The sequence below is a fragment of the Flavobacterium pectinovorum genome (assembly GCF_900142715.1).
GTDB lineage: Bacteria > Bacteroidota > Bacteroidia > Flavobacteriales > Flavobacteriaceae > Flavobacterium > Flavobacterium pectinovorum.
In genome coordinates, this window is record NZ_FRBX01000001.1 from 1,095,760 (window position 1) to 1,211,102 (window position 115,343).

The following is a 115,343-nucleotide window of genomic DNA, read 5'->3' on the forward strand; positions in this document are numbered from 1 at the left end:
CTATGCTATATTTTGCACCTGTCTTAGTATCTGTGAGCATCTTAATTTTCTTCATTGCATTTAGCTTTAATATAAAATCCATAAAAATCATCTGTTGTATTGAAAGGTACATTGATAATTTTCCCATCGATATTTACTGCACCAAATATAGCGAATGTTTTTGAAATATAGTTAAATTCCTTACAAATAGCTCTTCTATATAATCTTGTCCTCGCAGGAGTACTTCCTTTAAAGAAAATAAGTCGATCCGGATAAGTTTCTGAAAAAATATTAACAGAGCTCGCAATTGTTGCTAAAATCTTTTCTAAATCACCATTGTTACTAACAGTAATATCATCAATATTCAATTCTCCTGTTTCCTTATTCATCCCTTTATTATCTCCAAAAGTTAAATTGTATATTTTAATTTCTTCATTTATACATTGATATCTTATTGTTTTTTCAATATTACCATTATTTCCACTACTAATAAATTCAAATGTCATATTTTCAGTACTAGAGATGAAGTCGTATTTCGGGTAATTCATTTGTAAGATTTAATTTACGAAATTAATATTTAATTTTAAATAAATCCCTTTTACATTCCTTCATTTTACTTACATCTTTTTACTATTGGTCACATTGATTATAAGAAAATAACTATTTTTTCACTATAAATTATTATATAAATCAATTTAATTACTAATTTTGTTTAGAACAAATCTAAATAGTAATGAAAAATTTCCTGATTGCCGATTCTGAAAACCTACATATAATTGGATTGAGGCACACACTAAAAAAGATGGTGAAAACACCAAATTTGAGAGTAGTAAATTCAAGAGAAGAATTGTTTAAGAGTTTGGATAAAAATGATGTCGATTGCCTGATTATCGACCCCAACAATATCTTTTTGTTTTATGATGACGATTTGAAAATTATCAAAACCAATTTTCCTAAATGTAAAATCATTATTCTGTCTTATTTTAAAAACAAACAAACCATTGATAGTTTTTTAAAAGATAATATAAACGGCTTTATATCAAAAGATTGCAAAGAGCAAACCATTTATGATGCCTTGTATAAAATTCAAAACGGAGAACGTTATTTATGTCCCAAAACATTAAATGCGCTTATGGATGTTTTAGTTTTACCGTCTGCAGATGATGAAAAACTAACGCTTAGAGAATTCGAAATCCTGAAACAAATAGCACAAGGAAACAATGGTAAAAACATCGCTTCTGATCTTTTTATAAGCATTCATACCTTTCGTACGCATCGTAAAAACATTATGAAAAAAACAGGCAGACACACTACTTCTGAATTGATTCTCTACGCTTTAGAAAAGAAAATAGCATAATTTTCGTATAATTTAAAGATATTTTATGTTTTATTTCCTACTATATATGAGGTATTTTATCTACCTCATATATAGAAACAATTTTCGCTTTTTTGTGGTATTGATTTAATTTTCTGACAAATATACATTTGCTAAAATTATTCTTTAGAATCAATCTAAATAAATACCACAAATGGAAGCACAAGAAAAAGTAATAACATTACCACAAGAAATTGTAATTGATAATGTGCATGTAAAGCATGTTTTTTCTAACAATAATAAATCGATCGGGATTTATAGAAAAAGCATGAAAAAGGCCATTAAAACAATTGGAAATCACTTAAAAGAGAGAAATACTCCATTTACCGGCACAAGTATTTCTATTATAAAAAGAAAAATTGACAACATTTATCTCGAAGAAAACAAAAAAGGCAAAAGTCTGGATTATGTTTTAGATGAATTAAAAGATATTTATCTCGACGATTGTATTCATTTTCACAATCCCAAGTACATTGCGCATCTTAATTGTCCAATTCTTACGCCAACACTTGTGGCAGAAGCTTTTATATCTTCCCTGAATTATTCAATGGATACCTGGGACCAAAGTACCGGAGCCACTTTTATCGAATTGAAACTGGTGGAATGGACGCTTGAAAAATTAGGTTATCCAAAAAATGCTGATGGAATTTTTACCAGCGGAGGAACGCAATCGAACATGATGGGGTTGCTTTTGGCAAGAGATCATTACATCAAAAAACATTACGGAATTGACCCAAAAATGGATGGATTACCACCTGAAGCCTCAAAATTCAGGGTTTTATGTTCCGAGGTAAGTCATTTTAGTTTGAAGAAGAACCTGAGTTTGCTTGGTTTAGGACAAAATGCTGTAATTCCGGTTGCGGTAGATCCTGATTTCAGGATGAATACCAATGCTTTAAAGAAAGTAATTCAACAGCAAAAAGACTTAGGGAATATTCCGATCGCCATTGTAGGAACGGCCGGAACAACTGATTTTGGTTCGATTGATCCTTTAACTGAAATAGCGGCCGTAGCCAACGAAAACGACATTTGGTTTCACGTTGACGCAGCTTATGGCGGCGGATTATTGATTAGTGATATTCACAAATATAAACTCGACGGAATCGAATTATCAGATTCAGCTACAATAGATTACCACAAAACTTTTTATCAGCCAGTAAGTTCAAGCGGATTTTTTATGAGAGACAAATCATTTGTGGATTATATAAAATACCACGCTGATTATCTGAATTCTAAAGAACAGGAAGACGAAGGAATTCCAAACATGGTAAAAAAATCAATCCAGACAACACGCCGTTTTGATGCCTTAAAATTGTGGTTTACACTACGAATGATCGGTACAAAAGGTTTAAGTTCTTATATGGATAAAGCGATTGAAAATGCACAGTTTACAGCCAACTTACTGCGCCACAGAGACGATTTTGAAATCATTCATAAACCAGAAATAAGCGCTGTAGTATTTCGCTACACGCCATTTGAAAACGGAACAGAAACTTCGTATTGCGGCGTAAACAGTTACATCCGAAAAGCAATTTTTAATGAAGGAAAAGCCATTATTACAAGCACAAAAGTGTACAATGAAGTATTCCTGAAATTCACCCTTTTAAATCCGCTAACAACGCCTCAGGATATCGAAGAAGTTATCGATTTGATTGTACACCACGGAACCGAATATTCATTAAAAAATTAAAATTATCATGACAAATAAAACATACGATTTCATAGCTGTTGGAGTAGGACCTTTTAATCTTGGTTTAGCCTGTTTGACAGCACCAATCGAAAATCTCGACGGTTTATTTTTTGATAAAAACGAATCGTTTAACTGGCATCCCGGAATGTTGTTGCAGGACACAACATTGCAGATTCCGTTCATGGCCGATTTAGTGACTTTGGCAGACCCGACGAGTCCGTTTAGTTTCTTGAATTACATCAAAGAACAAGGCAAAATGTATTCGTTTTACATTCGTGAAAACTTTTTATTGTTAAGAAACGAATACAATCAATATTGCCAATGGGCGATTAGAAAATTACCAAACGTATTTTTTAATACCGAAGTTACGGCAATCGAATACGATAAAAATCAGGAACTTTATATCGTAAATACCCTTTGTACCAAGACAGATGTAACAACAATTTACAAAACAAAAAAGATTGTTTTAGGAACCGGAACTGCACCGCACATTCCGAAATCCTGCCAAAATTTAAAAGGAAAAGCAATTCATTCTTCAACCTATATTCAGAATAAAGCGGAACTTCAAAAACAAAAATCAATCACGGTTTTAGGAAGCGGACAAAGTGCTGCTGAAGTTTTTAATGATCTTTTGCAGGAAATTGATGTTTACGGATATCAGTTGAACTGGATTACAAGATCGTCGCGCTTTTTCCCGATGGATTACAGCAAGTTAACACTCGAAATGACGTCTCCGGAATATGTGGATTATTTCTACAACCTTCCTTCAGACAAAAGAGATCATCTGCTAAAAAATCAAAAATTATTGTACAAAGGAATCAACAAAGACTTGATTGCAACCATTTTTGACACGATTTACAACAAAAAAGTAATTACAGAAATTGATGTAAACCTTAGAACAAACGCTGCTTGTACAAAAGCTTCATTTGATGAAAATAAGCAGTCTTTTGAATTGGAACTGCATCAGGTGGAGCAAGATAAAAAATATCGCCATAAAACCGATGCCCTGGTTTTAGCGACAGGTTACGGTTATAAATTACCACAGTTTTTGGAAGGCATTGCCAACAGAATTCAATGGGACGAAAAAGGACGTTTTGCCGCCAACAGAAACTACAGCATTGACAATAATGCCAGTGAAGTTTTTGTTCAGAATGCCGAATTGCACACACACGGTTTTGTTACGCCCGATTTAGGAATGGCGTGCTACAGAAATTCATATATAATCAAAGAAATTACAGGAGTTGAACATTACGCGATAGAAACCAAAATTGCTTTTCAGGAATTTGGTGTTCCGGTATCAGAAGTTATCGAATCTCCGGTATTTGAAACAATCGAATAATTATGGAAACAATTCAGAAAAAAAAGAGAGTTTTGGCGATCGATATTGCCAGAGGTACGAGTGTGATTTTAATGATGATGATTCACACCATGCTGATTTACGGCACAATTGCGACTCAGACAAATACTGTTTTAGGAGAAATTATCTTATGGTTAGGCCGCGGCACTACGATGTTTTTGGTTAGTATGGGAATTTCTTTTGTGCTATCAAGACGACAAAGTTTTCTGGCCGTTTGCAAAAGAGCCTTATACATTCTGGCAGTTGGTTACGGAATGAATTTTTTAAAATTCCTCGTTCCCGAATTCATTTTTGGCGGGCTTCCCGAAGCTTTTGTTTCGGCTTACGGCTTAAAATCAGGGACTTTAGAAACAGGAATTTTCTTTTTGCTATTGGGCGATATCTTGCAATTGGCCGGAATCACTTTGTTTATCATGGGATTGATCAATCATTTTAGTAAAAGTAAATACGTGCCACTTGCAGTCGCCTTATTAATTATTTCTGTTTCAAAAGAATTAAGCGGATTTAGAATTGGTATTTCTGGTTTAGATTATATCTGTGATTTATTTTTTAGCAATCAATTTAATGTCTATTTCCCTGTTTTTCCATGGAGTGCGTTTATTTTAGTCGGAATGTTTTTGGGAAGATGGTACAAAGAACTAAACGAAAATCAGGAAGTATTTTTTAAGAAAATGTTATTTGCCGGACTTGGTTTTATGGCTGTTGGCGGAATTTTAAATTTCTCTAATCCTGAATATCATTTTGGCGATTATTACCATTTAGGACCAGGCGGAAGTATTTTATTACTTGGATTAAATCTGGTTTTATATTGGTTTGTTAACATCGTTGTTCATCTGTTTAAAGAAAATAATAATGTGTTTAATGTGCTGATTTTCTGCAGTAAAAACGTTACGAGTTTATATGTAATTCAATGGGTTTTGATCAATTGGGGAATGTATGTTTTTGGTTTCTGGCAACATGATCAATGGATTGTTTTAGGTTTATTTCCGGTTGTTATCGGAACCACTCTTACTGTTCAATTGGTTTACAACGAAATCAAAACACAATTACGCTCTAAACGAAAAAATCGTACTGAAGTACTTGTAAATAGTTGAAATCATTTTATTAATATGTAAAATGGTTTTATCGTAGAGGCGCACAGCAGTACGTCTACGCAAAGTATTTCTGCCACGAATTTCATCAATTGCCACAAATCGTTACGCTTAATTAATTAGTGAAAATTAGTGTAATTCGTGGCAAACTTCATTTACGAATGAAGTAAATATTAATTTAAAATAGTATAAAAATGAATACATATAATCCTATTTATAGCACCACAATTCCGGATTTCGGTACGATAGATTTTCGTCCGTTGCAATTGGAAACTGATGCCAGGATAATTCATGATTGGGTCAATCGTGATTATGCCCAATATTGGGGTATGCAGGGAAAAAATTTAGAAGAAGTTCAGTTGGAATATGAAAAAATAACCAAAGAATCGGATGTTTTTATCGGATTGGTAAATGGTGAAGTTTCCTTTTTACTGGAACGTTACAATCCAAAACAAGATATAATCAGAAATTATTATGCCGTTCAGGAATATGATTGCGGAATGCATGTAATTGTATCGCCGTCAACAAAACCAGTGCATCAGTTTACGTGGCATATTTTTTCGAGCATTATGAAATTTGTTTTCAGGGACTTAACCATTCAGCGTATTGTGGTTGAGCCGGATATCAGAAACAAAAAAATGTTCGACATCTGTCACCGCGTAGGTTTTGAAGATGCACATGTTGTGAATTTACCACATAAAACAGCCTTGCTTGCTTTTTGTACGCGAGAACAATTCATCAAAAAAATAGATTCATTTAACCTTAATTATACCGAAATGAATACCGAAAATCAATTAGAATTTCCCGAAAAAGCCATTACACATATACAGCCCGAAGTTTGGGAAAAAGCCAATCGTTTATTGATTAAAAAAGCCATCTGTGAGTTTTCGCACGAGCTTTTAATCGAACCCGTTTTAGAATTTGGCGTACAAAACACAAACAAATATTCACTGGTTTCTGATGATAATTCGGTGAAATATACGTTTAAGGCGCAAGAGCTTGCCATGAATCATTTAAATATAGAAGTAAATTCTATTTTAAAATACAAAAATGAAAAAAAGGAAGCTTTGGATGCCGTTGATTTTATTCAGGAATTCAGAAATAGTTTAGGAATTTCAGAACAATTATTGCCGTCGTATATCGAAGAAATTATCAGCACACTTTACGGAAGCTGTTATAAATTATTAAAGGAAAATTCTACTTCAAAATCATTGGCCAATTCTGATTTTCAAACCATTGAACAAGCTATGATGGAAGGTCATCCTGGGTTTGTGGCCAACAACGGAAGAATTGGCTACAACAGCATGGATTACAAAGCCTATGCGCCCGAAGCCGGAAACCCATTCAAAATTTTATGGCTTGCCGGACATCGTGACAGAACGGTTTATGCGGGAACAAAAAAATTGGATTACGATACTTTGATTCAGCAGGAATTAGGTGCAGAAACCATTTCAAAATTTAATACTACAATCAAGGAAAAAGGACAAAATCCGAATGATTATTTCTTTATTCCCGTGCATCCGTGGCAATGGTTCAATAAACTGGCTAATTTGTTTTCGCCAGAAATTGCCAAAGGAAAATTGATTTGTGTGGGTTACGGACCCGATTTATATCAGGCACAACAATCGATCAGAACCTTATTCAACTTAAGTAATCCGAAGAAATTCTATACCAAAACATCACTTTCAATCCTGAATATGGGCTTTATGCGTGGTTTACCGGTATTTTATTTGGGAACTGCGCCGGAAATGGCCGAATGGTTAGATCAGCTTTTGAGCGGTGACGAATATCTGCAAAAAGTTGGTTTTGGAATGTTGGGCGAAGTGGCTTCTGTAAGTTACATCAATCCGTATTTTGAAAGCTTTGGAAAACACAATCCATACAACAAAATGATTGCTTCATTATGGAGAGAAAGTCCGGTTGCGAAACTCAAAAACGACGAGCAATTAATGACAATGGCAGCGTTTTTACATTTAGATAAAGATGGAAATTCATTATTGTCAGAAATTATAAAAGCTTCTTCGTTATCAATAGATTCATGGCTTTCAGAATATTTCAAAGTTTATTTGAGTCCGTTATTACATTGTTTTTACCAATACGATTTGGTTTTTATGCCACATGGCGAAAACCTGATTCTAGGATTAGAAAATCACGTTCCGGTGCGTTCTTTCATGAAAGATATTACCGAAGAGGCTGTGATTTTAAATCCAGACGTAGAAATCCCGAAAAACATAGACAGAATTTATGCTGAAGTTCCCGAAGACGTAAAACTATTATCGATTTTTATTGATGTTTTTGATGGATTTTTCCGTTTCATGTCTGCCATTTTGGTTACGAGTGATAATTATTCTGAAGATCGTTATTGGGAATTGGTGGCAGAATGTATCTCTGATTATCAGGAAGCTAATCCGCATTTGGAAGCAAAATTTGAGAAATACGATTTGTTTGCTAATGAATTTCAATTGTCTTGCCTAAACCGTTTGCAATTGAACAATAACAAAACCATGATCGATCTTGACGATCCTGTGGCGTTGTTACAATTTCAGGGAAAACTGCAAAACCCAATTGCGCCGTATAAAAAAATAATCGCTTAAAAACTTAACAGATGAATAGTATAATAACGCATCCGGAAAATGATGTCGCGACAGATGTTGTTTTTGTAAAAACGATTCCCGGTTTAGGTGTTTTTGAGCTGCGACCAATTGATATGGAAAACGATATTCCGTTGATTCACAATTGGGTCAATCGCGATTATGCCGTTTATTGGGAAATGAATGGTTTTTCTGTAGAAGAAGTAAAAAATACATATTACAATATTCTGGAAAAAACGCAGGTTTATATTGGCGTTTTTAATAAGGAAGTAGCTTTTTTATTAGAATGTTACGATCCTCAAAATGATATTGTAGGTAAATATTACGAATCGCAAAAAGGCGATAAAGGTATGCACATACTGGTCGCGCCGTCAGAAAAAGTAATCCCGAATTTTACCTGGAATATTTTTACCGTAATTCTAGACTTCATTTTTTCAGATTCAAAAAGCCAGCGTATTGTGGTTGAACCCGACGCAAGAAATCATAAAATTCATTTACTGAATAAAAGAGCAGGATTTGTATTTCAACACGTTTTAGAATTACCACACAAAAAAGCGCATTTAGAGTTTTGCACCCGTGAAGATTATTACAAGGCATTACAATCGGTTTAATTTATGAAAATGGAAACACCAACCCAGAATATACAGCACTTAACAAAACAAAATTGGGACAAAGCCAATGCGCTTTTGCTCAAAAAAACGTTAAGTGAATTTGCACACGAATTACTGATTGTTCCTGTTTTAAAAAGCGATAATTTATATAGTATTTCTTCGCCTGATAAAACAGTTGAATATACTTTTAAAGCTTCAATTTTAGCCTTAAATCATTGGTCAATTGCCATTGAATCAATTAAAAAGACAAAAAACGGGATTGAATCTCCATTGCGTTTATTAGAATTTATAATTGAATTTAAAGATCACTTAGGCATAGGCGAAAGCCTTTTACCAACGTACTTAGAAGAAATTACAAGTACGTTGTACAGCACTGCATATAAAATTGCGAACGAAAAATACAATTCAAAAGATTTATTAGATCTTGATTACCAAATCATTGAACATGCGATGACAGAAGGGCATCCGTGTTTTGTGGCCAATAGCGGTAAAAACGGTTTTAATATTGATGATTTTGCGGCTTTTTCTCCGGAAGCCAATGCGCCTGTACAATTGTTATGGCTGGCAGGGCATAGGAGCAAGGCTACTTTTACGGCAATTGAAACTTTAGATTATCAAAAAGTATTGCAGCAGGAATTAGATGCTGAAACAATTTCACGATTCGAAAATGTTTTACAATCTCAAAATTTAAATGTTGAAGATTATTATTTCTTTCCCGTTCATCCGTGGCAATGGTTTAATAAACTGGCTTTGATTTTTGCTCCGGATGTTGCTGAAGCACATTTGATTTGTCTGGGTTATGGAAAAGACGAATATTCTGCACAGCAATCGATTAGAACGTTTTTTAATATTTCTTCGCCGGAGAAATTTTACGCAAAAACAGCACTTTCTGTTATCAATATGGGTTTCATGCGCGGACTTTCGCCATATTATATGGAAAGTACGCCTGCAATTACCGAATGGGTGGCGAATCTGGTTGAAAATGATGCGTATCTGCAACAAAAAGGATTTACATTATTAGGCGAAGTTGCAACGCTTGGTTATCGCAATTTTTTATACGAGCCTTTGGGCCGAAGTATTCCGCATAACAAGATGCTGGCCACATTATGGCGCGAAAGTCCGATACCGAAATTGTCTAAAAATCAAAAGATTATGACAATGGCTGCTCTGTTGCATGTGGATCAGTCAGGGAATTCTTTTGTTAGTGAGTTGATAAAAGAATCGGGAATTAGCGCCAAATTGTGGGTTAAAAGTTATCTCAACGCTTATCTGTCGCCATTATTGCATTGTTTTTACCAGCACGAAATGGTTTTTATGCCACATGGCGAAAACCTGATTTTGGTTTTAGAAAATCACGTTCCCTTAAAAGCAATCATGAAAGATATTACCGAAGAAGTAATGGTTTTTAATGGAGAAATTCCGTTACCGGAAAAAGTAAAACGCATTCACATCAACATGAAAGAACCGTTGAAAGTATTATGTCTTTTTAATGATGTTTTTCAGTTTTATTTCCGTTTTCTTTCAGCCATTTTAGCAGAATCAAAAACACTTTCTGAAGAAGATTTCTGGTCGTGCGTTGCAGATTGTATAACGCAATATCAGGAAGATCAGCCACATTTAAAAGAGCAATTCAAAAAATACAATTTGTTTGTTTCTGAGTTTGATGCTTGTTGTTTAAACCGTTTGCAATTGCGAAATAATAAGCAAATGTTAGATTTAGCAGATCCTATTGAGAGTCTTCAGTTTGTTGGGAAATTAAAGAATCCTGTTGCGGCGTTTATTCCGGTTGTTTAAAATATTTCCCGAAAGTTTTTTTGTGAATAAAAAATAAGACGACAATTCAGGCATAAGATAAATTTCAATGTCTTTCCAAAAAACGTGACAATGTTGAACTTTATCTCGTTATTGAATTTATCTCATTCAGAAACGTCGTCTTACCCTTACATACGATCAAATCGTGAAGTTGGTTTTTGCTTTATCGAAAATTTTTAAAATTTTAAGTTTTATTAAGAACGAAGGGAAATTTAAAACAAAAAATAAGCTGTGTCTTTTCATTAAAAACACAGCTTATTTATCTTTCAGAAAATAATTATTTCACTACAGTAGCTTCAAATTCTACTTTCAGGGTTTCAAACAGGCTTTTTACTTCCATTAAGCTTGTAGCTTGCTGAACACCGTGTTTGGCAATCCAATCCTGAATGATATTGAAATGGGGCCAAAGTTCATTGGTAGCGGTTGTATAAATAGTTAACCTGACAATTCCTTTAGGTTCATATCCGGCTTTGGCGATTACCGTTTCAAGATTATTCAGGGCCAATTTTATTTGCGATTCCATGTTTTCATTGCTTGAAGTTCCATCGGCGTTCACGGCTGCTTGTCCTGATACGTACAATGTTCCTTCCGGATTTTTAACTTCTACGGCCTGGTTATAACTACGTTCATTTTGCCACTCCCAGGGATTGATGATTCTTTTTTCCATTTGTTTAGCTTTTTGTGCGAATATTGGCATCGCGGTTAATAGTAGTAATACTAAAATTTTTGATGTTTTTTTCACGATTACAGTTTAAAATTAATACTGCAAAGTTGGGTATAACATCAGGAAAAAGCTCTTGACATTTCTCACGATTATGAAGTGAGGTATGTCACATTTTGAGAATAGAGAATAGAGAATAGAGAATAGAGAATAGAGAATAGAGAATAGAGAATAGAGAATAGAGAATAGAGAATAGAAGAAAGAAGAAAGAAGAAAGTATTAATGAAATCTGTGAAATCTGCAAAATCTGCGTGAAACCAATTTTTCAGCCCAATTATAACTGAGACTGAGACTGAAAACGGAAACTAAACTTTAAGAAGATAAACGGCTCAACGTTTCGCGGGAAACGCCAAGATATGAAGCAATCAGGCTTTTTGGAACACGCTGAAAAAGTAAAGGATATTGTTTAAGAAGCTGTTCGTATCTTTCTTTAGAATTTGACGTTTGCCAGGAAATAATACGGCGCTGCGATCCCAGAAAACCGGAAGTGGCTTTTTCGAGAAAAAAGCGTTCCATTTTTTGCAAACCATCGCAAAGCTTTTTATAATCCTCGAGCGTACAGCAAAGCACCTCAGTATCTTCCAGACATTCGAGTGATAATGTGGCTTCGGTTTGTGTAAAATAGGCATAATAATCGCTTTCCCACCAATCTTCCATAGCAAAAGAAACAATGTGCTGCTTGGCCGAATTATCGGTATAAACCAACTTTAAAAGTCCTGAAATAACAAAATAAGAATACTTAACAGGATCGCCTTCCTGAATTAAAAATTGGTGTTTCTTGAATTTTTTAGTGGTAAAATGAGAAGCCACAAACGCAAACTCATCATCAGTAAGCGGAATTATTTTTTCGATATGTTCTCTAAGATTTGCCTGCATAGTAGAAGCCAAAGTTATTGAAATATTTTCTATTCAGTTATAGTAATACCATATTGAATTTTTGCCTCTTTGAAAATTGATTTTAGCATATCGTATTTTTGATCACAATATTCACCAATAGTTAATTTCTTATCACTTGTTCTATAATTATCACAGCCAAAACAAAGTTCAAGCCAGGCAATTATTGTGTTGTTATCATCCAGAAAAAAGATCGCGTTTCTTGGCATGTAACATCCGGCTTGTGCTATTGCATAAGGTTCTTTTTTATGTGAGTAATTAAAAATAATATCTGTTAATTGATTTATTTGTTGTGGAGTCAAATTAGTAATTTCGTCATATAAGTTTGATGCCAATGTATCTTTTCCGATTACAATGGAATTCATATAATTCATGAGATCATGTCCCAAAGTACCGTCAGATTTGTCTTTAAAAGAAATAATTTTGATTTGTGCAGCTTTAGAAAAAGGAAAGTGAGTTAATCTTTCTTTTTCTGAAAGGTTTTTTGTTCGAATGCATTGAGCATTTTTCTCGTATTGAGATTGCGAAAAAGAATATTGAACTAGTAAAATCGTCAGAAATAGAAATTTTCTCATATGAGATTCAGTTTTTTGCCAGACGAAAATACAAATTTATAGAAACTATCCTAAAAATAATTTGAAGGCTTTTTTAAGATACGCTTTTTCGGGTTTGTTGATTTCTTCGATGACGTGAACCCAGCTTTTTTCGAGACTTACTTTTTTATAAAAAGCCAGAATATAAGACCAGTCGGCGTCGGGATTTTCGGTTTTTCGATTTAGGGAAATTTCGATAACCGTAAGCCATAAAAACCAATATTGACCGTTTTTAAATTCGGTAATAATGGTTTTTAAAACAGGATCATTTCCGTTTTCGATAAATCGGGAGTAGCTTATTAAACCAATTCTCAGCATGTTGATATAATGTTCTGCGATTTTTGCGTTTTTACTGTTGTTTTTGGTCAGTTTTAGGGCGATTTGCAAAAGTTGAAGGACTTCTTTCTTTTGCTCTTCGGGCGTTTTGTTGAGATCCAGAAACCATAACGCATCGACGTAACTATAACCCGGCCAGAATTTAAACGTACAGTTTTGGTACAAAACGCTATTGATTTCTTTATTCTGAAGTAATTCTGAAACCTGATTTTCGTCGTTACTGTTTACGGCAATCAAAAGTCGGCTGCCTTTAATTTGCGGTTCCAATTTTGAAGAATGTACCAACGCCTTTCCAATCATAAAATCTTTGGTAATACTGACCGAAGTATCTCTTTCGCCAATCGTCATCGCGCCAACACTCACAGCACCTCTGGGCAATAAATAGAAATTAGGATCGGGCAAAGTTTCATTTTGAAGAAAACACTGTCTGTAAATACTCGCAAGACAATTAATTAGCACCGAATAATTGGTCGAATAAACCAATAAACAATCAGATGAGATATTGCCTTTTAGCCTTTTATCATCGTTGATACTCTCAAAAGCAATATCATAAAACCTCAAAAGCAATTCCTCTGCTTTTTGATGGTCTTTTTCGATCATTTTGGTAAAACCGAGTAGGTCTATGTAGGCTAGAATGGTTTCCATGAAGTTTTAGTTGTGGAAACTAAATTAGGGAAAATTATTGGGAATTTTGGATGTTGTGGTTTTGGATGATTTTTAGATATGATTATCAAATTATATTCCTTATTTCTGGTAAGATAGCGCGGATTTGTAATCCGTGCCCGCAACGATAAAAAAAACTTAGCATTTTGAAAATGTGATTTACTTTGCGAGCAAGGATTGTAAATCCGAGCTATATAATATTTATTAAAATAAATCCTCTTCAAAAAGAGTTTTACCATCTATTATTTCTTGGACTTCCAATATACTATTAATCTTAAAATTACGAATTTTTCCTTTTCTTAGAAGACAATTTGTTTTTAATATTATTTCTACATTTGGATCTTCAAAAACTGTTTTTGGTAGAGTATTAGAAGGAATTATTTCTCCCTCTAAATGAATAAATATATTTCCGTCATTGTGATAATTGTAATTAATAAAAGAAGGATTTTTATCAAGAGTCCATGAGCTTAAATTTTTATAAGTATCTTTAAATGCTTTAAAATCTTTTACATAAATATATAATTCTAAAATTTTTACAATTCGTTTAGTAATATTTTTATATGCGTCTTTATATATAATTAAATAATAAGAATCAATACTAAAAGCACAATCGATTATTTTTAATCTAAAGCCGTTGATGTAATCAGGATATTTTTTTCCAAAGATGGTATTTTCTGTAATCTTATTAAAAACTTGATCATTATCAATTGTAATGACAGATTTATTTTGTGTTATGTAATCAAAATAATTCATTTGATAAAAATAGTGCTTATAAATAATTGATTCAGAGCGTCCTATACTATAATTTATAACTGTACTGTTTTTGTTTCCTTCTAAGTTAAAAGGTTTAATTATTGGTAAATTAAAAAAAGAATTTTCTTCTATTGATTCAGCTATATCAGAAAGTAGGTCTTTTTCTGGAAATAAATCTTCTACATCTTTAACTGAATATAGGATCTCACTTGGAAAGAAAGATTCTGAAAATGTTTTAGCGCTAGAATTGTACCACTTACATTTTAATTCTATCATTGGTAAACCAGTTTTCTCGGAAAATTTATTTTTTTCATCATTAAATTTAAATCCAATAACTGACATTAGAGGAGGTAAAAACTCTAAATGATTTGTTTCTACTAATTCTCCATTCTCTTTAGTACGGTTAACTTTAATTTTAAATAATTCTATATCTACACTTTTTAAAATCACTTTTTTGTTTAAGTAATGTTCTTTAATTAGATTTTCGTAATTTCTAATTGAAAGTTCTTTATTTGAATCAAGTAGTTTCTTTTTAAAATCAAATTCTGAAAGTAATTTATGATCCACCACAGAGAAAAATACTTTGTTTATTAATTTGCTACTAATCCACTTATCTATAAATTTACCATCTTTTGAATTGTAGTAAATGCAGTTTAGTTGTTGTCCAATATCTCTACCATTTTCTTTATCAAAAGATTTTTCTTTTATTTCTTTTACTACTAATAGAGGTGAAGTATATTCGGAGTAAGCAGCAATTCTAACATTCGTAAGATCATTTATAAATGGATGTGTTTTGAAAACGATAAGTTCTCCAGGTTTAATTTCGGACATAAAATCTTTTTATAGTTAAGATACCGAATATATGAATTTTAATGTTAAATTTGAAAAGAATCTGCGTGATGAGTAAATTACAGCTGAGTGGATCAAAAAACAGAATTTTATTCTGTTTTACTATTATACAAAAAGGTATATTAGGAAATGAGATTTAACAAATCTTGGGCTGTTTAGCTTTAAACTACCCTCTAATAGAAGAACTATTATTTCAATTAGTATTATACTTGGTTCGTTCGTTAAACACGATACCAGCAAAGTTAGCACATTAATTAGATATTTCATAGACATTCTTATATATTTACTCGCATCACCAATGACTCAGTAATTGGGTACCGGTCCAATTCATTTTATGAAGTATGTAATTTATTAACGCTATTGCTGATCGCAGATTCTTTTTTAATTTCTATTATGGATAAACCAAGTTGGCTAAAAGAAAAAGGTTATATACATTTATCTCCATCCTTAGAATTAGGAAATAATTGGTTTCAAACAGTAAAAAAAATCACTAATAAAAAGTATGTTGAAAGCTATGCTTTTTATCCATTAATTCATACAATACTTTCTGATAGAAAATTTAAAAAAGGGAATTTAGAAAAATTCACTACTGACAAGAGAAGACACACACATTATCGTATAAAAACTTCTCATCCTGTTAGAAATTCAAAAGATAGACCACTACATTATGCAAGTCATATGGATGCTTTAGTATATGGCTATTATGCAAGTATATTAAGAGATAAATATGAAAAATTATTAAAAAATGAACCATTACAAGATGAAGCTGTAATTGCATATAGAAAAATTGAAACATTTGAAGGTTCAGGTATTGGCAAGTCTAATATTCACTTTGCAAAAGAATGTTTTGATGAAATTAAAAATAGAACTCGAAATAATAATGAGGTAGGTGTTTTAGCTATTGATTTAAAAAGTTTCTTTTCTACTTTAGATCATAAAATCTTAAAAAAGCAATGGGAAAAGGTTTTATATGAAAATGAAAATTTGCCTAAAGATCATTATAATGTTTTTAAAGCGTGTACAAATTTTAAATACGTTTTATTAGATGATTTAAGAATTAAAAAAAACAAGAATGGTAAAAAAGCACCTTATGACGAAAGTAAATTAGCTAATATTCGTAAAACAAAAGGTTTTAGATGCTTTTTTGAGTCAAATGAAGATTTTAGAAATTATATAAAGGAAGGGAAATTACCTATTTACTCAAATCCATTCTCAAAAAAATTAGATAATGGTAAAATTGTTAAAAATGGAATACCTCAAGGTTTACCAATTAGTGCCGTTTTAGCTAATCTTTATCTTTTTGATTTCGATTTAGACATTGTTAATCGTTGGGTAAAATCTCAAAATATTTATTATAGAAGATATTCAGATGATATATTTATTGTATGTGAAAAAAATCTTTGTGATGAGATTGAAAAGGATATTAATGATTTAATTAAAAAATATAAAATAAAAATAAGCACAGATAAAACAGAAAAATTTGTTTTTAAAAATGTAAGTCATAAAGATGGTGAAAGATTAGAATGTTTTAGAGTTTTAAAAGAGGGAAAAGAAATTTCATCAGCAATGTCTTATTTAGGTTTTGAATTTCGAGGCTATCATACTGGTATAAAATCTACTAATCTTGCAAAATATTACAGAAAAATTATTTCAACTGTCAAAAGAAAAAGTAAAAGAACTTTAAAATTGCTTGAAGAAAATCCTCACGCTAAAAAAGCAATTTTTAAAAATCAAGTTAGAAAAATTTACAATCTACCAGTAAAATTTAGAGATGGAGATTTGACTGAAAAAAGAGTTAATAAGAAAATGAGATATAATCTTGTTTTAAATGATAGAGGATTTTATGAATTTAAATTTAGTGAGCGAAAAAATAAAAAGCAAGCTAATTATCATAGCTATATTAAACGATGTTGCAACGAATTTGACACAAATTCTTTTCAAAAACAGATTAAAAAAAGTAAACATATTGCTTATTCAGCTATTAATAAATATTTAAATGTAAGCTAAATAGATAGCACGGATTGTAAATCCATGCTATCAAATATTTTTTAGAATTTACTTTTTGTCCAATTTTGCTCAATCCAAGTTTTAATGTCCTTTTGGCTTCTCGTTTCTTTTGGAACTTCATTTCTAATCATTTTTTCAACTTTTATAGCAGAATCTTTGTTTTTGAAATTATTTTTTTCTGAAAATTTATTTACAAAATATAAAATTTCATATCCCTCTTTTCTGCTTAATAAAGTATTGTCAGGTTCTCCTGATACCGTTGGATCATCTCCTAAAACTGTTGTCCATGTATAATCTTTGTAATGTAGATCTGATTTTGTGATAAGTCCCATTTTAATAAATTTTTAGTTAGTATTATATTATTTGTTAGTAAAATTTAATTTTATAATTTTTAATTCATTGATTAGCACAACAAAGATTAATATTTAATAATCAACCACTTTACGGAAAACCATAATCTCACCAAATATTTATTCCCAACAAGAATACCACTAAATAAAACCAACAGACCAAGTATTTATACGGGTTTTACAAAAAACACTAAATAAAAAAAGCCCAACCAATAAAAGTTGAGCTTTCCACAATTAACAAATCCGTTTTTTGATTGATGATTTAAATAATCTTCTTAACTCCCGGAATAGCTACCAACAATCCCCCAAAAACAAAACTCCCCACAACTATCAACGGTGAAACTACCAGAAGTTTTACAGCAGGATCTACAGACCAGTTTCTTACGGCCAGGGTAAATGCGACAATGACTACGGGATGAAAAATATAAGTTGCAAAACTGTAACGGGATAATTTGGCAAGCAATGGCGTTGATTGATTCCATTTTGTTCTTCCTTTGATGAGAAGGACGGTTAAAATTGATAGTCCGATCCATTGTTCCCAGATGGCGTAGAGTAGTTGTTGCCAGTGAAAACCTCCGGAATACCATTCTACAGGCATTTTTACGGTGAGTCTGATCACGAAAAAGACAAGAAAAAAGACCAAACACAACCATGAAGAAAGGGTAAGACGTTTTCTGGTTTTTTCTGAAAGCTGTTGGAACCAATTGTTTTTGGAAGCCAATAATCCGATGATGAAAAAGGCGATGTATTGCGGGAAATGACCTAATTGAAATCCGAATGGTTTGAGAACCCAGCCTACGGGAAATATAATTCTAACGGCGAAACTTACAAGTCCCAATATTAATGCAAATAAAAGTATGTTTCGTGATGTGGGAACGGGCAATGTGTTTTCGAAACTGATCTTGAAAACCGTTTTTGCGATTACATAAATAGAGGTAAAAACCAACAAAGCCAATACAAACCACATTACGCCAACATCTATCCAGGTATCGTAACCGCTTAAATACTGCAAAAAGGTGATATGATGTTCCTGAGCAAAATAATACACGAGATAGCTCGTAAAAGGAGAAATTACAAGGGAATAAAATACTAACGGAATTCCTAAACGGATTAAACGATCTGTGATAAATTTAAAAGTGCCTTTTTTGGTAAAAGATGAATCGGTAAAATAGGCGGCAAGCATAAAGAAAAAGCCCATAAAAAAAGACTGGTTGACGCTAATAAACATTTTTACCGGAATAAGCACGCCAAAAATAGTAGTGGGTTCTGTATAATACCAGCCGTCTGAATTGCTGTACGCTATAAAAGTGTGGTGCAAAATAACCAAGATGGTCAATAGTATTTTGATGTTGCTAATGTAAACGAGCTGATTTGGTTCTTGCAAATCTTTAGATAAAGTTGCGTTTTGGGTTGTCATAACAGATTTGATTTAGTGTTTCTGAGGACAAACCTACAACAAGAAAAGACAGTTGTAAACGACCTTGTTATCACCAACAAGCTTTTGTGACGAACGACAAGCTTAAGCTATCTGCAGGTTTCGGAGTTGGTTGTAACAATTGTTGAAACTCTCAATCTGGTTTCGGGAAACGGGAACTTTTGCATTGGTATTAGGAAAAGATAAAAGGTAACCCTGAGAATTTCCACTTACTTTTTCGATCTTAAACATATTAACCAAATAGGTTCTGTGGCATCTGAAAAAATGCGGATAATCGGCGATTTGTTTTTCGAATTGTGTGAGCGAAATTCGTTTGAGTTCTACGGTAGCTTCTTCGTTGTTTGACTTTGTGAGTTCGATATAATTTCCATCGGCTTTTACAAATAGCAAATCTTCTAAGTTTAAAGTAAAATCATCTTGTTTGACTTGGGTATTGATAAAAAGGGTAGGAGATACTGCTGTTTTTTGTGTTTTGTTTTCAAGAGGAGTAAACTGAAGCACAAAAGGAGATCCTTTTTTTGACTTAAAATAAAAACCAGCCATTCTGAGGAAAAAATAAAAAAGGATTCCGGCAAGAAAACAGTTTCGTATTTCTTCATACAAATAACGCCATGACCAGTTATTTGGATTATTATATATTAAATCGCGCATTAAAAAACTGGCAATTCCGGACAAAAGCAAAAAAATGCCAACGTGAATGTATTCTTTCAGCAATGTCCAGTTTTTGAGTTGGTTCCGTGTGATGTAATTGTATGTTCCGAAATATGAAAACAAGATTAATGCAGGCGAAAAAGCGTGAAAAAAACAAATCAAAAAATAATTAAGTCTAAATTCAGGCTCATAAACGCCAAATGGCGCAAATAATAAAAGAAATACAAAAATAGAAGCAAATACAATCGCAGAACTTTTCAGGAGATTTTCTGGCTGATATCGGGTTGGATATTCAATTTCGTTTAATAAATGCTCTTTATTGATGTAAAATGGCATGGAATATTTGGCTTTGTTTGGGATTAAAAGTACAAAAATAGTTGTTATGAAAACGGGTGTCCTAGCCCTGATAGAAGTGGAAATCCTTTTATTTTTTTTCTTTAAAAAAATAAAAGATTGAAACGGATAGCAGGAAATAGCTCCTAAAATTTTTCCTCAACTTAATTGACATACTTAAAAAGCCTCCCAAAATCTCTCGATTTCAGAAGGCTTTTTAAATGAAATACCTAAATTTATTTCTTTATTCCTTAATTACTTTTTCGACTTTAATGCCGTTTTCAGTTGTAATTCTGATGAAATAAAGTCCGTTTGCTTTGTTTGAAATATCAAGTGTTGTATTGTTGTTGCTTTCTATTTTTGTTTGCAGGATTCTTCCCTGAACGTCAAATAATTCGATAAGTTTTATAGTATTGTCGCTATTAATATTCATATTTCCTTTTGTAGGATTAGGATATAATGCCACACTTTTATCAACTTCAAGATCTTTGGTTCCTAAATTTTTAAAAATAGTTTCGGCTTTATTGGTTTCAATTGGCGCGTTATAATCAAAGAAAATATCGGCTTGTTTTTCAACCTTGTCATTGGTAATCAGATCGTCCAGTGTTTTAATTTTAAATAAAATATTGCCATGATTGTTAACAGGAGGATCCTTTGCTGTAAGTTTTGCTTTTTTAGCAGTACCTAAATTGATGTTGGTAAAAATAAATTCAGCAACATTTCCGTGAATGTTTATTTGAGACGGATGCGAAGTATCTAATAATTGCAGCGAATTAATATCGTATTTGGTTGGATCGATCGCTACTTTTACCACTACATTCTCTGCAGGAGCCGTTCCTGTATTCTCAAAATTGATTACATAATGTAAATACTCGCCAATGGTACTCGGAGAAACATTTTTTCCTTCAAGACATTCGATATCATTAGGATCATAAGAACCTATCACAACCTGATTGTAATTAAATGTATTATCTGCCGGATTAAGATCGCCTGCAATTGGGTTTATTGTCGCTGTAAAATTCAATACATCATCTATATTTACGGGAGGCGTTTGTACGGGTGTGTTTACATTCAGTCCAAAATAATTACTTCTGCTTTCAAATGGAAGTAAGTTGTTGTAATTCCAGCCCAATAATCCCGGACTTTGCACATTTGGAGCCAAAGTTGCCAAACCATAATGCATTAAGTTTTGATTGTAGTTAAAATTAAAACTTCCGCTTGCGGTTTGATTTCCTTTGTTTCGAATCACGATTTCATACCAGGCCATAAATCCGGGTCTTGCAGGCACAATTGGCACAATAACAATTTCGATATCGCTTTGAGATCCGTTTGCGGTAATACAAAAATCCTGAGTTGCAACATTATTGTTACTATCTGCAAAAGAAAGCAACGGATTAACCGGAGAAATACTGAAAAGTGTTGGGTTTTCAAGATGTGGTGTTAGTGAAAAATTTCCTGCACCAGTATAAAAAACATATTTTCCGCTGGCTTTGGTAAAGGCTTCATTTTGCGTCGTGCCGTCATGAAGTCCAACTTTCAAATTTGGCTGTTTGGCATCTGAGGCATCACAACCATTGTTGTCAAGGTCAAAAGCAATTGTTCCTGTAATTGTATTGTAATTTCCGCCCGGCGTAAAAGAGCAATACGAGTTTACTTCTACATTTGATAAGCCAACGGTTAACAAATAGTTTTTTGTTGCAATAATATCTGCTTCGTCCTGACAAACAAAAGCCAGATTGGTATTGGCATTGCCTAAAAATAAAGTTTCGGTTTTTCCGTTTTTGGCAAAAATCATTTTAAGATTTGGATTGCTGCTTGCAGATAAAGTCTGGAAATTTGTAAAACCAGAAAGATCAATGTTTTCTAAGGCGCTTCCGTTTACGTTTAGGGTTATAATATTTGGTGAATCAGAGAAATCTATGGCCGTAATTGGTGTTTCAATACAAAAAACAGACGTTAAAGCACTGCAGCCCGAAAGGTTAAGAGAAGAAACAGTATTATAACTGCAATCCAGGCTTTTTAAATTGGTTAAACCAGCAACATTCAACGATGTTAACGGTGCTTTTTCAAGCGGTTTTCCACTTATAGAAAGCGTTTCAAGAGCTGTACAGCCCTGAACATTTATTGATGTTAATGCGGTACTAATATTACCAATATACTTTAGTGAACTGCAATTTGAAAAGTCGGCAGTAAAAAGATTTGTATCAACTAATGAAACATTATTCAATGCCGTACAACCCGAAAGATTTAGATTTGTGGTTGGGTTTTCGCTTAAATCCAGGATTTCTAAATTTGTATTTCCGGAAAGATTTAACGACGGAATTTGATTTGATTTTAAAAAGGCATTTTTCAAATTTGTTGTTCCTGTTAAGTTTAAATTCGAAATAGCATTTGTGGAAGCCTGAACCTGTACAAGATTTGGTGATGTACTTAAATTAAGTGCCGTTAATTGATTGTTGTTACAATTTAAATTGGTTAATGCGGTACAACCCGTAAGTGATAATGTCGTTAAGACATTATTTGACACATTTATATCTTTTAAAGCACTACAGCCTGAGAGATTTAACGAAGTAAGCGTATTATCCGGAAACAATATATATTCTAAACTTGAACAGTTTGAAAAATCTGCGGTTGTTAATACTTTCGTTGAATTAAAGGCAGATTGCGGAAAATTAAGCAACGTACAGCCTGCTGCATTTATTGAAGAAAGATTGGTATTATCTTCGATTAGAAAAGTAGTCAGTTTTGTTAAACCCGAAACATTTATTGACGTTAACTGATTGTTTACGGCGTTGAAATATTCTACATTCGGACAGCCAGTTATATCCAAAGCTGTCAAAACATTATCTGCCACATAAAAATCTTTTAAAAGAGGAAGATTGTTGACATTAAAAGTAGAAAAATCTGGATTTTGCTGTGCGAGAATAGTTGTTTGCAACGGATTATTTGAAATATTTAAAGTTTCAAGTAACGGATTTTCCATAAAAGATACGCCTGTTAAAGCATTCATTCCGGAAACGGTTGCTGTTACCAATGTTGGACTTTTTACAAAAAGCGTTTTTAAATTCGGCATTCCGCTTAAGTTAATCGAAGTTACGCTGATTTCCCTAAAACCTAATTCGGTTAAATTGGTAAAACCTTCAATTCCCTGAATGTTGGTCACTTGCGGAGCATTGGCACCTTCTATCCAAAGTTTGTCAATTAAAGCCGCTTCAGAAACTTCGATCTCATTATTAAAATTGGTGTCTATTCTCGTAACAGGAACACCGCCCGAAGATGCTGTAAAATTATTTGCACCGCCATTTACCAGCATGGCCTTAAATGTAGTATCTGTAAAAGTAAGAATCTGTGCATTTACCAGACCGGTAAAAAGCAAGATCATTAAGAGTAATTTTTTTCTCATAATTATTATGGTTTGAGTTGTTCGTTAGAAAATTTTGGGGATGATTTTAAAGTGAATTGATTAATTCCTGCAGCTTTTCTTTTTTGCTTTGTGCAATCGGAATATTGGCATTATCCGCCATAATCACATAGCCGCCATCTGTTTTAATGTACGATTTGAGATACGATAAATTGATTAAATGCGATTGGTGAATACGTTCAAAACCGTGTTCTGCCAATAATTCTTCATATTCCTTAAGTGTTTTTGATATCAAAACAGGTTTGTGGTTTTTGATGAAGAATTGGGTGTAATTTATTTTGGCTTCACATCGAATAATATCCGAAACTTCAAATAAATGAATTCCGTCACTTGTTGATAAGGCAATTCTCTTAAAATTGTCGACTTTTTTACGGATGTTTTCCAATAATAAATCAATGTTTTCAAACGAATTATTTTTTCCCACTGCTTCTTTTATTTTGGCCATTGTAAGCTGCAGTTCTTCGGGATCAACAGGTTTTAGAATAAAGTCTAAAGCACTAAATTTAAAAGCTTTCAGGGCATATTGTTCGTGCGCGGTAATAAAAACAACATGCGATTTCAGTTTTCCGTTTGCTTTAGAAAGACGTTCCAGAATATCAAAACCGGTTCCGTCTGTTAAATGAATATCCAGAAAAATAACCTGCGGATTCAGTTTTTCTATTGCAGCGATTCCGGTTTTTACACTTTCGGCTTCGCCAACAATAAAAATATCATTTGTGTATCGTTCTAAAAGCGCTTTTAGTCCGGTTCGTAAATGCTTGTCATCGTCGATTAATAGTGCTGTTATCATGGTCGGTTATTTATGCTTTTTGATATTGAAATTGATATTGTTTTTCGAATTAAGACATATACTGAATTGGCAGATATAAAGTAACTTTTGTACCTGTTTTTTGTTGTGCCGAATTGAGTTCGATAATCTCTATTTTAGCCGATTTGGAAGTGATCGATTCCATAATCTTCAAACGCTTTTTTGTAATTTCCAACGCCATAGACTGATGTGCCGTAACGGAGTTTTCTTTTAAAAGTTTGGATTCTGATAAACCAATTCCGTCATCTGTAATCGTGCAGATTAATTGCTCTTTTTGAACATCAAAATTCACACTGATTTTTCCTTTTCCTTCTTTGGGAACCATGCCGTGCAAAATCGCATTTTCGACAAAAGGCTGAATCAATAATGGCGGTAACCCCATATTAAACTCTACATTTTCTGTGGATTGAATTTCAAATTCAAACTTATCATGAAACCTAAGCTGTTCGAGTTCGAGATAATTCTGTAAACTTTCGATTTCTTTATCAATTGGAATCAATGAACCTTTTGAGTATTCGAGCGTGAGACGCATTAATTTTGAAAATTTAGACAGATATTTTAAAGCAGAGTCAGTTCCGTTCTGAACAATAAAACTCGAAATCGAACTCAGACAATTAAAAACAAAATGCGGATTCATTTGTAAATGCAGTGCTTTCTGTTCGTATTCTGCTACTTCTTTTTTAAGTGTGAGCTGCCGTTTAACCTGCATTCTGTTATAAATTACAATACTTAAAACAATTAATAATAATATTGCAAGGATAGAAAAAATAACGAATTGTGTTTCTCTTTTATGTTTTTCAAAAAGTAAAGCTTCTTTTTTCTTAAACTCGTAATTCATTTCTGCACGGGCAAACTTCATGTTAATTTCCTGATTTTGAATACTGTCACGTGAGCTTACGTAATTTTTGTAATGTGTTAGGGCTAATTTTGTTTCATTTAATGATTCATACAATTCGCTTAGCAGCTTTTCGGTATGATAGGTTTGATCTTGTACGCCAATTTCTTTTGCATACGTTAATGATTTAAGTGCGAAAGAAAGCGCTTCATTATATTTTTTCTGTTTTTGTAATAATAAACCAATATTGTACAGAGCAAGAGAAGCACCAAATTTATTCTGAATTTCCTCGTATAATGTTAGTGATTCCTGATAATAACCAAGTCCCACAGAAAGATTATTTTGTTTGGTATGATAATCTCCCAAATAATTATTTAAAAGTGCAGATCCGCGTTTGTTATTGTTTTTTTCGAAACCTTTTTCTGCTTTTTGATAATATTCAATGGCATTTTTGTAGTTGCCCAATTCAAAATAAATTACACCAATATTGGTCAGCGTCATGGGCGCATTTTGTTCGCCAAGAGCGATTTGTATTTTTGAAGCTTCTTTGAGATAATGCAAAGCTTTAGGATAAATTTGCTGCGATTTATAGAGGACTCCCATGTTATTGAGTACTTTAGAAATGCTTTGTTCTTCCTTAATTTCCTGATATAATGACAAAGCCTGTTCGTAATTTTTCAACGATAAGAGATAATTACTTTGTTCTGAATATACTACGCCAGAACTTGCATACGCTCTTGCCAGTCCTTTTTTATATTGTTTTTGATCAGGATTTTGATTGAGGCATTTTTGAAATTCGGTTTGTGCTTTTTTAAAATATTGTAGGGCAACAGGATAATTGCCCAGAATGATAGAGGCATTTCCTTTGTTGTTATAAGCAGTTGCAAGACCAAAATTATATCCTGTTTTAGTGCTTAAAAAGGCTGCTTTTTGAGCATAAAATAAAGTGGAATCAGTATCAATTTCCTTATATAAATCAGCGATTACATTGTAATGATTAACTTTTGAAGTATCTATTTTGGTAACACGCAAAATGCGCTGCAAACTATCGATCTGACTATTTTGAGCATTTGCAATACCGCCAATAAAACTGAGCAATAAGAAAAGGGTTAAACGTAATTTTAGATTCACCTGATTTGGTTTTTTGGTTGTTGTGAGACAAATGTATAATTTGTTTTCAACTATCATAACACCAATTATTATTTACACCGTTTTGATTATTATTTGATTGTTTTGGGTTATTTGAATGTTTAAGGAAGATGAGAAATGTTTTAAAAACCTATAGAGTTTATAAATTTGGGTGTAAATTTTACTCCAAAGTGCGCTATCCTGAAGCCTCGGGATACGCAAGGTGTGCAAAGTTTATTTATTTCACGCAGATTTAAAAAGATTAAAGCAGATTGTACAGATTCAAGAAGATAATTTTAAAATTAAATCTGCTCAAATCTGTAGAATCTGCGTGAAAAAAAATCATTTAATCTTTTAATCTGTGGCTTTAGATATTATTATTGCTGTTCGATGATTTTAATGATTTGTTTGGGAATTTCTTCAAAACCTTCAATAGAATAGGGTTTAATGAGGTAACCTTTTATACCAAGCAAATCGCATTTTTCCTTATAAGCAGGATTTATACTTGTCGAATAAATAAAACACGGAATACTTTTTAATGTTTCGGTATTTAAAATTTGCTGTAGCGCTTCAATACCATCAATTATAGGCATATTTATATCGGTAAGAATAACGTCAGGAGTTGCGTTGGAAGTGTTTTTTAAATAATTTAAAAGTTCTTCGCCATTTGACACTAAGCTAACTTTATCAAAATCAGGATTTTTATTAAAGATTTCAGAGATTACATCGGCGTCATCTTCGTCATCTTCGGCAATAATAATATGTAGATTGTTTAATTTTGTCATTTTATATTGGAAAATAAAGATTAAATGTGGTGCCTTGGTTGAGAGTACTTTCTACAGTTATATTCCCGGAGTGATTTTCCATGATTTTTTTGCAAATGGCAAGGCCAATACCATTTCCGGAATATTCATTCTTAGCATGTAAACGCTGAAATATTGTAAAAATTTTGAGCAGATGATTTTTTTCCATTCCAATCCCGTTGTCCTTTATTTGAATTTTTACAAATTTATCAGCAGACTCAAAATCATCAATTTGAAAAATTTGTATAACAGGAGGAATATCTGTTTTACTGTATTTAATTGCGTTTGAGATTAAATTAGAAAAAAGTTGTCGCATTTGCACTTTTGAAGCTTGTAATACAGGGAGTTTTCCTATTTCAAAATTAGCTTTTTTATCATTAATTATAATTTCCAAATCCTCATTAACTTCAGCAATTATTTCAACCAGGTTTACCTGTATACGCTCTTCCTGTGCATTATGTGAGGAATAATTTACCAAATCATCCACGAGAGAATTTAATCTTAAAGCAGATAATTTCATTACATTCAGATATTTAGTATCTGTTTCTGAAAGATCTGTTTTGTTGATTCTTTCGTTATACATTACTATTTTTCTAAGCGGTTCTTTAAGATCATGAGATATTACATGAATAAACTCTTCAAGATTAGAGTTTATACGGTTTAGTTCGTTTATTTTTTCCTCAAGCTCTTTTTGATGCTGAATTAAAGCATTTTCGTGTTTTTTCTTTTCTGTTAAATCAGTAACGACAATTCCTAATCCCTGTACAGCTGGTTCAAGATCAGTTACAGATATTGAGGCCAAAAAAGTTTTAGTGCTGTAATTGGTTTTAAATAAGATTTCGTGAGCAGTTATGCCGTATTTTAACGATTCGATAAGAGCAGTAAAATGATCCGAATTATTAAAATATTCCTGTAAATAGTTTCCAATTATTTTTTCCGAAGGTACACCCAAAAGCTCAGAAAAATAATCGTTGCAGTACAGGATCAAACCATTCCTTGAAATACTCAAAGCGCCCTGCCTGAATTTTTCAATTAAAAGCCTGAAAGTATAATCTGCAGTTTCAAGAGAATAAAGCTGTGGTGTTCCGTTATTGCTTACTACTAATGCATCAACATCTCCTGTTTTAATGGCCTCAACAATACTATTAGACTCATGAAGTTCCTCTTTTAATGCTGCTATCTCTTTTAATAAAGATTCGATATGTTTGTTGTTATCGCTCAAATTTGTTCCCTTAAATTTAGTATTTGTAATACTTTTTCCCTGTCTGACAAATCACCTAAAATGATTCTTCTTGGTGCAGGACCTATCTTAATCAATGTTGGTATGGCTACAATTTGATGTATTACGGCCTGTTCTGTATCCCGACTTATATCTATAATTTCCAGTTCGAAATTACCGGCGAGATATTTATCACATATTATTCGTAAATTTTCTATTGCATGCCCTGATTTTACAGACATACCCGAAACAAAAAGCATAAACTTATGTTTTTCCGGTTTTGTAACATCAGATGAGTTGCTCATTATAACGCTTTTAAAGGTTTAATATTGAGCCCCACCAAAACTCTTTCTTCATTAGAAAGATCCCCAATTATTTTACGAATTGGTTCAGGAAATTTTCTGACCAACGTAGGAACGGCCAGGATTTGATCTCCTTCGGCCAACTGCGGACTTTTAAGTAAGTCTATAATTTCGATACTATATTTACCCGCCAAGTATTCTTCGGCGTATTTCTTTATATTTTCGAGTGCTTTAATCGACTTTGGTGTCTGACCTGCGATATATAGCAACAATTGCCATTCGGCTACAGCTTCTTTTTTCATTTTATTGCTATTTTTTTTTAGGATTCAGTTTTTCCTGCAACTCTTCTGTTGCTTTTAAGATACTTAATTCTTCTTCTGCCGATTCAAATTCGTTTCGAAGCGCTTCAATATTAGCTTGAAGTACTTTGCGTTTACGCTCAATTTCTCTGTCTTTTCTGCTTATTTCGTTTTGCAGTTTAATATCTGAAATTGTTTTTTTGAACAAATGTGATTTTCTCGCTGATCCTGTAAGTATTCCCTGCGGGCCTAATTCTATATCAAGCAGTTCAATTCCTTTATTTGTAATGACAAATTCTCTAACCTGATTAGAATGTCCCATTCCTCTGGCTTTTACAATAAAAATTCCTCGGTTTCTTTCGCCAATTCCTTCCATATCGCGTACCGTAATCCAGGTATCAACTAAAGATGATACAGATTCTTCGGCAAGATCAGGTCTGAAATTGTCTGTTTGTTTGTTTAAAGAAGTAAAAAGTGCCGTAATATTATTTGCTTTTAGCATATCTATGAGCCTTACCAGCATCGAACGAACTTCCTGCTCGCTACCAACATTAATAAGATTACTTATAGGATCGATTACTATTGTAGTTGGTTTAAAATCTTTGATAAATTTTCGTAGTGTAAGCAAATGCAGCTCAAGACCATTTAAGGATGGGCGGGAAGAATGAATTTGCAGATTGCCTTTTTTGATATATTTTCCAAGATCAACACCTATAGATTTCATATTACGAACCAATTGCTGTGGTGATTCTTCAAAGGCAAAATAGATAACACGCTCGTTATTTTCACATTGTTTATTGGCAAAATAACATCCAACCGTTGTTTTTGCTGTACCTGCAGTTCCGGAAACCAATATATTACTTCCTCTATAAAACCCACCACCCTGAAACATGTTGTCTAATCCGGGCACTCCCGTAGGAATTACATCCGAAGAAACTTCATTATTCAGTTTTAATGATGTGATAGGCAATACCGAAATTCCGTCCTCATCAATTAAAAAAGGATATTCATTGGTACCATGAGTCGATCCGCGGTATTTTACAATTCGCATTCTTCTGGTCGAAACCTGTTCGATAACACGATGGTCTAAAACGATAACACAATCCGAAACATATTCTTCCAGTCCCTGACGCGTAAGTGTTGCTTCTCCGCGTTCGCCTGTAATAATTGCCGTTACGCCTTTGGTTTTAAGCCAATGAAATAATCTTCGTAACTCAGCTCTAAGAATCGCCTGATTGTCAAGACCTGCAAATAAAGATTCGATCGTATCCAGCACCACTCGGGTTGCTTTTATCGAATCGATGGCATGTCCTAATCTTATAAATAAACCGTCGAGATCATATTCTCCCGCTTCTTCAATTTCCGATCTTTCAACTCTTACATAATCCACTACAAGCTTTTTATCTGCTTTTAGTTTTTCGAGGTCAAAACCAAGTGATTTGACATTTAATGTAAGATCATCCGAAGGCTCTTCAAAAGACATGAAAACTCCGGGTTCGTTATATTCTGTAATCCCTTTAATAAGGAATTGCATAGATAACAATGTTTTTCCGCAACCTGCACCACCGCAGACTAAAGTTGGTCGTCCTTTAGGAAATCCACCATCTGTAATCTCATCCAGGCCGTCTATTCCTGAAGGAGTTTTTGGAAAAATAAAACTATGTGATTTTGTTTGTTTTTGCACGATATAAAATATTCTGTTTACTCAAATATACGTTTTCCTACAATATTTAACATTAACATTTATTAAAGATTTAACAGCTGTTTAAATAATTTTGAGGTCATTATTTAGAAAAAACTGCCTTATTTCACGAATAATAAATGATTAATGCAAATACTCTCGAATTACTATTGAAATTAAGAATTTTTTAAATCAAAAAAAAGAAAGCTGAAGAATATTTTTACTGATGATATTTTTTTCAGCTGTTGTTTTGGCTAAGCCAAGAGCAGTTTCAAAATGCTGATGCGCTTTTTTATTGTCAACATCGGTATATAAATTTCCGAGTAAAGAATAATAGAAGTGATTATCGGTTAAATTGAGTTTTTCGGCTTCAATAATGGCTTCTTTTTTACCATTTACTTTTGATAAGGCAAAAGTGCGGTTTAAAGCCACAATTGGTGAATATTCTAAAATAATCAAATTATTGTACAATTCCAGAATATGCTGCCATTTTTCGGGAGAATCTTTTTTCTGTGTATGCCAATAGGCAATTCCGGCTTCGAGATGGTATTTAGAAAGTGTATTTCCGGTTGAAGATTTACTTAAAAAATACGTTCCTTTATCGATTAATTCATGATTCCAAAGTAATTCATCCTGATCCTGATATAAAATAATTTCTCCGTTTTCTGAAGTTCGTGCTTCAAATCTTGAAGAATGAAAACACATCAAAGCCATTAAAGCATTCGTTGCAGGTAAATTGGTACTTTCATTCTGAATCAATAAATAGGTGAGGCGCATCGCTTCTGCACAAAGATCTTTGCGTAAAGTAGTATTTTGCGATGTAGAATAATAACCTTCAGAATATAGCAGATAAATCGTTTTTAAAACTGTCTCAATTCGGTCGTTAATTTCTGCCGAATTAGGATGCTGAATTTTAATGTTTTCTTCTTTGAGCTTTTCCTTGGCACGATTGATTCTTTTATAAATTATTTCTTTATTAGATAAAAAAGCGTCTGAGATTTCATTGATTCCAAAACCGCATAATAAGTTTAGCGCCAATGCAATCTGAGCTTCGTTTGAATTACAAGGATTACAAACCGTAAAAATCATTGCCAATTGGCTATCGGCAATATTTTGTTCCGATAAATCAATTTCTGTTTCCGGATTATTAAGAGGTGTGTTGTATTTTATTTCGGTTACAATCTTCTTTTCAAAAACATCATTTCGTTTAAAATAATTTTTGGTTTTATTTTTCGCAACTGTATAAAGCCAGGCAGTAGGATTATCCGGAATTCCTTTTATAGCCCAGGTTTCGGCTGCAGCCAAAAATGTATCGCTCACAATATCCTCAGCAATCTCAATATGATGAATACCAAACAGATTACTAAGTACCGAAACTATTTTCTGGTATTCTGTCCTGAATAAATTTGGTATGAGTTCTTTTTCCATCATAAATATAAAATTTCAAATTTTTTATCCCGAAGTCTCGGGACCAAATTCCAACATAAACTGCGGTTATTGTAACCGTAAATCTTTGTCAAAGTTTTAAACTTTGACAAAGATGCCTAAACTCTTAAAAAAATTCCAGTCTTCTATAATTGGAATTTGGAATTTAAAATTTGGAATTTAACTATTCACCGCCATTCTAATCTCTACATTACCGCCTAAATTCAAAATTGGGCAATTCTGTGCGATTTCGGCCGCTTCGTCATAATCCTTGGCTTTTACGATAATCATTCCGCCAATAGATTCTTTGATTTCTACGTACGGACCGTTTGTTACGTTTTTGTTATTGGTGACAATTTTTCCCTGTCCGTCCCAGCGTTGTAACGGTCTTGCCAGTTTATCCTGTGCAGCCAGACTTCCGAACCAATTTTGCCATTGCTGAAAATGCTGCTGCATTTCTTCCGGAGAAGGCTGTATTTCTTTAGTTGTAAAATCTCTTCTGAAAATTAATAAAAACTCGTTCATTGTTTTATGTTTTTAAATTAAAAATCTTTTTAATATTGAATATTTTTTCACGCAGATTTTAAAAAGATTTAAGCAGATTCACGCAGATAATTTTCCAAATTTAAATCTGCTTAATCTGCCAAATCTGCGTGAAATAATAATCTTTTAATCTGTGGCTATAAAAAAGCTGTTTTACATTGAAGAGATAAATTTACTATTTTACCTCATATAAAAAACAGCTTGATTTATTTATCCAAATTGCCCAACTCTGTAAGAACCTACATTGTTTGGAAAAGCAAGATTTAAACGGTTCCATGTATTGATCGTTGTAATAGCCAAAGTAAGATCGATCAATTCTTCATCAGAAAAGTGTGCTTTTGCTTCATTATAAACATCATCAGATACATGACAGGCAGTTACAGCTTCAGCATAGGCAAGTGCGGCTCTTTCTTTATCTGTATAAAAAGGAGTTTCTCTCCATGCACTTAAACCAAACAAACGTTGCGGGGTTTCTCCTGCCGCCAAAGCTTCTTTTGAATGCATATCCAGACAATAAGCACAACTATTGATTTGTGATACTCTAAAATCTACTAAATCTACAAGTGATTTTTCAAGACCTGATTTTTTTAAATAAACAGTAATTCCAAATAAAGGAGTTAATGCTTTTTGACCTTTTTCGAATAAATTAATTCTAGTTTCCATCGTGTATAGTTTTAAATGTTATACCCTAATGACAACCGAACTTTCAGAATTGGACAAATTTTTAGAAAAAAAATAAAAAATATTTAACAGCATCCCGAAGCCTCGGGACGCAAAGGTTTTTTTAAAGTGTGTTAACAATACATCCCGAAGCCTCGGGACGCAAAGTTAAATCAACACAAAGCTTGTGAATTCTGTATTTAATCATAGCGCACGGTTTTAACCGTGTGGATTGTGATATGAAAGTTTGAAACATGGGATTATGATATGAAAATATAGCGCACGGTTTCAACCGTGGGGACATGTATGTGGAAATATATTGCGTTCCAACGGTTGAAACCGTTGGCTATGTTTTTTATAATCTGTAAAGTATTTGGGCAGAAACGCCTTTGTTTATTGGGACAAAATGTGTGTACTGTATACCAAATTGTATAAAATTTACACACACTGTTTTGTTGTGAAGCTAGATAAATAGCTCTATAACAGCGAAAAAGCATAATGGCATAAGGGTTGCTTACTGAGATAATGTGATTCTGTATACAATTTTAATAAAACAGAGCACAATTTAATTAAAAGCCATTTCAGATAAAAATAAAATAGAAGACAAACATGGAAAGTGAAACAATTATCTCAAAACAATTTTATTCTTCAAGTGATACCAGTAATGTAGAACAAACTTTAAAAAGTTCCATTTTTCGCATTAATAACGACACTACCACTAAAAATATTGCACGAACATCAAACCCATTAAATTTATTTGTACTTGCGGGTACTTTTATCTTAATGTTTGCAGGTGCTTTTGCAGTTTATCTATTACAAGATGACTTTGATCAGTTTCAGTTAGACAGAATCAATTCAACATGGGGTTATCCTTTTTTAATCGTAACCATATTATTGTTTTTCTTCCAAACAGGAGCTTTTCTTTATAATGTATATTTATTTTTCAAATACAAACCGATCGAATCAGTTAGTGATGAATTATTGCCAACTACTACTATAATTGTTCCTGCATACAACGAAGGAAAATTAGTTTGGGATACTTTATTAAGTTTAGCAAACAGCGATTATCCAGAAGAAAAAATGCAATTATTAGCCGTTGATGATGGTAGCAAAGATGATACATGGTACTGGATGCAACAGGCAAAAATTAAATTAGGGGATCGTTTGACGATTTTTCAACAGCCTGAAAACAGAGGAAAACGTCACGCACTTTACCGTGGGTTTGAATTAGGAACAGGAGAAATTTTTGTAACGGTAGACAGCGATTCTATCGTAAAAACAGATACTTTACGAAATCTAGTAAGTCCGTTTGTTACAAATGAAAAATGTGGGGCAGTTGCAGGAAACGTTCAGGTTTTGAATAATAAAAAAGCAATTCTTCCTAAAATGTTAAACGTAAGTTTTGTAATGAGTTTTGAATTCATGCGTTCTGCAGAAAGTATGTTAGGATCTGTACTTTGTACTCCGGGTGCTGCTGCAGCTTATCGTAAAACGGCTGTTTTTGGATGTCTTGACGAATGGATCAACCAAACTTTTATGGGACAGCCATCGGATATTGGTGAAGACCGCGCTATGACAAACATGATTTTAAAACAAGGAAATCACGTATTGTTTCAAAGAAATGCTACTGTATTAACAAACGTTCCTGAAGAATATACAGGTCTGTACAAAATGTTCATTAGATGGGCGAGAAGTAATGTTCGTGAAAATATTGCGATGTCTAAATTTGTTTTTAAAAATTTCAGAGAAGGATCTAAATTTGGCTCAAGATTGTTACTTATAAATCAGTCTTTAAAAATGTTAATGTCTTATCCATTTTTAGCTTTCATGTTCTTTTTTATTGCCATTCACCCGGTATTATTTTTAAGCTCTACATTATTGAGTATATTAATCGTATCTAGTTTCCCAGTGTTCTTTTATGCAAAAAGATATAATTTAAGAGAATCACTTTGGGCATATTCATATAGTCTTTTTTATACCTTCAGTTTATTCTGGATTACGCCATATGCAATTGCAACGGCAAATAAAAGAGGCTGGTTAACACGTGGTTTAACCGAACAAAAAATAAAATAAAAACGCTAAAATAAAACTGCATTAAAATTAGAATAGATTATTTGTTTGAAAGACTCCTGCTGATAAAGTAGGAGTTTTTTTATGGAGTTGAAGTATTACAATAGAATTATGAATTATTGAATAAAAAAAATAACCCAAGGTACGTAAAGCGGATAATTATATAGGAATGGATCTATAATTTTGCACGAAATCCTAAAAAAAAGTTTCAAATACCCAATCTAAAAAAAATACCATGTCTGATTTTTTAAAACAATTTGGAGAAGATCTTCAAAAAAATGTACCAGGTTTTATTGCAGTTTCTGTAGCTGAAATTAAAAGCGGAATGTCATATCACTCACAATCTGTAGTGGCTGATTTTGATCCTGAATTAGCATCTGCCTATAATCTTGAAGTAGTTAAAGCAAAGATGAATGCCATAAAAGCACTAAGTCTGGAAGGACAAACAATTGATAATGTAATGATCACCCTAACATCTCAAATTCATATTATTGATGTATCAGATAATGGAGATTATTTTATCTATCTGGCAGTAGATTCTACAAAGGCAAATTTAGGAATGACAAAATCTATTCTGAATAAATACAAAAAAGAAATTGAAGAAAAATTGTAATACTATTTTTTAGTATTGAAAAGGGAATATCAGTTGGTGTATTCCCTTTTTTTTTGCCTAAAAATTAAATACTAATGATGCTGCTTTATTCGGATTGATTTATATTTAATGCGTAAAACATAAATTGTATAAATGGAGTTACGTGAGTTTTTTGAAAAATATCCGGATGAAGAAACCTGTATCGAAGAATTTAAAAACAAACGTCTTGAAAGCGGTTTGGATTGTAAAAAATGCGAACATAACCAACACACTTTTCGAAGAACTGATTTAAAATTTCAGTGTAAAAAATGTGGCACTCGAATAGGACTTCGTTCAGGAACCGTGATGGAAAATTCAAATTTACCATTTAGGCACTGGATGATTTGTATTGAATTGATGACACTTTCAAAACGAAAATTTTCGGCATTACAAATTCAATATTTATTAGGGCACAAACGCTATGAACCAATTTGGCTAATGGTTCAGAAAATTCATCTCGTCATGCGCACAAGAGATGAAAAATACAGATTAAAAGCTTATACTGATTTTGACAGCGAATTTTTGAAAGAAATAGAAAAAAACAGCATTCTTCAAAAAAGAAATAACAGCAGTATTTAGTAAAAAATCAAAAATAACTGCAAAATTTATTCTTTTAGTAAAATCAGGAATTATTTACAACTAAATGTTCTGTGGTAATATTTATTTTGCCCGTTAATAGTTGTATTAATAATTAAATTATTACATTTGGTAAGAAGGCAATAAGCATAAAACGTTATTTATTGGCATCATGAATTTTTTATAAAGTAAGGCTTAAGTAATACCACAAAATATTAGGAAAAAACATTAGAATATTGTCTAATAAGATTCCAAAAATTTAAAACCAATGGCATATAAAAAGTTTCTCCAAATCGATGACGATTTAGATGATTGCGAATTGTTTATGGAAGCACTTAATGCGGTTTCTCACTCATCATACACAGGAATAAATGATCCTGTAGAAGCTTACCAAAAGCTTTTAATGATGGAAATAAAACCTGACGTAATTTTTCTTGATCTCAATATGCCTGTTATGTCCGGCTTAGAACTTTTGACCGAAATAAAAAAACAGGACGTACTACAGCAAATTCCAATTATTATTTTTTCAACTTCACAGCTTGAAGATATTAAACGAGAAGCCAAACAACTTGGAGCACACGATTATATTTCGAAACCAAATAATTTTAACGACTTAAAACAAATTTTAAGAAAGTATGCTTACGAATCAAAGCATGCATAATTTTTTTAGATTCTTAGAATTATATGATATTACTCAGAACAGATAACTTAAAAAACTTAGTACAGCTATCTGTTTTTTTTTACTATTTTTATTTGCAGAAATAAGTCCAGAGTAATCATATGTATGTTTAATTTTCGAAAATGAAATTATCTACCCAAATCCTTTTAGCATTTACACTGATAATTTTGCTCTCTGTTGCAGACTCATATACCAATTATATGATGTCAAAAAAAGTACAGTTAAACTCCCATTTTCTAGCCAGGTCAGAAGAAATAATCCGTACTTCAAACAAAACCCATAAAGCAATTATCGAAATGCAAAGTGCCTTTAGAGGTTATTTGCTTACAGATGATCGTGTTTTTTTAGATTCTTATTTTAGAGGCCTTAAAATTGTACCGCTTTTAGTAAATGAGCAAAATTTGCGTATTGGTAATGATAATTCGCAGCGCGTTATTTTTGATTCGATTAATACGCTTCATCATAATTGGCTTCATTATTCTGAAAAACTCATTCAGGCAAGAAAACAAAATCCTAATTCTTTTAATAATTTCTTCGAAAATTCACTAAAAAAACACATCGGTAAAAATATCAACGATGAAATCTCCAAAAAGTTCACAAGATTCGACCGAATAGAATATAAAAGAAGAAAACATCATAGTGAAGAGTTGCTTATTTCTCTCAGGCACACCCGAATTTTTTCTCTCATTTTCCTAACTTTGACTATTATAGTAGGGGTTTCCAGCACGTTTTATATCATGGAAATTACGACCAAACGAATTTCATCGATGGTTAGTCTGGCCGAAAATATTTCTAAGGGAAAATTCACAAGTATTGAAGATACCAGAAATGATGAATTAACGGCTTTGGCATCATCATTAAACAGTATGTCCGGCAAACTTGATAAAAACATCCACGAACTTAAAAACAGAAACGCCGAACTTAATAAGTTTGCTTATGTCGTTTCTCACGATTTAAAAGCGCCCATACGCGGAATTCATAACGTAATAACCTGGATTGAAGAAGATTTGGATGGAGAACTTTCTCCTGAATTAAAAAGATATTTAGCTATTATTCCGCAAAAAACCAGACGAATGGAAGCCCTAATTAATGGTTTGCTAGATTATGCACGACTAAATATTAAAGTTCCGCCAGAACACATTGATACCAACAATCTGGTGCATGAAATTGCAGATTCGATTGTGCCAAGGAATTTCAAATTAGAAATAGGGCATTTGCCTGAATTATTTACAGAACGAATAAAACTCGAACAGGTTTTTGCTAATTTAATTAGTAATGCCGTAAAATATACCACTCGGGAAGATGCCGTAATTGAAATTAGCTGTAGAAAATATTCTCATTTTTATGAGTTTTCGGTAAAAGATAACGGAATTGGTATTGCAATAGAATATCATCAAAAAATATTTGAAATATTCCAGACACTTCGTGAACAAAACGAACAGGAAAGTACAGGTGTTGGACTTGCAATTGTTAAAAAAATTATCGACGATCAACAAGAACATATTATTGTGATCTCTAAAGTTGGAGAAGGTACAGAATTTATTTTTACCTGGAGAAATAGTTAGAATTATGAAAAAGCCGACCATTTTATTAGTAGAAGATGATGAACTCGACATTATTAGTGTAGAAAGATCATTAAAAAAATTAGAAATTGAGTATGAACTTCATTCCGCTTACAACGGTATCGAAGCCTTAAAACTGTTACGCGATCCGGACTTAAACCTGAATCCGCAAGTGATTCTTTTGGATATTAACATGCCAAGAATGAATGGAATAGAGTTTTTGAAAGTGCTTCGGGAAGATGAAAAACTGAAACATTTGAAAGTTTTTATAATGACCACTTCTTCTGAAGGAGAAGATCGGTTTGGGGCAGAAAAACTTGGGATTTCAGGCTATATCATAAAACCTCTAAATTATAATGACAATACCAAAAGATCAGATTCTATGGATGCTTTTGTACAATTTCATTTAAGGAAGATTTTGATTGAAAGTATGTGAGAAGTTCGATGTTAGGCGTTAGAAGAAAGAAGATAGATTTTAGAAGCAAGATTTTAGAAGAAAGAAGCAAGATTTTATAGAATAGTTACAAACAAATAAACTATTCAGGCAAAAGATAAATTTAATTCATTTTAAGAATTATGAAAAAAGCAAATGAAGAATTCGAAGAATCTGTTTTAACAGATGCTGAATTTTTAAAGATTTTAATTAAAGTTAAAAACGGGAATTTTACACAGCGTTTTCCAACAGATCAAAGCGGTGTAAAACGTTCGATTTGTGATACTTTAAATGAAATTATTGATCTTAACGAACGAATGGTTTTTGAATTCCAGAAAGTAGGGAAAAGCATTGGTAAACAAGGAAAACTAACCAATCGTGTAGCGCTTGATGGTGCGAGAGGTTCGTGGAGTTCTTGTGTGGATTCGGTTAATACGCTAATTTCAGATCTGGTGCATCCAACGATCGAAATTGCACACGTAATTACATCGGTTGCAAAAGGAAATTTATCTCAGGAAATGCCCCTTTCTATTGAAGGAAACCCACTTCAGGGAGAGTTCCTCAGGATTGCAAAAGAGGTAAACGGAATGGTAAAACAGCTGAATTTATTCTCGATGGAGGTGACCCGTGTGGCACGTGAGGTAGGTACAGAAGGAAAACTGGGAGGTCAGGCAAAAGTGCGAGGTGTAGGTGGAGTTTGGAAAGATTTGACCGATTCTGTAAATAAAATGGCCTCGAACTTAACAGGTCAGGTACGTAATATCGCCGATGTAACAACCGCTGTAGCAAAAGGAGATTTATCTAAAAAAATTACCGTAGACGTAAAAGGAGAAATCCTGGAGCTGAAAAATACAATCAATACGATGGTGGATCAGTTGAACTCATTTTCATCTGAGGTAACCCGTGTGGCGAGAGAGGTAGGAACCGAAGGAAAACTGGGAGGTCAGGCGCAGGTAAAAGGTGTCGGCGGAACATGGAAAGATTTAACAGATTCGGTTAACCAGATGGCATCCAACTTGACAGGTCAGGTACGTAATATTGCCGATGTAACCACGGCCGTGGCAAAAGGAGATTTATCTAAAAAAATTACCGTAGACGTAAAAGGAGAAATCCTCGAACTTAAAAATACGATCAACACGATGGTGGATCAGCTGAATTCATTTTCTTCTGAAGTTACCCGTGTGGCAGTAGAGGTAGGATCTGAAGGAAAACTGGGAGGTCAGGCGAGAGTGCGAGGTGTTGGTGGAGTTTGGAAAGATTTGACCGATTCGGTAAATCAAATGGCATCCAACTTAACCGGTCAGGTGCGTAACATTGCCGAGGTAACAACCGCCGTGGCAAAAGGAGATTTATCTAAAAAAATTACAGTAAACGTTGCAGGAGAAATTCTGGAACTTAAAAATACGATCAACACCATGGTGGATCAGCTGAACTCTTTTGGTGCCGAGGTTACCCGTGTGGCGCGTGAGGTAGGTTCAGAAGGAAAACTGGGAGGTCAGGCAAAAGTAAAAGGAGTTGGAGGAACGTGGAAAGATTTAACCGATTCGGTGAACCAAATGGCATCGAATTTAACGGGTCAGGTGCGTAACATTGCCGAGGTAACAACGGCCGTTGCAAATGGCGATTTATCTAAAAAAATTACAGCTGTCGCCGAAGGGGAAATCTTAGAGCTAAAGAAAACCATTAATACGATGGTGGATCAGCTGAACTCTTTCTCATCTGAGGTAACGCGTGTGGCACTTGAGGTTGGTACCGAAGGAAAACTGGGAGGTCAGGCCAAAGTAAAAGGTGTCGGCGGAACCTGGAAAGATTTAACAGATTCTGTGAACCAAATGGCATCCAACTTAACCGGTCAGGTACGTAATATTGCCGAGGTAACAACGGCCGTAGCAAAAGGAGATTTATCACGCCAGATTACCGTAGATACAAAAGGGGAAATTCTGGAGTTGAAAAACACCATTAATACGATGGTGGGTCAGCTGAACTCATTCGCATCCGAGGTAACCCGTGTGGCGCGTGAGGTTGGTACCGAAGGAAAACTGGGAGGTCAGGCGCAGGTTGAAGGTGTTGGTGGAACCTGGAAAGATTTAACAGATTCGGTGAATCAGATGGCATCGAACTTAACAGGTCAGGTGCGTAATATTGCAGAGGTAACAACTGCGGTAGCAAAAGGAGATTTATCGCTCCAGATTACCGTAGACGTAAAAGGAGAAATCTTAGAATTAAAAAATACGATTAATACGATGGTGGATCAGCTTCGAGGCTTTGCTTCGGAGGTAACAAGGGTTTCGCGTGAGGTAGGAACAGAAGGAAAGCTTGGAGGTCAGGCAAATGTGCCGGGAGTTGCCGGAACGTGGAAAGATTTAACAGATTCCGTTAACCAGATGGCGGGTAACTTAACCGCTCAGGTACGTAATATTGCCGATGTGGCGATTGCCGTAGCCAACGGAGATATGTCCCGAAAAATTACCGTTGACGTTCGCGGGGAAATTCTTCAATTAAAAGAAACCTTAAATACGATGGTAGATCAGCTTCGTGAGTTTGCATCCGAGGTAACTCGTGTAGCGCGTGAGGTAGGTACCGAAGGAAAACTGGGAGGCCAGGCAAATGTACCGGGAGTTGCAGGAACCTGGAAAGATTTAACGGATTCTGTGAATCAGATGGCAGGTAACTTAACCACGCAGGTACGTAATATTGCCGAGGTTACGATTGCCGTAGCAAACGGGGATATGTCGAAAAAAATTACGGCCGACGTTCGTGGAGAGATTCTTCAATTAAAGGAAACCGTAAATACGATGGTGGATCAGCTTCGTGCCTTCGCATCAGAGGTAACTCGTGTGGCGCGTGAAGTTGGAACGGACGGAAAACTGGGCGGACAAGCGTTCGTTCCCGGAGTTGCCGGAACCTGGAAAGATTTAACGGATTCGGTGAACCAGATGGCATCCAACCTTACGGATCAGGTGCGTAATATTGCAGATGTAACCAAAGCCGTGGCTAATGGCGACCTTTCTAAACAAATTACCGTAGACGTAAAAGGGGAAATTTTGGATTTGAAAAACACCTTTAATACGATGGTAGAACAGCTAAACTCATTTGCATCCGAGGTAACTCGTGTGGCGCGTGAGGTAGGTACCGAAGGAAAACTGGGAGGGCAATCTGAAGTAAAAGGGGTTGCCGGAACCTGGAAAGATTTAACAGACTCGGTTAACGTAATGGCTTCGAACTTAACGGGTCAGGTACGTGGAATCGCAAAAGTAGTAACATCCGTAGCAAAAGGAAACCTAAAACAAAAATTATCAATTGATGCCAAAGGAGAGGTAGCACAATTAACAGATACAATCAACGAAATGATTGATACGCTGGCAACTTTCTCTGATCAGGTAACCACTGTGGCACGTGAGGTTGGGGCAGAAGGAAAACTGGGAGGTCAGGCGAATGTACCTGGAGCATCAGGAACGTGGAAAAACTTAACAGAAAACGTAAATCAGCTTGCGGCGAATTTGACAACGCAGGTACGTGCGATTTCTGAGGTGGCATCGGCGGTAACGCAAGGGGATTTAACGCGAACTATTGGTGTTGAAGCCAAAGGTGAGGTTGAGGCCCTAAAAGATACAATCAACCAGATGATTTCGAACCTGAAAGCAACAACATTGCGTAATCAGGAACAAGACTGGCTGAAATCGAATTTGGCTAAATTTACCCAAATGCTTCAGGGGCAAAAAGAATTGAATTCGGTTACAAAAAAAATCCTTTCGGAGTTGGCGACGGTTGTAACCGCTCAGCACGGACTTTTCTATATTCTGCAGGAAGATGAAAATTTTGATGATTCAAAATTGAATTTGATTGCATCATACGCTTACATCAAAAGAAAAAACTCGCCAACGCAATATGCAATGGGCGAAGGATTAATTGGTCAGGTTGCGGTTGAAAAAGAAAGAATTATTCTGAGTAATGTTCCTAAAGATTACATCAAAATAAACTCCGGACTTGGAGATGCAAAACCAAAAGACGTTATCATTTTACCCGTACTTTTTGAGGGACAATTAAAAGCCGTAATCGAACTGGCTTCATTGGATACTTTTAGCGAAACCCACTTAGATTTCCTTGAAGGATTAACAGAAAGTATTGGTATTGTATTGAATACGATTGAATCAAATTCAAGAACCGAAGAATTATTGGTACAATCACAATCGTTGGCAAGCGAGCTAAAAAGCCAGCAGGAAGTATTGAAAAATACGAATGAAGAACTGGAAGAAAAAGCATTCTTATTAGCGAATCAAAAAGAAGAAGTAGAGCTTAAAAACCAAGAGGTCGAAGTGGCAAGAAAAGCGTTGGAAGAAAAAGCCGATCAGCTTACATTGACATCCAAATATAAGTCTGAATTCCTTGCAAATATGTCGCACGAGTTAAGAACTCCGCTGAACAGTTTGCAGATTTTGGCCAATGAATTAATTGCGAATCGCGACGGAAATTTATCCGAAAAACAAATTCAGTTTGCGAAAACGATCAACTCTTGCGGAGATGACCTTATTCAGTTAATTAACGACATTCTGGATTTATCAAAAATCGAATCAGGATATATTTCGGTTGATTATAATCCGATTAGTTTTGATGAAATCAGTCACTTTGTGGCTTCTACTTTCAACCCGATTTCAGAAGCAAAACATTTGCGTTTCAATATTATTATGGATGAAAATCTTCCTGAATTGATTGAAACAGATTCGCAGCGATTGAATCAGATTTTGAAAAATTTACTTTCAAATTCATTCAAATTCACCGAAAAAGGAGAAGTAAAACTGAAAATTTACAAAGCAAATAACAACTGGAAAACGAGTAATATAAATCTCGAAAATGCCGAAGCGGTGGTTGCTTTCGAAATTTCAGATACGGGAATTGGTATTTCTAAAGAAAAACAAAACATAATATTCGAAGCTTTCCAACAGGCAGAAGGTTCTACAAGCCGTAAATACGGTGGTACAGGTTTAGGATTATCCATTAGCCGCGGACTTTCTGACTTATTAGGAGGAAGTATCGAATTGGAAAGTGAAACCAACATTGGTAGTAAATTTACCTTATTCCTTCCATTGAAATACGTTCATATTGCCGAAATTGAAAACATTGACGTAACAGAAGAAACAGATCTAAAAGGCCGCATTAAATCGTTGCCGTCAGAAAGATTTAATCGATCTGATATTGATTTGTTCTTTGTCGATGAAGTTGGCGATGACAGAACCGACATTAAACCAGGCGATAAAGTTTTACTGATTGCAGAAGATAATCTGACTTTTGCCAAAATTATGCTCGAACAAGCACACAATAATGGCATAAAAGCTATTGTTACTACAAAAGGAAATGACGTTATTGACTTCATCAATCAGTTTCATCCGCACGCCATTACGATGGATTTGAATATGCCGGACACGAGCGGCTGGAAAATTCTGGACAGACTGAAGACTGATTTTAATTTGCGTCATATTCCGGTTTATATTATTTCTGGTGAAGATGAAAGAAACAAAGGCCTTAAACGTGGTGCAAGAAACTTTCTTCTTAAACCCGTTAAAAATGATTCGTTAACAAATCTTTTTAATGATATTCATGATTTTAAAAATAAGAAAACCAAAAATCTGCTGGTTGTAGATGATAATGAAACCGATCTTCAAAGAATCCTCGACGCTGTACGTGGAGATGATATTCAGGTTTTAAGTGCAAAAACAGCCAAAGAAGCGGTTACTTTAATTAGCAAAAAATCATTTGATTGTATTATCTTAGATTTGGTTTTACCAGATGCAGACGGTTTAGATCTTATTACTGACCTGGAGAATAACATTGCAGGGCAGGAAACCGCCATTATTATACATTCAGCAGGAGATGTAAATAATAAACAAAGGGCCAGATTAAACAGGTTTGCACATAGTATTATTTTAAAAAGCTTCGATTCTCTGGATGAACTTGTAGATCAAACGGCATTATTTATGCATCGTGTGCATAAGGAACTTCCGGAACAAATGCGAGAAAGAATTGAGTCTTTCTATTTGAAAGAAGATGTATTACAGGGCAAAAAAGTGCTTTTGGTTGATGATGACGTCCGAAATTTATTTGCATTAACCACGGCCTTAGAGCGTTACGGCCTTGATGTAATAAGTGCAGAAAGCGGTCAGGAAGCAATTGATATACTAAACAATGACGAAGCGATAGATATTGTTTTGATGGATATTATGATGCCCGAAATGGACGGTTACGAAACCATGAAACGTATTAGAAAAGACGAAAAACATAAAGATCTGACAATTATTGCAGTAACCGCAAAAGCGATGAAAGGCGATAGACAAAGATGTATCGAATCCGGAGCTTCAGATTATATGACAAAACCTGTAAATGTTGAACAATTATCCACGTTGATGCGTGTGTGGCTTAAATAAGATATTCAATGAAAAGTAACATTGCAGATAATCCAATCAAAATTTTGATTGTAGATGACAAAAAAGAAAATCTGCTTTCATTACAGGTAATTCTCGCCGACAGAGGTTACAAATTTGTCGAGGCATCTTCGGGAAAAGATGCCTTGAGAATTCTATTGAAAAATCAGGATTTTGCAATTATATTAATGGACGTGCAAATGCCCCTGATGGATGGTTTTGAAACCGCTGAGTTGATTCGTCAGAGTGATAAATTAAAACATGTTCCAATTATATTCCTGACCGCAAACATGAACACCAACGAGTATATTTTTAAAGGATATCAATCTGGTGCAGTAGATTATATGATTAAACCTTTATCTCCGGAAATTTTGCAGGCCAAAGTAATGGTTTTTACAGAATTATTTAGAAAAAATCAGGAACTGCGTGCCAAGGAAGAAGAAACCAGAACCTTAAACGAAATCATTTTAAAAGCCAATACCAAACTTGAGGCTCAATATGCGGCGATAGAAAAACATGCCGAAGAACTCAAAAAGAAAAATACAGAACTGGATGCCTTTACCTATATTTCAAGTCATGATCTTCAGGAACCTCTAAGAAAAATACAAACGTTTACAAATCTGATACTTTCAAATGAATATCCGAATTTATCTGAAGACGGAAAAGCAAAATTCAACCGAATTTTGTATTCGACAAACAGAATGAGAGAATTAATCAATAGTCTGCTTACTTTTTCCCGCACCACTATTGTAGACAGGAGTTTTGAAACTATTGATCTGAATAAAATTGTTGCAGATATTCAGGAAGCTTTACAGGAAAATATTTTAGAAAAAAACGCTGTAATTGAAACCGATTTGCATGGATTGGCGTGTATTATTCCATTTCAGTTTATGCAATTATTAGAAAATTTAATTTACAATTCTATTAAATTTGCCAAAGAAGACGAATCTTTAATTATAAAAATTAGCAGCCGTGTAGCAGATGGCGCAGAATTGGATGAAAAATTAGTTCCAAATAAAAAATACTGTCATATTCGTTTTGTTGACAACGGCATCGGTTTTGATCCGCAGCACAATGAAAAAATATTTGGTGTTTTCCAGAAATTACACAGCAAAGATGTTTACGAAGGCACCGGAATTGGGCTTGCCATTGTTAAGAAAATAGTGGAGAATCACAACGGTTTTATCACGGCAAGCGGAGAACCAATGAAAGGGGCGACGTTTAATATTTATATTCCGCATTGATTATAATTTTTTTCAGGAGCTAATCCCGCTATCCGTTTCAATCTTTTATTTTTTTAAAGAAAAAAAATAAAAGGATTTCCACTTCTATCGGGGCTAGGACAATCATTTTCATAAGAGTATTTTCGTGTAGTTTGTTCTTGCGAGGAACGAAGCAACCTCACTAACAATAGTCTACAAAGTTTGTCATTTAGAATATTTCCGTGCAGTTTGTCATTTCGAGGAACGAGAAATCTCCGCAAGTAACTCCGCAACGAAAATCCAATCTTTGTCGAGCTTCTCACGGAGATTTCTCCTCCGTCGAAATGACAAACAGTACGTTTAGTTATTTTTTGTGATTAATTTATTTGTAATAAATAGCTAGTGATATCAATAAAATAATATCATGAATAATAATAATCCGCTAGGATTTACATATTGGTAGAAAAAAATAAAATCCCCAAACAAAAATATCCCGTAGGGATTACACTCAAATTTTAGGATGAAATTTAGCAATCTTAAAATTCTTCGATTTAATAATTTTCCCGTTATCGGTAATCATAACACATGAATATTCAGGATATTTATTGATTAATTTTAATCCCGCATCTTTTCCTAAAACCATTAACGATGTACTGAAACCGTTTGCCATTTCAGCATTTGGACCAAAAACTGTAACACTGCAAAGCCCTGTAGACGGATATCCCGTTGCAGGGTTGATAATATGCGAATATCGTTTTCCGTTTAAAACAACAAACTTTTCATAACTTCCTGATGTTGTTACCGCGCCATCATTTAAAGGCACAACGGCAAAAAGTTTATTCGTATCAAAAGGATTTGTCATTCCGATATTCCAGTCTTTGCCATTTGGCTGTTTTCCCCAGGCCGTCATGTCGCCAGAGCCGTTTACAATTCCTGCTGTTATTCCTTTGCTTAGCATCATATCACGGCATTTATCGGTTGCATAACCTTCGCCCAAAGCGCCAAAGCCAATTTTCATTCCCTTTAATTTTAAAAAGATAGTCGATTGAACACTGTCGAGAATAATATTTTGATATCCCACTTTTGCAACAGATTGTTTAATAGCTTCATCCGTTGGCATTGTTGTCATCGAACCATCAAATTTCCAGATTCTGTCCATAGCGGCAAAACTCACATCAAAACCGCCATTTGTAATTTTCGAAAACTGAAGTGCTCTCTGGGTTAATTCAAAAACTTCGCGGTCTACTTTTACAGGAGCAATTCCGGCATTTCTGTTGACTTCAGAAACCTGAGAAGTTGGTTTCCAGTCAGAAATCAGGTTTTCTATTCTGGTAATTTCTGCAATAACAGTATCAATCGAATTTTCTGCGGTTATAGAATCTTTCGCAACAATGCTAATGTCGAATCGCCCTCCCATAAGAAGGGTGGTTCTTTTACGTAAAATTTGTGCATTTGATGTAAAACAACAAAGCATTAATAAAAGAGTTGCGAAATATTTTAGATATGATTTAGTTTTCATAATTATTTATTTTTCACGCAGATTTAAAAAGATTTAAGCAGATTTTAGTCTGATTTTTAAGTCTGGTTTGTCATTTCGACGGAGGAGAAATCACATCCAGAGAGCGACGTACTGCGTGTCTTTACTTTATGTGATTTCTCCTCTGTCGAAATGACAAAAATGAGAATAAAATCTGCGTGAAATAAATCTTTTAATACGAATTAATAACAATCTGCAAGAATCTGTTTATTAGTTTTATAATACATAAGATTGGTTTTGTTTTTATCCATGCAAATGGTTTCCAACACTTTTTCAACATCTTGCTGCATCGCAAGCGAACCACAAATCATAATTTTTCCACCGGTTTTCAATAAATCGGCAAAGAAATCAGCATCTTTTCGAATCAAATCCATAACATAACATTGGTTTTGCTCACGCGAAAAAGCAATGTGAAAACTTTTTAGGTTTTCACTTTGAATTTGATTTTCTGCAAACTGTTTGTATTGGGCAACAGACTCAGTTTCATTTCTAAAACCGCAGTATAAATGCGTTTCTGTTTTGTTCTTGTTGCCTTCAATCATTCCCAGAAATGGGGCAATTCCCGTTCCGTTGGCGATTAAAGCCACTTTTGGAGCTTTTTTAGGAAAATGAAATCCTTCATTATGAACAATTCTCGCTTTGATAACAAAATCAGCTTCAAGATTGTACAAATATCCCGAACCAAAACCATGCTGATGCAATTTTACAACCAATTGTATGTTGCCATTACTTTTACTAATTGAATAAAAACGATCCCTGCCATCTCCGTCAGGATAAATAGCCAGTAAATCTCCAGATGTAAATTTGACTTTTTTTCTCGGTTTTAAAGTCATCATAAAAGTATGATCCGTTTCAGATAATGCTGTTTTTTCTACCACCATCATTTTTTGCAATCCGGTGGGTTTTTGGGCATAAGTAGCGGGAGCTGTCGCGAGTTTTATTCCTGTATGTGCATTCCAGTTTTTTACCCAATCTGTAAATTGTGCCGGTGATTTGTCGTCGATAGTATGCAGATCTAAAATTCTGTTTGCCCAATTTTGTTTGATTAGACAATTGTCTATTTCTTTGGCAAAACCACAAAAATCGGCGTATGATTTAGAACCAAATCCAACGACAGAAACATTAACCTTTTTTTTCTGCGGATATTGATTTAGCAACGTTAAAAATTTACCTCCGTTTGAAGGCGCATCGCCCAAACCATGTGTCGAAGAGAAAATGATAATATGTTCGGCTTCGGGAAATGCCGTATATTGGTTTAATCCTCCTAAATAAGAAGAATATCCGTTGGCAATCAATTGTGTATGAATTGCATTGGCGAAGCGAAAAGTACTTCCGTTTTCTGATCCTGCAAGCAGAATAAAACGGCTGTCTTTGGGTTTATGTTTGTTTTTAATTTTGGTTTCCCTGCGTTTTAAGGTCATCGAAAACCCAGAATATATAAAGAACAGAATATTTAATGACGCCAAAGCCAAAACAATTGACCAAACCATATTGGCACGGCCTGTATGAAGATCAAGACTTAAATTCTCAAGTAAAACGGTGGTCGGGTAGGGTGCATCGCTTACAATTTGACCTGTAAACTGATTCACTTTTAGTTCGCGATCGTTCAGTTTTAGTATAAAAACTTCTTCGGGATCTTCTGTGTCAAAAGGAAATTCTATTTTTTGAACCTGAGAAAGTTTTGTCTTTTTGAAAATGTCAAAATCGGCAATATTCTTTTGTTTAGAATCTTTTGTATCTGCTTTAATTTCTTTCGGCTGGATTGGCTTTTCGGTGAAAACCTTAAATCGTAACAGTGAAAGATACGTTCCTGAAAGTGCAATGATAAAAATAGGAATCAACATGAATCTTCCTAAAACAACGTGATAATATTGACTGAAATTATCTTTGACTATTTTAGAAAAAAATCGGCGAAAACCTTTTTGCCTTTGTACAACTAAAGCAATACCGGAAATGGCGATTAGAAAAAGCAAAAACGAATTAACACCAATAAAAAATCGTCCGGTTTCATGCAAAAAAAGCGAACGATGAAGCGAAGTTACCCATTGTATAAACTCGCTTTTCTTTTGAGTTTTGCCAATAATTTTTCCCGTTTGAGGATTTATGCAGGCATCAATATCATTGCCATCGTCATCAAGGCCTTTTAGTGTTGTAAATTTATTGTGATCGATACTAATTTCAGTCACTTCCATATAGTTTTTACGCAATATGGGAAGCGTTTGAGCAAGAGTCAAATCATCAAAATTTGTCACGCCATAAGGCTGTATTTTCTCCTGTGCAGCGTCTACGGCAAGTACAGTTCCTGTAACTGATGCCAGAATTAGAAATAGAGAAGAAAATACAGCGAGAGTTAAATGCGCGTATCTCCAAACGGATAATGTCATTATGCCTTATATCTTATTTAATTTTACATATCTGATGTACCCTTTTCCTTCTGTTTTTTCAGCAATTCCTTCTGTTGTAAACGGAATTTCTGCATCGGTTACATGATATTTTTGGTCTTCTACGGCAGTTTCAAAACGAATTTTATAGCCTTTGTCAAATTTAGAAGCTTCGATTTCAAATGTAGTTACGCTTCGGTCACCACCTGTTACAGAAGCGCCTGTTTTGGCACTGATATCCGGTTTTTTAGCATAAAATTTATACCATTCCTTGATGCTTTTGTACCATTTTTTGTCATCGCCCATTACATATAATGTTTTTTCGTATTCTCCTTTAGGATCAATAAGCGATACTACGATATAAGCGCCTTCGCCTACATAATTAGACATTTGTAAAAGGCATTTGTATTTGTCAGTTTGTGCAGCTGCCTTAAATGAGAAAAGACACGCGAATACTGCCACAAGGCAGATTTTTGATAATGATTTCATGTATAATTATTTACTTTAAAAACTCAACCGATGTATTATTTTTTTTCAGGACTTCATTCTCTTTTGCCAAATCGTAGGCAGTTTCGTCAAACTCGGTTTTGATTTCTTTTTTTGCGCCTAATGCTACCAAATATTTTAAAACAACATCGTCTTTTGCCACCATAGCCGCTTTATGCAATGCAGTTAAGCCTTCTTTATTTTTGGCATTTAGATCAATATTAAGTCCTTCCAGTTTTTTTAGCAGGTTAATATTATTTTTGATTACGGCTGTATGAAGTACGGTGTTTCCGTCTTTTTGAGGCGTTGCGAAATTTATTCCTTTGCTTTTTAAAACAGCCAGTTTATCACCAAAATCATCTTTTTGCGATGCTTCACCAGAACTTCTGAAAGAATCTACAAGATAAAAAGCCAGATCATTTCCCTTAGTATCTTTCACATTAATATCAGCTCCTTTACTTAAAAGAAACGAAACAATTTCTGCCGAACTGCCTTTTACAGCTTGTGTCAACGCCGATTCTCCTTTAGCATTTACGGCATTAATATTTTTAACCTTTGGCAATAAAGTTTGCAATAATTCGATATCTTTTCCTTCTGATGCTATTATAAAAGGAGTATTTCCGTCTTTATCGGCTTTGTTTACATCCACACCTTTGTCAATAAAATACTTTACAATTTCAGACTGTTTTTCTTTGCGTGCCAATATATGAAGAACCGTTTGCCCGTTTAAAGCCGTAACGGTTGGTTTTAATTTTAAATCATCTGCCAGATATTTATAAACTTCAATAGGATTGGCACTGCGACGCATTCCCTGAGCGGCAGAAATTAAGGCATAATCTGTATATTTTACACCTTTTTCAACAAGGGTTTTTAGCTGTGCAATATTTCCTGCTTTTGCAGCATAATCAAAAGCCGTGTATCCGTTTTTATCAACGTCTTTTAGCGATAAACCTTGTGATACCAGGTAATTTGTTGTTGTAAGATCTTTATCGTTCGGGATAGCAAGTAATAATAAACTTGCTCCGTCGTATTTCTTTTTAGGATCAATTCCAGCTTTAAAAAAAGCATCATAAGTAGCAGGATTTACCACTCCTGTACCAGAAGCAAATGCAATAGGTGTGGCGGCGTGGCTGTCTTCCAGATTAATATCAGAACCTTTTTTTATAAGATATTCTACCAATTCAGCATTTCCTTTATAGGCCGCCCAATGTAAATAGATACGACCGTCATGTGTAAGTTTGTTTACTCCGTTGCCCGGAAGTTCGATTAAATACTTCGCAACTTCGTTTGAAGCACCATTATTAATCGCTAAAACGGTTGGATCAAACGCAAATTGATTTAATTCTGTTGGGTTATTTCCTTTGTCAATTGTAGATTTTAAAGTGGCTAAATCTGGAGAAGTTTTCCAGAAATTAGCATCCAGAAGCTTGTTTTGCTGTGCATTAACAAAAAGCGAAGCAAATAATAGGACTGCAAAGATTGTTTTTTTCATATTGGAGATATAAGCAAATGGGTATTTATGTAATGAAATTTCCACTTCGGGATTTCGAGGGCGAAAGTTATTGCTTATTTAGAATATTTCCAAATAATAAAGAATAAGATATAATTAATTTTATGAGGTGAAGATTTTAACCGCAAAGTTCGCAAAGGATTACGCAAGGTTCGCAAAGTTAATAGACTCAGCTTTGCGAACTTTGCCTTTTGTATAAACTTAATTAAAAAAAACTTTGCGCACTTTGCGGTAAAATTTTTCTTATACTATAAATTGCTGTATAAAAGCTGAATCGTATGAAAATCGTACGATCCGCCAAAGTACTTATTAATAACCTGTTCAAATACAGGTTCTGTATTTTGAATATTAGCAAATAATGTCATACTCGATTTTAATTTTTCGGCATCAGTATCACCAAGAATTTCCAGGGCGCTTTTTTCATTGGTATTAATGAGTTCCTTAGTAATTTCAAGAAGATGTTTTCCAAGAATAGGATGCTCCAGATAAGCCATTGCCTCGTCGGCATTTTTAATCTCGTAGAATTTCGAAGTGTCACTCGAACCTAAACCTTTTATCTGCGGAAAAATAAACCACATCCAGGGAGATTCTTTTTTCCCTTTCTTAATTTCTGCAAGTGCAACTAAGTACAATTTATTTTGAGCGTCTAAAAAGCGCATCAGATCATTTGTGTTGTAAGCCATTCTGTATTGGAATATTATTTGGGGTCAATTTGGTGGTAAATCTAATCAAAATATATCTTGATTTACATTACCAAATCTTTATAATTTGCTTTTTTTCCGCGGAATTGCTGGGCTGTAAAAAAAATCTTATGGGTTGCGATTAGTGTTTAGGGATTTTAAAATTTAAGACCTGATTTTTAGTTTATATGACAAAAATTGAGTGCTGTTATACTGAATTATTATTGAAACAGGAGTGAGTAATAAAAATAAAAAGTTAAAATATTTGTATTTTTAGACCAATCGGTCTATATTTGCACTGTAAAATTTAGAAATCATGAGTAAAGCAGATCGTACAAGACAATTTATTATCGAAGCATCGGCACCCATCATTAACAAAAAAGGAATGGCGGGAACTTCATTGACGGATATTATGGAAGCCACAAAACTGGCAAAAGGCGGAATTTACGGCAATTTTGAAAATAAGGAAGAAATTTGCAGAGAATCATTTTTATACCTAAGATCGCAATTGGCCGGTAAACTTGACACAGCAGTCGCGCAGGGAACTTCGGCGAAAGCCAAACTCTTCAGCTTATTAGGCGTGTATGAAAATGATAAAAATATGACGGAAGGCTGTCCGATTTTAAATTTCGGGATCGAAGCCGATGATACAAACCCCGTTATAAAAGAGCAGGTAAAAAAAGCGATTCTGGCTGCCCAGAAAAGATTTTATAACATTATTGAAAACGGAATTAATAATAAAGAATTATCAGCAGAAATAAACCCGGAACATTTTAGTATTAAAGCTTTTGCTATGATCGAAGGCGGTATTTTATGCCGAAAAATATTGGGAAATAATGAGCAAATGAAGATTATTCTGCAAAGTATAAAAGAAGAATTCGAAAAGTATATATTATAAAACACTAATTTCACGAATTTGCACAAATCTGGATGGTTAACTGAGTTTGTGTAATTAATTTCACAAACTAAATTCGTGCTAATTCGTGAAATCAGTGTTTTTTTATACTAAATTTTAGACCGATCGGTCTATTGTATTACTAATTAATTTAATAAAATGAGAAATTTACAAGAAAATCATCAGGGTTTTAGCACCAAATTAGCATTTGCTTTAATTCCGTTATCGGGATTTGCAACAGATATTTATTTGCCATCGCTGCCGGCTATGGCAAAAGATTTACAGGTTTCGGCAGGAGCCATTCAGCTTTCGCTTGTCTTTTTTATGTTTAGCCTCGGAATTAGCCAGGTTTTTATAGGAAGCATACTCGATAGTTTCGGGCGTTTTAAAATTAGCATTGCATCGCTTGCCGTTTTTTCGTTAACCAGTTTTGTAATTGCATTGGTGCCGGATATTTATGTTATTTATGCCATGAGAATTATTCAGGGTATTGCCATTGCTTTTATTGTAATTGCAAAACGTGCTTATTTTGTTGATCTTTATTCTGGCGAAAAACTAAAAAGTTACATTAGTTTATTTTCAATCATTTGGGCCTGCGCGCCTATTATGGCGCCATTTTTAGGGGGATATTTAGAGAATATTTTTGGATGGAAATCTAACTTTTATTTTCTTGGCGGATTGTCATTATTGTTCTTAATTCTGGAACTTCTGTATAGCGGAGAATCTTTAAAATACTTTCATGAATTTAAACTAAAGTCTATCGCACAAACGTACACAAACATCTTAAAATCACCCGATTTTACATTGGGAATCATAATTCTTGGTATTTGCTTTGGTCTTGTTGTAGTGTACAGTTTATCGAGTCCGTTTATTGTAGAACGCGTATTTGGGTATTCTGCCGTTACTACAGGTTACAGTTCGTTATTGTCAGGTTTAGCTGTTATGATGGGCGGAATCACGGCTAAATCTCTTATTCATAAACCTTTGGCTAAAAAAATAACTATTGCGGTTTCAATACAGCTTACTTTGGTTTTACTTATGATTTTTACCTCTTCAATAGCAAGTAATATTTATACTTTAATCGCTTTTACAATGGGAATCAATATATGCGGCGGCTTTATCTTTAATATTATTTATGGCTATTGTTTAAGCCGTTTCTCTAAAAATGCCGGAGTCGCCAGCGGACTTACAGGCGGTGCAACGTACATGGTGAGTTCTATATTTAGCTACGGATTTGTTAATTTATACGCCGTTAAAAGTCAGTTTTTATTAGGGTTAACAAATATTTCTTTGATTTTTATTATTGGAATTATTTTTATCGTTTTTAATAGATACAGAGCGGTGCATTTGGAAACTGTTAAAAATTAAAAATCCAAATAAAAAAATTCCAAATTCCAAGTAAAAAAACTCAAATAAAAAATTCCAAATTCCAACTCATATTGGAATTTGGAATTTTTTAAATTGGAATTTTATTGATTTTATCTTTTCTGAAGGTTCATAAATGCTACAGCAAATAAGATCAATATTACACCAATCCATTGCAGAAAACTTACAGGTTCGTCGAGGAATATATAAGCGATTGCAATAGAAACAGGAATTTCGACAGAAGCAATTATAGCTCCCAAACCCATTCCGGTTAGAGGCATTCCTTTGGTAAAAAGTAACGGCGGAAGTATGGTTCCGAACAAAGAAAGCAAAATACCCCAGCGCAGAATAACAGCAAAGGAAAAATCTGAGTTGATCGACGTATTAAAAATAAAAGCTACTACAATACAGCCCCCAATAATCATAAAAAGACTTCTTTTTAATGGAGGAAAATGAAGTTCAACATGGTTTGAGGAATACATTGTTGCGGTATAAGACATTGCAGCCAGAATGCCGAACAAAAAACCTTTCCAGTTTATAATTACTGATTCCTGAAACAGGTTTGTGGCAAGGAATGTTCCTGCCAAAATGATGAAAACAGAAATTATCTTACGCAATCCGGGCATTTTTTTATGCACCGCGATTTCAAAAATAACACCCATCCAAACAGTTTGCATTAATAACACAATGGCTACGCTAACAGAAATATACTGCACTGAGAGGTAATAAAAAGTGCTTGTTAAACCAAGTGAAGTTCCTGCAAATATTAGCCTGAAAGTACTTTTTAAGTTTGAAGTTTCAGGTTTTAAAATCGGTTTTTCTTTGCGAAATAAATTCAAAATTAAAAGTCCGATAAAGCCAAGACCATATTGCGAAATCGTGACTTCGGCGGTTGTAAAACCTTCTTGGTATGCCATTTTTACAAAGGTTGCCAGCATGCCGTAACTTGTGGCTCCAAGTGCAATAAAAAGGCTTCCTTTGAGTACATTATTTTTCATTTCGATGTTTTTATTTGATCAATATCGCTGATTAAAGTTCGCTTTCAATAAGAGATTTTATACTTTGATTTGCATCTTCTGTAGACTGTTGTAGTATTTCAGGACTCAGCGCTGAACCGTTAACAGCTACAAAATGAATATTATGAATTCCCATGATATTAAAAACCGTTTTTAAGTAATCGCTTTGAAAATTCATATGCTCGTTAAATTCTCCTTTTTCATAACCGTGAGAACCTCTTGAAAGCATTAAAAAAAGAGTTTTATTTTCAAGTAATCCAACGTAGGGATTCGCGATATTTTCAGGATTGAGTTTCCAGGTTTCGTTAACCCTTAAAACCTGATCAATGTAAGCTTTAAGCGCACTTGGAATCGACCAGTTATACATCGGGGCACCGAGAACAATAACATCCGCCTGACGTAATTCGGCAATATAATTATCGCTTTCTTTTAGTGCCTCTTTATCTTCTTGAGATCTTGCATTTTCGGGTTTGAAAGCAGCGGTAATCCACTTTTCGCCAATATGTGAAACAGGATGATTGCCCAATTCACGGAGAGTAATAAGAGAGCTGTTATGAATACTTTTCCATTGTTCAACAAATACTTCAGTAAGTTTTCTGCTTTGAGAATTAAGCGTTCTTGCGCTTGAATTAATGACTAATATATTTTTCATTTTTAAATAATTTTGAGCAAATGTATCCTGATTTTGGATTAACTTTGTATGCCAATTTTGATAAAAACTACAGCCCAGATGTTGCCATATAAATCTTTAATTCAAATTGATCGAAACATTCCTGTTACTATTTATATACAGGTATGCAACAGCTTTATTTCTTTGATAACAAATGGTACACTGCAGCCGTCTGATATATTACCAAGTTCTCGTATTCTTGCCGAATTAATTGGCATTAACAGAAATACGGTAAAATTGGCTTATGAAGAATTGATTAGTCAGGGCTGGGCAGAATCTGTTGAGAGAAAAGGTGTTTTTGTACTTTCGAAATTGCCTGTAATCTCAAAAACCAAACTTCCGGAAACCAATAAAAATAGTAGTAAAGAAGAATCATTTTTGTGGACCAATAAATTTAAAGAAGCCCGTCCGGTCAGGAATTTTCAAAAAGCCGGTCTCAGCATAGACGATGGATTTCCAGATGTGCGTTTGGCTCCCGTAGATCAGCTTATGCGGGAATATCGAAGTCTTTCGAAGAAATTTTACGGAAAAAATTTCCTGAAATATGGCAGTTCAAAAGGATCTGAACATCTTCGTATTTCGATTTCTAATTATCTTTCAAACACCAGAGGCTTAGCTGTTTCTTCTGAAAATATCCTGATTACAAAAGGCAGCCAAATGGGGATTTACCTGACGGCTCAATTGCTTTTAAATCCGTCTGATGTTGTAGCAGTTGGAACTTCGAATTATAGTTATGCCGATGATACTTTCAAATATGCCGGCGCTAATTTAGTGCGTATTCCTGTTGATGCTAACGGAATGGACATTGATTATCTGGAGGAAATTCTGCAAAAGCAAAAAATAAAAGTAGTTTATATAATTCCGCATCATCATTTTCCAACAACGGTAACACTGAGTATGGAACGCAGGTTAAAACTGTTAAACCTGGCCAGAGAATTTCGTTTTGCTATTATCGAAGACGATTACGATTTTGATTACCATTATGAAAACAAACCATATTTACCTTTGGCAAGTATTGATCACAATCATAATGTCATTTATATTGGTTCGATTTCCAAGACATTTGCGCCAGCCTTAAGAATCGGTTTTATGACCGGGCCTTCAGTTTTTATTGATGCTGTGGCTTCTTTAAGAGAATTAATTGACAAACAAGGAGATACCCTTCTGGAAGACGCATTTTCTGTTTTGTTTAATAATGGTGAAATGGAAAGGCATTTTCGTAAATCGCTAAAAATCTACAAACAGCGTAGAAATCTTTTTTGTGATATTCTGCAGTCAGAATTTAGAGATACAATTGAATTTGAAATACCAGAAGGCGGCCTTGCAATATGGTCTCATTTTGATTCTAAAATTGATTTGGTTAAGATGTCTGAAAACGCCTTAAAAAATGGACTTTCTATCGATAATGGAAAATTCTACAAAAATGAATCGTTTGTTACTAACGCCATGAGATTAGGTTTTGCTTCACTTGAAGAAAAAGAAATGGTGAAAGCTTTAGGTATTCTTAAAAAGGTAGTCCAGTAACTTTTCTGGGCTAGTCTTTATTTTAAAATTGGCATATTTTGTATCCGGATTGTTGCTCTAATTTTGCTGTAAAGAAAACAAGTTATGGGCACAACTTCAAAAAATGAATTTACTGCAATACGATCTTTAAGCAAACGAACTCTCACCAATATTATGCATACGCAAAATGTTTTGGCCGAAAATTTCAACGAGATTTTAAAATGTTTTGATTTATCATCGGAACAATTTAATGTTCTGAAGATTTTAGAGGATCAAAAAGGCAAGCCAACAAATATGTGTGAAATTCAGGAAAGAATGATTTCGAAAACAAGCAATACAACCCGCTTAGTCGATAAATTACTTCTAAAAGGATATGTTACAAGAGAAGTTTGCAGTAAAAACCGAAGAAAAGTTGATGTGTTCATTACTAAATCAGGAATGGAAATTTTGAGGGATTTAAAACCCGGAATGGATGTTTATGAAGAAAAACTTTCTCATAAACTGACTTTGAAGGAATTTGAAAACCTTAATTTTTTATTAGAAAAATACAGAACAGCTTAAATAGAAACAATAATTATATAAATTTTAGAAAAATGAAAACAAGAATTCGTATTGACAAAGTAGAGCCTGCAGGATATAACGCCATTTTAGGATTAGAAAAATTTATTGAAAGTACTTCTTTAACCCGCACTCATAAAGAACTAATTAAAATTAGGGCTTCGCAAATAAACGGCTGTGCTTTTTGTATTGATATGCACACCAAAGAGGCGCGTAAAGCCGGCGAAACAGAACAGCGTATTTATGCCTTAAACGCTTGGCGCGATACTCCGTTTTTTACAGATGAAGAACGTGCCATATTAGCCTTAACAGAAGAAGTTACTTTAATTAGCCATCATGTAAGCGATGCAACTTATGAAGCAGCGGCTAAAGTTCTTGACGAAAAATATCTTGCACAAGTAATCTTAGCTATCATTACTATTAATGCGTGGAACAGAATTGGTATTTCTACGAATCTTATTCCGGCTTAATACTTATAAGAATATAAAACTAAAAACCCTCATATCGAGGGTTTTTAGTTATTGTAAAAAGAATACAATTAAAATATAAAAAATGTAACAATTTATGATATCTGCGGTCTTTATGGTGAGGTTAGTTTTAACGAATTCTTCAAAAGTATGAAAACTCAAATTCATAAATTTATTGTTTGCATTTGCGGGCTTTTTTTAATTTTCTCTTCGGAAAATGCCATTGCACAAACAATAGATTCCATTCCTCCGGCAAATCAACAGCAATTTTTAATTCATTCTAAAGCAATTAACGAAGACAGAACAATCTGGATTCATACTCCTCCAGAATACAACGCTTCGACAGATACTTATCCGGTTTTGTATTTGCTTGACGGCGGAAGTCATTTTAAGTACGTTTCAGAAATGGTCGATTTTCTTTCTGATTTTGAGACTAATTTTATTTCAAAGATGATTATTGTAGCAATTCCCAATACAGAACGCGGAAGGGATTTTACACCAATATTTGATTCAAAAGAAAATGGAGCAGATAATTTTCTCCATTTTATAAAAGACGAACTTGTTCCGTACATCGACAAAAACTACAGAACACAGCCTTATCGAATTCTTGAAGCGCATTCACTTGGCGGACTCTTTGGAATTTATGCCAATGAAAATGCGCCAGAATTATTTCAGGCATCAATTTTTATTAGTCCGGCTTTGACAGGTGATAAAAACAGAGATAAAGTAATGGAAGAATACGCCTTGTATCTTAAGAAAAATAAGCAGCTTTCGAGAAAATTTTTTGTATCAATTGCCAATGAAGATAAACAGGCTGTTGACTTATTAACGAAACAATTAAAAATGTTTGCTTCAAAATCTTTTCAATGGAATTATAAAGAATACAAAGAAGAAAATCATTTTTCTGTGCCATATAAAAGCATGTATGACGGACTTCGGTTTATTTACAAAGATTGGCATACAGAAGTTTTTTTGAACTCAAATAAAATTTTGTATAAAGATATTGAAGAGCATTTTAAAAAATTATCCAGCGAATTTGGCTATAACATAAATCCAACGGAGGATTTTATAAATCAACTTGGTTATCAACAACTTCGTTTTAAACATATTGATGAAGCTATCGAATTTTTTAAGCAGAATATCAAATTGCATCCAAATTCATTTAATGTTTATGACAGTATGGGGGAAGCTTATATGATAAACGGACAGAAATCTTTGGCTATTGAAAATTATGAAAAATCAATTGCCATAAATCCACAGAATGAGAATGGAAAGGAAATGATTAAGAAATTGAAGAATGAATAATTTCGTATCTTAGCTAATAACACAATTAAAACCAATACAAAATGCCCTGGAATCCTGAAATCTACAATAAATTCAAAAACATTCGTTATCAGCCGTTTTATGATTTAATCGATTTTATTAAACCGATGGAATCTATGAAAGCCATTGATTTGGGATGCGGAACAGGCGAACAAACGGCGATTTTGGCAGATAAATTTCCAAATGCCAATTTTCTGGGAGTCGATTCTTCTGATGAAATGCTGGAACAGTCAAAATCATTAGAAACAGCTAATTTACATTTTAAAAAAGCGACTACAGAAGAAACAATTGAATCGGGAGAAAAATGGGATTTGATTTTTAGCAATGCCGCTTTGCAATGGTCAAACGATCACGAAATATTGTTTTCTGAATTGATAGGATTACTTAATCCGAAAGGACAATTTGCGGTGCAAATGCCAGTTCAGCCAGAAAACAAACTCAATAAAATCCTTTCTGAATTGATTGATGAAGAACCATTTAAGTCCTATCTAAACGGTTTCAAAAGGGATTCTCCCGTTTTGAGTATTGATGATTATGCGCAAATACTTTTTGATGGCGGACTCGAAGATATTCAGATCATGCAAAAAGTATATCCAATTATTGCCAACGATCACGAGACGCTTTATAATTTTATTTCGGGTTCGGCATTAATTCCTTATATAGAAAGACTTGACGGAGATGAGAGAACACTTTTTATTAAAACTTATAAAGAGAGAATTGCGGCTGAATTTCCTAAACTTCCTGCTATATATTCATTTAAAAGGATTTTGCTTTATGGGAAGAAAACATAACATAACAATTGTTTTTAACCGCAAAGTACGCTAAGATTTTACGCATCCCGAAGCCTCGGGACGCGAAGTTTTTTACAAGATTTTATAAATTACAGAGTTCGCAAAGTTTTATATTGATTTAGCTTTGTGACCTTTCTGTGTACTCAAAATAAACTTTTGCAAACTTTGTGTAAAATCTTTGCGCTCTTTGCGGTTAAACTTTAGATTTAAATCATTGTAAATAAGTTGTTTGTATTTTGTTTTCTAAAATGATTCAGATTGAAATGATTTAATTTTTCAGCTGATTTAAAAACAAAATCCCGCTCTTTTTTTTCTTTTGAAAAGAAGGATTTTGGCAAGAAAAAGTCAGTTTTTTAAAAAATGCTGTTGATAAGTGTTTTTTTAAAAGGTCAATTTGATATCCTTTTTCCTGTTGATAACTTTATTTAGATTCTTTATAAATAACTGATAATTCGGGCATTAGCCAGACTAATCTCCCTGTTCATAAAAACTAATTTTTTGGTCTGTTTCAATAGGATGACAGCTGTTGATAATTGGCTGGTTTTTTAACATCAAAAGGATAACAAAAAAGCAACAGTGGCTTAATTTTGTAAGTATAGAAACGCCGTTATTCCCACTTCGTAACTGGCTTTTTATTCTTGTTTAGTTCATTATTAAATACTATATATTATGTCTATTTTCGATAAGAGAATCAACTATAAACCTTTTGAATATCCAGAGGTACTACAATTTACAGAAGCAATCAATAAAGCATATTGGGTGCATACCGAAGTTGATTTTACTGCTGATACACAGGATTTTCACTCTCATTTAAATGTAGCCGAAAAAACGGCAATCAAAAATAGTTTACTGGCAATTGCACAAATTGAGGTGGCGGTAAAAAGTTTTTGGGGCAACATTTATGAGCATTTTCCAAAACCTGAATTTAATGGTTTGGGAAGTACGTTTGCCGAATGTGAGTTCAGGCATTCTGAGGCTTATTCGCGTCTTTTGGAAGTTTTGGGATATAATGATGAATTCGAAAAATTAATGGACATTGAGGTGGTTCGTAAACGTGTAGATTATCTTTCGGATGTTCTTAAAGATACACGTTCACAAGACAACCGAAAATATATGGTATCGCTGATCTTATTCAGTATTTTGATCGAAAATGTATCACTTTTTAGTCAGTTTGCGATTCTTTTATCGTTTACAAGATTCAAAGGTTATATGAAAAATGTAAGCAACATTATTGCCTGGACTTCTATCGACGAGCAAATTCATGCCAATGGCGGAATTTATATCATCAATAAAATACGGGAAGAATTTCCGGATTATTTTGATGCAGATACTTTAGAAATGATTAGAGAAACAGTAAAACATTCGATAGGCGTAGAGTCTGATATTTTAGACTGGATATTTGAGGAAGGTGAAATCGAAACGATAAAAAAAGCAGATTTGGTAAACTTCATGAAATTTAGAATTGATGAGAGTTTAGGACAAATTGGGATTCCAACCATATTTAATGTTCCTGCAGAAGACTATAAAAATATGGCTTGGTTTGAAGAAGAAGTTTTTGCAAATAGTCTTGATGATTTTTTTGCAAAAAGACCGGTAGAATATACCAAACATGACAAAAGTATTACTGCAAACGATCTTTTTTAAACGGAATATATTATGAGTACACTACATACAACCGAAACAAATATTCCGCCATTAAGTTATGCCGATAACAAAATGTGGTGGAAAAACTCTGAAAGTGAACAAATATTAAATCGTGGTTATCTTTTAAAAGGCGAAACCGTAGAAGGTGCGATTGACAGAATTTGTACTGCTGCTGCAAAAAGACTTTACAAACCCGAATTGAAAGATTCTTTTGTAGAAATGATTGAGCGCGGATGGATGAGTATTAGTTCGCCGGTTTGGGCAAATATGGGAACAGAACGCGGTTTACCAATTTCGTGTTTTAATGTTCACGTTCCGGATAAAATTGAAGGAATTACCCATAAATTAGGCGAAGTTATCATGCAGACCAAAATTGGCGGCGGAACGTCTGGTTATTTTGGTGAATTACGCGGACGCGGAAGTGCCGTAACCGATAACGGAAAAAGTAGTGGAGCGGTAAGTTTCATGAAACTTTTTGACACTACGATGGATACGATTTCGCAAGGTGGCGTTCGTCGAGGTGCATTTGCTGCTTATCTTGATGTAGATCATCCGGATATTGAAGAATTTTTAAAGATAAAAAGCATCGGAAACCCGATTCAGAACTTGTTTACAGGAATTTGTGTACCCGATTACTGGATGCAGGAAATGATTGATGGTGATATCGAAAAACGTCAGGTTTGGGCAAAAGTATTAGAAAGCCGTCAGCAAAAAGGATTGCCTTATATCTTTTTTACTGATAATGTAAACAAAAACAAGCCACAGGTTTATAAAGATAAAAACCTTCCTATTAATGCCAGTAATCTATGCAGTGAAATTATGCTTCCGTCAGGAAACGACGAATCATTTATTTGCTGTCTTTCGTCTATGAATCTGGAGCTTTACGAAGAATGGAAAGATACCGAAGCTGTAAAACTGGCCATCTTTTTCCTTGATGCCGTATTGCAGGAATTTATAGAAAAAACAGAAGGGAATTATTATCTTTCTGCAGCAAATCGTTTTGCAAAAAGACACCGCGCACTTGGGCTTGGAGTTTTGGGATGGCATTCGTATCTGCAAAAAAATATGATTCCGTTTGAAGGATTGGAAGCTAAAATGAAAACTACGGAAATCTTCAAACACATTAGTGAAAAAGCCGATAAAGCATCTCAGGAATTAGCACGTATTTACGGTGAACCGGAACTTTTAAAAGGCTACGGAAGACGCAATACTACGACGATGGCGATTGCGCCAACAACCTCATCATCTGCTATATTAGGACAAACTTCTCCGGGAATTGAGCCTTTTAGCAGTAATTATTACAAAGCAGGTTTAAGCAAAGGGAATTTTATGAGAAAAAATAAATACCTAACCAAATTGCTTGAAGAAAAAGGTCTTGATAATGAAGAGGTTTGGAGAGGAATTATGTTAAACGGCGGAAGCGTACAACATATGGAACAGCTTTCGCAAACAGAAAAAGATGTATTTAAAACCTTTAAAGAAATCAGTCAGCTTGAAATAATTCAACAAGCTTCAATAAGACAAAAATTTGTAGATCAGGGGCAAAGTATCAATCTTAATATTCCTTCAGAATTAGCGATTAAAGAGGTGAATCGTTTGATTATTGAAGCGTGGCAACTTGGAATTAAAAGTTTGTATTACCAACGAAGCCAAAGTGTTTCTAAAGAACTTGTTACAAGTCTTGTTTCCTGCAGCAGCTGTGAATCGTAAATTAGAAGCCAAATACGACAAATCTTGTTTTGCAAAAAACAATTATTGGAAGATAATGTCAATTTTGGGCAATTAATGTTTAAAACTTTGTTTAAACTTTGAATAAAAACAATCCCATTTCGCAATGAAGTGGGATTTTTTATGTCTCAATTTGAAGAAATAACTTATAATATGTTAAAATAAAAATAACTTCGGATTTTAACATATTGTTTATTAATATGTTGATAAATAATGACTTATAACTGCTTTTTACCTATGCGCCAAAACAATTAATAGCTATATTTGAATATAATTATACGTCTAATAATTTAAAATATTAACTATGGAAAGAGCTATAAAACTAAAAGTTCGCAAAGAGCTGGACAGCCAACAGCAGTTGAATATAATTAAATTAAAAGGTAGTTTAATTTCTAAGGGCTATACGGAAATCATTCATATTCTTGATCAGGACGATGAATTTCATATTAATTCTTTCGAAACCCCAAAAGAAAGTACTACCGAAGTTCAGGAATTTATTGCGGCTTTCATTAACAGAGAAAATTTAGCAGACACTATAACTGTTTTCAGATAAACAGATCGCTATTTAAAACCAAAAGCCATTAATAAACCAAATGAATATTATATTCAAACCTTTATCGTTCACAAAATGACAAAGTAACCAAATCAAATTTAAATCAATAGAAAAAATCAAAAGCCTTCAAATTATGAAGGCTTTTTAATTGCTTATAATTGTTGTGTAATACATTTTGGATCGAGAATTTAATTATTGCGCAGTGCGTGCATCAACTCTTTTTTTGTCATTTTCGATCTTCCTTTAATATCTGCTTTTTTAGCTTCGGTATACAAGTCCTGTTTGCTTCTGTCTTCATAGTCACCACTTTTTCCGCCTCTTTTTTCGGCTCCCTGACTATTTGATATACGCGCAGATTTTTCTTTGCTGTAACCTTTATCGCGCAGTGCTTCGTATTGGTCCTTGTCTTTAATTGAAGGACCCGGATCTCTTCTTGGCATAATAGTACATTTTAAAGTTATAATAAATCGTTTTTCAGTCTAGTAATCAGATCGGTCTTTTTCGTCAAAATCCTCTTCAAAACCGTCACCATCACCGTCGTCATCTAAATCTTCATCGATATTCTGGTCAATATCTTCATCGTCCAGATCATCCTGATACGGATCGTAGTCGTTTCTGGTTTCTGTATCCAAATCCGATTCCTCATAAACAGAATCAGAATTGTCTATTTCGTGCTGATTGATTGCAGGATCCTGGTTTTCCATAGTTTCAGAATTAATTCCCTCGTCTGCTAATTGAAAATTGTGACCTTCCAGATCAAAATTTTCGTTTGGTTCTTGTATCATAATTTGAATTTTTAGAGTTATTTATTTTTTTAAAGACGATTTTTTATAATCGGTATGTGGTTTTTCATTACTTCTCGACGATGTCGTTTTTGACTCGTGTTTTTTATCTGAAGTTCTGGAACTTTCAGCATAACTGTTTTTTGAAGTATTCATGATAAAGAAAGTTTAAAGTTTACATTACAAATCTAAAAACCATGAATATCAAATACTTATACTATTTACCTAAATATTTATATTATTTACTGAATAAGTAATTGTAAATCTGAGTATTAGTGAAAATACATTTAATAATTCTATAAGATTTAGGAGTAATTGTATAAAAATTTGCTTTAGCTGAATTTTATATTTGAAATAGTACTAACAGAAAAATTTTAATATTATGAAGACTTTATTTAATCAAAAATTGTATTGTTTTTACTTTTTGGAGGACTTTTATTTTCTTGTAAAAAGGCTGATGGAAGCAATACAGGTGATTCCGCAAATGATACAATTACTACAGAAACAATTGATACAGTAAGTTCTGTATCAGACAGTACAACTGTTAATTCTGCCACAAATGGTACGACCGGTGCAACAGGCGAAGGCTCGACCGGATCAGGATCTGCAGGAACTACACAAAAAGGGAATAGTTCTCTAAATACAGATTCTACAGGTACTGCAAAAGGCAAATAACCGACTTATTATTACTTTTTTATTGATTACTAATTTCACTCCCTCAACTTGATTAATTCTGAAAAAGCCTGTAATAATTAATTACAGGCTTTTTTAATTGGAGAAAATTATATTTTAAACAGACTCCAAATACGCTTTAAAATTTAGGATATCGTCTTTTACCAGTTTTTCAAAATATGGATTAAGAAGTTTTGCGGCACTTTCTCCTGCAACGCCCAATGGTGCGTGATATGAAATAGTAACATCAATCTCTGTAGCGTTTCCTTTTGGTTTAAAAGTTACTTTTCCGGCATTTTTTATTGTAGAATCGGGTAGGGAATTCCAGCTGATTAATTTTTCTTTTTCATCTTTCACAATTTCTGCCTTCCATTTTATTTTTCCAATTCCAATAGGCCCTTTGGCTGTCCATTCAGAAGTAGTGTAGTTCAAAGGTTTTACAGATTCAATATGATTCATAAATTTTGGTAAGTTTTCGAAATCACGCCAAAAAGCATATACTTCACTAATAGGTTTTTTGATCACGCTATTAATTCGGATGTTTACATTTGATGCTTTGTCGTTTTTTAAATGATCAACTGCATCATAAACAGGGCAATATCCGGAAATTCCTCGTAAAAGCATTGATCCACCAACACCAATTTTTCCGGCATTTTTATTTTCTTTAGATAAACCGGAATATAAAAGATATGCTCCGCTTGTAACCATTAAAACTCTTTCGAGAGTAGATACATTTGTTTTAAGTTTTGATTTTTTTTGTATCGAAGCTGATGTATTTGTTTCCATAATTTCTAATTTTTAATTTTATTATTTATTTTAAGAATAGTTATAAGAAAGTTTTGTAAACCAAAAAAGCAACCAAACCGAAAATAACATGCGCGATAAATAGCTGTGTATAATATCCCTTAAAATCGATATTGGGTTTTTGCGGAATAATTTTGAATAAAATCATCCAGCCCAAAATGCCTATAATACCACTTATTGCACCAAAAAGTAATGCAATTTGCCACGAAAATTCTACAACATCATACAGCCACAAATAGTGATATATAATAACAAAAAAAGTTCCGATAATATAATGTAAAATCCATGCTAATACTCTTTTTGTTTTTAGAGATACTTCGATGTGAAATCTTGTCAGGATGTACGTAAGTAGTACAGGCTCTTTGTATAATTCTCTTACGCTTGCCGAAACGGCATAACTAAACAGCGTCATTACGCTTGTTGCTGCGATGGAAGAAATGAGGATCTGTAAAAATGCATGAAAGTTCATATTAGTACTTTTTTGAAATTAGGTTACTTAAAAAATGTACTTCCAGGTCATCAACTTTATTAAAGTATCAGCATGAAAAAAACAACGTTGAGACAAGGAAGTACAATATCTTTATTAGGTTTCATTACTTGGCAGGACTTTTTTTAATCGCTATTTTATTCGAGAATTGACGCGGATGATTTACCGGATCAATTTCTTCAAGATCCTGATCAATATCTTCGGTTAACGAAGCATCTCCGGAAACATAATCTTGTCTTTTTTCATTATCAGGATTTTCGTTGTCTTCATCATCTTGCTTGTCGTTTTCTAATGAGTCATCATTATCTTCAGCATCGCTTTTTCCAAAACCATCATCATTTCTGGCATCTCTTTCATTTTGTAATTTTTCATCCTCACTCAAATAATCCTCATTCAAATCATTGTCATAATCCTCATCAGGATTTGTGCGTAAATCATTGTCATTTTCATCGTCGAGCTCATCATCACGATCCTGTTGATTACTAAAACTTCGATTTAAGTTCTGCTCTATGTCATTGGTGACCGAATTATCAAAAGGGATAGTATCATTTTTGTTAGATGGATTTGTATTGTCTTGAAAATCCGTGTCAGTTTGACCGTAATTTTCTTTTTCTCTTAAATTCATAATAGTCATTTTAAGTTTTTGTATGATTGTAAAGTTACACGTACAGAAAATCAAAATTTTATAAAACAGATATTTTGTAATTACATAATTTACAGTATATCAGTTGTTTTTGTTAGATTTCGAGAAATGTAAAGGGATAGGCAGCCATTATCAAATAGGTAATTATAATAATACTCATAAGAAAAATAACGACCGTAAGGATTGTTAAAAGCATTGTAGAATATAAATATTCGCCACGCTGTAAAAGTCTGTGTACTTGTCTGTATTTACAGTAGGATAACAAGATAGTAATAGCGCCCGTAAGCACTAAAGAGATACCAATAAATATAGTTAGTCCATTTTTTGGAATATTTGAATCTTTAAAAAACGTGGACGGTAATTGATTGACAAATAATGAGAACTTTACAATCACGAAACCAAATACCATAATTCCGATGCCAGTACGAATCCACGACAAAAACGTGCGTTCGTTTGACATATGCTCATTAATCATATTATTATTTTTGTTATCCACGATATTCTTATTTAGTAATTTTAATATTTTGCTTTTATTTAAAGTATTATCAGCTTTTGCCTGCTGCTTTTTTCAAAGATTCTGCCATAGCCTGGGCATCTTTTTCGTAGGTGCTTTTGTAGTACTCTAAAAGCTCTGCTTTGGTCTTTTTTGCATCTTTGGCATGGCCTTCCCAAATAACGCCAAGTGAAGTATAAGGCGGAACCGTAACACCAATGCTGCAAAAGAAATTCGCAATATTTCCCGTAATATGTTCTACACCATCTGAATCGCCTGTTACAATTACACCGCCAATTTTTCCGTCAAGCGGAGAATCTTTTCCGCTCAAAATAATGTCGTAAACCTCATCAAGCCTTTCAATGCATCTTTGCAGTTCAGAGGAGTGATTGTTCCACCAAATGGGTGTTGCAAATAGTAAAATTTCAGCTTGCAGAATTTTGTTGTAAATATCCGGCCAGTCATCTTTTGTGTCCATTTGCGTATAAGTTCCCGGAACAATATTGTGATCAACAAGTTTTATTATTTCGAATTCAATTTTTTGCCGGATCAGATATTTAGCAAAAAAATCTATAAGAATTTCTGTGTTAGATCTGCCTTTATTTTTTAAGGTGGCGAGTAGTATGATAGCTTTCATATGTTTTTTATTTGATATGGATTTTGGATAGATCAGTTTCTGCAGGACCGTTGATGACGATACCTTCTGCGTCAAATCGTGAACCGTGACAAGGACAATCAAAAGATTTTTCATCATTATTCCATTGTACGATGCAGCCTAAATGCGGACAAACGGCAGAAAATGCTTTTAAGGCATTGTCGTAATCCCGATAAACGGCAATTTTATTTAAGCCTGAAGAAAGTATTGCGCCTTCTCCCGCTGGTAAATCGGCTGTGTTTTTTAAATCAGAGCCCTTAATCCAATCCAGATATTGTGAAGCCATGTTGCTTGCTTCTTTAATAAAATCACCGGTAGTTTTTAAGGTAATTCTTGACGGACTATACAAGTCTTCCCATTTGTTTTTAATGCCCATAATGCTGTCACAAATAATCATGGCGCCAATTGTTGTGTGTGTCATTCCATTTCCGGAATCTCCCGTAATGATATAAATATTGTCATCGCCGGGATTTTTCCCCATAAAACCTAAAGAATCCACAGGTTCCATCACCTGACCAGACCAGCGATATGAAATGTCATCCGGCATGGGGAAATAATTTCGTGTCCAGGCCTCAAGTCTTTCATATCTTTCAAATTCCGAAATCCCTTCTTCATCGGCCTGACCCGTTTTGTGATCTTCACCTCCGGAAATTAATAAATCGTATTCGTCATCATAATTTTCCAAACGAACATAATGATAAGGCTGAGAAACCCATTTTGATTCCTGATCGCCTGTGTCCCACCAAAGCGAGTAGGGAAGTTGCCCTTTCGGAATTTTGGCTCCAATAACATAAGTTCTGTACGCGTGTTGTTTGGTGTGCATTGTTAAAACATCATTTATAGGCGTATTTGTTGCCACCACGATATAATCTGCAGAAAAAGTAAAACCGTTTACTTTCGCCCCTTTTTTGTTAATATCTTCTGCGTGAGCTTCGGTATAAATAATTCCGCCAAGAGAAACGATAGCATCGGCAAGTCCTTTAAGATAGTTCAGTATATGAAATTGTGCCTGATTGTTAAAGACGATGCATCGTTGTTTTTCTGCATTGGCCAAAGCAGGAATTTCTTCTAAAACCGAAGTCTGCAATCCTGCTTTTTGTGTCGCCTGAAATTCTTTATCCAGATTTTCTTCCTTGTCTGTGGGATGCAGAAATAAGTAACCGTTTACTCTTTTAAAAGAGCAATCGATATTTAAGGAAGTAACAATATTTTCAATTTCGTCTATAGCGGCAACATGACTTTCGGCAGCAAGTTTTGCATTTTCTTCGCCAAAGGTTTCTTCAAGAAAAAAATAGCGATCGTCGAGCGCGCAGGTTAAATGAGCCGTCGTACGTCCGGTTTCGCCGCTGCCGATAAAACCATCTTCAACAAGTACAACTTTTTTACCTGCTTTTAATAATTTATAAGCAGTTGTTAATCCCGCAATTCCACCACCAATTATCAATACTTCCGTTTGAATATCCTGATCAGGTTTTTCAAAAGAAATAATAGGAGCAGAGTCAATCCAAAATGAAACATTTTCACCCGAAGTGATGCTGGAGCTTTTTAAGGTATTGTTTGATTCATCCATAATGTAATTTTTTAGAATTTAGAATTTACAGGAGAAATTTAAAATCTGTATAAATTCATTTTTAAGAGGTTGATATCAAAGCTACTAGCTATAAAAACAAAACGTTTACAGGTTTAAAGGGAAGTTTTATAAGATTTTCAGTTATGTTTTTAGGTAACAAGGGATATTACGTAAATGCCTAAAAACAAATAAGGCTGTCAATTGACAGCCTTATTTGTTAGTGTTTGAAATATTTTTATTTATTACTGTTTTTTAAAGCATCCAGTAATTCTACCATATCTACCACAGCATAAGTCGACGAATAATCTGAGACTGCATAAGGTAATATAAGACTACCGTTGTGAATAATCGCCCCGCAGGAATACACAACATTGGGCACGTAACCTTCTCTTTCATCTTCCAGAGGCGAAAGTAAAGGTTCTTTAAGTCTTCCAATTTCTTTAGAAGGATCATCAAGATCAAATAAAGAAGCACCAATACAGTAACATCTCATGGCACCTACACCGTGTGTAATAACAAGCCAGCCTTCTTCTGTCCAAAGTGGTGATCCGCAATTTCCTATTTGGGTCAGTTCCCACGTATATCGGGGCTCCTGCAAAAGAATAGGAGTGTTCCATTGTGTTTGTCTGTCAGAATACATGATGTAATTATTAACACCATCGATTCTGGAGAGCATTGCATATTTTCCTTTTATTTTTCTTGGAAATAAAGCCAGGTTTTTATTTTGAGCACCAGCACCGTGCAGAGGCATTACCCTGAAATTATAAAAATCCTCGGTCGAAATAAGTTTAGGAAGTATTGCATGACCATTATAGGCTGTATAAGTTGCCATGACGCGCGTAGAACCGTCATCATCTGTAAAACGTACAAAACGGGCATCTTCAATACCACGGCTTTCAGAATCGGAAATTGGAAATATAACACGTTCTGTTATATCAGAATCATGTTTAAATTGTAAATCATAAAAGGAATTTGCCAGCCAGATGATTTCTTCAAGTGCTGTTCGTCTTTCCTGACGTATAGAAGGATCCTGCAAGGCATCTTTTACCATACTTTTTAAAACAGCATATTCAAATTCATCCGGTAAATCCTGCATGATTTGGGTAATATATTTGTCCTGCGTATGCATTTCTGAAAGCTTTAATAAAAATCTTTCTTTATTGTATAAGCTTTTGTGTTCAATCTCTGCCTTATCAATGTTATTACCGTTTTTCATTATCTGCAGATTATTGTCTTTATCGAGAATTCCTCGTCTAAAAACAATAGAAGAAATATGACCTTCTCCTGTGGCACGAAACGAAATAATAACACGTTTTGCTCCTGCTTCCAGACCAGACTGATCAAAATCTTCGATAATAGACGGATTGAAAATTGCTGCCGATTCAATAGCATATTCCATTGTACAGAAAGAACCTATAAGCATTTTTCTATCTACAGAAAGTGCATCATAGTCTATTTGCATTCCTTCGATAATGTATCTGATTTTTTCGCAATGTTTGAAAAATATATTCGAGATATTTCGGTGACGCCTGGCAAATTCGCGAAGTGTTTGTTCCAGGGTTTGTAAAACCTGTTTTTCGTCGAGCAACATTATGCGGCTTACCATTTGTTGTGTCCGTTCTTCACCATTCATAAAATATCGTGCAACAACTCTTTTAGAATCTGGGGTAAATTTTATATTTTTTCGAATGATTGGTACTCGCATAGTTTTGTTTTTTAATTACAGTAAATAAGTATATTTTTTTTTAAGTAATGCTTTTCAGGATTACCTGTTTCGTTTAGATAAATATAGAAATACAGATGTTTAGAACAGGAACAGTATTTTTCTATTACTATTTCTAAGTTAGTAATTTTGTGAACGAAAAAAAACTTAATTTTTTATTAAAACTTTATGTCGATGCTTACTTGTCAAACTGCTTTTAGGAAAAATCAATTTGTAAAGGCTGAATTGTATGTAAAGAGGGAATATCAAATTTACAAAAAAGAATAAATAAATTATTTATAATTGTTTGATTTTCAATAAAATATTTTTCATTTCTAAATAAACCTAAATGTGTAAAAAGAAAAAAACGGGATAAAAGAGGTTTTCTTTTTTTCCCGTTAATTAATTGAACTAATAATATTTATAACTGTAAACTTTATTCTTTATACAAAATAATAACCGCTTTGTAACCTTTACCAACATTCCATTGGCTTGATTCAATAGCTACTCCCTGATCATCATAAACCTGAAATTCAGCCGTATTTGGCGAGGCAGAACCTTCATTTAAAGCTTCAAAATCAATTTTGTTGATCCCTTTTACCAAAGTTATTTTGAATCCCTTAAATTCTCCATCAAGTGAAACTTCCGGTTCAATAACTTTATCATTAAGGTAAACTTTAATTTTATCGCCATCTACAAAAGCGGCATCTCTATAACGAATTGTCGATGTAATAGATTTTGTTACAAAACCTCCTAAATATTCATTTCGACGATAAAAAATTCCCGGTACATTGGCTTCTCTTTTATATAAAACATTATTATTAAAAAGCTCGTCCGGATTAATTTTTAAAGTAACCGGTTCTTTTGGAATCGTAGGATCGTCTGCTTTTGGTGCGTCTTCCGTTGGCGGAACAGCTTCTTTATTGTCTAAATTTTTAGATTGGATTGGTTTATTTTTATTGTTGAGTTCGTCCTGTGCATATCCATGCATTGAAACACTAATGATGATAATCAAAAACAATATTTTTTTCATACTTTTTAAATATTTTAATCTCTTTATATAACATTTAATTCTGGCATTTATTGCCTTTAAGAGAATTGGTTTTTTAATAATTAAGGAAAAGATGGTTTAAAAAAACTTTACCAGATTTAAGTAACATTAAACCTTAATTAAAAGCATGAAATTTAAAATCCATTACGACTTTCAATTTGAATATAAGGTTCAGGATTTAGGTTCAATAACAAAAGCGTTTAATTGCGCCATTTTTGCGTTCCTAAATTTCCAGACGTCACAGTAATCGTAAGCTGTTATTTTTCCGTTTTCATCTTTCATTTTGATTTTGCCAATTGCAATAACAAAGTCATCTTCGGCCACTAAATTTTCTACTTCAAAATTTGGCGGTTCTTTGTAGGCGGTTTTCATCCAGTTTCTAACGGCTTCTTTTCCTTTTAAAGTTTGCTCGCCGGTAAATGTCCATTCAGTATCATCGGTGCAAAAGGCTAAAAAACCTTCATTGTCACCCTGAGTAATGGCTAAGTTTGCCTTTTTTAGAATTTCTTTATTATCAATTGCACTCATACGATTCTAAAATCAGGATTAGTCAATTTTATAACCGTCGTCTGCAAAAGTTTCTGGTTCACGATCATTTTCATCATAATCTTCTACTAAATCATCATCCAGATCGTCTTCATCTAAATCATCTTCTTCCTCCAAATCATCTTCTTCAAACTCATCTTCATTTAATTCGCTGTCGTCATAATTTTGTTCAAGATCTTCCTGATCGTCTCTTTCAAGTGCATTCGAAAACTCGCTGTCTAAATAACTCTGATCTTCGTTTAGAAGCATTTCCTGCTCAAAAGTATTTTGGTCACCAATATGTTGTTGTTGGTATTGATCAACATAACTTTGGTTTTCTTCTGTATTATTATCGTTTTGATCGTAATATTTGTCGCTATTTGTTGTCATAATGATGTTTTTTAAAGTTGATTTATTATTGCTGAATTTTAGCTTTCAATCAAAATTAACCTCAAAGACAACAAATTGTCTTATAGCATTAACAGAAAAAATTACTTAATTATCATTGTTTATTATTTATGCTATTTATTTTTTCCAGAATAAGTGCAATTCTTTCTTCAATAGTTAAATCGCCGGAAATTTTTAAAATCGGAAACGGAATGGTTTTTAACCACTTTTCATGAGCATTAAAATTTCGGCCTGCAATTCCTGTATGGTTATCATAATCGGTTGCCCATTCTATAAAATCTCCAAATTGTTTTATTCTGGCGGGATCAGTATAAATAATGTTTCCGTATCGTTCAAATTCTCTTTTCTTTAATCTTTCAATTCTAATAGCAGGAGGAATCCAAAGAAAAATTACCAGGTCAAAATCAGGAAATATATTTTCTCCCCATTCAAAAATTGATCCTCCTAAAATCCAGTTTTTTAGATTCAGGTCTGTTTTTATCGTAGCATTTCTTTCATCAGGATTTCGTTTTACTGTAAAAGGCGGTTCGGTAGTTTCCCAAAAATAATTATCACTATCAAAATAAGTCAGGCTAAGTTTTTCGGCCAATATTTTTCCTGTTGTTGTTACGCCGCTTCCGGAGGCACCAAAAATGTGAATTTTCATCTTTAAGAATTGCTACTATTAAACCTCAATATTACAAAATCTTTTATTGTTTTGAGTTTACAAAAGGAGACTGGAATTGATATATCACCAGAAATCAAAAAAGAATTTGCGAATATTAATAAATTATTAAATGAATAAATCGTAAAAATATCAATAACCGTTTATCTTACATTTGTAAGGGTCTTCTTTAACAATTAAAATTGCATCATGAGTTCTAATTTGGTATTAAGGTTACGAGAGGGAGATGATTCCTGTTTTAGAGAAATCTACGATTTATATCATTTTAAAGTATTTTGTTTTGTAAAAAAATATACTGCACAACTGGCAGATTCAGAAGATGTTACTCAAAACGTCTTTATTCATCTTTGGAAATATCGCACAAAATTAGACCCAAACGTAAGTCTGGAAGCCATTTTATTTAAAAGTTCGAAACAAGAAATTTCGAAATGGTATAAAAAGCAAAACAGGATTTTTTCTGTAGAAAACGAACAGTTGATTAAAGAATTGGATTCTCCCTCAGAATCAGACGATGATATTGATTTAAAGCTGGAACAAATACAATTATTACTGGATCAAATTCCCGAAAAAAGAAGAAAAATTTTCAACCTTCACAGGTTTGAAGACTTAAGCTATAAAGAGATTGCCATTGAAATGAATATGTCACCAAGTGCGGTTGCGAATCAAATATCGAAAACACTGCAGTTTCTTAAAAAGAACTCGGTGCAAAATCATGAATTGTATTGGTTTGCGTTGTTTTTTATGAGTCAGCAAAACCTGATTTTGTAATATTCTGCAGTCTTCGGGCATTCAATAATGTTATTGCAAATCTTCTTTTACATTAAGAAAACGTTAATAGTAATGTTAGCCTATGATATTTGATTCATTGGAAATCTAATGTAGTTGTATCGATAAGATTAGGTTTAATTTTCAACAACAAACATTTAAATTGTAATGAAGTCAAAAAGATTAAAAGACGAATGGAATGCAATACCAAACAGAGGAATTCTTCCTGGTGAAACTTCATCTCGTATGTGGAAGAATATTCGAAATGTTACTGTTGATAAATACAAAAACTTTTATAATTGGACAGCTGTTGCCTGTGCCGTATTTGTTCTTGGAATTGGCGTTTATAGTTTGATCCCTCAGGCTAAAATTGAAATTGCTTCGACAAAAACATTCAATAAAGATATTCGACTTTTGAATTTGCCTGATGGTACACGCGTCTGGCTGAATGAAAATACAGAAATTGAATATCCGAAGGAATTTACAGGAAAAGAAAGAACAATTACTTTAAAAGGAGAAGCCTTTTTTGAAGTAAAGCGCGATCCGTCGCATCCATTTGTTATTAGTTCGGGACCTATAAAAACTACTGTTTTAGGTACTTCTTTTAATATCAAAGCCTACGATCACCATCAGCCGGAAGTTAACGTGAGAACCGGAAAAGTAAAAGTAGAAACGGAAGAAAACACGGTTTTCCTGTTACGCGGGGACAAAGCCGTTTATGGCGCCGGAACTTCGATGGTGTTTAAAGAAAAAACAAAAGTGCTGGAACCAAAATGGAAAAAAGTGCTGATGTACGTTGATGATTTGACACTGGAAGAGGTGATTACGAAGTTGAAAACAGATCATCATTTTGAAGTGACTTATCTCGATGAAGATTTACGAAACTTAAAAATGCAGGGAACGCTGGATACGAGACAAGGTTTTTATGAAATGCTGCAGACTATTGCATTTGCATTGGAAATCAAGATTCAATCTACAGGAAATAAGACTTATCTCATTAGTCACTAAATATAAAATTACAAACATTTTAAAATAACATTTTAGCCAAAATCAACTTTGAGCTACAAGGCAAGTATTGCAATATTTTTAAAATATTAACCCAAAATATCATACTAAAATTAATTCTAATAAACTAACAATTATCAATTATGAACAATGATTTTTCCAGGCAGTTTGCCATTTGGATTTTGTTTTTCGGTTTCCTTTTTGGAACGCACACTATTTATTCGCAAACCGGCACCGTTTCGGTTGATTTTAAAAATTCTACGCCTCAAAAAATAATAGATAATTTAAAATCCCAGACTCCGTATCAGTTTATCTATCAAAAAGATCTCGATTTGAGTTTGCCATTGGTTACATTAAAAAAAGACAATGTTTCTATCGATGAAATTTTGACGGATTTGCAAAGTATGACCAATTTAAATTTCAGAAGAAATCAAAATAATATAGCCGTAAACAGTAAAGATACGGGCAAAAAAAAAAAGAAAGGAAAAGTAACGGGTAAAGTCGTTGATGTAAACGGACTTTCGCTCCCGGGCGTAAATATAAAAGTCGCAGGTCTTAATTATGGCGTGCAGTCTGATATTGATGGTAATTATGTTTTGGAATTGGAACCGGGTGATTATACAATCGAGATTAGCGCTATTTCGTTTCAAACACAAAAAGTTACCGGTGTAAAAGTACTTGAAGATCAGGAAACGCCATTGGTTGTATCCTTAAAAGAAGATACACAATCATTGAAAGAAGTCGTGATTATTCAGGATTATAAAAAAGCAACGGCTTCGGTTGAAGGAATGTTGCTGCAGCAAAAAAAAGCGCCTCAATTTTCTGATGGTATTTCTGCGGAACAAATTGCCAGAACGCCGGACAGAGATGTGGCAAGTTCATTAAAACGTATCACGGGAGTAACAACTGTGGGTGATAAATACGTGGTGGTGCGTTCTATGGGCGAAAGATGGAACCAGGCTGTTATGGATGGAATTGCCCTGCCAAGTACAGATGCCTATCAGCAAAACTTTTCTTTTGATATTATTCCAACTTCGATTGTAGAAAGTATTGTGGTGAGCAAATCGGCCACTCCGGATATGTACGCGAATTTTGCCGGAGGTTATGTGGAGATAAAAACAAAGGACATTCCAAAAGAAAATTTCACCAATTTTTCTATCAGTACTTCATACAATAGCAGAAGCACGTTTAAAGAACGACTTACAAAGCAGGAAGGCGATTATGATTATTGGGGATTTGATGATGGAAGACGTGATTTTCCCAGTGCTGACAATCTTACTGCGCAAAATGTAAAAAGTGATGCAGCAGATCCGAATATTTCTATCCGCGAATCAAAACAATTTACAGAGGATAATTTAACTACTTATAAAACGTATGCGGCTCCCGGTACTACACTTCAATTTGGTATTGGACGAAATTATAAATTACAAGACAATAATAAATGGGGATTTACAGGGTCTTTAATTTTTAAGAATACGCAGGAAAAATTAGATATTGAGCATACAGAAAGAGGGAAATACAAAAGCAATTCAGAGTTTTCGGCAGAAAACGAAACTGTGGCCTATTCTACCTTTAACAAATACGGGTTTAAGAATTCCGGAGCTACTTATAATTTTAATTCCACTTTGGGCGGGATGTTTAATGCGGCAATTCAGTTTGATAATCATAAAATTACAGCTCGTAATACTGTAATGCACATTTATAACAGTCAATTAACCCAGATTACTGGCTGGGATAATGGAGTTCCTATTGATGATATATTGGATAAAACTACATTGGCCAGAACGGCAGAGACTAATTATCCGGTTTATACGACTTTTATTCAGAATAAAATTGAAGGAAATCACAAGTTTAATAAGCTTGAAATCAACTGGTATGGTGCTTACGGAAATGTTACAAAAGACACTAAAGACGCCACATTTATAAATATGGATCGAAGAAAAATTGGTGACGATATACTAGTTTATTACGATGTTTATAATGCAACCCAAAATATTAGAAGAAGTAATTTTAAAAATGATGAGATTGATTATAATGCGGCTATTAATTTTAAATACTCGTTTAATTTTAGTGATTCTTTTACAAACGATATCAAAGCCGGATACTTCGGGACTTATAAAAAAGCAACCAATCAACAGGTATCCGTTAAATTAGAAACCTTTGGTCAGGAAACCGACAGAGGAAATATTTATGGTTCACTGAAAGAATTTTTAGACGGATCAAACTATTACTACGGTGGTTATGGTTGGTTTGGCGGCTTTAAATATGGTAATCAATATGTTGGAGATATCAAAGTACATTCGCCGTTTTTAATGCTTGACAATAAAATGGGCCGCTTTGTACGCTTTGTCTGGGGCGCCAGAGCAGAAAGTTACCTTTACACGCAAATTGAAAGTCAGTCTATAGATTCTGGTAGTTTTGAACAAGAACAAAAAGATGATAAGTTATGGCAGTTTTTACCTTCAGCCAGTTTAATTATTAGCCCTACAAATAAAATGAATGTTCGATTAGGGTATAACAGATCTGTTTTACGCCCTCAGTTTGCAGAACGTTTGAACATCCCATATTTTGATCCTATTCGTTCTTATTTTATTTATAATTATACCGGTGGAATTGTTTCAAGTGTTGCCAATAATTATGATTTTAAAATGGAATGGTTTCCTTCCGGTGGCGAAATTTTGTCCTTTGGTGTGTATCATAAAGATATCGATAATCCTATTGAAAGTGTTGGGGCATTAAGTTCATCTTTAGAAAGAAATGTTTATAACATAAACTCCTATGACGCTAAACTTTGGGGTTTTGAAGTAGAATTTTATAAAAGTCTTTCCTTTTTAGGCGAAGGCCAAACCCTAAAAAACTTGTTTATTAACGGTAACGCTACTGTAAATTCTACCAAGGTAAGATCGTATCAAAGATTAGACGGATCTGGTATTCTGTATGAGGCAAACAGACCATTGTATGGGCAATCGCCCTACAGTTATAATTTTGGTTTAGACTATGTGGGTGAGCGTTTAGGATTTAGTATTAAGCATAGTGCGGTTGGCGATCAATATATACTGGTGGGATTTGAATACGGTGCCGAGGAAATTCGTAAACCTTATGGTATAACAGATGCGCAGGTGAGTTATAAATTCTTTAAAGAAAGAAACCTGGAAGTAAAATGCAGTCTAAAAAACCTGTTTGATACCAGTATAGAAACCTACAACAACTTTAATAGTTACAGTAAGAGACAAGACGTTCCTATTGGATCTAACCCAAGGGAGGGATTTGCTCTTGGAGCCGGAGCGACAGATAAATTCGATCAGGATATTGATCAGGAATTATTTAAAGCAAAAAATGGAAGAACGATAAGTATATCCATTAATTATTCCTTTTAAATATTTAATAATCAGGAAGATTTTGGTGCTTTATGGCGGTGATTGTTATGCATATTAAGAAACCGTTAACAATAAAATCAGGGGATGATATTTTGATTTTTCAAACGCTAATGTATTTAGTTGTAAGTATTAGATTTCTTTTTTGTTTAGTGCATGAAGCAAAAATGGAATAAAGTACTTTAAGATGTTCTCTAAATAATTTGATATAAATTTTAGAAGAATGGAAAGCAAACCTTTTACTGCGTTAAAAAAATCCTATGAGTAAAAGACGGAATATTAGGTATAAACCCCGATGGTAAAGCGGGATCGTTTATTGAAAAGAACTTTACCAAAAAAGAGAAAGACCTGAGGAAAGATATTTTGCTGCTCTCTCCAAAGGCCTAGTTTGTAATTGCAGCAAATATAGCATTAAATAAATTATTATGAAAAAATTTTTTCTATGTGCAATGATTGCTCTGGCTGTGAGCTCTTGCCAAAATGATGATTCAACTGCTGATTCTTCTTTTTCTATGAAAGCTGCTGGTGCTGACTACAGTGGATATCCTGGAACAGTACAAACTGTTAGTGGTGATATTACAACAAACACTACCTGGACAAGCGATAAAGTTTGGGAAATTGAAGGTGTAGTTCGTGTAAAATCTGGTGCTACATTAACGATTCAGGCAGGTACATTCATTAAGGCAAAACCTTTAGCCGTAGGAGTTGCTACAGGAGTTCTTGTAATTACTAAAACAGGTAAAATTGATGCACAAGGAACAGCAACTGCTCCTATTATTTTTACAAGTTACAATTTATTAGACGGTGCTGCTACTACAGCTACTCCTGGAGATTTTGGAGGTGTTGTTATATTAGGTGACGCTGTTGTAAATAACGGATTGGATAATAACATTATAGAAGGATTAGGAGATCAGCCTAATGTTTCTGATTTTTACTATGGAGGTTCTAACAATGCTCATAATGCAGGAACTTTACAATATGTTCGTATCGAATTTGCAGGACGTATTATAACTACTTCTCCTGATATAGAAATCAACGGATTAACATTTGGTGGAGTTGGTTCTGGTACAACAGTTAACCACATTCAGGTATCTTACGGAAGAGATGATTCATTCGAATTTTTTGGAGGAACAGTAAGTGCTACACATTTAGTTTCTTTTGCTCCGGATGATGATAACTTCGATTTCGATTTTGGTTACACAGGTACAATTACAAAAGCGATTGCAATTGCTGATAGTAATTCTAGCCACAGTTTGAGCAGCGGAAATCCAGATTCTAACGGTATTGAGTTAGATAATAATGCTTCAGGAACACCTGCTACAACTGGTATCATTACACGTCCTGTTCTTAATCAATTGTCAATTATTGGTGTAAGCTCAACTACAGTTGCTGATTTATACGAAAATGCTATTCACGTACGCAGATTAGGACAAATAAGTTTAACTGATGCAACCGTTACAGGATACAACACAGGAGTTAGATATGAAGCTCCATCAACTCAGGCTAGCTCTTCTTATTTAAGAGTATCAATCCACGGGTTTGATAATGTAGCTCTGCCAACTGGAACAACTTTCTCAGGTCTTGGTACAAGTATTTCAACTGCAAATCCAGCTCCAAAATGGGGTCTTACACAGCCTTTCTTTAATGATGGCGCGCTTAACTTAACAGGTAATACAGGTGCATTTAAAACTGAGGCTCTTTGGACTAACACTTGGACAAAGTTTACTAATTTTTAATTTATACAGAGGTTAATTATTAAAACTACATGGGCAGATCTGTATCTGCCCATGTTTTAAAATAAAATTTAAAATTTTAAAAAATGAAAAAAAATCTACTTTTAGTATTATTTATAATGATGACAACAATAGCATCTGCTCAATTTACAATATGGGAAGATGATTTTGATGATGCCGATGCTTCTGACTGGACTTTATTAGACAGAGATGGAAATGGCAGCAATTGGTTTACAAGAAAAAACATTCAGGTTGATCCAAATACAGGTGCTATTGTAGGTGGTAATGTTGATGTTTTAGGTACATATAATATAGATTTTGCTACATTAGGATATTTACCCACTACAGAAGATAATTTTGCAATATCACCTGCCATAGATGCTTCCTTTTATTCTGGAAAACTATCCTTAACTCTACATGCACAACCTAGTATTTTTGATAGTAATCAAGATCTTTTTGTATATGGTTCTACTTCGCCGGATCCTACTACATTTACACTTATAAGTACAATAACCTTAGAAAGAACATCAACTGAAGAAGCAGAATTTAAAGATTATACAGTTGATATTTCGCAGTTTAAGGGTGAAACGGCAGTTTACATAGCGTTTGGTACTATTAAAGATAAACAATTCATAGGTTACGAAATTGATAAAATATCTATTGTTGCTGAGTCACTTTTAGGAGTTGATGATATAACACTAGAATCGCAAGTTTGCAGAATAAATCAAAATCCGGTTCAGGAAAGTTTACAATTGCAATTGGCAGAACAATACCAAAACGAAGAAACAGCATTAAAAATCTATAATTCAAACGGAATTTTAGTTAAAGAATCTCCATATAAACCAGAAAATTTATCAGTTAGCGATTTGCCACAAGGCTTTTATTTCCTTGCAGTTTCTAACAATGGTGTTTCTAAAAAATTAAAATTCATCAAAAAATAAATTTGGAATTTTTATGATTTCCGATACTTAAAACCTTTACAATAAATAAAACTGAATATGAAGAATATCTTGACAAGAGTATTAATTTTCTCTATCATAATTGCATTTTTTGAATCTTGTACCAACGACGAATTGATTCCGTATTATGGTACAGAAACCAATGTACCCGGAAAAGTCGTTATAACAGGTTATAGCGCCCTGAATGATTCTATACAAATAAATGTAAACGGAAAACTTATTGAAATAGGGAAAGAGAAAGATAAAAAAACGGCTTTCACAAAAAAAATTGAGACAGAGTATCAGTTTATTTATTTTGGGGATAAAGCAAAAACTTTTGAAATAACGGATAAAGTAACGAAAAAAGTTTTTCGCAGCTATAATTTTACTGCCGAAAAAACCATTGATACAATTTCATTTTTTGCAAAAGAAAATATCTGGATAGAGAACATTTCAGTAATAAAGCCAGGGGTTTTAAGTAAAACGGGAAATACGGGTTATAAGTTTATATTTCCTACTCAAAATTTATATTCTAAAAGCGGATATGAAGGGAATCTTGACGGAATCCTGCGTAAAATTAACGGCCAGACAATTGGCAAAGTTGAGAATATCAACAAAGATCAATTTAGTTCTTTTATTGAATTTCCGTATAGTTCGCCTCCAACAATTTTAATGGAATTGGTAAAACACGGAACAACAGAATCGTACGTTCCGGGAAAAAAAGTTATCGTTATTTTAACCATGTCTGTTAACAAATCTAAACTAATAGTTTTAGATGAAAAACAAGACGCAAACGGTGCTTTTGCCAGCGTAGACGGAAATTTAAATTTGGTAGATTATTTTGTTTTTAAATAAAGAAAATAATATCAGGAATAATAAAATTGAATTCATATTTATAGATTTTAAAATGAAAAATAAAGCGTTAAGCTATCTTTTTTATGGCATTATTCTTTTGATAGAAGTTATCATTCTTTCTTCCTGCTCTTCAGATGATCCGGAGCAGGTTTACACAGAAGGAACAAATGAATACACCAATGAATGGATGTACGGGCAAATGAAAAAATATTACCGTTGGAATGACGCTATGCCAAATCAGGGCGATTTATCAGTAAATCCCAAAGAGTATTTTGCAAGGTTATTAAAAACAGATGATGTTTTTTCGTATGCAATGCATCCCGCTTTACCGGAAACCGCACCAAAAAGCCTGCGGCAAAAATTTGGATTTGATATTTCGTTTATAGAATATCAAGGCAAGGTTCTCGGGGTAATTTTATATGCATTGTATGATTCTCCGGCCAAAAATAATGGTTTGGCAAGAGGACAATTAATCACAAGTGTTGATGGTGTCGAATTGACTTTAAATAATTACGACAGCCTCTACAAAAATATGACAGCAGCAACGCAATTAAATTTAAAATTAATTTCATACTCAGCACAGTTGGGGTTTTACAATGAAAAACAAGTTGCTATTTCTCAGGGTTTCTCGTTTACACAGCCACTTTTAAGCCAGGTTATTACAAATGGAAACACAAAGATTGGGTATGTTGAAATTCCGCATTTTGATGTTGGTATGGCCAAATTATTCCTGCAGACTTTTCAGGAATTAAAAAACAAACAAATAACAGAATTAGTTTTAGACCTTCGCTACAACGGCGGAGGAGATATAGCTTCGGCAACGGCGTTAAGTATTATTTTGGCTCCCAACATAAAATCAGGTGATTTGTTTATTGAGTTTGAAGGAAATAAAAACGGTGGTATTGTAAAACAATCTTTTCAGCAGGCATTAGAAAGTAATGAAAAAAATATAAGTTTTGAAGCGCTTAAAAACACGCATCCAAATATTCAAAAAGTATATATTTTATGCGGAAAACATACTGCATCGGCTTCAGAAATAATCATAAACAACCTAAGTCCGTTTATAAATGTAATTACAATAGGCGAGAAAACGGTTGGTAAAGACGTTGCGGGATTTCCTGTAGAAGATGACAGAATTTCGGGCAAAAAAGACTGGGTTTTATATCCTTCTATCTATAAATTATTTAATGCAAAGCACGAAGGAGGTTATGCTGCGGGAATAAATCCTTCAATTAATGCAGATGAACTTGAAAATCCTGAGGTTTTTGCGTTAGGAAATCGTTCTGAAATTTTATTAAATACAGCTATAAATGCAATATCAGGAAACGCAGGCAAAGCAAAAATGGTGAAATCGCACGCATTACCGCTTTCAAAAGTTTATACCGATGCCGATCCGTTATTGGTTACTCCGTAAATTAAAATTTCCATTCAATATCCAGAATTACTATGCAAGGAATAAGTTCTGCAGAACATCGAATTTTATTGGCCGCATTCCGTAAATTTGAGTACATGTCAAAAATTGCCGGCGACAAAATAGGAGAGACAGAAGATGTAAAAACAAGAAAGGCAATGGAAGAACTTGACTTGCTTTATGACAAGTTCCAAATCTTATTTGGCGAATTGGAGAAATGCACCAGAGATTATGAACTCAAAAAAAAATCTACACGCAGCATCATCAACAAAAGCATCCGAAAATTAATGCCGGCGATGCAAAACGAAAATGATACTATTAATTAATTGAATAACCATTTAAAATTTTTAAGTGGTTTTTGTCTTTTTAACCTTTTTCAGGATTACCTCTTGTTTTTATTCAAAATTTATTTATATCATGATATAAATGTTATAATATTTATTATACCACTTTTAATTTTGATTGCTTTTAAAGTCAAAAAAGAAGTTTATAATAAAATATAAATGCTCAGATTATCAATTATTTAAGGTTTTCAATGTTAAGCTTTCACTCAAACTAAAAGCTTAACATTGGACAATGTGTATTAACAGTATATTTGTTAATAATTTGATAACATTAAAATAAAGTAAAGATAACTTTAATGCTAAAAACCACGTAAAATCCTAAAATAATACATGCCGCATGAAAGAAAAAGACATTACAAACACTCAGGACCAAACAGAAAATAGCAATTTGATTACTACTGATGAAAACACAACCAATGTTGAAGCAGGAAATGAAATAATTGCCGAGGAAACTGAAACTAAACCTGCAAATACAAAAAAGAAACCCGCTGCTAAAGTTGCTAAAACATCGACAGTTTCAACAACAGAAACAGCAGAACAAAAAGAAGAAGCGATTTCTCCTGAAGTTTCAACAGAAACTGAGGAAATTGTTTCAGAAGAAGGAGATAAATCTAATACTAAAAAGAAGAATAAAAAGATGAAAGAAAAGGAAAAAGAAAAAGAGAAAAAGAAAAAACAAGTAGCTAAGAAAAAAGAAAAAGCGAAACTGGATAAAAAGAAAGACAAAGCTAAAAAAGCAAAACAAAAAGCTAAAGCGAAAAAGAAAGCTAAAGCGAAAAAAGCAAAAGATAAAGCAAAAGCGAAAAAAATTGCTAAAAAGAAAGCTAAAAAATCGAAGTCAAAATCGAAAAAGAAAAAATAAAAAATAAGCCCTGAATTTCAGGGCTTATTTTTTTTATAGCTATTTCACAGCTGCATTTTTTAACTTTACCTGTTTGATAAGATGTAATGAATCTGTAATAAGTGATTTAATTTCCAAAGAAGGAATTTTGGCAATTTCAGCAGCATTTTTTGTTAGTCCGTCAATGCTCATCTTAGCAAATAAAAGATCACTTTCAAACGATCTTAATATCGAATTTTCTAAAATTGTATTCTTTTTATAGTAGTAAATGGCATTATGTAGATCTTCAATTTGTCCGGTAAAATCAAAAATAGCTTTTTTAGAAACCGCTCGACTGTAATAGCTCGAAAAATCCAGAGGATTCTCTTCAATTGCTTTGTCAAAATCTTCGATCGCATTGTAATGATAGTCCATTTTTTGCAGACAATTTGCTTTTAACTTGTAAGCTTCATGATAAGAACCTGAATTAATAGCGCTGTCTAAATGAATAATAGCTTCTTGAAACTGGTTTGCGGCATAAAGTTCTTTTCCCTTTTCAAAATGAACAGATTCTTCGCCGGCAGTAATAGATTTTGAAAATTTTCCTCTAATTTTTTCGAGCGTTAAATTGTTGAACCATTTCATATCTTTTGGTTTTTGGTTGGTCATAATTGTAATAGCAAGGAAACGATTTATAAAATTGGGGAGGATTTAAAGATAATTAAAATTTGGAATATTTAGAGTTTATTGTTCAGATAAAATATAATATTTTGAAAAAAAACCGATTATAAAGTATTGTTAAACATTGTTTTAGAATATAATAGTCGCGCGATCTACTGCTATGAAAGAGATAAGCGAAAATTTGTTTTACACAATCAAATCTCCATTTTTAGTCAATACATTCAGGTTGGCAGTAACTAATTCTGAGGCAGTATAACCAAATTGTTTTTTGAAGGCAAAAGAAAAATGAGAAAGGTTTTCAAAGCCAACTTCATAGCAAACATCTATGGCTTTTTTCTTGTTTTTTGTTAGCTCATAATGTGCTAATTCCAATCTTTTTGCAGTGAGCCATTTTTGAGGAGTAGTACCAAAATACTTTCTAAAATCTCTGTTAAATGTCGATAAACTGCGACCCGTTAAATATCCTAATCTGTCTAATGGCATATTAAACATAAAATTGCGTTCCATAAAATGTACTAAATCAATTTTTCCGGGTTCCTCAAAATTTGCGAGAATATTATCTATTTCCTTATCAATAGTTCTCAAAATAGTGATCGCTTCGGTTATTTTGAGTGAAGCAATATCTTCCGGAAGTGCTGTCATATCAAAATACGGAATCAATGAAGTAAGACAACTTTCTAATAAGGGATGATTATTGTAATGGTTTATTTTTGGAGAGATTGAAGTTTTGGGCTTAATATCGAGATTTGCATAAAAATCTTTAAGTCTGGCAGTAGTTAAATGCATTACCACCGTTTTGTGCGGCTCACCATCTTTTGGATAATTGATAATAGTGGCCAATTGATTTCTGGGAATAAGAAAAATATCTCCTTTTTTAAAAATGTGAATAGTATCTGCCTGAACAATTTTTGTTTCCCCCGAAATAAACCATACCAGCATATGCTGATCGAATATGATATCTGATTTAAAAAACTTGTCTTCATAAGAAGAAAGCTTAATGTCCGGAGTAATATATTTTGCCTCAAATTCCATTTGTCTGCGATTATTAAGTTTTATAAAAATGTAAGAGACTAAATCAATAGTTATTTGGAAAACACATACACCAAATTTATTAAAATTATATTTGTAATAATGTTGCCGCCAGTAAAGCCGACAACATTATTTTAATTTCATTAGCTAACCTTGAATGTAATTCCACTCATTTTTTCACTAAGTAGCCATAAACGTTTGGCATTATCTTCATCCAGCGAATATAGTTTTACACCAGAAGACATTGACGTTTCTGTTGCTATAGGAGCGACCTCAACATCTTCGCAGTAAACACCTCCAACAGCATCCAGAAGAGCATTTGTTGCACACCAAACAGTTGTTGCAGCACCTTGTGGAATCGTTTTTAAGTTGGCTAAAATCTCCGGCAAAATAGCACCATTTGCATCACAGAAACCCATTTTTTGAAATAATTCTAATGATGCTTCCCTGCCAAGTTCAGTTCCATTGATAGATCCCGGGTGAAGAGAATAAGACCTTACACCAAATTCTTTACCACGAGTATCCAACTCAAGAGCAAATAAATTGCAGGCTGTTTTTGATTGTCCGTATGCCTGTAAAGTTTCATATTCCCTGTGTAGAAAATTAGGATCATCAAAATTAAAAGGAGCAAATTGATGTCCTTGCGATGATACATTTATTACCCGTGCAGAATTGGCTTTTTTTAATGCAGGCCACAATCTCGCTGTAAGCTGAAACTGAGCTAAATAATTTGTAGCCAATTGCGATTCGATACCACGATTGTCTCTTCGAAAAGGAACCCACATAATACCTGCATTATTAATAAGTAAATGCAAAGGCCTTTCTGACTGCAAAAACTTTTGTGCAAATGCGTCTATAGAATCAGGATTCATCAAGTCCATTTCTGCCAATTCTATATTGGGTACATTCTGTAAATTCTTTTTTGCTTTTTCAATATCTCTGGCAGGCACTATTACAGTTGCTCCGGCAAAGGCAAGGGTTTTGGCAGTTTCTAAACCAATGCCTGTATTTCCGCCGGTTACAATAGCAATTTTGCCTGTAAGATCAATTCCTTTTATTACATCATTTGTTGTTGATTGTGCATTAAATCCCGAACCAACCGGATTTTGCATTGCTCCCTGATAATTATTACTTTCCATTTCTTATAATATTTAGTTGATTATTATAAGGCAAAGTTATCGGTAAGTTAAAGCAATGAGTTTGTTCAAAATGTCATTTTACTTTGTTTAAAATGTCATTTTGTTTTAATTAAATATATTGTTAGAATAAATTTTGCTACTCTTTATTGTATTGAAATAAGTAAACTTTTGAAATAGCTACAGCCATTCTCCATAAGTATCATAATCATCTGGTAAATAGGTAAGGTACTGAACCATTCTTGGCTTTTCGCCCTTGTTTGGCGTTGCACAATGTGGCAGCGCATTATTCCAGATTATAAAATCACCAGCCTCGCCAATTATCGGTTCAGCTTTTAAGGTTAAAGCTTTTTCTCTTGGATTTTCATTGGGCAAAAGATCATTTAGCCAATCATTTATAGTATTATGAAATCCCGGAACACAATGAAAAGCACCATCATTAATACCACAATCACTAAGATAGAGTAGTCCCTGCAATCCAAATTTTATAGGTTGTTTTAAGCTGGTATCCCAATGAAGCGGACTTCCTAAAAAACGAAAATCTTTGGTTTCGGGAGGATTAAAACTTACTTTGTCTATCGTTTTGTATATTTTGTCTGTCTGATAAAGTTGCTCGTAAGCTTTTTTTATTCTTGGAGAAAATCTGTTTTTGTTTAAAGTTTCATGATTCGAAAAATTAAGCATTAATCCTTTTTGATCCTCATGTCTATTATACCAGCTTTGTTTATCATTTGGATCCATTTTTAAGAAATCCCAAATGGCTTGTTGGGTTTCTTTACAATCTTCTTTTGAAATAGCATGTTTTACAATCACATAACCATTTTTATTCCAAAATTGAAGATCTTGTTCTGAAAGCACTTTATCTTCAAAATCTTCAATATTAGTATTTTCATTTTTTAACCTATTCGTAACCCAGATTCTAAAGGTTTCAAAATCAGGTTTTTCAAAATACAAAAACTGCAAAACATCTTCTATACTAATACCCAATTGATATAAAGTTTTAATTTCACTGTCCCAGGTTTGGGCAGTGTTTGCAGAAGTATGGCCGGAGGGATGCAAAGTACGTTCCCATAATTTTTCAAGAATAGTCCAGGGCATGGTTTTTTGGTGGTTTATGTTTTGAAGTTTGGTTGTTTAATTTTTAGTAATTTCAAAAATAAGCTATTTGATGCTTTTGATCTAAAGTAAAAATACCTGTTTTGATCTGCAGTCTATTTACTTTTTTGCTTTTCTAGTTTCAGTTCAATAAAGTCATTCCAGTTTCCATCTTGAGTCTGAGCGTACCAATTACCTGTTATTAAAGTGCTGTGATCATTAATGTTTCCTGTAAACTTCAAATTTTTTCCTTCGATATTAAATTCATTTTTTACTAACGAACTTGTCATTATTCCATCTTCACCTTTTGAATCAAAATATTGTGTTTTAGCCTTATCCATTGAGTTTTGTAACTTAAAGATTTCAAATGTTTCACTAATATCGTTCCCCATTTTTACTTTTGCTTTATGCAAAATATAATTTCCATCAAGTATTAATTCGTAACTGTCAATACCGTTTAATTCCAGATTTTCATGACCTGATTTTATATTTCCACTGGTTTTCCATATACCAACAAGTCTTTTAAAATTGCTATTTTCTATCTTATCCATTTTTATTTCTTTTTACTATTACCAATTTACATAATTAAATAAAAATATGTAATATGTTGATTTGTATTTAATTGTGTAACAAAAAGTTAAAATATTGAAACAAAAAAAACTTACATCTAAGTAACTTTGAGAAAAGCTTTATATAAACTTAAAAATTACATTATGAAAACGATATTCAAATTCAAACTATTAGTGTTTGTTCTTTTAATGGCACTCACTTTTTCTTGTAAAACAAATTCTGCTTCAGGAACTTCTACAACAACAGATTCTGATGCTATAAAAGCAGGAGACAGCACATCATTAAATTCCGGAACAAGAGGCACAACTCGAAGCAATGAAGGTAATGAAGACGGAGATCCGGCTCCGGGAGACAGAGAAACCCCTAAAAAATAGCATTTTTTGCTAATTGAAACAAAACAGATTTAAGTTTTATAAAAAACTCCATTTAGTATGGAGTTTTTTTATTTTGAAAATTTCTTAATTCATTTTAATTTTTAAAAGTAATGGCTGTATGTCTACATAGTTATAAGCTAATTTTCTTTATTTTTGTTAAGGAACTTATCAAAATTATGGAGCAGTTACGTAAACATATAGAAGCAATAACACCAATTACCGATGAAGAATTTGAATATATCAAATCTTTTTTTTCTGTAAAAAAAGTACGTAAACACCAATATTTAATTCATGAAGGAGATGAGGTGAAATATGATTTTTTAGCCATATCCGGTATCTATAAAGTTTTTTATCTGGATAATCAGGGCAAGGAATATATTGTTCAGTTTGCTCAGGAAAACTGGTGGATGTCTGATTATTATGCTTTTTTTAAACAGCAAAAAGCAGAAATGTATATTGAATGCCTTGAAGAAGGAGAAGTGATTTGTTTAACACTCGATTCAAGAGAAAAATTAGCAGCTGATCTTCATCAGATGGAGCATTTCTTCAGAATAAAACTCACCAATGGATATGTTGCTTTACAACAAAGAATTAAATTGCTTTTATCCAGTAATCCGCAACAGCGTTATGAAGAGTTTGCCAAATCATATCCAAGTCTGTTGCAAAAAATCCAAAAAAAATTAATTGCTGAATATCTGGGCGTAAGCCGCGAAACATTAAGTCGATTATACCAACATTCGTAGATAATTTTTTATTTAAAATAAATCATCAAATGGAATCAGGAGCAGAAATACTTTTAAAATCAGTTAAGGAAATTTGTCCTGATATTACTGATGATGAGCTTTTTGTGTTTGCTTCAAAACTTACAATTGAAGAATTAAATAAAAAGGACTTTTTTGTTCCTATCAACAAAGTTCAAAAAGCAATTGGTTTTATTGCCAATGGCTTAGTGCGCTCTTCTTTTATCGACAATGATGGAAATGAAATCACCGTAGGTTTTTATGCCAAAGGCGATTACGCAACGCATTATCCTGCTTTTATAACACAACAGCCAAGTAAATATTCGATTCAATGCTTAGAACCAACCACTATGGTTTGCATTTCATATGAAAATTTGCAATGGATCTATGAAAACTTATCGGGCTTTGAAAAATATGGAAGATTAGTTGCCGAAGAAATTTTAAAACGTCAGCAGGCTCGTATTGAAAGTTTCATATTTCAAACTGCCGAAGAGCGTTATCTCGATTTTATAAAATGCCATTCAGATTTGTTTAACAGAATATCCGTATCTCATCTTTGCAGTTTTTTGGGGATTGAAAGACAATCACTTACAAGAATTCGTCAAAAATTAGCCCATAAATAGTTTTTGACACATTTGTGTCAGGAGTACCTTTTGATTATTTAAAATCTTTGCAGTGTCAAATTAAATGAAACTGCAATGAAAACGAATATCTTACTTATACTAGGGCATCCTTCTGAAAATTCTTTTTGTAATGCATTATTAGACGCTTACAGAAAAGGAGTAGAAACTACAGGAGCAAACTGTAAAACGATTTATATCTCTAAATTAAATTTTGATGTAAATCTTTCTGACGGATATAAAAACGGAGAAACTTTAGAACTCGAAAAAGATTTAGTACAATCACAGGAACTTATCTTGTGGGCAGATCACGTTGTTTTGTCTTATCCAAACTGGTGGGGTTTCATGCCCGCTATTACCAAAGGATTTATAGACAGAATTCTACTTCCGGACTTCGCATTCAAACATCACTCAGGAAAAATATTTCCCGAAAAACTCTTAAAAGGAAAAAGCTTAAGACTCCTCGTTACGATGGACACACCAAAATGGTGGTTTTACCTTATCTATCGTGCATCACAATATCAAATTCTCAAAGACATTGTTTTTGGCTACGTGGGATTTGATCCTGTCAAATTTTCAACTTTTGGTTTTATGAGAAAATCAACAGAAAACCAAAGAAATAAGTGGTTGAAAAAAGTAGAACAATTAGGAAAACAACTTAAATAATAACAATCAACAATAAAAATCAACAATAAAAATTAAACATCATGAAAAATTTAGCAAACGGGCACACAGTTGCTCAAATCAATCCAACAAAAGGTTTTAGAATTCACTTATTGGTATTTGTATTAACGATTCCGATCATTTGGGCAATATGGTTTTTTACCAGCAGAACTTATTTATGGCCTTTATGGCAAACTTCAGCATGGGCTGTGGGTTTACTGTTTCATTATTTGGGCGTTTTTATTTTCAAAAATCAAAATCATTAATCTGAAATTATTGAAAGTGATTTCGATCACACATTTTTAGTGATTTGCCTCATTGGTGCGAGGCTGGTTGTGGTAGTAATTTTGGTTTATAATTAAGATCATTATCAGCAAGTAATCTTTAAAAATAATAATCCTTAAATATTTAAAATTATGACAGCAAAAACAAATCTCTCTATTTCTCAAAGAGCGTTAGTAATTTTTACAACGCTGTTTATGTTAGCAAGTGCGTTTGCAAGCGCACAAACTTCAGCTAAACCTGAAGAAAGTGTTATAGTGGCTAAAATTACTCGTTACGAGGTAAAGAAGGAATATCTGCAAGAATTTGAAAAAGCCATAAGAGACTATGTTCTAAAATCGCTTTCAAATGATAGTAATATTATGGCAGAAGCTTATTTTGAACAAGATAATCAATCAGTTATTTGGTTATTCGAGCGTTGGACAAATCAAAACAAATTGAATAACTTCAATAGAAATTCAGAGTCAAAAGCAGTAATACAATTAGAAAAATCTGCATTGGCAAAGCCTGAAAAGGTAATCAGCGTAAAAGATTTAGAACCTATTTCTAAGCAAGAATGGCGAAGAGCCAGCAAAGCAGAAGATAAGCAATTAACCATTATGCTTTTTGTGGATGCAAAGGCAGGCACAGAGGAAAACTTCAAAGATGTTTATCACATTGCAATGCCAGAATTTCGAAGCGAACCGGGCGTAGTAACCTATCAGTTATCACAGTTAGATAATGATAAAACCCAGTTTGTGACTTTTGAAAAATTTAGAAGTAATGATGCTTTTCAGTATCATCTCAATTTTCCGCCCATTCAACCTGTACTTGATTATCTGAATACGAGTATAAAAAAACAGCCTTTTCAGGACGGAATTCACAACCTTATCGAATTTGCACCGCTTATTCGTGAATAACAATTTTAAACAGAACAAGTAACAATTAAATCTAAAGAAAAATGAAAACAAGTAAACAAATCATTGTAGCAAGTATAGTAAGCCTATTTGCACTATCAAACGCAGAAGCTCAGGTAACAGTAAAAACTAAAGAAATGAAAACAAATTATTCTAACGAGTTAGAAGTTGTAAATCAATTATCTACTCAATCGGCAGTGGTAAATATGCCCGTAACAAAATTATTGAATGCACCAGGAAACGAAGCCTTAAAAGCTTTCTTTTTTACTCCTGTAAAAGACAAAACGGTTCTTAAAGGAAAAAAAATAGCTGTTCTTGTAGCAGACGGTTTTGAGGAAATTGAATTGACAGGTCCGGTTTGGTATTTTAAAGAACTGGGAGCAGAGGTAGAGATCATTTCTCCAAAATTCAATCCGGCTCCTGAAAGATACGGACTTGCATTTCCTGAAATGTCAAAAACACATGTAATGGCTATTCAGTACTTACAGCCAGTGGGCTGGATAAAATTTGACCGCACGGCAGATCAGATAAAAGTAAGTGATTATGATGCTGTATTTATTCCCGGTGGAGCCTGGAATCCGGATAATCTTCGCTATGATAAAGATGTGATAAAATTTATTCAGGATTTTAATAAATCAGGAAAATTAATTGCAGCTATTTGTCACGCTCCGGTAGTATTGGCATCTGCAGATATTTTGAAAGGAAGAAAATTAACAGGTTACTGGAACATTCAGTCAGATTTAAAAAATGCGGGTGGAATCGTTTTAGAAGAAACCGTTGTAACTGACGGAAACATTATCACAAGCAGACATCCTATTGATGTAGCAGATTTTTCAAGAGCTGTTGAAAGCTGGTTGATTAAAAAATAATTTCAAGAGATTTTGATAGTGAAGAAACAGCTTTTTCTTCACTATCAAATCATTAAAAAAAATACAATAATAGATTTCAAATTAAAATTGAATATGAAAACAGATATATTTAAGCCGGCACAGATTGGCTCTTTAGAATTAAAAAATCGTATTGCAATGGCACCAATGACAAGAGCAAGAAATGAAGATGGTATTCCCAACGAAAATAATGTTCTCTACTACAAGCAACGCGCAGGAGCAGGATTGATTGTAACAGAAGGAACAGCAATTTCTGCAACAGCAAAAGGAGTACTTTACATTCCGGGATTGTATACACCACAACAAATTGAAGGCTGGAAAAAAGTAACCAATGCGGTACATAAAAAAGGAAGCATTATATTTTCTCAATTGTGGCACGTGGGCAGGGTTTCTCACACTTCAAATCAACCAAACGGAATCACGCCCGTTGGTCCATCAGATATTCAGGCAAAAAATACTTCGGCCTGGGGATATAACGAAAATGGTATTGAAGGTTTTGTAGCAGCATCAAAGCCCAAAGCGCTTTCGTCAAGCGAAGTAAAAGATGTTGTAAACGATTTTGTAAATGCTGCAAAAAATGCAATTGCAGCGGGATTTGATGGTGTAGAAATTCATGGCGCAAATGGTTATTTGGTAGAGCAATTTTTAAATCCTTTTGTAAACAACCGCACAGATGAATATGGAGGAAGCATTGAAAACCGTTCCAGATTTTTATTAGAAATTATTGATGCCACTATCAAAGCTATTGGAAATGAAAAGACAGGCATCAGATTAACGCCATACGGAGGTTTGGGAGATTTGCCTCATTATGATGAAATAGAAGCAACTTATCAATATTTAGCCAAAGAATTAAAGAAAAGAAATATAGTTTACATCCATTTAATGGATCAGCAATCTAAAGGAAGCCATGCGTTGCCAGATGGTTTTATAGAGCGTTTTCGTTCCTGGTATGATGGTGTAATTATTCTTGCCGGCGGAATGACCAGAGAAAAATCTGAGCAGCTTATCGATGCGGGAACAATTGATATTGCGGGATTTGGCGAACCGTTTATCTCTAATCCGGATTTAGTAGAACGTTTGGAAAACAACTGGGAATTAACGCCGCCAAATCGTGATTTGCATTATGGATTAGGAAATCACGGTTATATAGATTGGAAAACTTATAAAGAGCCGGCAACAATTTAAATCTGATTAAAAGCGGTAACAGAGACAGTTTTGTTACCGTTTATTAACGTTGAAATTTGCTTTATTTAGGTTTGAAATTTAATCCGGATATTGTTATTGATTAATTTTTTATACTTAACATTCTATATTACTTTTGATTAGAATAGTATTTTTTATTTATTGAAGAAGTTTAAAATTTCTACAAGATAAAGGAAAAGTACCTTGAAATTCATCAATATCTAGTTATATGGAATTGCCTAAGATACCTTTTTATGAAAAATACAGTCTCATTTTTAAAGCAATTGTTGCTGGTGGAGCAATGGGTTTGCTTTATACCGCAGTTAGTAATGCCGGAGCAGATTATCAATATCTAAAACTTTTGCCCGGTACCATTATTGGAATTTCTATTGGTTTTATTGTAATTATTTTTGAGAAGACACTTACTCATCTAAATAACTATTCCTTTTTGGGAAGTATGATTTTAAAAGCGCTTATTTATAGTTTCTGTATAATATTGTTTTTACTGTTTTTCGTGATTGTTTTTGCAGAGATTTTGGGTCATCTTACCTATCAGGAAGCTTTAAGTAAATACATTAATAATCGTCTTTTTGAAGATTTTATCTTTTCGCTTGGCGCATCAATTTTCCTGATTTTGTTTTTAGAAATTAGCAGTTTGTTAAGCAACCGATTTTTTTCTAATTATTTTACAGGTCGATATCATCGTCCGATGCAGGAAGAGCGAATTTTTATGTTTGTCGATGTCAAATCATCCACCACAATGGCAGAAGAGTTGGGAGATATTCTGTATAGCAAATTACTGCAGGATTTGTTCAACGATTTTACCGACGCCATTCTGGCTTCACGTGCAGAAGTTTATCAATATGCCGGAGACGAAATTATTCTGACCTGGAAAACAGCAACGGGTTTAAAAGACCAACGGTGTTTGTATTGCTTTTATCTTCTTAAACAATGTATTAAAAACAGAAATGAATATTATTTAAAAACCTATAATAGGATTCCGAAGTTCAAGGCCGGAATGCATATTGGAAATGCTGTAACAACCTGGGTTGGAAAAGTAAAAAAAGAAATTGTTTATCATGGAGATCTTCTTAATACAACGTCAAGAATTCAATGCAAATGCAATGATTTTAATCATGATTTTGTTATTTCTGAAGCCATAAAAGAAGCTCTGCCAAAAGATTTACCTGTAACTTATTTGCAACAGGGAGAAATACTTTTAAGAGGAAAGGCGCAACCAATGAAACTTTATACTGTTGATTTTAATATTGACGAAATTTATTAGTCTGCCTTAGTACTTTATTAGAAATTATTATTTAAAAAATTAAAATTATGAAAGCATTAGTTATTGGTGCAACAGGTTCAACGGGAGAATTTCTGGTTGATGAACTTTTGGCAGATAAAAATTACGAATCTGTTACCATCTTTGTAAGAAGAGCAACAAACAAAAAGCATCCAAAACTCGTAGAAGAAATTGTTGATTTCTCCAACATAGACAATTATAAAGATTTGATTGTAGGCGACGTCATTTTCTCGTGTTTAGGAACGACGCTCAAAGCAGCAGGATCAAAGGCAAATCAAAAGAAAATAGATTTTGATATTCCTGCAACATTTGCAAAATTAGCCAGAGAAAATGGAGTTTCTTCCTTTGTTTTGTTATCTGCTTATGGCGCTACTTCAAAGAGTAAAGTTTTTTATTCGAAGATAAAAGGAGAACTCGAAGACAGCATTGCAGAGCTCAATTTCGAACAGTATATTATTTTTAGACCAGGATTGCTTTTAAGAGCAAATTCTGATCGTTTTGGCGAATATGCCATGGCAAAAATATTAAAAGCAGTTAACTCAATTGGCTTATTTAAAAAGTTCAAACCACTGCCAACTGATTTGCTGGCAAAGAAATTGACTAAGGCGCCAAAAGCGCTGCCTAAAGGCACTTCAATTATCGAACTTGATAAAATATTCAGTTTTGCAAATATGTAGGACAAAATGTAAATTAATACATTCATACTTATTTTTATAAAGATAGTTATATATTTGCGCCAGATTTTGGTCTATTTTTCTTAGAAAAAAATAGTTAAAAGGGAATCAGGTGTAAATCCTGAACAGACCCGCTACTGTAAGTTCTGTATAAGTCTTTAAACGTTACCAATGCCATTGTTCGCCGCGGCGAATGAGAAGGCTGTTTAAAGATGGAACAAGTCAGGAGACCTGCCACAATCACATAGTTTAAGACTTTCGTGGAATAAAGTTGAACAACAATAAACGGACCTGTCATTATATGGCGGGATTCTTTCTTATTGCTTTTTTGATTATTACATCCCGAAGTTTATTTAATTAAATAAGTGATGTATAATACAAAAAAAATACTTTTATTCATTGTTCTGTTATCTCCTGTTATACTTCATTCTCAAGTATCTAACGATAGTTTGCGGGTTTTAAAAGAAGTAATTTTAAAAGGAAAACCCTATCAGGAAGTAATTCCTGTACAAAACCTTTCGGGAGTATTGCTTGAAAATCTCGCGAGCCATAATGTTGCCGATGCACTTCGTTATTTTGCCGGAACACAGATTAAAGATTACGGCGGTCTTGGCGGACTAAAAACCGTTGATGTACGCAACATGGGTACACATCATGTGGGGGTTTTTTACGATGGAATTCAATTGGGAAATGCCCAAAACGGAGTTACAGATCTGGGAAAATACTCGCTAGACGACATGGAATCCCTAACCATGTATAACGGGCAAAAAAGTGAAATATTTCAGTCTGCAAAAGACTTTGCGGCCGCTTCAACTATTTATTTAAGAACGAAACGACCTGTTTTTTTAGATGATAAAAAAACAAATGTATTAGTACGTTTCAAAACAATGTCTATCAATTATTTTGATCCGTCTTTTAGATGGGAACAAAAGTTGAGTGACAAAGTTAGCCTGAGTGTAAGTTCTGAATACATAAAATCGAATGGGCAATATAAATTCAGGTACAAAAGAAATAATCTGGACGGAACTGTGGCTTATGACACCACTGCAACCCGACACAACAGCGATATAGAAGCACTAAGATTTGAATCCGGTCTTTACGGAAAAATAAAAAATGGTTCGTGGGATGCAAAAGTGTATTATTATGATTCTGACAGAGGTGCTCCAGGCGCCATTGTCGAAAATAAATTCTCAGACGGTTTTAGGCAATACGACAAGAATTTTTTCTCGCAAGGTACTTTTATAAAAGACTTTACCGATAAATATAAATTTCAGGCAAAGGCAAAATACGCCTACGATTATACACATTACGTGGCCAGAGATACCACAAATGTGCTTGGAGAAACCGTAACCGAAGGAGCGCAGTCAGACGATAGTTATTACCAGCAGGAATATTATTTCTCGGCAGTAAACATGTACAGCATTTTGCCAACCTGGGATATTTCTCTTTCTACAGATTTTCAATACAACAGATTAAATGCAACCAGAAAAGGAATTAAAACCTTGTTTTCTTATCCGGAACGTTATACAGCATTATTTTCTCTCGCAAGTTCTTACAGAGTAGGCAGATTTAAAGCTTTAGGAAGCGTTGTTGGTACGCACGTGCATGAAGAAGTACGATACAATGCAAAAGCTCCTGATAAAACAGAGTTTACTCCGGCCTTATTTCTGGGTTATACACCTTTTGCCGCTTACGATTTTAATCTGAGAGCATTTGCAAAACGCATTTTCAGAATGCCCACTTTTAATGATTTATATTATACAATGGTTGGTTCAAGCACTTTAAGACCTGAATATATGAACCAGTATGATGTTGGGTTTACTTATAATTTGCCTGTTAAGGAAAGCTTTTTCGACAAATTTTCTATTCAGGTCGATGGATATTACACCAATACCAAAGACAAAATAATCGCCGCTCCAACCGGAAATTTGTTCCGATGGATGATGACCAACATGGGACAGGTAAAAGGGCACGGAATCGAATCTGTTATTAATATGGGGATGCATATTAACAAATTGAACCTTGTTGCAAATCTAACTTATACGTATTCTGAAAGTCGGGATTATACCAAATTTGGAGGTTTGGAATTGTCTTCTTACGGCGATCAGATTCCGTACACACCCTGGCATAGCGGGTCCGGAATACTAAATGCCAATTATGAATCGTGGAATTTCAACTATAGTTTTATCTACGTCGGAAAACGATATAATGGTAATGTAAACAACATCAGAATCAACGAAGTACAGCCTTGGTACACACATGATCTATCGGTACAAAAAGCATTTGCAATTCATAATTACAAATTAAAAGGAACGGTAGAACTCAATAATGCACTCAATCAGCAATATGAAGTGATTTACAATTATCCGATGCCGGGTCGTACGCTAAAATTTATAATCAGTATTGAGCTATGAAAAAGATAACCACAAAATTAGTACTTCCTTTATTTATAGCCCTTGCTTTTGTTTCGTGTAGAGAAGAAGAAACCATTTTTCCATCTTCGGATGTAAGTGTTGCAGCACCCAGAAGTGATGGCAATATAGAAGGTTTTTATCTTCTAAACGAGGGAAATATGGGAATGAACCGGGCAAGTATAGATGTTTTTAATTACCGAACAGGAAACTATACAACCGATATTTACTCAGAACGTAATCCGACAGTTGTAAAAGAATTAGGCGATGTTGGAAATGATATTCAAATTTATGGGAACAAGGTTTACGCGGTAATAAATGTTTCTAATAAAGTAGAAGTTATAGATAAATGGACGGCAAAACGCATCAAAAAAATTGATATTCCAAATTGCCGTTATGTAACTTTTTATAAAGATAAAGCATACGTGAGTTCTTATTCGGGTCCCGTTGCTATTGACCCTAATGCAGAAATTGGTTTTGTTGCAGAAATTGATACCACATCATTAGAAATTACAAGAAAAGTTACAGTAGGATATCAGCCCGAACAAATGGTGGTGCATAACGGTAAACTTTATGTTGCCAATTCCGGTGGTTACAGAGTTCCTAACTACGATAGAACAGTTTCTGTAATTGATCTTGAAACTTTTACAGAAATAAAAAAAATAGACGTGGGTATTAATCTCTACGGCATGCAAATAGACAGCAGGGGAGATATTTATGTAAGTTCAAGAGGGGATTATTACAATACACCATCCAATCTTTTTGTAATAGATACCCAGACCGATGAGAAAAAAATGCAGTTGGATCTTCCGGTTTTAGGAATGTGCCTGGTAGACGATTTACTTTATTTCTACAGCGTTCAGTGGAGTTACCTCACCAATAGCAACAAAATTACTTACGGGATATTAGACACCAAAACCAAGAAAATTATAAGCGATAAAATTATTACGGATGGTACAGATAAGCAAATCATGATTCCGTATGGACTTCAGGTAAATCCTGAAACCAAAGAAATCTACATCACCGATGCCCAAAATTATGTAGTAACCGGATATATCTACTGTTTTACCCCCGAAGGAAAATTAAAATGGAAAACAACAGCAGGAAATATCCCCGCACATATCGCTTTTATAACCAAAAAATAAAACCAGAAACATGTATTACAAATCTTTAAAACATTTAAAGTTATTACTGCTTTTTTTCTTTGCAACAGTAATCTTAACCAATTGTTCTGACAGCGATAACACCCAGCCAGATAAAGAACAAGTTGAAAACAATGAATATAATGCATCGCGTTTTGCGATAGTGTCTTTAAGTTCAAAAGTAAATGTTGGCGGAGATGCCACTTACAGTTGGACGGCAGTAAATGCTTCTTCAGAAAATTACTCTTTGACTAATAATAGCTCAAAAGAAGCATTATTCGCAGCGACAGAAGTTGGAACTTATGAATTTAAAGTTACCATCAACGACAAAGGAAATACAAAAACAGAAACAGTTAAGGTTTTTGTAAGCGCAGAAGCTAAAGAATTAAAAAGCTATATCGAAAAAGTATTCGAATTTAAACCGGCTCCGGGACAATTTGTCAATGATCTTCCTGTGGCAAATGATGGTGACACTGCCGAGAGAATATTAAGCAGAGCCAATTCGTATCTGGCAAAGAAAAACGGAGATCTTATTTCGCTTGGCGCATTTGGCGGTTATATTGTTTTTGGGTTTGATCACACAATTGTAAACTTAAAAGGAAAGCGTGATTTTAGAGTTCTGGGTAATGCTTTTTGGGCAGATGCCAATCCGAATCTGAATGCAGAATTGCGTGGCGGAAGCAGTGAAGCGGGCGTTATTATGGTTTCTTACGACAAAAATAAAAACGGACTTCCGGATGATGAATGGTTTGAAATTGAAGGCGGCGGACATAAAATGGCTAAAACAATTCATAATTATGAATTAACCTATCACAGACCAGATCCCAACAAAACACCTGTTCCGGGCGGTGGAACCGGAACCGTGCTTTTTACAGATATGGAATACATTTATTGGACAGATAATCAGGGTAAAAATGGTTATTTGGCACAAAACAACGCTTACAATCATTCATTGGATTATTGGCCGAAATGGCTTAAAGATCAGGAAACAATCACTTTTAAAGGAACGAGATTACCCGATAATGCTGTAGATGAAAGCGGAACAGGAAGTTATTTTGTTCAGTATGCTTTTTTATACGGGTACGCAGATAATGCACCAAATGCCGATGATGATTCAGGAATAGACATTAACTGGGCCATCGACAAAAACGGAAAAAAAGTAGAGCTTCCTGGGATAGATTTCGTAAAAGTTTACAACGGTCTTAATCAGCAGGCGGGATGGCTGGGAGAAACTTCAACCGAAGTAATGGGTGCAACAGATCTTCATCTGTTAGGAGAAAATATCCCTACACGCTAAATCAAAAAGTATCAAATCAAAATTATTATATCAGAAATTATGAAAAAAAATGTTACCCATTTTTTATTGCTTGCCTTCGCATTTGCGTTTATCGGATGCAGCAGTGATAACGATAAACTGGATGAAAATGCCAATGTAATTGAAATTACGCTTCAGGAAAAATATGAAATTCCAACTTTCACAGTTTTGGATATTGCAGCTTCTGATGCCGGAACTACTGCCAAATACGAGTGGATCATGACAAAAAATCCTGTTAACCAGGTAACAGATTCTATTGTTGGAAATACAAAAGATTTAAGATTTACAGCGATTTATGCAGGTTCTTATGAATTTACTCTGAATGTTACAGCTGCAGAAAAAAAAGGAAGCAAAACGACAACTGTAACCGTTACAAACGAAACTTCAAATTATAATCCTTACATAACAAGCATTTTTGATTTTGATCCTGCGCCGGGCATGTTCGCCAACGATTTGTACAAAGATGGCAATTCTAAAGAAGACATAATGAAAACGGCTTTAGGCAGAATCAACGAAACCAGTGTAGGTTACCCATTAGATTTGGGAGGTTTTGGAGGTTCTATAATTGTTGGTTTTGACCATACCGTTGTTAATGTTGCAGGAACCGAAGATTTTAGAGTGTATGGAGGAGATGTATCAAATCCAACATCATCTAAAGCAAATCCGCCGGCACCGGGATTGATTTATGTCGCCTATGATAAAAATAAAAACGGAAAACCCGATGCAGACGAATGGTATGAAATTATGGGAAGCCAGCACTCGAAAGCCAATACAATTAAGAATTTTAAAGTTACTTACCATAAAAAAGCTGCCGGAGAACCTCTGGTAACATCAAGTGCTCTTTTCTTAGATTATGAACATTTGTTCTGCGAAAACAATCAGAACGAAACCTATTATTTGGCAAGACCCAGAGCAAAAAAGGAATTTTATCCGTTATGGGCAACACAGACTACAGTTACTTATGAAGGAATGAAACTAGATGTAGATTTTGAAACCGCACGTGCAGGTCAGACTACTTTGTGGAATTCTACTCCTCCGGAATGGGGATATGCAAATGCCATAAACCCGAATATTGATATTGACTGGGCAGTAGATAAAGACGGAAATAAAGCCAATCTTCCGGGAATCAATTTTATTAAAGTAGTTAACTGTGTGAGTGAACCAATGGGACTTTGCCAGCAGCAATCTTCAATGGCGACTGTATTTGCAGGAGCAGGAGACCTTCATATATTAAAAAAATACAATCTAAAAATAAATAAGTAAGACCATGAAAAAGTATTTAAAGTATAGTTTATTTCTAATCGCTTTTGTTTGTTTTTACGCGTGCAGCAATGACGATCCAAAGCCGGAAGAAGTTATAGAAGAGCCTGTTAAAGACCCAACAATTGCTATAAAATTAGCTTCAGATTTTGCAATAGAACAATATAATGTTACAGAAATAACTCCGGAAGTAGTAATCGAAAATGGTGACGGAAAAACTGCCAAATACCAATGGTCAGTAAAAGTTTCTGATAAAGATGGTGTTGCAAAAGATTCTATCATCGGCGATAGCAAAACTTTATTATTTGTTACACCAAAAGCAGCTGATTATGTGTTAGATTTTACGGTAACAGTAGACAAAATTGTAAAACAGGCTTCGACTAAAATTACCGTTTCAGAAACCGGAAAAACATATACAGCAAAAGCATTAACACTTGTTGATTTTTTACCAGCACCAAGCTTTAGTGTAGCGAGTTACACTACAAAAGAAGAAGCTTTGGAGCAAACTCAGGCAACTATAAAAGAAGGAGGTTCTGTTTATTTGGGAACATTTGGAGGATATATTATTACAGCGTTTGACCACACAGTTGTTAACGCTTATGATAAACGTGATTTTACTGTTCAGATGGCAACAGGAACTGCTTCAATTAAATATTCTCCCGTAAGTATAGCCGTAGCTTATGATGCGAATAAAAACGGGATTGCGGATGAAAACGAATGGTACGAAATAGCAGGAAGCGAATATTATAAAGCTACAACAGTTAAAAATTACGAAGTAACGTATCATAAACCTGATGCCACGGCGAGTCCGGTAACCGGAACAGCAACCTGGCAGTATGATACAGCCTATCTTCCGTGGACAGACAACCAAAACGGATCTGGTACAATTACCAAAACCAATAATCGCAGACGAGTTAATTATTATCCGGCATGGGCAGCAGATACTTATACTTTAAAAGGAACAAAAGTATCTATACCGGTAAAAGATGTAAGTGACGGTGCCGGTACAGCTTACAATGTTGGAACTTTTGAATGGGGTTACGGCGGTATTAAAGATCCATCAATAGACATTAGCTGGGCAGTAGATAAAGATGGAAAAAAAGTGCATTTACCGGGAGTTGATTTTGTAAAAGTATATGTGCCAACATTTACAGCATTGGGAGCTGCAGATCTATTAACGAGCGTTTTTCAGGAAGTATCGGATTTAAATTTTCCAAAGAAGTAATTTATAATACTGTTGAATTTGAGATAATTAAGAATGAATATTAATCCATAAATTTTATAAATCATGAAAAAAGTAGTTTATTTTTTGACATTCGGTTTGATGTTGGGATTTTCGTCCTGTAGTAGCGACGATGATGTTTTAGGCAGCGAAAGTAATTCAGCAGTAAAAACGTCATCAAAAACAGCAAAAATAGCTGTTACAGATCCTTCGATAGGAACCACGACAACTCTTAATCTTACCAGTGCTTTATTAAGCAGCGGTATTACAACAACAGGAGGAAAGTACTGGCAAAACACTTATGTGTCTAACACCAACCTGAGTGTAGATATTTTTACATTTTCGCACACTGCGACATCTTCGGGTTATAATTATTGGGATGGTTTTATTGTATCAAATGTAAATGATATTACAAATTATGGCTCTGGTTCAGGTTCTGGCGGATCAGATGGCTGGGTGCCTCATCAATGGGGAACTATGGCCGGAAGTGGTTTTGGAACTTCTTCTACAACTACACCAGGAACGCCGGGAACACCGGGAGATCCTTATATTGTGGCCTATTGGTCGAGCTATTTAGATCCTCAAAACCCTGAAGCAAGCACCTTTAGCGAAAGCGGTTTTTCTAACTGGATTAAAATTGGAAATACAGGAATATATACTGTTGAAGGTTTAAAAATCAACATGCATCCATGGCCCTATTACGGCTGTTTGTATGGCGATGGATTTGCTCAGCCTTTTGCTTCCGGAGATCATTTTGAATTATTGATTTATGGTGTTGATGAAAATGGAGTAATTACAAATCCGGTAACTCAGACTCTGGCAGATTATACAGGATCATCTTTGGTTATGCCAACCGGATGGATTACTGTTGCTGCCAGCAAACTTCAGGCTTTAGGAGACGTTCAATACCTTGTTTTCCAAATGGCTTCAACAGATTCAGATCCACTTTACGGAATGAATACGGCGGCTTATTTCTGTTTAGATAAGCTTTCTGTAAAACGTGTAGATTAATTTAATACAGTTTTTAGATTAAAAAGAACCCCTTTTACCAAATTGGTAAAAGGGGTTTTTCGGTTATAAACAGAATAACGAAGTGATGTAAGTTGAGCAAATATGTGTTAAAGTTATATTTTTGAAAGAATTTTGGTTTATCAAATAGTCTTTTTGACTATATATTTGCCCTATTATTACGATAAATTGTTTAAAATTATAAAAAGAGAGGGCAGATGATAGTTTTAGGAGACAAAGAATATTACAAAGGAATTGGTAAAATTAACTTTGAAGGAAAGGATTCAGATAATCCTTTGGCATTTAGATATTATAATCCAGAGCAAATTGTGGCAGGCAAAACAATGCGGGAGCATTTTAAATTTGCAGTTGCGTATTGGCATAGCTTTGGAGGAAACGGCGCAGATCTTTTTGGGCAGGCTACTCACAATTTTTCGTGGAATGAATTTAGGGAACCCATTCAGGCGGCAAAGAACAGGGCAGATGCAGCATTTGAATTTATAAGTAAAATGGGTTTTGATTATTTCTGTTTTCACGATTATGATTTGGTACAGGAAGGACAAAATTTCACACAATCAGAGTTGCGATTACTAACAATGACTGATTATTTGAAAGAAAAGAAAGCAGTTTCGGGAATCAAAGTTTTATGGGGAACAGCCAATTGCTCTTCTAATCCGCGATACATGAACGGAGCTGCAACAAATCCTGATTTTAAGGTTGTTGCAAGAGCCGCCGCTCAGGTAAAATTAGCTCTGGATGCTACAATTGCTTTAGATGGTGAAAATTATGTTTTTTGGGGAGCACGTGAAGGATATCTAAGTTTACTTAATACCGATATGAAACGCGAACTGGATCATATGGGAGAATTTTTATCCAAAGCAAGAGATTATGCGAGACAACAGGGTTTTAAAGGAAACTTTTTAATCGAGCCAAAACCAATGGAACCTTCTAAGCATCAGTATGATTTTGATTGTGCAACTGCAATTGGTTTTTTACGCGAATATGGTTTGGATAAAGATTTCAAAATAAATGTCGAAGTCAACCATGCAACATTGGCACAACATACTTTTCAACATGAGTTGCAGGTAGCAGCAATGTCGGGTATGTTAGGCAGTATCGATGCCAATAGGGGAGATTACCAAAATGGATGGGACACAGCACAATTTCCAAATAATATACAAGAAGTTACAGAAGCGATGCTGGTTTTCTTAAAAGCAGGCGGTCTGCAGGGTGGCGGAGTAAATTTTGATGCTAAAATAAGAAGGAATTCAACAGATGTAGAAGATATTTTTCTGGCACATATTGGTGGAGCCGATGTTTTTGCAAGAGCTTTGCTTGCTGCAGATAAAATTATAACATCTTCTCCTTATGAGAGTTTACGACAACAGCGTTATAGCTCATTTGACAGCGGAAAAGGAAAAGAATTTGAAGAAGGAAAATTAAATTTTAAAGATTTGTATGATATTGCCATTGAAAATGGTGAACTCGAATTGCAGAGTGGAAAACAAGAACTTTTCGAAAATATTATCAACCGACATATATAGTTTTCAGTTTATTATTTAAGATGAAAATGATCATAAAACCAAAATCCTGTTTCTTATGAAATGGGATTTTTTATTTTGTGAACTAGTAAGAAGAGCTTATAAAGGATTGCTTCATTACTTATTTCTTTCCTCATATTCTTTCACTTGTTTTTTTGTCGAAAGCCCTTTCCAGCTCAATTCAAGTATTTCAGTCAGCAATTTTCTGTTATAGTTGTGTATCCACATGCAGATGTAAGGATAAGCTTTAAAATGGTCCGGTAAATGAAAAATTTCAGGATGACTGTCTAAATACTTATCGCGTATTTCAAAATCAAGCCTTATCGGAATAAATTCTCCGCTGTCATGAAGTCGACACATTAATTTTCCCCGTACTTTTACAGATGGAGTTCCTTCATGCGAAACACTTTCTTCGGTATTAGGAAATGTCAGGGCAATATTTTTTACCACTTCAAAATCGGCATAGTTAAATTTCATCACTTGTTTATTATTTGTTGCGTTTATTTTAATCAAACATTTAATAATCAATTACAAAGATCAGAAATTAGTAACTAGTCTTCGCTATTTTTTTTCTTTAAACAACGTCCTCTTGGTTCGTCGCCTTCATAAAGTACAATCTCAGAATGAAGAAATTGCGCGGCTTCGGCAGAATCTTTTACTTTAGTAGCACTGCGTTCTAACATGGCAGATTCAAACTCATTTAAAACACTTTTTCTTATTCCCACTTTTCGCCATTGTGACCTTGGATTACATCCTTTTGTGATTCCCCGAGCCAATGTAAGTGCATCCAGCAACGCCTGATTTGCACCTTGCCCTTTAAACGGACTCATTGGGTGAGCGGCATCTCCAATTAGGGTTACCTGTTCACTTTTTTCTAATAATTCTTTTTTGAGTAATTCCCTGTCATATACTGGGTAACCGGAAATCTGCGCTGCTAGTGTTGCCGTCATAATTTGCGGAATAGGGTCGTGCCATTGCGTTCTGCGGCAAGCTTCTTCCTTCAGTGCCTGAGGTCCTTGATCGCTTAAAGTCTTAGCCTCATCTTCTGTCATAGGAAAGCTAAGCTGCCACATCACAGAATCTGCTGTATAAGGCATGATGTAAATTCGCTCATTTCCATTAGCGGTCTGAAATACCGTCGCAGAGTCTAATAAAGAATTATTTACATTTTTTAGAGAACTTAAAGGACAAATTCCTAATATTACAATACAACCAAGATAACGCAAAGGCGTATTGTCTTCGCCAATCAATAACCTGCGCACAGAACTTCGAATTCCATCGGCTCCAACTACAAGATCTGCTTTGGCGGTTTTTATCTCGCCATTTACCTGAAAGTTAAGTTCAACGTTATCACTGGATTCTTTAAAATTTATTAATTGATGTCCCCAATGTACAGCATCGTGTCCGCCTAATTGCTCCAGTAGTGCCAAACGCAAAGATTGTCGTGCAATATGAATATTGGTGCGTTTGGGAGCCGTTTTTGCGTCTGGATCTATCCATTTTCTGATTCCCCATTCGCCAATTACTTTACCTTCAGTAGTGTGAACCAAATGTTTTGTAGAAATCACGCCATCTTTCAACGAGAAAATACCCAATCCTTCAATTGCTTTACTAGCTTGTTGTAATGTAAGTCCGTAACCCTGAGATCGGGCATTGAAGTTGCTGTCGCGCTCATAAAGCGTAAAAGGAATTCCCCGGTGCAGGCAGGCTACAGCCAGAGCAACGCCGCCAATTCCGCCGCCAATAATAGCAACATGAGGATAGTTTTCTTTATCTGCAACCGGAGGAGTAACAGAAGAAAGCAATCCGGATCCGGAACAATTTAAACAGGTATATAAATGCGCTTTAGGACGAATAGGAGCAGTACCTTCACCGTTTGTTTTTTCAAATTGCTCTAGTGCTGTTTGATAAAGTAGTCGTACTTTTTTACTAAGTCTTTGACTTTTTTTGCCTCGTCCCTGACATTCCGGACAAATAGTCCAGCTTCCTTCTTCATTTTCGATTTTATTCACGTCCTCTTTTTTCACTTGATTTTATTGCCTTTTATTAGAAAAAATAATCTATAAGTTTATTCTTTTTCCGACGTTGGCAGTTGGCAAATTTAAGCAAAAGATTACCAGTACAAAAGTGTTGAGGAATTTTCGAAGAAAACAGAAACAGTCACAAAAAAAACCGCCTGATTTACAGACGGTTTTACGTTATTCGTTTCGATTAGGATCGGTAAATTCTTCATCGTCTTCATCTAATTCATCCGGCGTTTCATCATCAAATTCCTCTTCAGGTTCTTCGTTATCAAATTCCTGAGGATTCTCTTGATTTATTTCTTCGGTACTTAAATCATTTCCGTAATCCGGCTCGGCATATTCTGTTATGGAATGATCTGTTGAAGGAAATTCAATTTCCATTCCCTTATTTATTTTATCATCTTGAAAATTCTGGTCATCCTGACGGTTGTTTTCTAATTCATCTAAATTCATAATATAATTTTTTAATTATTGTGGTTACAGGTTTACGGGTTCTATTACAGAACCTCTTTTTCCTTTTTATAAAATTAGAAAAGTTGCAAGGCTGTATTTTACAGTTATTATACTATGTAATTATATAATTTACGGTTTATGAGATGATTATAAGTTGGTAACCGCTTTATTAATTTTCTTTTGAATAATAAATTGATAGACAGATCCCGCAATAAATAATACTAAAAGAAGTAGTAATGTTTTCCCTATCAAAGGATCATTGATGTCTTTTGCCAAAGGATGCCCAACCGGAATACGGGTAAACGTTTCGTTGACCGTAGGCAGCATAGACAGTAAAAAACTAAAAGAAAGGGCGAAGTTTTCAAAATAGCGTGCTTTGCCATTTTCCTTTTTTCGGGAATAAAGAAAATAGGCCGCCAAAATTAAAATTACAACAAGTAACGACAAAACATGACCCGGGTTAAAACCACCATGTTTTGATAATCCCAAAGCGGTTAATGAAGTAATCAAAGTGGTATAAAAATAGATTTTTCCGGTAAGTTTGCTTAAATCTATTTTGCCATATTTTATGAATGATATAAGTGCAGCTACAATAGCAGCAACACCAATAAGGGTGTGAAAAATCCCTAAATTTGATAGTCCCATCTTAATTATATTTAAAAATTCTATGTCATTATTGACAATGCAAATTTGCAATACAAAAAGTGGAATGATTTTGTAAAAAAGTTCAATTATTTGGCAATTCGGTTCAACTGAAATAAACTTTGTCTATTGCTTGTTATTTAACTTCAATCGATAATTTGTAGGTGTCATTTTGTATTTGTCGTGAAAACTTTTAGTGAAATTCGCCAGATCATTAAAACCGCAATCAAAAGCAATATCGGTTATGCGTTTATCAGAAAATGAAAGAAGTTCGGCTGCATTTTCAAGCCTTTTTGTCTTGATATAATTGGCCGGAGAAGCGTTGTACAATTTTGTAAACTCTCTTTTAAAAGAAGAAATACTAAGATTGGTTTTTTGTGCCAAATCTTCAATACTAACCTGTAAAAATAAATTGGCTTCTATAATTTGTTTAAAAGTATAAATAGTTGGCGAAAAAAGCTGGGACAAAATAACCTGAATCGTTTCTGCATTTTGCGTCTGCGATAATAAAAGTATGATTTCCTTTAATTTTAAAATCAGAATTTCATCATTTACCAAAGATGGATTTTCGAAATAAAATAAAAGCCCTTCAATATATTTCCGAATCAAAAAGTCATTATTTATTTTTTCGTTTGACTGATTTGTAACACTATTTTTTGGTTTTTGAAGCAGGAAAGGAAGTTCCCGATCGTAGATTTTTTTTAAAATATCAGTGTGAAAACTAATCACAACTATTTCATTGGAACTATTTGAATTTGAATTGCTTATCTTTTTTCCTGTATTTAAACAATTTAAAAGTACCGAATAATTTCTGGGGATATCAATTTGTTCTTCATCTACATGAAATTGAATATCACCTTCAAGAGAAAATAAAAAACAAGCGTAATCTGAAACAGGAAAATCAAATTGAAATGGCGTTTTTATTGCAACTTTTTGCATTAGGGTTTTTCCAAACAAATCAATTTTTTTATAATCAGTAACCATTTATATGAAAATATTTTTTGTGTGAAATTGTAAGAATGACATGTTTATTATTCACCAATTTCGATTTTGAATTTGATGTTTGTTTTTCTTCCGATTCAAAATTAGGGAATTAAAAGATTGGTTTCGCCTTTATTTTTAGTGCTATTTTTATAAGTTTTAGCAAGGATTGTATAAAGGTAAATGACTCTATATCAAGTAATTTTAGGAAAATTAAAATTTACGAGATATGAAAACGAATAATCAAAATTCAAATCACTCTGATAAAAGTGGATTTGACAATCGAAGTGACACCAGAAAACATCAATATAAAGAACATGATGAAGTTCTGACAAACGATGAAAATTATGATGTTGACACTAAAAAATTTAAAGGTAAAGAAGAACCTGAATTAGATGATAAACTGAACAATGAAGAGAAAAAATAAACTCTTAGAAAAACGTCTCAAAAATAGAATTTGAGACGTTTTTTTTTGCCTTTTATTTCCATTTTCTTACGATTAAAAAACACACAAAATCTTCTGAAAAAAACATGCTATTTTAGGTTAAAAAATGATGATTTTTCCATTAAAAAAAAGTACATTTACGGCTTTAAAAATACAAGATAAATTACTTAATAATTCATTGTAAATGAGGGTTTTTGCTAGATTTTTCTTAAACTTTTATTATGGTGAATTTGCATGAGATTTTAGAAATAGATTCCAATAATTTTGAGTCCGTAAAAGACATCATTTTTGAGTCAAAATTAATAGATGAAAAACTGTTAAATTTAGAAAATGCCGTGCTATTTATTAAGTATAAATTAGACCGGAATAAAGCTAAAGTTTTTGTCAAAAAAGAAGATGATATTCCTGTAGCATTTATAGTACTTTATTATAAAGTAAATCCACTTTCTAAAATAAAATACAATTGGCATATTTCATATTTATATGTCAAACCAGATTTTAGAAGAAAATATATTGGTAAAGAAATTATAATGAAATGTATTGATTATGCTAAAAAAACAAAAGTTGATCATATTTCCTTAAATACGGACACTGAAAATTATGCTGCACACCAGCTTTATGAGAGTTTTGGTTTTGTCCGGAAAAATTTTATCTCTAACTATTATTATTACGAAATGAAATTATCGTATGAACAATAAAAGAGTTTTCCTGAAATAGCCTGCCTATAAAATCTATTATTACTTATTACCCAAACCTATATTTTATGATTACAACATTACTTAAGAATTATTTAAAAAATTTCAGTCAGTTTTCTGTAGAGGTTAAAGTTTTAGCCATTACAACTTTTATTAACAGAATAGGTGCGATGGTTGTACCGTTTCTTTCTAAATACATGATGGAACAACTTCATTTTACCTACGGTCAGATCGGATGGGTGATGGTGTTTTTTGGTGTAGGTTCTTTTATCGGAACCTGGATTAGCGGTAAATTATCTGATAAAATTGGTTTTTATAAAGTCATGGTTTTTAGCTTATTCACAAGCGGACTTATCTTTATTTTGCTTCAGTTTTTAACAACTTTTTACAGTTTTTGCTTCGGGGTTTTGTTACTAACCACAGTTTCAGATATGTATCGACCGGCAATGTTGGTTTCACTGGATACTTATGCGACCAAAA

Annotated in this window: 107 protein-coding genes, 1 pseudogene and 1 riboswitch (2 of these 109 only partly in view); of the genes and pseudogenes, 56 read left to right on the top strand and 52 right to left on the bottom strand. The window is 33.8% G+C overall.

From position 1 onward, the window contains the following. Nucleotides 1–55, bottom strand: partial view of a hypothetical protein gene (locus tag BUE22_RS23685; RefSeq protein WP_159438462.1) — the 5' portion only. Its footprint begins 89 nt before the window's first position; 55 of the gene's 144 nt are visible here — the first part of the coding sequence; it begins with the start codon at nt 53–55; its stop codon lies beyond the left edge, outside the window. Next, nucleotides 42–527, bottom strand: coding sequence for a DUF6934 family protein (locus tag BUE22_RS04655; protein WP_073393923.1), 486 nt, complete (start codon nt 525–527; stop codon nt 42–44). Before BUE22_RS04655 ends, BUE22_RS23685 begins: the two co-directional genes overlap by 14 nt. A gap of 185 nt (nt 528–712) precedes the next feature. Between BUE22_RS04655 and BUE22_RS04660 the strand changes: the two genes are divergently transcribed. The 7 genes from BUE22_RS04660 (at nt 713) to BUE22_RS04690 (ending at nt 10,488) form a co-directional block, all read left to right on the top strand. Then, nucleotides 713–1,336, top strand: a complete 624-nt coding sequence (locus tag BUE22_RS04660; RefSeq protein ID WP_073393924.1) for a LuxR C-terminal-related transcriptional regulator — start codon at nt 713–715, stop codon at nt 1,334–1,336. A gap of 172 nt (nt 1,337–1,508) precedes the next feature. Continuing rightward, the gene (locus BUE22_RS04665; RefSeq protein WP_073393925.1) at nt 1,509–3,044 is read left to right on the top strand and encodes a pyridoxal phosphate-dependent decarboxylase family protein; all 1,536 of its coding nucleotides are present in this window, start codon (nt 1,509–1,511) and stop codon (nt 3,042–3,044) included. A 7-nt stretch (nt 3,045–3,051) separates the two neighbouring features. Next, nucleotides 3,052–4,383, top strand: a complete 1,332-nt coding sequence (locus BUE22_RS04670) for a lysine N(6)-hydroxylase/L-ornithine N(5)-oxygenase family protein (protein ID WP_073393926.1) — start codon at nt 3,052–3,054, stop codon at nt 4,381–4,383. A 2-nt stretch (nt 4,384–4,385) separates the two neighbouring features. After that, the gene (locus BUE22_RS04675) at nt 4,386–5,495 is read left to right on the top strand and encodes a heparan-alpha-glucosaminide N-acetyltransferase domain-containing protein (protein WP_073393927.1); all 1,110 of its coding nucleotides are present in this window, start codon (nt 4,386–4,388) and stop codon (nt 5,493–5,495) included. A gap of 191 nt (nt 5,496–5,686) precedes the next feature. Next, nucleotides 5,687–8,086 (top strand): GNAT family N-acetyltransferase, encoded by a 2,400-nt coding sequence (locus BUE22_RS04680; protein ID WP_073393928.1) that lies wholly within the window; start codon nt 5,687–5,689, stop codon nt 8,084–8,086. Nucleotides 8,087–8,097: 11 nt separating this feature from the next. Further along, nucleotides 8,098–8,694, top strand: coding sequence for a GNAT family N-acetyltransferase (locus BUE22_RS23865; RefSeq protein ID WP_073393929.1), 597 nt, complete (start codon nt 8,098–8,100; stop codon nt 8,692–8,694). Between the two features lie 9 nt (nt 8,695–8,703). Beyond that, complete coding sequence (locus BUE22_RS04690; RefSeq protein ID WP_084540225.1) at nt 8,704–10,488, top strand: IucA/IucC family protein; 1,785 nt, start codon at nt 8,704–8,706, stop codon at nt 10,486–10,488. Nucleotides 10,489–10,783: 295 nt separating this feature from the next. Here BUE22_RS04690 and BUE22_RS04695 read toward each other — a convergent pair whose 3' ends face one another. The 5 genes from BUE22_RS04695 to BUE22_RS04715 form a co-directional block, all read right to left on the bottom strand. After that, nucleotides 10,784–11,173, bottom strand: coding sequence for a RidA family protein (locus BUE22_RS04695; protein ID WP_042563744.1), 390 nt, complete (start codon nt 11,171–11,173; stop codon nt 10,784–10,786). Between the two features lie 366 nt (nt 11,174–11,539). Further along, nucleotides 11,540–12,103 (bottom strand): Crp/Fnr family transcriptional regulator, encoded by a 564-nt coding sequence (locus tag BUE22_RS04700; protein WP_073393931.1) that lies wholly within the window; start codon nt 12,101–12,103, stop codon nt 11,540–11,542. 29 nt (nt 12,104–12,132) lie between these two features. Then, the gene (locus tag BUE22_RS04705) at nt 12,133–12,696 is read right to left on the bottom strand and encodes a hypothetical protein (protein ID WP_073393932.1); all 564 of its coding nucleotides are present in this window, start codon (nt 12,694–12,696) and stop codon (nt 12,133–12,135) included. A gap of 45 nt (nt 12,697–12,741) precedes the next feature. Continuing rightward, nucleotides 12,742–13,695 carry a hypothetical protein gene (locus BUE22_RS04710; protein ID WP_073393933.1) on the bottom strand — a complete coding sequence of 318 codons (954 nt, stop codon included), beginning with the start codon at nt 13,693–13,695 and terminating at the stop codon, nt 12,742–12,744. A gap of 222 nt (nt 13,696–13,917) precedes the next feature. Beyond that, on the bottom strand, nt 13,918–15,297 hold the full coding sequence (locus BUE22_RS04715; protein ID WP_073393934.1) for a hypothetical protein: 1,380 nt from the start codon (nt 15,295–15,297) through the stop codon (nt 13,918–13,920). A 411-nt stretch (nt 15,298–15,708) separates the two neighbouring features. On the opposite strand from BUE22_RS04715, the gene BUE22_RS04720 reads away from it, so the two are divergent. Next, nucleotides 15,709–17,322: a reverse transcriptase domain-containing protein gene (locus BUE22_RS04720; RefSeq protein ID WP_073393935.1), complete on the top strand. Its 1,614-nt coding sequence runs from the start codon at nt 15,709–15,711 to the stop codon at nt 17,320–17,322. A 41-nt stretch (nt 17,323–17,363) separates the two neighbouring features. Here BUE22_RS04720 and BUE22_RS04725 read toward each other — a convergent pair whose 3' ends face one another. From BUE22_RS04725 to BUE22_RS04790, 14 genes are all read right to left on the bottom strand, one after another. Then, nucleotides 17,364–17,654, bottom strand: coding sequence for a hypothetical protein (locus BUE22_RS04725; RefSeq protein WP_073393936.1), 291 nt, complete (start codon nt 17,652–17,654; stop codon nt 17,364–17,366). Between the two features lie 280 nt (nt 17,655–17,934). After that, nucleotides 17,935–19,089, bottom strand: coding sequence for an acyltransferase family protein (locus tag BUE22_RS04730; protein ID WP_073393937.1), 1,155 nt, complete (start codon nt 19,087–19,089; stop codon nt 17,935–17,937). 102 nt (nt 19,090–19,191) lie between these two features. After that, nucleotides 19,192–20,094 (bottom strand): LytR/AlgR family response regulator transcription factor, encoded by a 903-nt coding sequence (locus tag BUE22_RS04735; RefSeq protein WP_073393938.1) that lies wholly within the window; start codon nt 20,092–20,094, stop codon nt 19,192–19,194. Between the two features lie 241 nt (nt 20,095–20,335). After that, the gene (locus BUE22_RS04740) at nt 20,336–23,494 is read right to left on the bottom strand and encodes a DUF7619 domain-containing protein (protein ID WP_073393939.1); all 3,159 of its coding nucleotides are present in this window, start codon (nt 23,492–23,494) and stop codon (nt 20,336–20,338) included. Nucleotides 23,495–23,540: 46 nt separating this feature from the next. Beyond that, complete coding sequence (locus BUE22_RS04745) at nt 23,541–24,302, bottom strand: LytR/AlgR family response regulator transcription factor (protein WP_042563725.1); 762 nt, start codon at nt 24,300–24,302, stop codon at nt 23,541–23,543. A gap of 49 nt (nt 24,303–24,351) precedes the next feature. After that, nucleotides 24,352–26,343, bottom strand: a complete 1,992-nt coding sequence (locus tag BUE22_RS04750) for a tetratricopeptide repeat-containing sensor histidine kinase (RefSeq protein WP_073393940.1) — start codon at nt 26,341–26,343, stop codon at nt 24,352–24,354. 317 nt (nt 26,344–26,660) lie between these two features. Continuing rightward, a complete protein-coding gene (locus BUE22_RS04755) occupies nt 26,661–27,068 on the bottom strand; it encodes a response regulator (RefSeq protein WP_073393941.1) in 408 nt (135 codons plus the stop codon). 1 nt (nt 27,069) lies between these two features. Beyond that, nucleotides 27,070–28,308, bottom strand: coding sequence for a sensor histidine kinase (locus BUE22_RS04760; protein WP_073393942.1), 1,239 nt, complete (start codon nt 28,306–28,308; stop codon nt 27,070–27,072). After that, nucleotides 28,305–28,610, bottom strand: a complete 306-nt coding sequence (locus tag BUE22_RS04765) for a circadian clock KaiB family protein (protein ID WP_042563730.1) — start codon at nt 28,608–28,610, stop codon at nt 28,305–28,307. Before BUE22_RS04765 ends, BUE22_RS04760 begins: the two co-directional genes overlap by 4 nt. After that, on the bottom strand, nt 28,610–28,909 hold the full coding sequence (locus BUE22_RS04770) for a circadian clock KaiB family protein (protein ID WP_073393943.1): 300 nt from the start codon (nt 28,907–28,909) through the stop codon (nt 28,610–28,612). The genes BUE22_RS04765 and BUE22_RS04770 overlap by 1 nt, the downstream gene beginning before the upstream one ends. Before the next feature lie 7 nt (nt 28,910–28,916). Beyond that, nucleotides 28,917–30,590, bottom strand: a complete 1,674-nt coding sequence (kaiC, locus tag BUE22_RS04775) for a circadian clock protein KaiC (RefSeq protein ID WP_073393944.1) — start codon at nt 30,588–30,590, stop codon at nt 28,917–28,919. A gap of 189 nt (nt 30,591–30,779) precedes the next feature. Next, nucleotides 30,780–32,018 (bottom strand): RNA polymerase sigma factor, encoded by a 1,239-nt coding sequence (locus BUE22_RS04780; RefSeq protein WP_073393945.1) that lies wholly within the window; start codon nt 32,016–32,018, stop codon nt 30,780–30,782. A 174-nt stretch (nt 32,019–32,192) separates the two neighbouring features. Then, the gene (locus BUE22_RS04785; RefSeq protein WP_073393946.1) at nt 32,193–32,537 is read right to left on the bottom strand and encodes a YciI family protein; all 345 of its coding nucleotides are present in this window, start codon (nt 32,535–32,537) and stop codon (nt 32,193–32,195) included. A 228-nt stretch (nt 32,538–32,765) separates the two neighbouring features. Continuing rightward, complete coding sequence (locus BUE22_RS04790) at nt 32,766–33,218, bottom strand: carboxymuconolactone decarboxylase family protein (protein ID WP_073393947.1); 453 nt, start codon at nt 33,216–33,218, stop codon at nt 32,766–32,768. Between the two features lie 606 nt (nt 33,219–33,824). On the opposite strand from BUE22_RS04790, the gene BUE22_RS04795 reads away from it, so the two are divergent. From BUE22_RS04795 to BUE22_RS04830, 8 genes and pseudogenes are all read left to right on the top strand, one after another. Further along, nucleotides 33,825–35,288 (top strand): glycosyltransferase family 2 protein, encoded by a 1,464-nt coding sequence (locus BUE22_RS04795; RefSeq protein ID WP_073393948.1) that lies wholly within the window; start codon nt 33,825–33,827, stop codon nt 35,286–35,288. A gap of 232 nt (nt 35,289–35,520) precedes the next feature. After that, on the top strand, nt 35,521–35,898 hold the full coding sequence (locus tag BUE22_RS04800) for a hypothetical protein (protein ID WP_073393949.1): 378 nt from the start codon (nt 35,521–35,523) through the stop codon (nt 35,896–35,898). Between the two features lie 132 nt (nt 35,899–36,030). Further along, nucleotides 36,031–36,412, top strand: a pseudogene (locus BUE22_RS04805) (IS1595 family transposase); the annotation flags it as partial. 348 nt (nt 36,413–36,760) lie between these two features. Beyond that, nucleotides 36,761–37,153 carry a response regulator gene (locus BUE22_RS04810; protein WP_073393951.1) on the top strand — a complete coding sequence of 131 codons (393 nt, stop codon included), beginning with the start codon at nt 36,761–36,763 and terminating at the stop codon, nt 37,151–37,153. A gap of 140 nt (nt 37,154–37,293) precedes the next feature. Further along, the gene (locus tag BUE22_RS04815) at nt 37,294–38,736 is read left to right on the top strand and encodes an ATP-binding protein (RefSeq protein ID WP_073393952.1); all 1,443 of its coding nucleotides are present in this window, start codon (nt 37,294–37,296) and stop codon (nt 38,734–38,736) included. A gap of 4 nt (nt 38,737–38,740) precedes the next feature. Beyond that, the gene (locus BUE22_RS04820; RefSeq protein WP_073393953.1) at nt 38,741–39,169 is read left to right on the top strand and encodes a response regulator; all 429 of its coding nucleotides are present in this window, start codon (nt 38,741–38,743) and stop codon (nt 39,167–39,169) included. Nucleotides 39,170–39,309: 140 nt separating this feature from the next. Continuing rightward, nucleotides 39,310–45,585, top strand: a complete 6,276-nt coding sequence (locus tag BUE22_RS04825; protein ID WP_073393954.1) for a HAMP domain-containing protein — start codon at nt 39,310–39,312, stop codon at nt 45,583–45,585. An 8-nt stretch (nt 45,586–45,593) separates the two neighbouring features. After that, on the top strand, nt 45,594–46,826 hold the full coding sequence (locus BUE22_RS04830; RefSeq protein WP_073393955.1) for a response regulator: 1,233 nt from the start codon (nt 45,594–45,596) through the stop codon (nt 46,824–46,826). Nucleotides 46,827–47,292: 466 nt separating this feature from the next. Here BUE22_RS04830 and BUE22_RS04835 read toward each other — a convergent pair whose 3' ends face one another. The 5 genes from BUE22_RS04835 to BUE22_RS04855 form a co-directional block, all read right to left on the bottom strand. Further along, on the bottom strand, nt 47,293–48,303 hold the full coding sequence (locus tag BUE22_RS04835; protein WP_084540205.1) for an FAD:protein FMN transferase: 1,011 nt from the start codon (nt 48,301–48,303) through the stop codon (nt 47,293–47,295). 200 nt (nt 48,304–48,503) lie between these two features. Continuing rightward, on the bottom strand, nt 48,504–50,705 hold the full coding sequence (locus BUE22_RS04840) for a PepSY domain-containing protein (protein WP_073393956.1): 2,202 nt from the start codon (nt 50,703–50,705) through the stop codon (nt 48,504–48,506). A gap of 6 nt (nt 50,706–50,711) precedes the next feature. After that, complete coding sequence (locus BUE22_RS04845) at nt 50,712–51,191, bottom strand: DUF2271 domain-containing protein (RefSeq protein WP_073393957.1); 480 nt, start codon at nt 51,189–51,191, stop codon at nt 50,712–50,714. Between the two features lie 10 nt (nt 51,192–51,201). After that, entirely contained in the window at nt 51,202–52,680 is a 1,479-nt protein-coding gene (locus BUE22_RS04850) for an ankyrin repeat domain-containing protein (protein ID WP_073393958.1), read from the bottom strand. Nucleotides 52,681–52,946: 266 nt separating this feature from the next. Beyond that, the gene (locus tag BUE22_RS04855) at nt 52,947–53,381 is read right to left on the bottom strand and encodes a DUF1810 domain-containing protein (RefSeq protein ID WP_073393959.1); all 435 of its coding nucleotides are present in this window, start codon (nt 53,379–53,381) and stop codon (nt 52,947–52,949) included. Between the two features lie 313 nt (nt 53,382–53,694). Between BUE22_RS04855 and BUE22_RS04860 the strand changes: the two genes are divergently transcribed. Beyond that, a complete protein-coding gene (locus BUE22_RS04860) occupies nt 53,695–54,276 on the top strand; it encodes a TetR/AcrR family transcriptional regulator (protein WP_073393960.1) in 582 nt (193 codons plus the stop codon). A 156-nt stretch (nt 54,277–54,432) separates the two neighbouring features. Continuing rightward, entirely contained in the window at nt 54,433–55,641 is a 1,209-nt protein-coding gene (locus BUE22_RS04865; RefSeq protein WP_073393961.1) for an MFS transporter, read from the top strand. 110 nt (nt 55,642–55,751) lie between these two features. Here the strand turns inward: BUE22_RS04865 and BUE22_RS04870 are convergent, their stop codons facing one another. After that, nucleotides 55,752–56,636, bottom strand: coding sequence for an EamA family transporter (locus tag BUE22_RS04870; protein WP_073393962.1), 885 nt, complete (start codon nt 56,634–56,636; stop codon nt 55,752–55,754). 31 nt (nt 56,637–56,667) lie between these two features. Beyond that, nucleotides 56,668–57,306, bottom strand: a complete 639-nt coding sequence (locus tag BUE22_RS04875) for an FMN-dependent NADH-azoreductase (protein ID WP_073393963.1) — start codon at nt 57,304–57,306, stop codon at nt 56,668–56,670. A 78-nt stretch (nt 57,307–57,384) separates the two neighbouring features. On the opposite strand from BUE22_RS04875, the gene pdxR reads away from it, so the two are divergent. The 8 genes from pdxR (at nt 57,385) to BUE22_RS04915 (ending at nt 65,891) form a co-directional block, all read left to right on the top strand. Further along, nucleotides 57,385–58,848, top strand: a complete 1,464-nt coding sequence (pdxR, locus tag BUE22_RS04880; protein WP_073394276.1) for a MocR-like pyridoxine biosynthesis transcription factor PdxR — start codon at nt 57,385–57,387, stop codon at nt 58,846–58,848. An 84-nt stretch (nt 58,849–58,932) separates the two neighbouring features. Further along, nucleotides 58,933–59,388: a MarR family winged helix-turn-helix transcriptional regulator gene (locus BUE22_RS04885; protein ID WP_073393964.1), complete on the top strand. Its 456-nt coding sequence runs from the start codon at nt 58,933–58,935 to the stop codon at nt 59,386–59,388. 32 nt (nt 59,389–59,420) lie between these two features. Further along, the gene (locus tag BUE22_RS04890; RefSeq protein ID WP_073393965.1) at nt 59,421–59,855 is read left to right on the top strand and encodes a carboxymuconolactone decarboxylase family protein; all 435 of its coding nucleotides are present in this window, start codon (nt 59,421–59,423) and stop codon (nt 59,853–59,855) included. 147 nt (nt 59,856–60,002) lie between these two features. Next, entirely contained in the window at nt 60,003–61,157 is a 1,155-nt protein-coding gene (locus BUE22_RS04895) for an alpha/beta hydrolase-fold protein (protein ID WP_073393966.1), read from the top strand. 41 nt (nt 61,158–61,198) lie between these two features. Beyond that, nucleotides 61,199–61,966, top strand: coding sequence for a methyltransferase domain-containing protein (locus BUE22_RS04900; RefSeq protein WP_073393967.1), 768 nt, complete (start codon nt 61,199–61,201; stop codon nt 61,964–61,966). A gap of 669 nt (nt 61,967–62,635) precedes the next feature. Further along, nucleotides 62,636–63,610: a ribonucleotide-diphosphate reductase subunit beta gene (locus tag BUE22_RS04905; protein ID WP_042563435.1), complete on the top strand. Its 975-nt coding sequence runs from the start codon at nt 62,636–62,638 to the stop codon at nt 63,608–63,610. A 12-nt stretch (nt 63,611–63,622) separates the two neighbouring features. Next, the gene (locus BUE22_RS04910) at nt 63,623–65,320 is read left to right on the top strand and encodes a ribonucleoside-diphosphate reductase subunit alpha (protein ID WP_073393968.1); all 1,698 of its coding nucleotides are present in this window, start codon (nt 63,623–63,625) and stop codon (nt 65,318–65,320) included. Between the two features lie 322 nt (nt 65,321–65,642). Continuing rightward, complete coding sequence (locus BUE22_RS04915; RefSeq protein WP_042563437.1) at nt 65,643–65,891, top strand: hypothetical protein; 249 nt, start codon at nt 65,643–65,645, stop codon at nt 65,889–65,891. A gap of 188 nt (nt 65,892–66,079) precedes the next feature. Here BUE22_RS04915 and BUE22_RS04920 read toward each other — a convergent pair whose 3' ends face one another. From BUE22_RS04920 to BUE22_RS24000, 3 genes are read right to left on the bottom strand one after another with little or no spacing between them, the layout of a single operon-like run. After that, complete coding sequence (locus tag BUE22_RS04920; protein ID WP_073393969.1) at nt 66,080–66,331, bottom strand: DUF7218 family protein; 252 nt, start codon at nt 66,329–66,331, stop codon at nt 66,080–66,082. A 39-nt stretch (nt 66,332–66,370) separates the two neighbouring features. Next, entirely contained in the window at nt 66,371–66,676 is a 306-nt protein-coding gene (locus tag BUE22_RS04925) for a hypothetical protein (protein ID WP_052483540.1), read from the bottom strand. Nucleotides 66,677–66,697: 21 nt separating this feature from the next. Then, the gene (locus tag BUE22_RS24000; protein WP_256365458.1) at nt 66,698–66,829 is read right to left on the bottom strand and encodes a hypothetical protein; all 132 of its coding nucleotides are present in this window, start codon (nt 66,827–66,829) and stop codon (nt 66,698–66,700) included. 255 nt (nt 66,830–67,084) lie between these two features. Between BUE22_RS24000 and BUE22_RS04930 the strand changes: the two genes are divergently transcribed. After that, on the top strand, nt 67,085–67,348 hold the full coding sequence (locus BUE22_RS04930) for a hypothetical protein (protein ID WP_073393970.1): 264 nt from the start codon (nt 67,085–67,087) through the stop codon (nt 67,346–67,348). Between the two features lie 114 nt (nt 67,349–67,462). Here the strand turns inward: BUE22_RS04930 and BUE22_RS04935 are convergent, their stop codons facing one another. The 11 genes from BUE22_RS04935 to BUE22_RS04985 form a co-directional block, all read right to left on the bottom strand. After that, complete coding sequence (locus BUE22_RS04935) at nt 67,463–68,131, bottom strand: SRPBCC family protein (RefSeq protein ID WP_073393971.1); 669 nt, start codon at nt 68,129–68,131, stop codon at nt 67,463–67,465. 40 nt (nt 68,132–68,171) lie between these two features. Continuing rightward, nucleotides 68,172–68,618 carry a hypothetical protein gene (locus BUE22_RS04940; RefSeq protein WP_073393972.1) on the bottom strand — a complete coding sequence of 149 codons (447 nt, stop codon included), beginning with the start codon at nt 68,616–68,618 and terminating at the stop codon, nt 68,172–68,174. 124 nt (nt 68,619–68,742) lie between these two features. Next, nucleotides 68,743–69,261, bottom strand: a complete 519-nt coding sequence (locus BUE22_RS04945) for a hypothetical protein (RefSeq protein ID WP_073393973.1) — start codon at nt 69,259–69,261, stop codon at nt 68,743–68,745. Between the two features lie 112 nt (nt 69,262–69,373). After that, nucleotides 69,374–69,754 carry a YidH family protein gene (locus BUE22_RS04950; RefSeq protein ID WP_073393974.1) on the bottom strand — a complete coding sequence of 127 codons (381 nt, stop codon included), beginning with the start codon at nt 69,752–69,754 and terminating at the stop codon, nt 69,374–69,376. Between the two features lie 70 nt (nt 69,755–69,824). Further along, a complete protein-coding gene (locus BUE22_RS04955) occupies nt 69,825–70,409 on the bottom strand; it encodes a flavodoxin family protein (RefSeq protein WP_073393975.1) in 585 nt (194 codons plus the stop codon). A gap of 7 nt (nt 70,410–70,416) precedes the next feature. After that, nucleotides 70,417–71,997, bottom strand: a complete 1,581-nt coding sequence (locus BUE22_RS04960; protein WP_073393976.1) for an FAD-dependent oxidoreductase — start codon at nt 71,995–71,997, stop codon at nt 70,417–70,419. Between the two features lie 235 nt (nt 71,998–72,232). Beyond that, nucleotides 72,233–73,702: a glycoside hydrolase family 130 protein gene (locus tag BUE22_RS04965; RefSeq protein ID WP_042563446.1), complete on the bottom strand. Its 1,470-nt coding sequence runs from the start codon at nt 73,700–73,702 to the stop codon at nt 72,233–72,235. Nucleotides 73,703–74,135: 433 nt separating this feature from the next. Next, the gene (locus BUE22_RS04970; protein ID WP_073393977.1) at nt 74,136–74,732 is read right to left on the bottom strand and encodes a hypothetical protein; all 597 of its coding nucleotides are present in this window, start codon (nt 74,730–74,732) and stop codon (nt 74,136–74,138) included. Between the two features lie 189 nt (nt 74,733–74,921). Then, nucleotides 74,922–75,278 (bottom strand): nuclear transport factor 2 family protein, encoded by a 357-nt coding sequence (locus tag BUE22_RS04975; protein WP_073393978.1) that lies wholly within the window; start codon nt 75,276–75,278, stop codon nt 74,922–74,924. 18 nt (nt 75,279–75,296) lie between these two features. Continuing rightward, the gene (locus BUE22_RS04980; protein WP_073393979.1) at nt 75,297–75,665 is read right to left on the bottom strand and encodes a hypothetical protein; all 369 of its coding nucleotides are present in this window, start codon (nt 75,663–75,665) and stop codon (nt 75,297–75,299) included. A 112-nt stretch (nt 75,666–75,777) separates the two neighbouring features. Further along, nucleotides 75,778–76,329: an ATP-binding protein gene (locus tag BUE22_RS04985; protein ID WP_073393980.1), complete on the bottom strand. Its 552-nt coding sequence runs from the start codon at nt 76,327–76,329 to the stop codon at nt 75,778–75,780. A 207-nt stretch (nt 76,330–76,536) separates the two neighbouring features. Between BUE22_RS04985 and BUE22_RS04990 the strand changes: the two genes are divergently transcribed. From BUE22_RS04990 to BUE22_RS23570, 9 genes are all read left to right on the top strand, one after another. Beyond that, nucleotides 76,537–77,115, top strand: coding sequence for an RNA polymerase sigma factor (locus tag BUE22_RS04990; RefSeq protein WP_073393981.1), 579 nt, complete (start codon nt 76,537–76,539; stop codon nt 77,113–77,115). A 165-nt stretch (nt 77,116–77,280) separates the two neighbouring features. Continuing rightward, nucleotides 77,281–78,120: a FecR family protein gene (locus tag BUE22_RS04995; RefSeq protein ID WP_073393982.1), complete on the top strand. Its 840-nt coding sequence runs from the start codon at nt 77,281–77,283 to the stop codon at nt 78,118–78,120. 140 nt (nt 78,121–78,260) lie between these two features. Then, entirely contained in the window at nt 78,261–81,494 is a 3,234-nt protein-coding gene (locus BUE22_RS05000) for a TonB-dependent receptor (RefSeq protein ID WP_073393983.1), read from the top strand. Nucleotides 81,495–81,916: 422 nt separating this feature from the next. After that, nucleotides 81,917–83,227: a hypothetical protein gene (locus BUE22_RS05005; RefSeq protein WP_073393984.1), complete on the top strand. Its 1,311-nt coding sequence runs from the start codon at nt 81,917–81,919 to the stop codon at nt 83,225–83,227. Between the two features lie 83 nt (nt 83,228–83,310). Continuing rightward, a complete protein-coding gene (locus tag BUE22_RS05010; RefSeq protein WP_073393985.1) occupies nt 83,311–84,165 on the top strand; it encodes a T9SS-dependent choice-of-anchor J family protein in 855 nt (284 codons plus the stop codon). A gap of 57 nt (nt 84,166–84,222) precedes the next feature. Beyond that, nucleotides 84,223–85,017, top strand: a complete 795-nt coding sequence (locus BUE22_RS05015) for a hypothetical protein (protein WP_073393986.1) — start codon at nt 84,223–84,225, stop codon at nt 85,015–85,017. Nucleotides 85,018–85,069: 52 nt separating this feature from the next. Further along, nucleotides 85,070–86,431 (top strand): S41 family peptidase, encoded by a 1,362-nt coding sequence (locus BUE22_RS05020; RefSeq protein WP_084540226.1) that lies wholly within the window; start codon nt 85,070–85,072, stop codon nt 86,429–86,431. A gap of 32 nt (nt 86,432–86,463) precedes the next feature. Continuing rightward, nucleotides 86,464–86,754, top strand: a complete 291-nt coding sequence (locus BUE22_RS05025; RefSeq protein WP_042563456.1) for a hypothetical protein — start codon at nt 86,464–86,466, stop codon at nt 86,752–86,754. A gap of 355 nt (nt 86,755–87,109) precedes the next feature. Then, nucleotides 87,110–87,634 (top strand): hypothetical protein, encoded by a 525-nt coding sequence (locus BUE22_RS23570; protein WP_124020507.1) that lies wholly within the window; start codon nt 87,110–87,112, stop codon nt 87,632–87,634. 39 nt (nt 87,635–87,673) lie between these two features. On the opposite strand, the gene BUE22_RS05035 is transcribed toward BUE22_RS23570, so the two are convergent. From BUE22_RS05035 to BUE22_RS05055, 5 genes are all read right to left on the bottom strand, one after another. Beyond that, the gene (locus BUE22_RS05035; RefSeq protein WP_124020508.1) at nt 87,674–88,237 is read right to left on the bottom strand and encodes a tetratricopeptide repeat protein; all 564 of its coding nucleotides are present in this window, start codon (nt 88,235–88,237) and stop codon (nt 87,674–87,676) included. Between the two features lie 222 nt (nt 88,238–88,459). Then, nucleotides 88,460–89,305 carry a helix-turn-helix domain-containing protein gene (locus tag BUE22_RS05040; protein ID WP_073393988.1) on the bottom strand — a complete coding sequence of 282 codons (846 nt, stop codon included), beginning with the start codon at nt 89,303–89,305 and terminating at the stop codon, nt 88,460–88,462. A gap of 140 nt (nt 89,306–89,445) precedes the next feature. Continuing rightward, nucleotides 89,446–90,441 (bottom strand): SDR family NAD(P)-dependent oxidoreductase, encoded by a 996-nt coding sequence (locus BUE22_RS05045; RefSeq protein ID WP_073393989.1) that lies wholly within the window; start codon nt 90,439–90,441, stop codon nt 89,446–89,448. Nucleotides 90,442–90,618: 177 nt separating this feature from the next. Further along, a complete protein-coding gene (locus BUE22_RS05050; protein ID WP_073393990.1) occupies nt 90,619–91,536 on the bottom strand; it encodes a phytanoyl-CoA dioxygenase family protein in 918 nt (305 codons plus the stop codon). 113 nt (nt 91,537–91,649) lie between these two features. After that, nucleotides 91,650–92,084 carry a DUF1579 family protein gene (locus BUE22_RS05055; protein ID WP_073393991.1) on the bottom strand — a complete coding sequence of 145 codons (435 nt, stop codon included), beginning with the start codon at nt 92,082–92,084 and terminating at the stop codon, nt 91,650–91,652. A gap of 162 nt (nt 92,085–92,246) precedes the next feature. On the opposite strand from BUE22_RS05055, the gene BUE22_RS05060 reads away from it, so the two are divergent. From BUE22_RS05060 to xylA, 17 genes are all read left to right on the top strand, one after another. Beyond that, a complete protein-coding gene (locus tag BUE22_RS05060; RefSeq protein WP_073393992.1) occupies nt 92,247–92,477 on the top strand; it encodes a hypothetical protein in 231 nt (76 codons plus the stop codon). A gap of 176 nt (nt 92,478–92,653) precedes the next feature. Then, the gene (locus BUE22_RS05065) at nt 92,654–93,220 is read left to right on the top strand and encodes a Crp/Fnr family transcriptional regulator (RefSeq protein WP_073393993.1); all 567 of its coding nucleotides are present in this window, start codon (nt 92,654–92,656) and stop codon (nt 93,218–93,220) included. Nucleotides 93,221–93,249: 29 nt separating this feature from the next. After that, entirely contained in the window at nt 93,250–93,840 is a 591-nt protein-coding gene (locus BUE22_RS05070; RefSeq protein ID WP_073393994.1) for a Crp/Fnr family transcriptional regulator, read from the top strand. 75 nt (nt 93,841–93,915) lie between these two features. Beyond that, the gene (locus BUE22_RS05075; RefSeq protein WP_042563464.1) at nt 93,916–94,503 is read left to right on the top strand and encodes an NAD(P)H-dependent oxidoreductase; all 588 of its coding nucleotides are present in this window, start codon (nt 93,916–93,918) and stop codon (nt 94,501–94,503) included. Nucleotides 94,504–94,544: 41 nt separating this feature from the next. Next, entirely contained in the window at nt 94,545–94,766 is a 222-nt protein-coding gene (locus BUE22_RS05080) for a 2TM domain-containing protein (RefSeq protein ID WP_073393995.1), read from the top strand. Nucleotides 94,767–94,916: 150 nt separating this feature from the next. Continuing rightward, nucleotides 94,917–95,681: a putative quinol monooxygenase gene (locus BUE22_RS05085; RefSeq protein ID WP_073393996.1), complete on the top strand. Its 765-nt coding sequence runs from the start codon at nt 94,917–94,919 to the stop codon at nt 95,679–95,681. A gap of 41 nt (nt 95,682–95,722) precedes the next feature. Beyond that, the gene (locus BUE22_RS05090; RefSeq protein ID WP_052483548.1) at nt 95,723–96,547 is read left to right on the top strand and encodes a DJ-1/PfpI/YhbO family deglycase/protease; all 825 of its coding nucleotides are present in this window, start codon (nt 95,723–95,725) and stop codon (nt 96,545–96,547) included. A gap of 93 nt (nt 96,548–96,640) precedes the next feature. Next, nucleotides 96,641–97,750, top strand: coding sequence for an alkene reductase (locus BUE22_RS05095; protein WP_073394279.1), 1,110 nt, complete (start codon nt 96,641–96,643; stop codon nt 97,748–97,750). Between the two features lie 226 nt (nt 97,751–97,976). Beyond that, nucleotides 97,977–99,032 carry an adenylate/guanylate cyclase domain-containing protein gene (locus BUE22_RS05100; protein ID WP_073393997.1) on the top strand — a complete coding sequence of 352 codons (1,056 nt, stop codon included), beginning with the start codon at nt 97,977–97,979 and terminating at the stop codon, nt 99,030–99,032. A gap of 47 nt (nt 99,033–99,079) precedes the next feature. Beyond that, the gene (locus BUE22_RS05105; protein WP_073393998.1) at nt 99,080–99,727 is read left to right on the top strand and encodes an NAD(P)H-binding protein; all 648 of its coding nucleotides are present in this window, start codon (nt 99,080–99,082) and stop codon (nt 99,725–99,727) included. A 50-nt stretch (nt 99,728–99,777) separates the two neighbouring features. Beyond that, nucleotides 99,778–99,977, top strand: a riboswitch (cobalamin riboswitch). Nucleotides 99,978–100,092: 115 nt separating this feature from the next. Beyond that, nucleotides 100,093–102,138, top strand: coding sequence for a TonB-dependent receptor (locus BUE22_RS05110; RefSeq protein WP_073393999.1), 2,046 nt, complete (start codon nt 100,093–100,095; stop codon nt 102,136–102,138). Then, on the top strand, nt 102,135–103,280 hold the full coding sequence (locus BUE22_RS05115) for a DUF5074 domain-containing protein (protein WP_073394000.1): 1,146 nt from the start codon (nt 102,135–102,137) through the stop codon (nt 103,278–103,280). Before BUE22_RS05110 ends, BUE22_RS05115 begins: the two co-directional genes overlap by 4 nt. 10 nt (nt 103,281–103,290) lie before the next feature. After that, complete coding sequence (locus tag BUE22_RS05120; RefSeq protein WP_073394001.1) at nt 103,291–104,574, top strand: PKD domain-containing protein; 1,284 nt, start codon at nt 103,291–103,293, stop codon at nt 104,572–104,574. A gap of 39 nt (nt 104,575–104,613) precedes the next feature. Then, a complete protein-coding gene (locus BUE22_RS05125; protein WP_073394002.1) occupies nt 104,614–105,855 on the top strand; it encodes a PKD domain-containing protein in 1,242 nt (413 codons plus the stop codon). A gap of 4 nt (nt 105,856–105,859) precedes the next feature. Then, nucleotides 105,860–107,077, top strand: a complete 1,218-nt coding sequence (locus BUE22_RS05130) for a hypothetical protein (protein ID WP_073394003.1) — start codon at nt 105,860–105,862, stop codon at nt 107,075–107,077. Nucleotides 107,078–107,140: 63 nt separating this feature from the next. Continuing rightward, nucleotides 107,141–108,085 (top strand): DUF4465 domain-containing protein, encoded by a 945-nt coding sequence (locus BUE22_RS05135; protein ID WP_073394004.1) that lies wholly within the window; start codon nt 107,141–107,143, stop codon nt 108,083–108,085. A 215-nt stretch (nt 108,086–108,300) separates the two neighbouring features. Beyond that, nucleotides 108,301–109,626, top strand: coding sequence for a xylose isomerase (xylA, locus tag BUE22_RS05140; RefSeq protein WP_073394005.1), 1,326 nt, complete (start codon nt 108,301–108,303; stop codon nt 109,624–109,626). A 114-nt stretch (nt 109,627–109,740) separates the two neighbouring features. On the opposite strand, the gene BUE22_RS05145 is transcribed toward xylA, so the two are convergent. The 5 genes from BUE22_RS05145 to BUE22_RS05165 form a co-directional block, all read right to left on the bottom strand. Further along, the gene (locus BUE22_RS05145; protein WP_124020509.1) at nt 109,741–110,100 is read right to left on the bottom strand and encodes a hypothetical protein; all 360 of its coding nucleotides are present in this window, start codon (nt 110,098–110,100) and stop codon (nt 109,741–109,743) included. A gap of 74 nt (nt 110,101–110,174) precedes the next feature. Beyond that, a complete protein-coding gene (locus tag BUE22_RS05150; RefSeq protein ID WP_073394280.1) occupies nt 110,175–111,635 on the bottom strand; it encodes an FAD-dependent oxidoreductase in 1,461 nt (486 codons plus the stop codon). A 186-nt stretch (nt 111,636–111,821) separates the two neighbouring features. After that, nucleotides 111,822–112,100, bottom strand: a complete 279-nt coding sequence (locus BUE22_RS05155) for a hypothetical protein (RefSeq protein WP_073394007.1) — start codon at nt 112,098–112,100, stop codon at nt 111,822–111,824. Between the two features lie 147 nt (nt 112,101–112,247). Continuing rightward, on the bottom strand, nt 112,248–112,745 hold the full coding sequence (locus BUE22_RS05160; RefSeq protein ID WP_073394008.1) for a hypothetical protein: 498 nt from the start codon (nt 112,743–112,745) through the stop codon (nt 112,248–112,250). A 123-nt stretch (nt 112,746–112,868) separates the two neighbouring features. Further along, a complete protein-coding gene (locus BUE22_RS05165; protein WP_073394009.1) occupies nt 112,869–113,726 on the bottom strand; it encodes a helix-turn-helix domain-containing protein in 858 nt (285 codons plus the stop codon). Nucleotides 113,727–113,952: 226 nt separating this feature from the next. Between BUE22_RS05165 and BUE22_RS05170 the strand changes: the two genes are divergently transcribed. The 3 genes from BUE22_RS05170 to BUE22_RS05180 form a co-directional block, all read left to right on the top strand. Continuing rightward, nucleotides 113,953–114,150, top strand: a complete 198-nt coding sequence (locus tag BUE22_RS05170; RefSeq protein WP_042563478.1) for a hypothetical protein — start codon at nt 113,953–113,955, stop codon at nt 114,148–114,150. A gap of 239 nt (nt 114,151–114,389) precedes the next feature. Beyond that, the gene (locus tag BUE22_RS05175; RefSeq protein ID WP_073394010.1) at nt 114,390–114,866 is read left to right on the top strand and encodes a GNAT family N-acetyltransferase; all 477 of its coding nucleotides are present in this window, start codon (nt 114,390–114,392) and stop codon (nt 114,864–114,866) included. A gap of 65 nt (nt 114,867–114,931) precedes the next feature. After that, nucleotides 114,932–115,343, top strand: partial view of an MFS transporter gene (locus BUE22_RS05180; protein WP_073394011.1) — the start only. Its footprint extends 851 nt past the window's final position; the window shows 412 of its 1,263 coding nt (coding positions 1–412); its start codon is at nt 114,932–114,934; its stop codon lies beyond the right edge, outside the window.

Bases quoted from the DNA above. Each gene is read 5' to 3' on its own strand.
- BUE22_RS04655 (WP_073393923.1), bottom strand. From the start codon at position 527: ATGAATTACCCGAAATACGACTTCATCTCTAGTACTGAAAATATGACA.
- BUE22_RS04660 (WP_073393924.1), top strand. From the start codon at position 713: ATGAAAAATTTCCTGATTGCCGATTCTGAAAACCTACATATAATTGGA.
- BUE22_RS04665 (WP_073393925.1), top strand. From the start codon at position 1,509: ATGGAAGCACAAGAAAAAGTAATAACATTACCACAAGAAATTGTAATT.
- BUE22_RS04670 (WP_073393926.1), top strand. From the start codon at position 3,052: ATGACAAATAAAACATACGATTTCATAGCTGTTGGAGTAGGACCTTTT.
- BUE22_RS04675 (WP_073393927.1), top strand. From the start codon at position 4,386: ATGGAAACAATTCAGAAAAAAAAGAGAGTTTTGGCGATCGATATTGCC.
- BUE22_RS04680 (WP_073393928.1), top strand. From the start codon at position 5,687: ATGAATACATATAATCCTATTTATAGCACCACAATTCCGGATTTCGGT.
- BUE22_RS23865 (WP_073393929.1), top strand. From the start codon at position 8,098: ATGAATAGTATAATAACGCATCCGGAAAATGATGTCGCGACAGATGTT.
- BUE22_RS04690 (WP_084540225.1), top strand. From the start codon at position 8,704: ATGGAAACACCAACCCAGAATATACAGCACTTAACAAAACAAAATTGG.
- BUE22_RS04695 (WP_042563744.1), bottom strand. From the start codon at position 11,173: ATGGAAAAAAGAATCATCAATCCCTGGGAGTGGCAAAATGAACGTAGT.
- BUE22_RS04700 (WP_073393931.1), bottom strand. From the start codon at position 12,103: ATGCAGGCAAATCTTAGAGAACATATCGAAAAAATAATTCCGCTTACT.
- BUE22_RS04705 (WP_073393932.1), bottom strand. From the start codon at position 12,696: ATGAGAAAATTTCTATTTCTGACGATTTTACTAGTTCAATATTCTTTT.
- BUE22_RS04710 (WP_073393933.1), bottom strand. From the start codon at position 13,695: ATGGAAACCATTCTAGCCTACATAGACCTACTCGGTTTTACCAAAATG.
- BUE22_RS04715 (WP_073393934.1), bottom strand. From the start codon at position 15,297: ATGTCCGAAATTAAACCTGGAGAACTTATCGTTTTCAAAACACATCCA.
- BUE22_RS04720 (WP_073393935.1), top strand. From the start codon at position 15,709: ATGGATAAACCAAGTTGGCTAAAAGAAAAAGGTTATATACATTTATCT.
- BUE22_RS04725 (WP_073393936.1), bottom strand. From the start codon at position 17,654: ATGGGACTTATCACAAAATCAGATCTACATTACAAAGATTATACATGG.
- BUE22_RS04730 (WP_073393937.1), bottom strand. From the start codon at position 19,089: ATGACAACCCAAAACGCAACTTTATCTAAAGATTTGCAAGAACCAAAT.
- BUE22_RS04735 (WP_073393938.1), bottom strand. From the start codon at position 20,094: ATGCCATTTTACATCAATAAAGAGCATTTATTAAACGAAATTGAATAT.
- BUE22_RS04740 (WP_073393939.1), bottom strand. From the start codon at position 23,494: ATGAGAAAAAAATTACTCTTAATGATCTTGCTTTTTACCGGTCTGGTA.
- BUE22_RS04745 (WP_042563725.1), bottom strand. From the start codon at position 24,302: ATGATAACAGCACTATTAATCGACGATGACAAGCATTTACGAACCGGA.
- BUE22_RS04750 (WP_073393940.1), bottom strand. From the start codon at position 26,343: ATGATAGTTGAAAACAAATTATACATTTGTCTCACAACAACCAAAAAA.
- BUE22_RS04755 (WP_073393941.1), bottom strand. From the start codon at position 27,068: ATGACAAAATTAAACAATCTACATATTATTATTGCCGAAGATGACGAA.
- BUE22_RS04765 (WP_042563730.1), bottom strand. From the start codon at position 28,610: ATGAGCAACTCATCTGATGTTACAAAACCGGAAAAACATAAGTTTATG.
- BUE22_RS04770 (WP_073393943.1), bottom strand. From the start codon at position 28,909: ATGAAAAAAGAAGCTGTAGCCGAATGGCAATTGTTGCTATATATCGCA.
- BUE22_RS04780 (WP_073393945.1), bottom strand. From the start codon at position 32,018: ATGATGGAAAAAGAACTCATACCAAATTTATTCAGGACAGAATACCAG.
- BUE22_RS04785 (WP_073393946.1), bottom strand. From the start codon at position 32,537: ATGAACGAGTTTTTATTAATTTTCAGAAGAGATTTTACAACTAAAGAA.
- BUE22_RS04790 (WP_073393947.1), bottom strand. From the start codon at position 33,218: ATGGAAACTAGAATTAATTTATTCGAAAAAGGTCAAAAAGCATTAACT.
- BUE22_RS04795 (WP_073393948.1), top strand. From the start codon at position 33,825: ATGGAAAGTGAAACAATTATCTCAAAACAATTTTATTCTTCAAGTGAT.
- BUE22_RS04800 (WP_073393949.1), top strand. From the start codon at position 35,521: ATGTCTGATTTTTTAAAACAATTTGGAGAAGATCTTCAAAAAAATGTA.
- BUE22_RS04810 (WP_073393951.1), top strand. From the start codon at position 36,761: ATGGCATATAAAAAGTTTCTCCAAATCGATGACGATTTAGATGATTGC.
- BUE22_RS04815 (WP_073393952.1), top strand. From the start codon at position 37,294: ATGAAATTATCTACCCAAATCCTTTTAGCATTTACACTGATAATTTTG.
- BUE22_RS04820 (WP_073393953.1), top strand. From the start codon at position 38,741: ATGAAAAAGCCGACCATTTTATTAGTAGAAGATGATGAACTCGACATT.
- BUE22_RS04825 (WP_073393954.1), top strand. From the start codon at position 39,310: ATGAAAAAAGCAAATGAAGAATTCGAAGAATCTGTTTTAACAGATGCT.
- BUE22_RS04830 (WP_073393955.1), top strand. From the start codon at position 45,594: ATGAAAAGTAACATTGCAGATAATCCAATCAAAATTTTGATTGTAGAT.
- BUE22_RS04835 (WP_084540205.1), bottom strand. From the start codon at position 48,303: ATGAAAACTAAATCATATCTAAAATATTTCGCAACTCTTTTATTAATG.
- BUE22_RS04840 (WP_073393956.1), bottom strand. From the start codon at position 50,705: ATGACATTATCCGTTTGGAGATACGCGCATTTAACTCTCGCTGTATTT.
- BUE22_RS04845 (WP_073393957.1), bottom strand. From the start codon at position 51,191: ATGAAATCATTATCAAAAATCTGCCTTGTGGCAGTATTCGCGTGTCTT.
- BUE22_RS04850 (WP_073393958.1), bottom strand. From the start codon at position 52,680: ATGAAAAAAACAATCTTTGCAGTCCTATTATTTGCTTCGCTTTTTGTT.
- BUE22_RS04855 (WP_073393959.1), bottom strand. From the start codon at position 53,381: ATGGCTTACAACACAAATGATCTGATGCGCTTTTTAGACGCTCAAAAT.
- BUE22_RS04860 (WP_073393960.1), top strand. From the start codon at position 53,695: ATGAGTAAAGCAGATCGTACAAGACAATTTATTATCGAAGCATCGGCA.
- BUE22_RS04865 (WP_073393961.1), top strand. From the start codon at position 54,433: ATGAGAAATTTACAAGAAAATCATCAGGGTTTTAGCACCAAATTAGCA.
- BUE22_RS04870 (WP_073393962.1), bottom strand. From the start codon at position 56,636: ATGAAAAATAATGTACTCAAAGGAAGCCTTTTTATTGCACTTGGAGCC.
- BUE22_RS04875 (WP_073393963.1), bottom strand. From the start codon at position 57,306: ATGAAAAATATATTAGTCATTAATTCAAGCGCAAGAACGCTTAATTCT.
- pdxR (WP_073394276.1), top strand. From the start codon at position 57,385: ATGTTGCCATATAAATCTTTAATTCAAATTGATCGAAACATTCCTGTT.
- BUE22_RS04885 (WP_073393964.1), top strand. From the start codon at position 58,933: ATGGGCACAACTTCAAAAAATGAATTTACTGCAATACGATCTTTAAGC.
- BUE22_RS04890 (WP_073393965.1), top strand. From the start codon at position 59,421: ATGAAAACAAGAATTCGTATTGACAAAGTAGAGCCTGCAGGATATAAC.
- BUE22_RS04895 (WP_073393966.1), top strand. From the start codon at position 60,003: ATGAAAACTCAAATTCATAAATTTATTGTTTGCATTTGCGGGCTTTTT.
- BUE22_RS04900 (WP_073393967.1), top strand. From the start codon at position 61,199: ATGCCCTGGAATCCTGAAATCTACAATAAATTCAAAAACATTCGTTAT.
- BUE22_RS04905 (WP_042563435.1), top strand. From the start codon at position 62,636: ATGTCTATTTTCGATAAGAGAATCAACTATAAACCTTTTGAATATCCA.
- BUE22_RS04910 (WP_073393968.1), top strand. From the start codon at position 63,623: ATGAGTACACTACATACAACCGAAACAAATATTCCGCCATTAAGTTAT.
- BUE22_RS04915 (WP_042563437.1), top strand. From the start codon at position 65,643: ATGGAAAGAGCTATAAAACTAAAAGTTCGCAAAGAGCTGGACAGCCAA.
- BUE22_RS04920 (WP_073393969.1), bottom strand. From the start codon at position 66,331: ATGCCAAGAAGAGATCCGGGTCCTTCAATTAAAGACAAGGACCAATAC.
- BUE22_RS04925 (WP_052483540.1), bottom strand. From the start codon at position 66,676: ATGATACAAGAACCAAACGAAAATTTTGATCTGGAAGGTCACAATTTT.
- BUE22_RS24000 (WP_256365458.1), bottom strand. From the start codon at position 66,829: ATGAATACTTCAAAAAACAGTTATGCTGAAAGTTCCAGAACTTCAGAT.
- BUE22_RS04935 (WP_073393971.1), bottom strand. From the start codon at position 68,131: ATGGAAACAAATACATCAGCTTCGATACAAAAAAAATCAAAACTTAAA.
- BUE22_RS04940 (WP_073393972.1), bottom strand. From the start codon at position 68,618: ATGAACTTTCATGCATTTTTACAGATCCTCATTTCTTCCATCGCAGCA.
- BUE22_RS04945 (WP_073393973.1), bottom strand. From the start codon at position 69,261: ATGAATTTAAGAGAAAAAGAAAATTACGGTCAAACTGACACGGATTTT.
- BUE22_RS04950 (WP_073393974.1), bottom strand. From the start codon at position 69,754: ATGATTAATGAGCATATGTCAAACGAACGCACGTTTTTGTCGTGGATT.
- BUE22_RS04955 (WP_073393975.1), bottom strand. From the start codon at position 70,409: ATGAAAGCTATCATACTACTCGCCACCTTAAAAAATAAAGGCAGATCT.
- BUE22_RS04960 (WP_073393976.1), bottom strand. From the start codon at position 71,997: ATGGATGAATCAAACAATACCTTAAAAAGCTCCAGCATCACTTCGGGT.
- BUE22_RS04965 (WP_042563446.1), bottom strand. From the start codon at position 73,702: ATGCGAGTACCAATCATTCGAAAAAATATAAAATTTACCCCAGATTCT.
- BUE22_RS04970 (WP_073393977.1), bottom strand. From the start codon at position 74,732: ATGAAAAAAATATTGTTTTTGATTATCATCATTAGTGTTTCAATGCAT.
- BUE22_RS04975 (WP_073393978.1), bottom strand. From the start codon at position 75,278: ATGAGTGCAATTGATAATAAAGAAATTCTAAAAAAGGCAAACTTAGCC.
- BUE22_RS04980 (WP_073393979.1), bottom strand. From the start codon at position 75,665: ATGACAACAAATAGCGACAAATATTACGATCAAAACGATAATAATACA.
- BUE22_RS04985 (WP_073393980.1), bottom strand. From the start codon at position 76,329: ATGAAAATTCACATTTTTGGTGCCTCCGGAAGCGGCGTAACAACAACA.
- BUE22_RS04990 (WP_073393981.1), top strand. From the start codon at position 76,537: ATGAGTTCTAATTTGGTATTAAGGTTACGAGAGGGAGATGATTCCTGT.
- BUE22_RS04995 (WP_073393982.1), top strand. From the start codon at position 77,281: ATGAAGTCAAAAAGATTAAAAGACGAATGGAATGCAATACCAAACAGA.
- BUE22_RS05000 (WP_073393983.1), top strand. From the start codon at position 78,261: ATGAACAATGATTTTTCCAGGCAGTTTGCCATTTGGATTTTGTTTTTC.
- BUE22_RS05005 (WP_073393984.1), top strand. From the start codon at position 81,917: ATGAAAAAATTTTTTCTATGTGCAATGATTGCTCTGGCTGTGAGCTCT.
- BUE22_RS05010 (WP_073393985.1), top strand. From the start codon at position 83,311: ATGAAAAAAAATCTACTTTTAGTATTATTTATAATGATGACAACAATA.
- BUE22_RS05015 (WP_073393986.1), top strand. From the start codon at position 84,223: ATGAAGAATATCTTGACAAGAGTATTAATTTTCTCTATCATAATTGCA.
- BUE22_RS05020 (WP_084540226.1), top strand. From the start codon at position 85,070: ATGAAAAATAAAGCGTTAAGCTATCTTTTTTATGGCATTATTCTTTTG.
- BUE22_RS05025 (WP_042563456.1), top strand. From the start codon at position 86,464: ATGCAAGGAATAAGTTCTGCAGAACATCGAATTTTATTGGCCGCATTC.
- BUE22_RS23570 (WP_124020507.1), top strand. From the start codon at position 87,110: ATGAAAGAAAAAGACATTACAAACACTCAGGACCAAACAGAAAATAGC.
- BUE22_RS05035 (WP_124020508.1), bottom strand. From the start codon at position 88,237: ATGAAATGGTTCAACAATTTAACGCTCGAAAAAATTAGAGGAAAATTT.
- BUE22_RS05040 (WP_073393988.1), bottom strand. From the start codon at position 89,305: ATGGAATTTGAGGCAAAATATATTACTCCGGACATTAAGCTTTCTTCT.
- BUE22_RS05045 (WP_073393989.1), bottom strand. From the start codon at position 90,441: ATGGAAAGTAATAATTATCAGGGAGCAATGCAAAATCCGGTTGGTTCG.
- BUE22_RS05050 (WP_073393990.1), bottom strand. From the start codon at position 91,536: ATGCCCTGGACTATTCTTGAAAAATTATGGGAACGTACTTTGCATCCC.
- BUE22_RS05055 (WP_073393991.1), bottom strand. From the start codon at position 92,084: ATGGATAAGATAGAAAATAGCAATTTTAAAAGACTTGTTGGTATATGG.
- BUE22_RS05060 (WP_073393992.1), top strand. From the start codon at position 92,247: ATGAAAACGATATTCAAATTCAAACTATTAGTGTTTGTTCTTTTAATG.
- BUE22_RS05065 (WP_073393993.1), top strand. From the start codon at position 92,654: ATGGAGCAGTTACGTAAACATATAGAAGCAATAACACCAATTACCGAT.
- BUE22_RS05070 (WP_073393994.1), top strand. From the start codon at position 93,250: ATGGAATCAGGAGCAGAAATACTTTTAAAATCAGTTAAGGAAATTTGT.
- BUE22_RS05075 (WP_042563464.1), top strand. From the start codon at position 93,916: ATGAAAACGAATATCTTACTTATACTAGGGCATCCTTCTGAAAATTCT.
- BUE22_RS05080 (WP_073393995.1), top strand. From the start codon at position 94,545: ATGAAAAATTTAGCAAACGGGCACACAGTTGCTCAAATCAATCCAACA.
- BUE22_RS05085 (WP_073393996.1), top strand. From the start codon at position 94,917: ATGACAGCAAAAACAAATCTCTCTATTTCTCAAAGAGCGTTAGTAATT.
- BUE22_RS05090 (WP_052483548.1), top strand. From the start codon at position 95,723: ATGAAAACAAGTAAACAAATCATTGTAGCAAGTATAGTAAGCCTATTT.
- BUE22_RS05095 (WP_073394279.1), top strand. From the start codon at position 96,641: ATGAAAACAGATATATTTAAGCCGGCACAGATTGGCTCTTTAGAATTA.
- BUE22_RS05100 (WP_073393997.1), top strand. From the start codon at position 97,977: ATGGAATTGCCTAAGATACCTTTTTATGAAAAATACAGTCTCATTTTT.
- BUE22_RS05105 (WP_073393998.1), top strand. From the start codon at position 99,080: ATGAAAGCATTAGTTATTGGTGCAACAGGTTCAACGGGAGAATTTCTG.
- BUE22_RS05110 (WP_073393999.1), top strand. From the start codon at position 100,093: ATGTATAATACAAAAAAAATACTTTTATTCATTGTTCTGTTATCTCCT.
- BUE22_RS05115 (WP_073394000.1), top strand. From the start codon at position 102,135: ATGAAAAAGATAACCACAAAATTAGTACTTCCTTTATTTATAGCCCTT.
- BUE22_RS05120 (WP_073394001.1), top strand. From the start codon at position 103,291: ATGTATTACAAATCTTTAAAACATTTAAAGTTATTACTGCTTTTTTTC.
- BUE22_RS05125 (WP_073394002.1), top strand. From the start codon at position 104,614: ATGAAAAAAAATGTTACCCATTTTTTATTGCTTGCCTTCGCATTTGCG.
- BUE22_RS05130 (WP_073394003.1), top strand. From the start codon at position 105,860: ATGAAAAAGTATTTAAAGTATAGTTTATTTCTAATCGCTTTTGTTTGT.
- BUE22_RS05135 (WP_073394004.1), top strand. From the start codon at position 107,141: ATGAAAAAAGTAGTTTATTTTTTGACATTCGGTTTGATGTTGGGATTT.
- xylA (WP_073394005.1), top strand. From the start codon at position 108,301: ATGATAGTTTTAGGAGACAAAGAATATTACAAAGGAATTGGTAAAATT.
- BUE22_RS05145 (WP_124020509.1), bottom strand. From the start codon at position 110,100: ATGAAATTTAACTATGCCGATTTTGAAGTGGTAAAAAATATTGCCCTG.
- BUE22_RS05155 (WP_073394007.1), bottom strand. From the start codon at position 112,100: ATGAATTTAGATGAATTAGAAAACAACCGTCAGGATGACCAGAATTTT.
- BUE22_RS05160 (WP_073394008.1), bottom strand. From the start codon at position 112,745: ATGGGACTATCAAATTTAGGGATTTTTCACACCCTTATTGGTGTTGCT.
- BUE22_RS05165 (WP_073394009.1), bottom strand. From the start codon at position 113,726: ATGGTTACTGATTATAAAAAAATTGATTTGTTTGGAAAAACCCTAATG.
- BUE22_RS05170 (WP_042563478.1), top strand. From the start codon at position 113,953: ATGAAAACGAATAATCAAAATTCAAATCACTCTGATAAAAGTGGATTT.
- BUE22_RS05175 (WP_073394010.1), top strand. From the start codon at position 114,390: ATGGTGAATTTGCATGAGATTTTAGAAATAGATTCCAATAATTTTGAG.